We start from the raw sequence: 101,201 nt of genomic DNA, 5'->3' as shown, positions 1-101,201 counted from the left end.
CCGCTACGAGAAACGCGCCTACATCTACCTCGGCACTCTAACCCTCGCAGCACTCATGATCTGGCTCCGCACATGATCCGAGAAACAGTGCCTAGTTCGAGCAATTTCGTGAAACGGTCGTGGGTGGCGTCGCCAGGTGCTCTCTGAGGCAAAACAGCAGCCAGAACGGACCATCGCAACCGACTCTGTCTACCAAGGCCGGTCAGTTGAACTCGCTTGCGCGGTGCTCACGCACGATTGCCCTCCCGGGCTGCCCTGGGGCAGTGGAAGGGCACTCGTTGGTGACCAGCACTGACAACTGGCTACAGGAGTGCCGTAGTTCAGAGCGCCGATCGAGTGGCAGGCCGCAGGTCGCGACCGTCGATGATCAGTTGTGGCTGTACGCGGTGGGGCCGCCCCGTCCGGCGGAGGCCATTGGAGACGGGGCGGGACCGTTCTTATCTGGTGCTTTCTGCCTTCCACACCGGGATGATCGTGCTCGGGTCGAACTTGTGAGACCCCTTCACGCCCGGAAGGACGATCACGGCTTCCAAGGCGTCGAAGATGACTGTCCGCTTCTGCTGGAGGTCCATGTCCTCCCACTGGGCCCGAACATCCGTGACCTCGTTCCGCAGGTCTCCTGCCGGGCAGCCCACCCCTTCCGCTCGTTGCTGAGCCGCTTGATCTCCGCCTCCTCCTTCTTCAGCAGAGCGAAGAACGTGGAGTCGCTGATCTCCTCAGCGTGCCACTGCTCCTCCAGCGCGCTCTTCCTGCGCTGTGCGGCTTCAAGCTGCGGCTCGTCGGCCCATGTCTCCTCGACCGGCTGACGCTCCGCGTCCCGCTTCTCCAGCTTGGCCAGTACGAGCTGCGTGATCAGCTTGTCGATGGCCGGGCCCTGGCGGCTCAGCTTGTCGCAGCCCCCGTCCAGCACGGACCGGCAACGGTACTTGTGCGTCTTCCGGGCGGGGGCTCCCGTCATTTTGGTGTGGCACGTCCGCCTGTCCTCCAGCTTCTTCCCGCAGCGCACCAGCCCGGTCAGCAGGTACTTGCGCGGCGTCCGCTTCCCCTCGCCCGAACCGTCCCAGCCACCCGCATTGCGCCTCTGCTCCAGCAGGGTCGTAACCGCGTACCACTCCTTGGGAGTGACGATCGGCTCCCACTTGCCGACAACGGGATTGCCCTCGGAGTCGGACACCAGCTCACCGTTCAGCTTCCGGTAGCCGCAGATGCGCGGGTTACGAAGGATCTGCTTGACGGTCTGGAGCTGCCAGCTGTTGCCCATCGTGGTGGTGACGCCGGAGGCGACGAAATTCCGCGTCACCGTGGTGATGCTCTTACCTGCCAGCAGCTCCTTGACCCCTTGGCGGACGACCTTCGCCTCTTCCGGGTGCAGCGTGAGCTTGTCCGCGTTCCAGCCGAAGGGACGGCGCCCCGATACCGGCTCACCGCGCTCCGCACGGGCGAGGTGGTTGAGGCGTGCCCGGCGCTTCTTCTTTTTCGTCTCCGAGCGGGATGCCGCGACGCCGAGAAGCCCCCCGGTACTCCGCTCCGTCTCCGTAGAGGTCGTGGCGGCCGGTGTCGTCCGCGTAGAGCCGGTCGGGGTGCGCGGTGAACGAGTCCACGAACCGCTCGTAGGCGTAGGCGCCCCGGTACAGACGGTCGTCGGCTACGCACACCACGCCGTCGACGGGGAAACCGTTCTCCGTGGCGCCGCGTTCCAGCGCGTCAATCATGTTGTCGAAGTCGGCTCGGACCACGTCCGCCTTGGAGGCCGACTTGTCGTTGTCGATGTAGTGGTGGACGGCCACGGCCCTGATGCCCGAGGCGATCCGGCCGCAGTGCCGCGTCTGGTCCTCCACGCCATGACCGTCGCGCTTGTGGGCGTCGTCGGATATCCGGCAGTACGCCACCACCAGACGCCAACCGTCGGCCCGGAGGGCCTTGGCCTCCTCCAGGCCCGGGGCGTTGTCCGGGGCCCCGCGTAGGCGGCTGACCAGCTGTTCCACCTCTGCCGCGCTGAGCTTCCTCTTCGGTTGTTCCGCCAACGTCAAGATCGAATCCACTTCATACGGCGAGGCTCATCTGTTCGAACCTCATATGAAGTTAGCAGTGTTGCTGCCACCACAACTACGTGGCGGAGGAGCGGTACGACGGCATGGATCTGCTGGTGACCCGTAAGGGGGCGATCCGGGCGGGCAGTGGTGAGTACGGCATCATCCCGGGGTCGATGGGCACCGGCTCGTACATCGTGAAGGGCCTCGGCAACGCCGAGTCCTTCAACTCCGCCTCGCACGGCGCCGGTCGGAAGATGAGCCGGAACGCCGCGAAGAAGCGCTTCTCCACGAAGGACCTGGCGGAGCAGACGGCGGGGGTGGAGTGCCGCAAGGACTCCGGTGTGGTCGATGAGATCCCGGGGGCCTACAAGCCGATCGAGAAGGTCATCGATCAGCAGCGTGACCTGGTGGAGGTCGTCGCCAAGCTCAAGCAGGTCGTCTGCGTCAAGGGCTGAGCCGCCGGGGCGGTCCGGAACGGCCGTAAGGGCCGGACCCGTGGGGGTCCGGCCCTTACGGGTCGAGGCGGTTGCGGGTCAGGCCGGTGCGGAGCCGGCGTAGAGGGCGTTCCAGACTTCGGGGGTGACGGAGCCGTCGGGCAGCAGGTCGTGGTTCCGCTGGAAATTGACCACGGCCACCAGGGTGTCGGCGTCGAACGCGCCGTTGAGGCGGTTCCAGCCGAGGTAGTGGCGGTTGGCCAGCAGGCACTGCAACTGCGAGACGCGGTCGCCCTGGTCGCCGAAGGCGAGGGACTGCCGGCCTTCGGAGAACGCGCAGGCGGCGGGGCCGTCGACGAGGTTGTCGCCCATCGCGGCGAAGGCCGGAGAGGCGAACAGGCCGGTGGTCAGCACGCCCGCGGCGGCGGCCAGGACGGCGGCACGCTTGACGGTCCTGCCGGACCTGCGGAAACGGGGGAGGGGGATACGGAAAGTACTCACGTTCCTCCCCGTTCCCCGTGTCCGCACTTTCATGTGGCCGGAAACCAGCCGATGTTGATCTTCTGTCGTGTCTCCCACGCCGCCCCGCCGGGGCCCGGCCGTCGCCCGGTGCACCGTCAGAGTTCGCGGTGCACCTTGGAGTTGGACGCCTGGGCGCGCGGGCGCACCACGAGCAGGTCGATGTTGACGTGGGACGGACGGGTGACGGCCCAGGCGATGGTGTCCGCGACGTCGTCGGCCTCCAGCGGCGCGGCCACGCCTTCGTAGACCTTCGCGGCCTTGGCGCTGTCGCCGCGGAAGCGGGTGGTCGCGAACTCCTCGGTCCTGACCATGCCGGGGGCGATCTCGATGACGCGCACGGGTTGGCCGCACAGCTCCAGGCGAAGGGTCTCGGCGATGACGTGCGCCCCGTGCTTGGCGGCGACGTAGCCACCGCCGCCCTCGTACGTGGCGAGGCCGGCGGTGGAGGACAGCACGACGACGGTGCCGTCGCCCGACGCGGTGAGCGCGGGCAGCAGTGCCTGGGTGGTGTTGAGCGTGCCGAGCACGTTGACCTCGTACATCGCGCGCCAGTCGGCCGGGTCGCCGGTGGCCACCGGGTCGGCTCCGATGGCGCCGCCCGCGTTGTTGACGAGTACGTCGCAGCGGTCGAGGGACGCGGCGAACGCGTCGACGGCGGCGCGGTCGGTCACGTCGAGGGGGTACGCCTCGGCGTGCGGCAGGGAGGCGGCCAGTTCCTCGATGCGTTCCTTGCGGCGGGCGGTGAGCACCACGCGGTAACCGGCGGCGGACAGTTGCCGTGCGGTGGCGGCACCGATGCCACTGCTGGCTCCGGTGACGACAGCGGTACGGGCGTCGGCGGGACGGGCCTCGGCGGTCATGCGCTCTCCTCGGGACGGTGGGGTCGTGCGCGGGCGCGGGGCCGGCCTGCCCGGCGCTCCGGTGACGCCGCCGCGGGCGGCATCGCCGTACGGCGGTGCCGCGGTGCGCGGCCGGTCCGCGATACCGCGCCAGGATATGCAGGCGCGGTCAGCGGCCCCGCGGGGCGTACATGATCACGGCCATGCCGGCCAGGCAGATCAGGGCACCGATGACGTCCCACCGGTCGGGGCGGTAGCCGTCGGCGACCATGCCCCAGGCCAGCGAGCCGGCGACGAACACCCCGCCGTACGCGGCGAGGATGCGCCCGAATGCGGCGTCCGGCTGGAGCGTGGCCGCGAAGCCGTAGACACCCAGCGCGATCACCCCGGCACCGATCCACAGCCAGCCCTTGTGCTCGCGCACCCCCTGCCAGACCAGCCACGCCCCGCCGATCTCGAAGAGCGCAGCGAGGACGAAGAGGGCGATGGACCGGGTGACGAGCATGCGGCCAGCCTAAGGGCGTGGCCGGAGGGCCCGGCGGCGACGCCGTCACCCTCCCGTCGGGCTGCCCGTCCAGCGGTCAAGGGCGTTGCGCAAGGCCGCCGCCCGTGCGCCGGGATCGCGGGTGTCGTCGGCCCAGGCTATGTAGCCGTCGGGCCGCACGAGCACGGCGGTGCGCCGGTCCCCGGCCCAGGAGGCGTGCGCCACACGGTCGTTGGGCCGCTGCGTCGCCGTCTCGGCGGCCGGGGTGATGAGGACGAAGCGGCCGTGGCGCAGGAGTGCGTAGAGCCGGGTGGAGTCGGCGAAGCGGATGTCGGGGGCGCGGCGGCCGGTCAGGGGGTGGGCGCCGCGCCCGGCGGGGTAGGCGATGCCGATGCCGGAGACGGTGCTCAGGGCGCGCCGGGACAGTGGCGGGAAGCGGCTGATGAGCTGGGCGGCGGCCGTGCGGATGGCGCGTCGGGCCGGGTTGTGCAGCAGGGCGAGCCGGAGGAGGGAGCCGCTGCTGCGCAGCACCATCCTGCCGACCGGATGGCGCTCGGCGTGGTAGCTGTCCAACAGGGCGTCGGGCGCCCGGCCTTGGAGTACGGAGGCGAGCTTCCAGCTGAGGTTGGCGGCGTCCTGGAGTCCGGTGTTCATCCCCTGGCCGCCGGCCGGGGAGTGCACATGCGCCGCGTCACCGGCGAGGAAGACCCGGCCCACGCGGTAGTCGGGCACCTGCCGCTCGTCGCTGTGGAAGCGGGAGATCCAGCGGGCGTCGTGCATGCCGTAGTCCGTGCCGAGGGCGAGACGGGTGAGCTCGCGGATCTCGTCCAGGCCGACGGGGTCGGTGTCGGCTGCCTGGCGGCGGGGGTTCCAGCCCACGACGCGGTACCAGCCGTCGCCGAACGCGCCGACGAGGGCGGTGGCGTCGGCGGTGGAGTTCATGAGGAAGGGGGCCGCGGGGGCCTGCTCCAGCCGTACGTCGGCGAGGATCAGGGAGCGGATGACGGAGCGGCCGGGGAAGGGCAGGCCGAGGGTTTCCCTGACCGTGCTGCGGACGCCGTCGGTGCCGACGAGGTAGGCGGCCCGCTCGCTGCGGGTGCCATCGGCGTCCTGGAAGCGCGCCGTCACCCCCTCGGCGTCCTGGTCGAACCCCAGCAGTTCCGCGCCGTACCGGATGACGGCGCCGGCCTCCGTGGCCCGGCGCGCCAGCAGCCTTTCCACCTCGAACTGCGGGGTGACCAGGACGAAGGGGAAGCGGGAGCGGAGCCGGGACGGATGAAGAGTGACGTTGCCGAAGATCTGCATCCGGGTCAACGGGTGGCCGCCGACGACCAGTTCGTCGGCCAGGCCGCGGTTGTCGAGCTGCTCCAGGGTGCGGGCGTGCACCACCAGGGCGCGGCTGAGATTGCTGGTGCTCTCGGCGCGGCGCTCCAGGAGCGTGACGCGGAGGCCGGCTTCGGCGAGGTCGCCCGCGAGCAGCAGACCCGTCGGGCCGGCGCCGATGACGAGGACGTCGGCCCGGCCCGCACCGCCCGGACCCGCGGCCGGCTCGGTGGACGGGCTGGCGGACGGACCGCTGGGCGGGGCGCTGGACGGACCGCTGGACGGGGCGGCGCCCGAGGCGTGCCCCGGGTTGCTCAGGTCGGTGGTGCCGGACTTGCGGTGCGTGGCCCTCATGGCCGCCTCCAGTGCCCACACGTGTTGGTCAACGCTTGTTGGCAAGCGTACGATTGTCGCCGCGCGAAGTCAACGGGTGTTGGCATACAGGTGTGGGCACACGCGTGTGGGCATACAGTTGTGGGCATGGCCGATTCCGTACCGCCCCCTTCCGCCGCCGACGCGGCCGACATCCGTGCGGCCACCGTCGCCGCCGGAGCGCGCCCCCGCCGCTCCGACGCCACCCGCGCCGCGATCCTGGCCGCGGCGCGCGACCGGTTCGCCGCCGACGGCTACGAGCGGGCCACCATCCGCGCCATCGCCAGGGACGCGGGCATCGACCCGTCGATGGTGATGCGCTACTACGGCAACAAGGAGGGCCTGTTCGCCGCCGCCTCCGAGATCGACCTGCGCGTACCCGACCTCACGGACGTGCCGAGCGGCGAACGGGGCACCCGGCTCGTGCGCCACTTCCTGGAGCGCTGGGAGTGCGACGAGACACTGACCGGCATGCTGCGGGTCGGCGTCACGAACGAAGCGGGCGCGGAGCGGATGCGCGGCGTCTTCCGGGACCAGATGGGTCCGGTGATCGCGGCCGTCTGCCCGTCCGACGAGGCGTCGGTCCGCGCCGCGCTGATCGCCTCGCAGATGCTGGGCATGGCGCTGTGCCGCTACGTCCTGCACCTCCCGCCGGCCGTCGGCCTCAGCCACGACGAGGTCGTCGCCTGGCTGGCGCCCACGGTCGAGCGCTACCTCACGGCCGAGCTGCCCTGAGCGTCGCCGCATCCCGGGGAGCGAGCGCGCTGTCCCGGTCGGGCCGGGTCACGAGAGTGTCGACGGTGCCTAGGAGCAGGAGGGGGACGCGGCGGGAAGCGGGGCCTTCGGCCTGCCGGTGTCCCGGCCCGTCGCTACGGCCACACCAGGCAGTACGCCTGGTGCCCCGCGTCGTGCAGGCGGTGGCTGAAGTCCTGCCATTCGTGGAGCAGTTGGTAGACGGAGTAGGCGTCGCGCGGGCCGCCGCGGTCGGGGACCGTGGACCAGATGAAGGCGGCGGCGCCGACCGATTCCTCGCCGACCCCGCGCAGCGGGTCGACCACCGTCATGGGGAGCTTCACCACGGCGTAATCGGGGTGGAGGACGACCAGTTCGAGCGGCGGAACCTTGTGGAGGGGTATGCCCTCGATGCCGGTGAGGACCATCGCGGCCATCGTCTCCGGCTTGATCTTGGTGAACATGCCGCCCATGCCCAGCTCGTCGCCGCCGAGTTCCTCGGGGCGCATCGAGATCGGGACGCGGGCCGCCGTGGCGCCGTTCGGCGCGCCGAAGTATTTGTACGTCACCCCCATACGGCCGCCTCTGTTGTCCCCGCCCTTGGTGTCCTCGCGCCGGTGGCGGCCACGCTGGGCGCGCTCAGGACCCCGGTCATCGGTTCCCTCGCCCAGTTCGCCACCGCGATGCATATCTCCACCCGACCACTCGCAGCCTCAGCCGCGCAAACCCGATCATCGTCTCAGAGACCTCCCCCGTCACCAGCGCGTGAAACGCCCGGCCGCACGCCCCCGTGCGCCTCTGAGACCATTGGTTGCGTGACCCATTCGTACGACGCCCCAGTTTTGCAGACGCGCGGGGGCTGACGCCCGGCCGAGAGCGAGAGGAATCGAAAAGGGACCGAGACGGAACCGCGCGGCGCCGAGGGTGTCCGCGAAGGGATTCCCCCGCACTGTTGCCAGCCGGGCCGCGTCCGAGTGCCGCGCCGCCCTTCCCTCCGTATATGCAGGTCAGGATCGCTGTGTCTTTTCCCTATGAAGCCCCTGTTTCGCAGTCGCTGTTCGACCGTGCGTCCGAGGTGACGCCCGGTGGCGTGAACTCTCCGGTGCGGGCGTTCCGTGCCGTGGGCGGTACGCCCCGTTTCATGGTGTCCGGTACCGGTCCGTACCTCACTGATGCCGACGGTCGCGAGTACGTCGACCTCGTGTGCTCGTGGGGACCGATGATCCTCGGCCATTCCCACCCCGAGGTCATCGCGGCGGTCCAGGAGGCGGTCGCCCGCGGTACGTCCTTCGGTACGCCGGGCTCGGGCGAGGTCGAGCTGGCGGAGGAGATCGTCGCCCGGATCGAGCCCGTCGAGCAGGTGCGGCTGGTGTCGTCCGGCACCGAGGCGACGATGTCGGCGATCCGGCTGGCGCGCGGTTTCACCGGCCGGGCCAAGGTCGTCAAGTTCGCCGGCTGCTACCACGGCCACGTCGACGCGCTGCTGGCCGCGGCCGGTTCGGGGGTGGCGACCCTCGGTCTGCCGGACACCCCGGGTGTGACGGGCGCGCAGGCCGGCGACACGATCGTGCTGCCGTACAACGACATCGAGGCGGTGCGGGCCGCGTTCGCCGCGCACCCGGGCGAGATCGCGTGCGTGATCACCGAGGCGTCGCCGGGCAACATGGGTGTCGTCCCGCCGCTGCCGGGCTTCAACCAGGGGCTCAAGGACGTCTGCGCGGAGAACGGCGCGCTGTACATCTCCGACGAGGTCATGACGGGCTTCCGGGTCAGCAAGGCCGGCTGGTACGGCATCGACCGGGTCACGCCGGACCTGATGACCTTCGGCAAGGTCATGGGCGGCGGCTTCCCCGCGGCGGCGTTCGGCGGTCGCGCCGATGTGATGGCGCACCTCGCGCCGGTCGGCCCCGTCTACCAGGCGGGCACCCTGTCCGGGAACCCGATCGCCACCGCCGCCGGTGTCGCGCAGCTGCGGCTGCTGGACGACGCGGCGTACGCGAAGGTCGACGCGGTCTCGGCCGAGGTGCGCGGGCTGGTCACCGCCGCGCTGGCGAAGGAGGGCGTGGCGCACCGCGTCCAGGCCGCGGGCAACATGTTCACGGTGTTCTTCACGGACGCCGAGGTGACGGACTACGACGGGGCCAGGGCGCAGGAGTCGTTCCGCTTCACCGCCTTCTTCCACTCGATGCTCTCGCAGGGTGTCTACCTCCCGCCGTCCGCCTTCGAGTCGTGGTTCCTGTCGACGGCGCACGACGCGGCGGCCGTCGAGCGGATCGCCGCCGCGCTGCCGGCCGCCGCGCGGGCCGCCGCCGCGGCCACGGCCTGACCGACGTACGGGATGCCGCGCGGCCGGCCGGGCGCTTCGGGGCGCAGCGGCCGGCCGCGCGGCTGACGGATCACGACTCAATGAATGGGTGACATGAGCAGCGAAGACATCACCGTGGTGCACCTGATGCGGCACGGCGAGGTGCACAACCCGGAGGGCGTGCTCTACGGGCGCCGTCCCGGTTACCACCTCTCGGAGCTGGGCCGGAAGATGGCCGACCGGGTCGCGGAGCATCTCGCGGAGCGGGACATCACACACCTCGTCTCCTCTCCTCTGGAGCGTGCCCAGGAGACGGCGGCGCCGATCGCGGCGGCGCACGGTCTTGACGTGGCGACCGACGAGCGGCTGATCGAGGCCGCGAACGTCTTCGAGGGGAAGACGTTCGGGGTCGGGGACGGCGCGCTGAAGAAGCCGGGCAACTGGAAGTACCTGACGAATCCGTTCCGGCCGTCCTGGGGCGAGCCGTACATCGAGCAGGTCGTGCGGATGATGGCGGCGCTCGGTGCGGCGCGGGACGCGGCGCGCGGGCACGAGGCGGTGGCGGTCAGCCATCAGCTGCCGATCTGGATCGTGCGCAGCTTCGCGGAGCGGCGGCGGCTGTGGCACGACCCGCGCAAGCGGCAGTGCACGCTGGCCTCGCTGACGTCGTTCACCTTCCACGGCGACAAGATCGTTTCGGTGGGCTACACCGAGCCGGCGCGTGACCTGGTGCCCGCGCATCTGCTGGCCGGTGCCAAGCCGGTCAAGGGGAAGGCGAAGGCGTTCGGCGCCTGAGCGGCGGGCGTTGAGGCGCCGGGGCTGACGTCCTGTCAAGTACCTGTGCGTCAATAGCAAGCAAAAATGCGAGATCTAACTGAATAGCCCGGAACCTACGTGTCCATCCGGCCATCTATCCCATTGTCCGTTTATATGGATATTGAGATCAGCGAGCACGGATGGGGACGACGCTATGCGCGCAATCAGTCGGCGGAACCTGCTGGGTATGGGAGTTGGGGCAGCCGCGGCGTTGGGCGTCGCCGGCTGTGCCACCGGTACGGACACGCAGTCGGACAAGCAGCGGTCCAAGAACGCGGTGCAGGCCAGGCCGAAACTCATCGGCGACGGCTCCACCGCCGACACCGGGCCGCAGCCCAACCAGCCGAAGGCGCCCGAGCGGCTGGAACCGGGACAGACCCCGCCGCAGTTCGTGATCTTCTCGTGGGACGGCGCGGGAGAGGTCGGCAACGGCCTCTTCCCGCGCTTCCTCCAGCTCGCCAAGGATCACGGCGCGGCCATGACCTTCTTCCTCTCCGGCCTCTACCTGCTGCCCGAGTCGAAGAAGGACCTCTACCTCCCGCCGAACAACCGCCCCGGCGCCTCCGACATCGGCTACCTCACCGACGAGCACATCAAGGTGACGCTGAAGAACGTCCGTCAGGCGTGGCTCGACGGCCATGAGGTCGGCACCCACTTCAACGGGCACTTCTGCACCGGGTCGGGCTCGGTCAAGGGCTGGACGCCCGACCAGTGGCAGTCCGAGATCGACCAGGCGATGGACTTCGTCACCAAGTGGCGTACGCACACCGGCTTCCAGGACATGGACCCGCTGCCCTTCGACTACCGCAAGGAACTGGTCGGCGGCCGTACGCCCTGCCTGCTCGGCCAGGAGAACCTGCTGCCCACCGCGAAGAAGCTCGGCTGGCGCTACGACGCGAGTTCGCCCGGCGGGCTCCAGATGTGGCCCAGGAAAAAGATGGGTGTCTGGGACTATCCGCTCCAGCAGATTCCCTTCCCCGGCCACTCGTTCGAGGTGCTGTCGATGGACTACAACATCCTCGCCAACCAGTCCAAGAACTCCACCCGGGCGCCGTCCGTGAATTACCCGGGCTGGCGCCGGCAGGCCACCGACTCGTACATCTCCGGATTCCAGCGGGCCTACGAGACCAATCGCGCGCCGTTCTTCATCGGCAACCACTTCGAGGAATGGAACGGCGGCATTTACATGGACGCCGTCGAGGAAGCGCTCAAGCACATCGCCAACGAACAGCACGAGGACGTCAGGCTGGTGTCCTTCCGGCAGTTCACCGACTGGCTCGACGTGCAGGACCCGCAGGTGCTCGCCAAGCTCCAGGGGCTGAGCGTCGGCCAGCAGCCGGCCGGCGGCTGGAAGTCGTACCTCGCGGCGGCCTGAGGCGGTGGTGCGCGGCCGGGCAGCCGGTCGCGCACCGCTGTGACATGGCGCTTTGCGGGGAACCTGCCGGGGCGAGGGGGGTGCGGAAGATCCGGAATCCGCCCATGCGAAACTTTTCACATGAGTGCCTGCCGCGCCCCACGCCGCCTCACCGGCCGCCGTCGCCTCACCCTGCTCGCCGCAGGGGCCGCGCTCGCCTCGCTGACGCTGAGCGCCTGCGGGGACGGCACGTCGGGCGGTTCGGCGCAGACCCGGTTCGTCCAGGGCAAGAACGGTATCGCCACGGTCGCCGTGGCCGACCGGCAGAAAGCGCCCGACCTCTCCGGTGAGACCACCAGAGGAAAGCAGCTCGACGTCGCGGATTACCGCGGCAAGGTCGTCGTCCTCAATGTCTGGGGATCGTGGTGCGGCCCGTGCATCGCCGAGGCGCCGAATTTCGCGAAGGTCGCCGGTGACACCAAGGACAAGGGCGTCCAGTTCGTCGGGATCAACACCAGGGATTCCGAGAAGTCACAGGCCACCAGCTTCGAGGAACAGCACAAGGTGCCGTATCCGAGCCTGTACGACCCGTCAGGGAAGCTGATGCTGCGCTTCCCCAAGGGCAGCCTCAATCCGCAGTCGATCCCCTCCACGATCGCCATCGACCGGCACGGCAGGATCGCGGCGCGGTCCATCGGCCCGATCACCGAGGACGACCTGCGCAAGATGATCAAGCCGCTGATCGCCGAGAAGTGATCCAGTGATCGCGCTCGCCGCCGCGGAGAACCAGACCGTCATGACCGGCGCCCTGCTGGCCGCCGTGCCCATCGCGCTGCTCGGCGGCCTGGTCTCCTTCTTCTCGCCCTGCGTACTGCCGCTCGTACCGGGCTACATGTCCTACGTCACCGGGGTCACCGGCACCGACCTCGCCGAGGCCAAGCGCGGCCGGATGCTGGCCGGTGCCCTGCTGTTCGTCCTCGGCTTCACCGCCGTCTTCGTCTCGGGCGGGGCGCTCTTCGGGTTCTTCGGGCAACGGCTCCAGGAGAACAAGGAGATCATCTCCCGCGTCCTGGGCGCCCTGATGATCCTGCTCGGTCTGGCCTTCGCCGGTGTGCTCAAACGCTTCGGCCAGCGCGAGCTGCGCTTCCACAAGAAGCCCACGATGGGCCTGGTCGGCGCGCCGGTGCTCGGGGTGCTCTTCGGCGTCGGCTGGACGCCGTGCCTGGGCCCCACCCTCACCGCCGTCAACACCCTCTCGCTCTACCAGGCCAGCGCGGCGCGCGGCGCCCTGCTGACCATCGTCTACTGCCTGGGGCTCGGCCTGCCGTTCGTGTTCGTGGCGCTGGCGTTCCGCCGGGCGCTCGGCGCGTTCGGCTGGGTCAAGCGCCACTACGTGTGGGTGATGCGGACCGGCGGCGGCATGATGGTCGCGCTCGGCATCCTCCTGGTCACCGGCGTCTGGGACAGCCTGATGTCCGAGCTGCAGAGCTGGACGCAAAGCTTCACCGTTGGGATCTGATTGATGTCCACCAAGACCGACACCCCCCACGACCCGGGGCCGGAGACCGGCGCACGGCAGTCCGGGGACGCGGGCGGGGATCTCGGCGCGGCCGGATCCCAGCTCTCCACCGCACCCAAGGAAGAGATCAGCTTCCCCTCGCTCGGCCCGGTCGGCTGGGCGCGGTGGTTCTGGCGGCAGCTCACCTCGATGCGGGTCGCGCTGCTGCTGCTCTTCCTGCTCTCGATCGGGGCGATCCCCGGCTCGCTGATCCCGCAGACCAGCATCGACCCGGTCAAGGTCGACTCCTTCAAGGCCGACCACCCGACGCTCTCCGGGATCTACGACAAGCTGGGGATGTTCCACGTCTACAGCTCGGTGTGGTTCTCGGCGATCTACCTGCTGCTCTTCATCTCCCTCATCGGCTGCATCGTGCCCCGCACCTGGCAGTTCGTCGGGCAGCTGCGGGGCCGTCCGCCGGGCGCGCCCAGCCGGCTGACCCGGCTGCCCGCGTACACGACGTGGCGTACCGACGCCGATCCCGACGCGGTGCTCGGCGCGGCCCGCCGGCTGCTGAAGAAGCGCAGGTTCCGCGCGGACCTCTCCGGTACGGCGGTGGCGGCCGAGAAGGGCTACCTGCGGGAGGTCGGCAACCTCGTCTTCCACCTCGCGCTGATCGTGCTGCTGGTCGCGTTCGCCGTCGGCAGCCTGTGGAAGTCCGAGGGCGGCAAGCTGACCACCGAGGGCGACGGCTTCGCCAACAACCTCACCCAGTACGACGACTTCAAGTCCGGGCCTTTCTTCGACACGGACACGATGGAGCCGTTCGGCTTCACGCTCGACAAGTTCGACGCGACGTACGAGCGGACCGGCCCCGAGCGGGGCACCCCGCGTACCTTCCGGGCCAACGTCACGTACTACACCGGTGCGGACGGCAAGGAGCACAAGACCTCGATCGAGGTGAACGAGCCGCTCGACATCGCGGGCTCCAAGGTCTACCTGCTCAACCACGGCTACGCGCCGGAGGTCAGCGTCAAGGACGGCCGGGGCAAGGTCGTCTACGACGGCGCGGTGCCCTTCCTGACGCAGGACCCGAAGAACTTCACCTCGACCGGTGTGGTGAAGGTGCCGGGCGCCCAGACCAAGGACGGCAAGCGCAATCAGCTGGGCTTCCAGGGCTTCTTCGTGCCGACGTTCGGCGGCAAGGGCTCCGGTTCGATGTTCTCGCAGTTCCCCGCGCTGGACTATCCGGTGCTGACGCTCACCGCCTACCACGGCGACCTGGGCCTGGACTCCGGACTGCCGCAGAGCGTCTACCAGCTCGACCAGAAGAACCTCAAGCAGTACTCCGCCAAGGGCAAGAAGCTGGCGAAGATGATGCTGCCGGGCGAGACGATGAAGCTGCCCGACGGCGACGGCTCCATCACCTTCAAGGGCGTCAAGACCTGGGCCAGCTTCAAGATCACCCACCAGCCGGGCAACGGTCTCGCGCTGGCCGGAGCGGTGGCGGTGCTGCTGGGCCTGGCGGGCTCGCTGTTCATCCAGCGCCGCCGGGTCTGGGTCAGGGCGCGGCCCGGCGCCGACGGCGTCACCGTCGTCGAGATCGCCGGCCTGGGCCGCAGCGAGTCGGCCCGGCTGCCGGAGGAAATCGCCGACCTGGCCGTGGCGCTGGCACCCGACGCCCCCGCGGCTGCGGACCCGGAACACCCCTCCGCAGGCCCCGACCCCGAAGCCCCGGCGCAGCCCACCGACTCCGCCGAACCTGCTGATCCCTCCGAAGGAGCGCGCGCGTGAACATCGCGGCCGCAGCCAACGAGACACTGGCGCACAACAGCAATCTGCTGGTCTATTCGGCGATGGCTGTCTACACCCTGGCCTTCCTCGCGCACATGGCCGAGTGGGTGTTCGGCAGCCGCAGCAAGGTGGGCCGTACCGCCGCCGCGCTGACCGGCGACGTGAAGGCAGCCGCACCGGTCACCGTGCAGGTGGCGGCCAAGGGCGGCACGGCGGTGCTGGAGCGGCCGAAGGTCGTCACCCGCTCGGCGCCCGGCAGCCGTGACGTCCCGGACGGTCCCGGCGCGGCCGGCGGCACCGAGAAGGGCGACCTCTACGGCCGGATCGCCATCTCGCTGACCGTCCTGGCCTGGGCGCTGCACGTCGCGGGTGTGGTCACCCGCGCGCTGTCCGTACAGCGGGCCCCCTGGGGCAACATGTACGAGTTCTCCACGACCTTCGCCGCGGTCGCGGTCAGCGCGTACCTGATCCTGCTGGCGCTCAAGAAGAACGTCCGCTGGATCGGACTGCCGCTGATCACCACGGTCCTGCTGGACCTGGGCCTGGCCGTGTCCGTGCTCTACACCGCCAGCGACCAGCTGGTGCCCGCGCTGCACTCGTACTGGCTGTGGATCCACGTCAGCTGCGCGATCATCTCCGGCGCCGTGCTCTACCTCGGTGCCGTCGCGACGCTGCTCTTCCTCTTCCGCGACCGCTACGAAGCCAAGCTCGCCGACCCGTCGGGCAAGCAGCCCGGCGCGTTCGCGTCCTCGGTGCTGGGGCGGCTGCCCGCCGCCGCCTCGCTCGACAAGTTCGCCTACCGCGTCAACGCCACGGTCTTCCCGCTGTGGACGTTCACCATCATCGCGGGCGCCATCTGGGCCGGGGCCGCCTGGGGCCGCTACTGGGGCTGGGATCCCAAGGAGGTCTGGTCCTTCATCACCTGGGTCGCCTACGCCTGCTACCTGCACGCCCGCGCCACCGCCGGCTGGAAGGGCCGCAAGGCCGCCTGGCTGGGCCTGATCGCGTTCTGCTGCTACCTCTTCAACTACTACGGCGTGAACATCTTCGTCACCGGTCTGCACTCCTACGCGGGAGTCTGATCCGGCATCGAACCATCGGAGGCGGCCCGCCGAAGGGCCGCCTCCGACGTGTTTCCAGGGGCTCAGCGGCGCTTACGCCCGCCGTGTTCCTGGCGCGGCGGGCGCTGGCCGCCGCCCGGCAGTTCCGGCTTGGGCAGATGCGCCACGTCCCACTGGGCCTCGGCCAGCTGCTCCGCGGTGTTGTGCGGCAGCCGCGGCGGCCGGTGCGCCGCGTGCCGGAAGCCGAACGCCGAGGTCAGGTCGCCGAAGGTGGCCCGCCGCCAGTCGCTGATGTTGGGTTCGTCGACGCCGGTGAAGCGCTCCAGGAACTGGAGCACGGAGGTGTGGTCGAACGCGTCGCCAGCCGCCCAGCCGCCCACCGTCCACGGCGAGACGATCATGCAGGGCACGCGGAAGCCGCCGCCGATGGGCAGGCCACCGACGAACTCGTCCGGGGTGCCGGGCGGCGGGGTGGGCGGCGGCACGTGGTCGAAGAGCCCGTCGTTCTCGTCGTAGTTGAGGATGAAGGCGGTCTTGCGCCAGACCTTGGGGTTGGAGGCGATGGCCTCGATCTTCCGGGCGATGTAGTCGGCGCCGGCGGCCGGCAGGTAGTCCGGGTGCTCGGACTGGTGGCCGGTGGGTATCAGCCAGGACACGGCCGGCAGCCGGTCGTTGCGGGCGTCGTCCTCGAACGTGCCGGCCGGCTGCGGCCTCACCCCCTTCTCGTACAGCGCCTCGCCCGGCTTGGCGTCCCGGAAGGTCTGGAACTGCTCCAGGAGGTTGCAGCCGTAGTCGTCCTCCTCCTGGTAGACCTTCCAGCTGACCCCGGCCGCTTCGAGCCGCTCGGCGTACGTCGTCCAGCGGTACGGCTGCGGCGCGGTGTTGTTGAGGATCGGGCCGCCGTGCCTGCCGCCCGGGTCGAGGGTGCCGGTCATCCAGTACAGCCGGTTGGGCCAGGTCGGCCCGAAGACCGAGCAGAAGTAGTTGTCGCAGAGCGTGAATGCCTCGGCGAGGGCGAAGTGGAAGGGGATGTCCCGGCGGGTGTGGTAGCCCATCACGTACGGCCCGTTGACCCCGTCGGCCTTGCGGTGCGCGGGCAGCCAGCGGTCCATCTTGCCGCCGTTCCACGCCTCGTGCTGGACCGACCAGGCGTGGCTGGTGGACGGGATGGCCTGGGCGCTGGAGGTGTGGGTGTTGAGGCGGAACGGCAGCAGGTAGCCGTCCGGGTTCGCCGCGTCCGGCTGGTGGAAGACGGAACGGCCGTCGGGGAGTGCCAGCGCGTCCGGGTCGGCGAAGCCCCGGACGCCGCGCAGGGTGCCGAAGTAGTGGTCGAAGGACCGGTTCTCCTGCATGAGCAGGACGACGTGTTCGATGTCGTGCAGCCCGCCGTGCCGGGGCGGGCCCGCGGCCACGGCCTTCTGGATGCTCGGGGGCAGCAGCGACAGCGCCGCGGCGCCGCCGACCGTGCCCGCGGCGGAGCCGAGGAGTCTGCGTCGGGTCATATCGGGCATAGGTGGCACTCTCCCTGTGTCGCGTGAGACCGCAGTGGGACGACCCGACTGTCTCGGCGCACGGGTTGCACAGGCAGGGGGAGATGGCTGAACTATGTGTCAAATGGCCATGAACAGGCGCCAGTTGGCTGGGAAAAGCTACGACATGTACGCCAAGAGGCGCGGTGCGGGGGTTTCGGTCGGCGCAGGACAGGGCCGCTCGCCGGGCAGCGGCGCGGCGGCGGACGCGGTGCTACCGGCCCGCACCGGGGCGTGGGTCCTGAAGTCCGGCCGGCGTCACGTCCGTGATGCCGGCCGGCCACTGTGTCACTCGGCGCCGATGTCCTCGTTCCACAGCGCCGGGTGCGCGCCGATGAAGTCGCGCATCATCTCCGCGCACTCCGCGTCGTCCAGCACCACGATCCGTACGCCGTGCCGGGCGAGCCAGTCGTGCCCGCCGTGGAAGGTCCTGGCCTCGCCGACGACCACCCGGGAGATGCCGAACTGCCGTACCAGGCCGCTGCAGTACCAGCAGGGCGAGAGGGTGGTGACCATCGTCGTGCCGCGGTAGCTGTGCTGCCGTCCTGCCGCGCGGAAGGCCGCGGTCTCGGCGTGCGCGGACGGATCGCCGTCCTGGACCCGGCGGTTGTGGCCGCTGCCGAGCAGGGTGCCGTCCGGGCCGTAGAGGGCGGCGCCGATCGGGATGCCGCCCTCGCCGAGCCCGGCCCGCGCCTCGGCGAGGGCGGTCGCCAGCATCGTGCGGGCGTGCTCCTGGAGGTGCCGCGGGTCGCCAGGGAGGTCAGGTGTGCGGCCGTCGTCGCCGTGCAGCCGCACCGCGTCGCGGTCCCGCGCCATGTCCTGCCGGCCGTGCTCCGGTGCCTGGTCCATGGCGCAAGACTCTCAGAGGCGGGCATCCGAAGGGCGTCCGACGGGCTGTCGGCCGGGCGTCTCCCGCGCGCTCAGCCCTTGCCCGGCGGCGTCTCGTCGGGGCCGTTCGGGGAGCCGTCCTCCTTGCGGCGCAGCTCGTCCTCGCGGCGGCGCAGGCCGGCCTCCCAGTCCTTGAGCAGCGCCTCGTCCTTCGTGTTCTCGTCCTTGAGCGACTTGAGGAACTCGGGGTTGTCGTCCGGCGCCACCCAGGTGGTGCGGTGGTTGCGGTGCCACTGCGACGGGGTGCTGCCGCCGTTCGCCGGCTGCCTGACCTTGCCGGCGACCAGCCAGACGATCGGCCCGACCAGCACCTCGCCGAAGAGCAGGATGATGAGCACCCAGACGACCTTGGGCAGCCCGCGGACCTGTGATTCGGGGGTGTTGACGCAGTCGATGAACGCGTAGATCCACAGCGCAAGCACCAAGAGGAAGGGCAGATACCTGAGCATGGCGTGAAGGTCCCCCTGGACGCGGTGGCGGGCCCGCCGCGGGGCCCGGTGACCCGTCCAGGGTAGTGCGTACCCGATACTGGGACGTATGGCTTATGACGATCTTCGCTCGTTCCTGCGCGCGCTCGACCGGGAGGGCGACCTCAAGCGCATCAAGGCCGAGGTCGACCCCTATCTGGAGGTCGGCGAGATCGTTGACCGGGTGCAGAAGGCGGGCGGCCCTGCCCTTCTCTTCGAGAACGTCAAGGGCTCGGCGATGCCGCTGGCCATGAACGTCTACGGCACCGACCGCCGGCTCCTGAAGGCACTCGGCCTCAAGGACTACAGCGACATCAGCGACCGGATCGGCGGGCTGCTCAAGCCCGAGCTGCCGCAGGGCTTCGTCGGGATGCGGGAGGCGTTCGGCAAGCTGGCCGGCATGACGCACGTCCCGCCGAAGAAGGTGAAGGGCGAGGACGCGGCCGTCCAGGAGGTCGTGCTCAAGGGCGACGAGGTCGACCTGGACATGCTCCCGGCGCTGTTCACCTGGCCGAAGGACGGCGGCTCCTTCTTCAACCTCGGCCTCACGCACACCAAGCACCCCGAAACGGGTATCCGCAACCTCGGCCTCTACCGCCTCCAGCGCCACGACAAGCGCACCATCGGCATGCACTGGCAGATCCACAAGGACAGCCGCAACCACTACCAGGTCGCGGCCAAGCGCGGCGAGAAGCTGCCGGTCGCCATCGCCTTCGGCTGCCCCCCTGCGGTGACCTACGCGTCCACCGCGCCGCTGCCGGGCGACATCGACGAGTACCTCTTCGCGGGCTTCCTCCAGGGCAAGCGGATCGAGATGGTGGACTGCAAGACCGTCCCGCTCCAGGTCCCGGCCCAGGCCGAGGTCGTCATCGAGGGCTGGCTCGAACCCGGCGAGATGCTGCCCGAGGGCCCGTTCGGCGACCACACCGGCTTCTACACGCCGCAGGAGCCGTTCCCCGCGCTGACCATCGACTGCGTCACGATGCGCAAGCGCCCGCTGCTCCAGTCCATCGTGGTGGGCCGCCCGCCGACCGAGGACGGGCCGCTGGGCCGGGCGACGGAACGCTTCTTCCTGCCGCTGCTCAAGATCATCGTCCCGGACATCGTGGACTACCACCTCCCCGAGTCCGGCGGCTTCCACAACTGCGCGATCGTCTCGATCGACAAGAAGTACCCCAAGCACGCGCAGAAGGTCATGCACGCCATCTGGGGCGCCCACATGATGTCGCTGACCAAACTGATCGTGGTCGTCGACGCGGACTGCGACGTCCACAACCTCCACGAGGTGTCCTGGCGGGCGCTCGGCAACACCGACTACGCCCGGGACCTGACCGTCGTCGAGGGCCCCGTCGACCATCTCGACCACGCCTCCTACCAGCAGTTCTGGGGCGGCAAGGCGGGTATCGACGCGACGGAGAAGTGGCCCGAAGAGGGGTACACGCGAGACGGCGGCTGGCCGGACATGGTCGAGTCGGACCCGGCCGTCCGTGACCGGGTGACCAAGCGCTGGAAGGAGTACGGCCTGTGAGCGGCGAAGCGATCCCCGTGGAGGGCGGCGCGAACCCGCCCGCCCCACGCGTGCGCGGAGGGGTGTCGGCGTTCCTCCGCCTGGTGATGATCGAGCACTCGGTCTTCGCGCTGCCGTTCGCCTACATCGCCTCGCTGACCGCGATGTACCAGTGGGACCGGAACATCCACTGGGGCCGGCTGCTGCTGGTGACGGTGGCGATGGTCGGGCTGCGGACGTTCGCGATGGCGGCCAACCGCATCATCGACCGCGAGATCGACGCCCGTAACCCGCGCACGGCCGGCCGCGAACTGGTCACCGGCGCGGTCTCGGTGAAGTCGGCGTGGACCGGCGCGCTGGTCGCCGTCGTCGTCTTCCTCGCCGCCGCCGCGCTGCTCAACCCGCTGTGCCTGGCGCTGGCGCCGGTCGCGGTGATCCCGATGGTGGTCTATCCGTACGGCAAGCGGTTCACGAACTTCCCGCACGCGATCCTGGGGCTCGCCCAGGCGATAGGGCCGGTCGGCGCCTGGATCGCGATCAGCGGCAGCTGGTCGTGGGACGCGGTCATCCTGGGCCTCGCGGTCGGCGTCTGGATCGGCGGCTTCGACCTGATCTTCGCCTGCCAGGACGTACAGGCCGACCGCGCGCACGGCGTGAAGTCCGTGCCTGCCCGCTTCGGCATCCCGGCGGCGCTGCACGGCGCCCGCGCCTGCCACGCCGTCACCACCGCGCTGCTGGTCTGGTACGCGCTGGCCACCGACGCGGGGGTGTGCTTCTGGATCGGTCTGGTGATCGTCGTCGGGGCCTTCCTCTACGAGCACACGATCGTCCGGCCGCACGACCTGTCCCGGCTCAACCGGGCCTTCTTCAGCGTCAACGGCTTCATCGGCATCGCGCTGTTCGTCTGCGCGCTGGCCGACCTGCTGGTCCGGGGACTGACGGTCTGACGGGACGTCTGCTGTGACAGGAGGGCGGGGCCGCGCGGCCCCGCCCTTTCGCGTGGGCCGGGCCCGGCGGGTGCACCCCGCGACCGGGGTGCGGACGCGGGCTCTCAGGCCGCCTTGACCATCGGCCAGGCGATCAGCCGGGGGTAGCTCCACCACTCGCCGCGGGTCGCCTTCACCGTGGCGATGATCGCGCAGACGACGCCCGATATGCCGTAGGCGCCCATGATCGCGATCACGGTCAGCATCGGGATCGCGAGGCCGGACGACGCGCGCTGCGCCTCGTCCGCCACCAGCCCGTAGACGAGCATCGTGCCGAAGTACAGCACCGCGCCGAGCACCGCCATGAGGGCCTGGGTGATGCCGAAGTTGAGGGCCTCGGTGGCGTGATGGCGGACGTACCTGTCGTGCTTGTTGCGCTCGCTGCCGCGTACCGACATCGGGCCGATCCAGCCGGCGAACGCGCCGAGGCCGCAGCACATCATCGAGCCCGCGGTCACCGTCAGCAGCGCGCCGAGGTGCGCCCACATCGCGGCGCTCGTCGACGGCGGGGGCGGCGGGGTGCCGTAGCCGGGGTCCGTGCCGTACCCGGGGGCCGACGGGTAGCCGTAGCCGTTCGGCGGCGGGCCGCTCTGCCATCCCGGGCCGCCGCCGTACGGCTGTTGCGGCCCGCTCTGCGGTCCGTATCCGTATCCCGGCTGGTGGTAATCGGACATCGTGCTCACCCCGTGCGCTGCGTAGTGCCCCGCCCGGCGCCGCGTCGGCGGCCCGGCGGCTCCCGTTACCCAGAGATTACGGGACGGGTCCGACAGTGGCCCCCGGCGAGAGCGCGGGCCGCCTGCTGCGGAAGACGAAGGCGGCCAGCACGCCGCCCAGCAGCCCGAACAGGTGGCCCTGCCAGCTGATGCCGCTGTCGGTCGGCAGCGCGCCCCAGACGATCGAGCCGTAGAGGACGGCGACCACGGCGCCGATGCCGATGTCGAGGATCTTGCGGTCGATGAAGCCGCGGACGAGGAGGTAGCCGAAGAGGCCGAAGACGACGCCGGACGCCCCCGCGGTGTTGCTGTGCGGGGCCGCGGTCAGCCAGACGCCCAGGCCGCTGGCGAGGATGATCACCAGGACGACACCGAGGAAGCGGCGTATTCCGGTGCGCAGTGCGGCGACGAAGCCGAGCACCAGCAGCGGCAGGGTGTTGGCGGCGAGGTGGCCGAAGCCGAAGTGGAGGAAGGCGGCGGGGATCACGTCGCCCAGCTCGCCGAACTCCCGCGGCTGGATGCCGAAGGTGTCCAGGGCGTGCCCGCTGACGGTGTCGACACCCTCCAGCAGCCAGAGCAGCCCGATCCAGCCCAGCATCAGGAAGATCGCGGGCTTCGCGCGGCTCATCGGCGGGCCTTTCTCTGCTGCGTTCCGGCTGTTTCCCGGCGCGGCGGGCCAGGGGGTTCATGAGGGAGAACGGCCGTGACGGGCCGGCGGTTCCGGCGGATAGGCTCGATGTCGTGGAGCCTTCGCCCATCGATACCAGTCAGCAGGACCCAGGTCGGCGCCGTCCGTGGGTCGTCGGGATCTCCGGCGCGTCCGGGACGCCGTATGCCGCGTCCGTGCTGCGCGGGCTGCTCGCGGCGGGGGAGGCGGTGGACCTGGTCGTGAGCCGGGCGTCCCGGCTGACCCTGCTCGACGAGACCGGGATCGCGTTCCGGGACGCCCACTGGCGGGCGGACCTGCGGGAGTGGCTGGCGCGCGGCGCGGACGGCAAGCCGGAGACGTTCGCGGTGCACGAGACGGAACTGGCCGATGTGCGGTACTGGCCGGCCGGTGACCTGGCGGCGGGTCCTTCGTCCGGGTCGTATCCGGCGAAGGGCATGCTGATCGTCCCGGCGAGCACGGCATGTGTCGCCGGGGTGGCACTCGGACTCTCGAAGGATCTGCTCCAGCGGGTGGCGAGCGTGACGCTCAAGGAGCGCAGGCCGCTGGTGGTCGCGGTGCGGGAGACCCCGCTGAACGGGCCGACGCTGAAGCATCTGGTGTCGCTGGACGAGGCGGGCGCCGTGGTGCTGCCCGCCTCCCCGGCGTTCTACGCGGGCGCGAGGCACATCCAGGATCTGGTGGACTTCGTCGCCGGCCGGGTGCTCGACGCGGCGGCTGTGCCGCACGGTCTGTACCGGCGTTGGGAGGGGGAACTCGGGGGTGCCTCCTGAGGGAGGTCCCGGCTGCGCCCTAGCGCTTCTTGGCGGCGGCGCGGCCGAGGCGGCGCCGGGCCCGCGGGGCGGCGGGCTGGTGGTGGGCACGTGAACGATTGGCCTGGTCCTGCAGCTCGCGCATGCGGGCGTAGGCCATCTCGATCGAGTACACGGTGACAACTCCTGTGAAGATCGTCGTTGATCATTTGGAAGAATCACAAGGCATCGAGCCCTGTATGCCTTAGATTCTACATGCAGGATCCGAAATTGCGTAAAGATTGGAAGGCTAGAGGGCATGGACGCGGTGGATAGGCAGCTCATCCAGGCACTTCGCGAGAACGGGAGGGCCTCCTACGCGGAGCTCGGCCGTCTCGTCGGCCTCTCCGGGCCCAGCGTCACGGACCGGATCAACCGCCTCGAAGCGGCCGGTGTGATCACCGGGTACCGCGCGACGGTCGACGCCAAGTCCCTCGGGCTCGGCGTCACGGCACTGGTCGGCATCTCCCTCTCGGACGCCGCCGACCACGAGGACGTCGCACGCCGGCTGCGCGACCTCGCCGAGATCGAGGACTGCTGGTTCATCGCCGGCGACGACTCGTACATGCTCAAGGTGCGGGTCGGTGACATGGACGGCCTGGAGACGATCATCCGGCGGCTGTCCGGCACCAAGGGCGTCTCCCGTACCCGCACCACCATCGTGCTCTCCACCAAGTGGGAGAACCGCGTCGGCGAGCTTCCCGAGGAGGTCGAATAGCGGCCGTCGCCTCCCGGCCGTGGCTGCGCGGGGCGGGGCGCCGCAGGGGGCTCCGCCCGTGCCGTTGACGGGGGAGTAGGCTCGGGCAGGCCCGTTTCCGGCACCGAAACGGGACAGATACGGCAGAGAGTGGGAGGCGACCGGATGGCTGCGTCGATGGATGTGGGCCTCAAGCGCGAGCTGGAGGCGAAGGTCCACGCCGGGGAGCGGCTGACCCGCGAGGACGGCATCGCCCTCTACGAGTCCGACGACCTGGCATGGCTCGGCGGCCTCGCGCACGAGGTGCGCACCCGCAAGAACGGCGACGTCGTCCACTTCAACGTCAACCGTCACCTCAACATGACCAACGTGTGCACCGCGTCGTGCGCCTACTGCTCGTTCCAGCGCAAGCCGGGCGAGAAGGACGCGTACACCATGCGCATCGAGGAGGCCGTCCGCCTCGCCAAGGCGATGGAGAACGAGAACCTCACCGAGCTGCACATCGTCAACGGCCTGCACCCGACGCTGCCGTGGCGCTACTACCCCCGGTCGCTCAGCGCCCTCAAGGAGGCGCTGCCCGACACGGTCTCCCTCAAGGCGTTCACCGCCACCGAGATCCACCACTTCGAGACCATCTCCGGCCTGTCGGCGTCCGAGATCCTCGACGAGCTGATCGACGCGGGCCTGGAGTCGCTGACCGGCGGCGGCGCCGAGATCTTCGACTGGGAGGTGCGGCAGCACATCGTCGACCACGCCACCCACTGGGAGGACTGGTCGCGGATCCACCGCCTCGCGCACGAAAAGGGCCTCAAGACCCCGAGCACGATGCTCTACGGGCACATCGAGGAGCACCGCCACCGCGTCGACCACGTCCTGCGCCTGCGCGAACTCCAGGACGAGACGGGCGGCTTCCAGGTCTTCATCCCGCTGCGCTACCAGCACGACTTCGTGGACATGAAGGACGGCAAGGTCCGCAACCGCCTCCAGGCGCGCACGACCATGGCCAGCGGTGCCGAGGCGCTGAAGACCTTCGCGGTCTCCCGCCTGCTCTTCGACAACGTCCCGCACGTCAAGTGCTTCTGGGTGATGCACGGCCTCCAGACCACCCAACTCGCCCTCCAGCACGGCGCGGACGACATGGACGGCTCGGTCGTCGAGTACAAGATCACGCACGACGCCGACAACTACGGCACGCCGAACAAACTGACCCGCGAGGACCTGCTCGACCTGATCCGCGACGCCGGATTCCGTCCCGTCGAGCGCAACACCCGCTACGAGGCGATCCGCGAGTACCCGGGCCCCGACCCGGACCGCCGCGAGTCGCCGCAGGCCATGCGTCTGTGACCCGCTGATCCGCTGACCTGCGCCCCCGGCCCGGCCGGGGGCGTTGTCAGTGGCCGGCGTTAGGGTCCAGGACATGAGCGTGCGCTTCGACCTGGACCCTTCTGTCACCCCGGAACTGCGCGACGGGCTGCTCAGCCTGTGGGCGGACGTCTCCAACGCCGGCGGCGCGGTCGGCTTCGTCCCGCCGGTGACACCGGAGGAGATACGCCCCGACCTGCTCCGGCATCTGACGGCGATGGCCGAGGGCCGCGAGCGCCTGGTGGCGGGCCGCGACGCGGACGGCAGGGTGCTGGCGACGGCGTTCCTGGCCCTCAACTCCCACCGCCTGATGCGGCACTGGCTGTGGGTCTACACCGTGATGGTCCACCCCTCCCTCCAGGGGCAGGGCGCGGGCCGCGCGCTGATGGACGCGGTCGACGACGCCGCCCGGAGCATCGACGGCATCAGCGGCATCCGCCTCACCTGCCGCGGCGGCACCGGCATATCGCGCTTCTACGCCGCGTGCGGCTACAAGGAGGTCGGCCGGGTGCCGGGCGCGATCAAGGTCGCCGACGACGACTTCCGCGACGACATCACGATGTGGCGTGAGCTGCACTGACCGGGCCCGCGGGTAACAGCCCCCGGGGGGACGGAAGATCGCAAGTGGCGCTGTGCTTGACTGGTTGGCGACCCTTTGGTTGCCGTTGAGAAGAAGGTTCCGCCCCGTGAGCAGCCCCAAGTTCGCCACACTCCGCTACACCGCACTTCGCATCGGCCTCTTCATCGCCTGCTTCGCGCTGGTGTGGGTGCTGGCCTACTTCCGGATCATCCCGCTCGGCGTCGGCAGCGCGAACGCCATCTGGCTGCTGCTGCTCGCCATCGTGATCTCCGCGCCGCTCAGCTTCGTGCTGCTGCGCAAGCAGCGGGACGCGATGTCCGTGCAGATCGTCGACAAGGTCGACCGCCAGCGCGAGCGCCTCGCCGCCAACCGCAGCCAGGAGGACGGGCTCCTCTGACCCGGACCGCGCCCGCCGCACCGGAAGCGGGCGGCCGGGCGGGGCGGAAGGCGGGCGGCAGCGGCCCGCCCCGCTGACGGCCGGATTGTCGGCCACCTCACACTCGCGCACCCACACAGGCGCCTCACCGTGGAGTTTCCCCTCCGCGGTGGGGCGCCTGCCGTTTTCGTCCCGCTCGGTATTGCCCTGCCCAAAGATTTTCTTTGAGTTCCCCAAAGTTCGAGTGTTAACGTACTTGTCATGAAGACAGCAGCCGCGCCCTCGTTCCCCGTGAGCGCCCCGCTCGTGGCGCGCCTGCACGTCGATCTTTGCCGCTGTCTGTCCGCGGCCTGTTGCCGCCGCTGACCATGCTCACCGCGGCCGGAGATCCGCGTTACGGACCTCCTGGCGCTCTTCCGCCGTTTTCCCGACGTCTGACCTGTCACCGGAGTGTGTCCGTTGTCCACATCTGAGACCGCTGTGTCCGAAGAGGCCCCCAAGGCATCCAAGTCCTCCCGAATACCGAAGATTCCGTTCTGGATCCAGATCCTGGCCGGTCTCGCCCTGGGTGTGCTGCTCGGCTGGATCGCCAAGAGCAATGACGTCGGCTGGCTGACGTCCACCCTTGAGCACGTCGGCGACCTCTTCATCCAGCTGCTGAAGCTGGCCATCGCCCCGCTGGTCTTCTTCGCCATCCTGGTGTCGATCACCAACCTGCGGCAGGTCAACAACGCCGCCAGGCTCGCCACCCGCACCCTGCTGTGGTTCATGGCCACCTCGCTGATCGCCGTCGCCATCGGCCTGGTCATCGGCCTGCTGACCAACCCCGGCGCGGGCACCGGCCTGACGCCCAAGGACGGCAAGGCGCCCGAACACGCCGGTTCCTGGATCGACTTCCTCACCGGCATCGTGCCCACCGACATCGTCACGCCGTTCACCCAGCTGCAGGTCCTGCAGATCGTCTTCATGGCCGCCGTCGTCGGCATCGCCGCACTCAAGCTCGGCGACAGGGCCGAACCGGTCCTCAAGATCAGCCGGTCCGCGCTGGAACTGCTCCAGAAGGCCCTGTGGTGGGTCATCCGCCTCGCCCCGATCGGCACCGTCGGCCTCATCGGCCACGCCATCGCGACGTACGGCTGGAACCTCATCGGCAAGTACGCGACCTTCACCGTCGACATCTACGTCGGCTGCGCCATCGTCCTCTTCGGCGTCTACCCGCTGCTGCTCTCGACGGTCGCCAAGGTCAACCCGCTGCAGTTCTTCAAGGGCGCCTGGCCCGCCATCCAGCTGGCCTTCGTCTCCCGCTCCTCGGTCGGCACCATGCCGGTCACCCAGAAGGTCACCGAGCGCCTCGGCGTGCCGAAGGAGTACGCCTCCTTCGCGGTGCCGTTCGGCTCGACGACCAAGATGGACGGCTGCGCCTCGATCTACCCGGCGATCGCCGCGATCTTCATCGCCCAGATCTTCGACGTCCCGCTGGGCATCGGCGACTACGTCCTGATCGCCTTCGTCTCGGTCATCGGCTCCGCCGCCACCGCCGGCCTCACCGGCGCGACCGTCATGCTGACCCTGACCCTCTCCACCCTGGGCCTGCCCCTGGAGGGTGTCGGCCTGCTGATGGCCATCGACCCGATCCTCGACATGATGCGCACCGCCACCAACGTCGCGGGCCAGTCGGTGATCCCGATCCTGGTCTCCGCCAAGGAGAAGATCCTGGACCGCGACGCCTACGCACAGGCGCACGGCAGCCGTCTTGAGGACGACGCCGCCGACGGCGCGGACGAGCAGGTCTCCGCCCGGGAGCCGGTCCCCGCGTAATTCCGGCCCGCCGCACGGCTGCGCCCCGACCCCTGATGCTCGACGGGTCGGGGCGCAGCCGTGTCCGCACCCGCTTCGGACAGCCGACGTGGTGCGTCAGGCCGCCGGGAACCGGGCGACGTACGCGTCGAAGGGTTCGATGCCCACCTCGGCGCGCAGTGCGTCCACGCGCGCGGGCTCCTCGCACGGCCACGGCAGGGGCGAGCCGTCCCGCACGCCGGCGATCTGGGTGCCGTAGACCTGCTTGCGCCCCTCGTTGACCAGCGTGCGGTCACGCAGGAAGGCCAGCTCGCGGGGGCCGGCCGCGCCCGCCGCCACCGCCTGCTCCATCAGACGGAGCGCCCGCCGCTGGACGTCGAGCTGCCGGTCGGCGTGCTGCGCGATCAGCCACGCCGCACGCGCCGCGTCCTCGCCGACCAGTTCCGCCGTCGGCCAGCCGCACTCATCCATGATCGCGTTCAGCCGGTCACCGTGCCGGGCGGTCAGCCGCCGCCACGCCAACTGCCCCGCCGGATCCTCACCGTTCGCGTGCACCGAGGCCCGCTGGTCCGCCGCGGCCATCCGCACGAGCTCATCCCTCAGTGCGGCAATATCCTGCGCCACTCTCAACTCCCTGTTCAGACACCCATGTTGTGCCGATCGCCTGAAACCCTAAAGGCGCAAACCACCCACAAAGATCGTTCGGGAGAAGGGTGACGGAGGCCCCTGGGGACGGAGACAATGGATGGGAAGCCGGGGCGGGACCGCTGGAACAGCCACCGCCCCGGAGCCCCATCGGCCCGGGCCCCTCAACTCCCCACTCCCACCCCCACCGCCCCCGTGTGCTTCAGGATGGCCGTCGCGAGAGGGGTGTGTACGGCTGGGGGGAGTGCGTGGCCCATGTTGGGGATTTCGGTGAGGTGGGGGGTGTTGAGGCACTGGGCGATGTGCTGGGGGTGCGGGGGCGGGAAGACCGGTTCGGCGGTGGCGGCGATGACGAGGGTGGGGACGCGGTTGGCGGCCAGGGCTTCGGTGCGCAGCATGCCGGCGTCGTCGGCGGTGCCGTGGGCGGTCGAGGTGGCGTAGCGGCCGGTGTGTTCGATGATGCGGCGTTCCTGGGCGCGGAAGTACGCGGCGTCGAAGGGGAGCCGGCCGCCGTTGAGTACCCGCCAGTGCTGGGTGCGACGGTCGAGTTCGGCCTCCAGGCCGTGGTCCTCGACGGGTCTGGCCCACATCTCCAGTACCTCGGGCGCGATGCCGGGGAGGTCGGCGACGGGTGTCTCGGTGCCGTCCGGGGCGGTGTACGGGCGGGTGCTCAGGGCCATGGTGCACATGAGGGTGGCGCTGAGGAACCGTTCGGGACGGTCGGCGAGCGCCATCTGCGTCAGCATGCCGCCGAGTGACATGCCGACGACGTGCGCGCGGTCGATGCCGAGCCCGTCGAGGACGGTGATCACGTCCTGGGCGAGGTCGGCGATGCGGTACGGGTCGTCGGCGAACGACCAGGTGGAGCGGCCGGTGTCGCGGTGGTCGTAGCGGATCACGCGGTGCCGGGTGGCGAGCGCTTCGACGAACGGGTCGGGCCAGCCGAGGCCCGATGCCTGGGCGCCCATGACCAGCAGCAGCGGGGGAGCGTCGGGGGCGCCGTGCTGTTCGGTCCACAGGCGGACACCGGGGGCGGCTTCGATGAACTGCTGCATGGGTGGGCCCTCCTGGACGCCGTCAACGTAACGAGACGTATCGTCTCGCAGTGGCTGGTCAGCGTCAAGGGAAAGGATGTGCGGGCGGAAGATCGTAAACTTTCCTTGCGGTAAAGGGGTGGGACGGAAGGACATTCGGCGTGGGTGCGGTGAAGGGCAAGCGGGTACCGCGAGCGGTGCGCGAGCAGCAGATGATGGACGCGGCGGTGACCACCTTCGCGCGACGCGGGTACCGGGCCGCGTCGATGGACGAGATCGCCGAACTGGCCGGGGTCTCCAAGCCCTTGGTCTACCTCTACCTGCACTCCAAGGAAGAGCTGTTCAGCGCGGTCATCCGGCGCGAGTCGGCGGCGCTGGTCGAGGCCGTCACCGCGGCCGTCGAGCCGGACGTGGCGGCCGACCGGCAGCTGTGGAGCGGCCTGAAGGGCTTCTTCGCGCACACCGCTGAGCACCCGGACGGCTGGGCGGTGCTGCACCAGCAGGCGCGTACGCAGGGCGAGCCGTTCGCGCGCGAAGTGGCCGTGATGCGGGCCGAGATCACCGAGTTCGTGACGGGACTCATCGCCGCCGCGGCCCAGGAGGCGGGCTGCGACGGCGAGTTGGCCGACCGCGAGGTGGCCGGTCTGGCGCACGCGCTGGTCGGCGCGGCCGAGTCACTGGCGGAGTGGGTCAACGTGCCCGCGGACGGGGGCGCCGCCGGGGAGCGGGAGCAGCCGTCGGCGAAGGAGACCGCGGCCACCCTGATGAACTTCGCCTGGGCCGGCCTCGGCCGCTTGATGGGCGGCGAACGCTGGGCCCCCGGCGCCCCCGGCCCGGCCACGGCGCCGTAGCCCGAACCGCCTCTCAGCCCGTCGCCTCTCGGCCCTCCACCTCCAGCCACCCGTCGAGGTGGACACGCCCCGCACCCCCGTCACCCGCCCCGCCACCGCTCAACTGGAAGACGCAACTCCCGCCGGAATTACTACCGCTACCGGCGCCGCTACCGCTACCGCTACCGGCCTCGTCCCGCCGCCCGTAGGACACCGTGGCCGGGAGCAGCACCGGAGCGCGGAATTCCGCGCCGATGCGGAGCGGGCCCGCGCCCGGCGGTACGGCATCGGCGGCGCAGCGGGCGAACGTCCACATGCCGTGCGCGATGGCGCGCGGGAAGCCGAGTGGCCGGGCGGTGAGCGGGTGGAGGTGGATCGGGTTGTAGTCGCCGGAGACCGCGGCGTGCCGGCGGCCGAGGTCGGCGGCCAACTGCCAGGTGGTGTGCGGCGGCGGCCCCGCGGGCCGCGCACCGCCACCGTCGGCCGTCTCCACCGTGGCCCGGTGGGCTTCCGGGACGCGGTGCCGCGCCAGGTAGCTGCTCCGGTCGCACCACACGAGCACGCCGTCGCGGCGCGCCTCGGTGATCAGCACCGCTTCCGTACCGCGCCGGTGCGCCCGCAACTCCTCGGCGTACACGGTGAGTTCGAGCGCGTCCGCGACCCGCAACGCGTCCCACTGCCGGATCTCGATGCCGGTGTGGACGAGCCCGAGCAGCGGCAGCGGGAAGCCGCGGGCGCTCATCAGCCGGGCGGCCAGCGGGAATCCGGTGATGTGCGGGTAGGTGACCGGCAGCGTGCCGTCGGCCCGGAAGCCGCAGACCTGCGCGTACGCGGCGACCTTCGCGGGGTCGGCCCGTACGGCGGGCTGCACGAGCCGGGTGCCGGGCAGCGCGGCGTCCGGGCGCGGTCGCTTGCCGATGCCGGTCAGGACGCCCTTGGCGAGCGCGGGCAGCAGCCGGGGCGCGCGGCGCAGGACGGTGGCCGTCGGCCGGGCGGCGGCCATCAGGCGCCCAGCAGGCTCTGGCCGCAGACCCGCACGGTCTGGCCGTTGACCGCGGACGAGGCGGGGCCGAAGCGGACATGCCGCACGGAACTCCACTGCTCTTCAGCCATGTTGGCGAGCTGCCGGACCGCCCCGCCCCAGCCGGCGTGCCCGGATTCCCCACGGTGCAGCGACGCCGTCGGCGGCGACAACCCGACCCGACGGGAAGAGAAGCGAACGCCCTCGGAATTGCTAGGACGAAGATGGCGACCGAGCATTGGCCAACTCCTACTCCTCGCGTAAATTTACCAGGAAGTAAGGTTACTGTCGGGTCAGGATCTGGTCGAGGACGAACCATCACGATCCCACAACCAGCCACGCATCACGGCGAGTTGAGCCACGAGGGCACCCCACCCCGAACCCCATCCCACACTCCACACGAAAACCCCACCGAGGCCCGAAGGGCGAGCAAGCCGAGCGAGCAAGCCCGGCGAGCAAGCCGGGGGAGACCGAGCCGGGCGAGCAAGTCGGGGAGACCGAGCAGCCCCACCGCCCCGCAGCCGCCATAGAGACCGGGTGGGTCGGAGGGGCCGTACCGGGGTGCTCCCCGCAGCGACAGGTGCCAACGCCGGGGCTCCGTCGACACGTACCCGAGGGCACATGCGTCGAGGAGACACCCCGGTGCGGCCCCTCCGACCCACCCACCCCCACACCCCCGACAGGCGAACGCACCCGCACACCCCACCACCGCACACCACACCCCCACCCCCCGAGGCGACCGCACCCACCCCAGACGAGGAGCCGCTCGTGACCACCCAGGAAAGTGCACCGCCCCAACCCCCGCTCGTCGCCCCGCAGAAGACGGTCAGGGACGGCACCGTCCGCGAGGTCACCGTCCCCCCGCTGGCCCCGCCCCTCACCCACGGCTCCCTCGGCGACCTCCCGTTCGCCAACGCCGCCGATTCCCCCGACGACGTGGCGCTCGCCCGCAAGCGGCCCAGCACCGGCGCCACCTGGCACGACGTGACCTGCGCCGAGTTCGCCACCGAGGTGCGCGCCGTCGCCAAGGGCCTGATCGCGCACGGCCTGCGCCCCGGCGACCGCCTCGCGATCATGGCCCGCACCACCTACGAGTGGACCCTCATCGACTTCGCGGCCTGGGCCGCAGGGCTGGTCACCGTCCCCGTCTACCCCACCTCGTCCGCCCTCCAGACGCAGTGGATCCTGCACGACTCCGGCGCCACCGCCTGCGCGGTCGAGAACGTCGAACAGGCCCGCCTGATCAGCGGCATCCGCACCGGCCTGCCAGGACTCGCGAACCTGTGGCAGTTCGACACCGGCGCCGTCTCCCAACTCGTCTCCGCGGGCCGCGACCTCCCGGACTCCGTGGTCGACGAGCGCCGCGCGGCCGTCGCCCCCGACGCCATCGCCACCCTCATCTACACCTCGGGCACCACCGGACGCCCCAAGGGCTGCGTCCTCACCCACGCGAACTTCTTCGCCGAGGTCGACAACGCCGTGGAACTGCTGCACCCGGTGTTCACGTCGGTCAGCGAGGACCCGGCGTCCACCCTCCTCTTCCTCCCGCTGGCGCACGTCTTCGGCCGGATGGTCGCCATCGGCTGCCTGCGCGCCCGGGTCCGCCTCGGCCACGCCCCCAGCATCCAGACCGACGACCTCATCGCCGACCTGGCGGGCTTCCGGCCGACGTTCCTGCTCGCCGTCCCGTACGTCCTGGAGAAGGTCTTCAACACCGGCCGCGCCACCGCCGAGAAGATGGGCCGCGCCGCCTCCTTCGACCGCGCCACCCGCATCGCCCGCGCGTACGGCGAGGCGGTCGAGGCCCAGGAACACGGCACGGGCAAGGGCCCAGGACCCGGCCTGCGGGCGGCCCGCAAGCTCTACGACCCGCTGGTCTACCGCCGCATCCGGGCCGCACTCGGCGGCCGGGTCCGCCACGTGATCTGCGGCGGCTCCCCGCTGGGCCGCCGCCTCGCCGGTTTCTACTCCGGCGCCGGCATCGAGATCTTCGAGGGCTACGGCCTGACGGAGACCACCGCGGCGGCGACCGTCACCCCGCCGCTGCGCCCCCGCATCGGCACCGTCGGCTGGCCGCTGCCCGGCACCGGGGTGCGGATCGCCGACGACGGCGAGGTGCTGCTGCGCGGCGGCCAGGTGTGCGCCGGCTACTGGGACGCGTCCCGGGCGGCGGCCGTGCCGGTCACCGACCGCGGCTGGTTCGCCACCGGCGACCTCGGCGCCCTCGACGCGGACGGCTACCTCACCATCACCGGCCGCAAGAAGGAGATCATCGTGACGTCCGGCGGCAAGAACGTCGCCCCCGCGCCCCTGGAGGACCGCCTGCGGGCCCACCCGCTGGTCGGCCAGTGCCTGGTCATCGGCGACGACCGCGCGTACATCACCGCCCTGATCACCCTGGAGCCCGACGGCCTCGCGCACTGGCGCCAGATGAAGAAGAAGCAGGACGTCCCGCTCGCCGAACTGATCCACGACGACCGGCTGCGCGCCGACCTCCAGCACGCCGTCGACGACGCGAACAAACTGGTCTCGCGCGCCGAGTCGATCCGCCGCTTCGCCGTACTCACCGAGGAGTTCACCGAACGGTCCGGCCACCTCACCCCGTCGCTCAAGATCCGCCGGGCGGCCGTCACCCGCGACTTCGCCAAGGAGATCGAAGCCCTGTACGCGCCCGAGTGACGCCTCGGCCCACCGGCGAGCCGCCACCCGCGCCGCCCCGGCCGCCCCACAGGCCGCACCAACCCCGCCACACCTGACTCCGGCGTAAGAAACCCGCCTTCTCCTCTGGAGCCAGGCCCCGCGGCACGTCAGACTGGAACCCCCGTGTCACCTCTGTGGGGGAGGTGGCACGGGGGCTTCCTTCCGGCCGGGGCCTCGCCCCCATCGGCCCCTTCCGCCACCCCGACCTCGCACCACACGGTCTTGCACCCCGCCGCAGACCACACGCCCCACCTCAGCGAGACGGCCGCCAGCAGCGCTATCCCGCGCCCGCCCTCCTCGTCACGCGCGGCCGACCGCCGCACCGGCATCCCGTACGGATCCGGATCCGTCACCTCGATCCGGACCCGCCCGTCGCCCTCACCGCACACCCGCACCGTGACCGGCGCCCCCTCCCCGACGTGCAGAATCACGTTGCTGAGCAGCTCACTGACGCACAACTGCGCCGCCCCGCCCGCGTCCCCGAGGTACCGCCGCAGCACCCGCCGCACGCCACGGACCGCCCCCGGAACCGCGAGCAGCTCGATGACCAGCGTCGTCCTCACCGCACCGCCGCCTCACGCAGCACATCGGCCAGCCGCAGCGCCGTAGCCGCATTGCAGTTACCGAGCGCGACGAGCGGCGCGTGATAGGCCCCCGCAAACGCCGGCAGCTCGACCCCGAGCGACGGCAGGGTAATCCCGTTCTCCAGCAGGGCACTCCGCAGCGCCTCGGTGCACTCGTGCACGTCATCGGGGGAGGGACGGTGGTGGTGATCAGACATGGCGTACGCCTTCCTGTGCGCATCGTGATGAACCGGTCACAGCGTGCGGTCACGGGGCGTAGCGTGGGAAGGGAATCAGGTTGTACAGATCAACCTGCGGACGTAGGTGGTGAGTTGTGCCCCTTCGCAAGAACCCTGATGCGTCGGCGAATGTGCCGTGCTTCTACGGCGCGGAGCTGCGCTACAGGCGCGAGGCGGCCGGCCTCACGCTTGAGCAGTTGGTGGACGGCAGCTTCCGTGGAGTCTCGTTCCTCAGTCAGATCGAGCGCGGTGAGCGGCGCATGCCCGAGGACCTGGCCCGGCACGTCGACCGAGTGCTGGGCGCGGACGGTTTTTTTCAACGGCGGTGTGCAGATGCCCGAAAGGCAGGTCTGGCAGGGCATCCGCAGTACTACGCGGATATGCCGGAGATGGAGAAGAACGCCACGACGGTCGAGGACTGGGCGCCTGCTGTCTTCCCGGGCCTGCTCCAGACCGAGGCGTACGTGCGCAAGCTCAGTGAGGCCGTGAAACCGTGGGAGGGCGCGGAGGCCATTGAGCGCAAGGTCCGTGCCCGGGTCAAGCGCGCCGAATTGTGGCGACGGCCCGATCGCCCGGTGTACTGGGCGATCCTGCACGAGCGGCTGATCCGGCGCTCGTTGCTCCCGCCGCTGGAGATGGCCGAGCAGCTGGAACACATTGCCGAAACCATCCGGGCCAGCAAGAGTTTTCTGCAAGTGGTCCCTGAAACCACCGTCGCGCACCCGCTCATGATGGGCATGGCCAAGGTCCTGACCTTCTCTGATGCTCCGCCATTGGTCTGGAGCGAGGGCGAGTTCAGCGGTGAGGCCATCGACAATCCGGAGCTCGTGGTGGGCTATCGAAGGTCCTACGATCTGCTGAGGGCCGCCGCACTGCCAACTGAGGCGTCCCTGGCCATGGTTGAAGAAGCGGCAAGGAGATACCGGGATGAAGCACAGCACGACTGACCTCGGCGCCGCCCGCTGGCGCAAGAGCAGCTACAGCAACGGCGATGGCGCCGACTGCGTGGAGATCGCCGACAATCTCCCCGGTCTCGTCCCCGTCCGCGACTCGAAGGCGGCTCCCGGCGGCCCGGCGCTCATGATCCCGGCGGGTGCCTGGCACCAGTTCGTGACAGCGGTCAAGGCGGACGGGCTCGCGGCATAGGCGAGACCCGGCGCGTTGACGGGTGTGAGGGCGGGTAGGCACGCGGGGGCACGCGTCCCAGGTGTTCGTGCCATGGCCGAAGCGACGGTGGGGATGCAGAGATGAAGCACCGCAGCACGACTGACCTCGGCGCCGCCCGCTGGCGCAAGAGCAGCTACAGCAACGGTGACGGCGGCAACTGCATCGAGATCGCCGAGGGATTCCTCAAGGATGCCCGCTGGCGTAAGAGCAGCCACAGCAACCCCGACGGCGGCAACTGCATCGAGATCGCCGACAATCTCCCCGGCCTCGTCCCCGTCCGCGACTCCAAGGCGGCCCCCGGCGGCCCCGCGCTCATGATCCCGGCGGGCGCCTGGCACCGGTTCGTGACGGCGGTCAAGGTGGACGGCCTCACGGCGTAGGCAGTCCAGGGCAATGCGACGGACCCCCGACCGGCTACGGCCACGGGGGTCTTGGCATATTGAAATGACCCGCGAGTCGGTTTCCCGTTCTCTCAACAGGTGCCGCTTGACCGCGTGTTGAAGGCCCGCAAGGATCGACCTGGACGCGGTGCATAGGTGTCGCGTGGAATGGGGGCAAGGATGACCATGCAGGTCACCAAACTGGTCAGCACGTGCGAATACGACAACTGTCCCACCCTGTATGCGACCGACCGGGGGACGCTTTTAGTGCAGGGAGAGACGCCGAGTGACCATGGCCTGGATATTCCCGGCCATGAAAATCTCGTGGAGATCCCCATGGAACTCATCAGGAAGGCGATCCGTGGCAAGCTCATCTAGGACCCTGGGGGAATACTTCGAGACCTTCGGGCAGGAAGCGTTCAGGCTGGAGACGCTGGACGACTACGGCAAGTCCGGCAACACCGAAGCATTCCAGACGTTCCTGGCGGGGAAGCCGCAGCCGGAAAACTATAACGAACGCTGGGTAGCCGAGCTCCGCAAGCGCTCTGCGGGCGGCAAGAGGATTTACCGGGTGCACGTCCTTTCCCGGCCGCTGACACCGTATCTCCAGTATGAACTCGGCTGGGCATACTGGAAGAACATGACCGGCGGGGAAGAGTTCTTCATCCTCGACACCACAGAGCAGCCGAACCCGTTCGAAGGCGTGCCGGATTTCTGGCTCTTCGACTCCGAGTTGGTCGCCGTGTTGAACTACGACGGCGAGGGGGGATTCTTGGGGCCTGAAGAGCTGCCGGCGGATCGGGCGCAAGAGTTCATCGCCCACCGGGAGAAAGCCTTGGCTCTCGCCGAGCCGTTCCCTGACTGGTGGGCAAAGCACGGCCAGTGAATCGTGCGCAGCTTGGGGCAGCGCTGCGGGCACTGCGGAAGGCATCCGAGAAGGAGGCCAAGGCCGTGGCCCGCGGCGCAGTCATGTCGCCGTCCAAGCTGTCGAAGATCGAGAACGGCAGGCTGATCCCCAGCCCACAGGACGTGGCCCGCATCCTGACGGCCATCGGCGTATCGGACGAAGTCAAGGGCGAATATATAGAAGCCTCACGCGAGGCCACCACGGAGGCCGTCGCGTGGCGCCTGCTGAAGCGATCGGGAATCCATAAATCGCAGCAGGCGACAAGGGCACTCGAAGCGCAGATGTCGACGTTGCGGCTCTTCCAGCCCGCGCTTGTCCCCGGGCTGCTCCAAACACCGGAGTATGTCCGGTGTATTTTATCGCGCCATGGACTGTCCAAAGATTCCCTCCTGCGCACCATCAGCGGTCGGCTGGAGCGTCAGGAAGTTCTCTACGATTCGAGCAAGGAACTGCGCTTCATCATCACTGAGCCCGTGCTGCGTTGGCGCATGGTGTCACCTCAAATGATGGCAGCGCAATTGGATCGTATGATTTCGATTTCACGGCTTGCGCACGTGGACATCCGGATCGTACCCCTCGGTGTGCAGCAGTGCGATGTGCCGAGCCATTCATTCGTGATCCGAGATGATCGCATGGTGGCGGTGGAAACTATGCACGCGAAGATGACGGTTACTGATCCCAGGGACGTAGAAATTTACATCCGAAAGTTCGAGGGGTTCGGACGGGTAGCGGTTTCCGGTGATGCCATGCGCGTGATGGTCGAAGAGATCCGGGACGACTTCTTGCGGGAACAGGAAAGCGGCGGGAGCGGGCCGGATTCGGGCGGAAGATGAACCGGGGAAACTCGTCATCCGAGGAATGGGGAAGGTTCATCATGTGCGAGACCGACCTGTATGAGCTGTCGCTCGACGGCGTGGAATTCGTCAAGGCGTGCGGCGGCAACACGCACCCCGACGGTGAATCCTGCGTGACTCTCGCCCGTATCCGGCCCGGGGCGTGGGCGGTGGCCGACAGCAAGCGGCCCGGTGCCGAGCCGCTGCGGTTCACCACCGAGGAGCTGGCGGTGGCCGGCATCGATCCGGCCCGTTTCGGGCTCTCGGCCTGACGGTCGCCCGTTCGTCGGCGATCCCACCGGAGGGATCGGGTGGGATTGCCGCCAACTCCCTTGGAGGGGCGACTCGTTGCATCACCACGGATACCTCTGGGTGGGGCCGAAGCGGCTCCCGGAGCGAGGGGCGCGGCCGTACGGGGCGGACGGGGGCGAGGGGGACGGCGTCCACTTCGACCGGGAGGGCATCCGTCGGCCGCCGCCCGTGATGGAACCGGCCGCGACGAGCCCGCCGGACGTGATCGAGCGGTACCGGCGGGCCGCGATCGAGTGGCGTACGAGCGAGGTGCCGCCGATCGAGGTGGCGTTGTGGCTGACGAAGCCGCGCACTGCGATCCGGGGGACCTGGCAGGAACCGGAGGGCGCTGCGGCCTGGATCGCCGAACAACTCGCCCTCCACACCGCTCGGTTCGCGTCCGAGCAGGACCGCGAGGCCGCCCGGCTGGCACGGAAGGCCGACGCGGCCGGCGACCGGCTCGCTCGCGGGCAGGACGTGGTGTACGGGTTCTATCTCGGGCGCCCGCTGTTCCTGTCGCTGGGGGTGGTGACCTGTTCGCCGAACCGTGCGCGGGCTGAACTGGGCTGTCCCTTGGGGTGCGATGGGCAGGGGAAGGGAAGGTGATCGGTGGGGACGCCGTCCATCGGGGTAGGGAAGTGACGGCAGTGCACAGCGACGTCGGCAAGAGCCCGTGGAGGCACGCATGGCGGAACGTCCAGAACCCCGGCTGATCCTGCTCTGCGGGCTGCCGGGTGCAGGCAAGACGACGCTGGCCAGGCGGCTTGTCGAGGAGATTCCGGCGGTGCGGCTGTGTCCGGACGAGTGGCTGGCCGATCTCGGTATCGGGTTCGAGGACGAGGAGACGCGCGAGCGGCTGGAGGGGCGGTTCCGGGCGCACGCCCAGGATCTGCTGCGGCTGGGCCAGACCGTGATCCTGGAGTTCGGTTTCTGGGCGCGTTCGGAGCGGGACGCGATGCGGCTCGGTGCGCGGGCGCTCGGCGTCCCGGTCGAACTGCGGTATCTGGCGGCGCCGCTCGACGAGTTGCGCCGTCGCCTGCACGTCCGTAACGGGGAGGCCGAGTCCGGCACGGTCCAGGTCACCCGCGAGATGCTCGGCGCGTACGCGAAGGTGTTCCAGGCTCCGGACCGTGCCGAACTCGCCCTGTATGACGAGCCGTTGGTGACCTGACCGGGCTGACCGGGAGCCGTGCCGTCTCCGCCCGTCGGCTCAACCCTCCCGCCGCACCCCCGGTGTGAAGCCGTGCCGCCGAGCGGTCGTGACGATCGCCAGCGCGACGGCGGCCAGCCCCAGCAGTACCCACGGGAAGGCCCCGGCCCCCGAGGACTGGAGCAGCATCCCGCCGAACGTGCCGCCGCCGAAGATGGCGAGGTTGAACGAGGTGGTGAGCATGGCGTTGGCGACGTCCGTGTCGTTGCCCGCGGCGTCCGCCGACGCCGTCTGGAGCTGGGTGGCCGACCCGCCGAAGGTGAAGCCCCACACCAGGATGGCCAGGCAGAAGGCCACCGGGTGGTGCGCCACGAGGGCGAAGGTGAGGGCGGCCAGGCCGAACGCGGCCACGCTGCCCAGCGTCAGCACCCGCAGTGCGCGGTCGACGAAGACGCCGGTCACCCAGATTCCGGCCAGCGCGGCGAGCCCGAACAGCAGCAGGGCGATGTCCACCCGGAGGCCGACGCCGGCGTAGGAGGTGAAGGGGGCGATGTAGGTGTAGAGGATGTTGTGCGCGAGCATCCAGCTGAACACCACCGCCAGAATCGGCAGGATTCCCGGTATCAGCAGCACGCGCAGCAGCGGGGTACGGCTGCCGGCGGCCTGCCCCGGCGCGTCGGGGACCTTCGCCAGCGCGAAGAGGGACAGGGCGACCGAGACGACCGTCATGGCGCCGAAGGCCCAGCGCCAGCCGACGAGGGAACCGGCGAACGCACCGAGCGGCGTGCCGACCGACAGTGCCACCGGTGTGCCGGTCATCGCGACGGCGAGCGCCTTCCCCTTCTGCCCCGGCGGCGCGATGCTGCGTGCGTACCCGGCCAGCATCGCCCACAGCAGCCCGGAGAACGCGCCTGCCGCGAACCGTGCGACGAGGGCGGTCGGGTAGTCGCCCGACAGTGCCGTCACGGCGTTGGTGGCGGCGAACCCGATGATGCCGGTGAGCAGCAGGGGCTTGCGGCGCATGCCCCTGGTGAGGGCGGTGGCCGGTATCGCGGCCAGCACCGTTCCCGCCGCGTAGGCGCTCACCAACTGGCCGGCTCCGGACGCGGTCACGTCGAGTCCGCGGGCGATCTCCGGGAGCAGGCCGGCGGGGAGCGTCTCGGTCATGATGACGACGAATCCGGTCCAGGCCATCGCCAACAGGGCGGCCCACGGCAGGCGTTGGCCCGGTGGCGCCGCCTCCTGCTCGTCGTGGACGGGCGGCGCGTCATGCGTTCTGCTCACGGTGGTTCCCTCGGGTCGGGCGAATTGTGGATCGATTGATCTACAACTAGACCACACCCGGGGCGCCCCTCGTCAAGAACTTTCTGGATCGACTATTCTGTAAGTCGGCGGCTTCGGTGCGGGCGCTTCGGCGCAGGCGCTTCGATCCGCCGGCTCGGACGTGTTGACCGACCAGGAAGGGGCGCGGAGCCGATGGCGCGAACGGGAAGGCCCCGGGGGTTCGACACCGGGCAGGCCGTCGACGCGGCGCTGGCGCTCTTTTGGCAGTACGGCTACGAGTCGACCTCGCTGGCGCAACTGCGGGAGGTGATGGGCATCTCGTCCGCCAGCTTCTACGCCGCGTTCTCGTCGAAGGAGCAGCTCTTCGAAGCGGTTGTGCAGCGCTACCTGTCCACGTACGGGCAGGTCACCGCCGTCGCCGCCGACGAAGCGCTCGCCCCGCGCGAGGCGGTCGAGCAGACGCTCCGCCGCTCCGTCCGCATGCAGACCGACCCGTCGCATCCCAGTGGCTGCCTGGTGGTGCTGGCCGAATCGACCTGCGCATCCGAGAACCAGCGGGTCCGCGACCTGCTCGCCGACCGCAGGGCCTGGGACCGCCGGAACATGACGGCCTGTGTCGAACGCGCCGTCACCCGCGGTGAACTCCCGCCCGGCACGGACCCGAAGGCGCTCGCCGCCGTATTCCACAGTTTCCTGCTGGGGCTCTCCACCCAGGCCCGCGACGGCGTCCCGGCGGCGGACCTCGACGCGTCCGTCACGCACGTGATGCGGGTGTGGGACGTCATGGCTTCGGCCGCGCATCCGGTGTGAGTGCCGGGGCGGGGCCGGGTGCCGCCGCCCGTCCCTCCACGCGACAACCCTGACGGCCCGCCCGGCGCAGGCATGCAAGCATTCCGCATGCTTCTTGTGCTTTTCGGGCTTCCCGCCGTGGTGGTGCTCATCGCGCTGACGTTGCTGCTGGTCGGTCATGCCAGGAGGCGGCTGCGGGACGGGGGCGGGGTGCGGCTGGCCAGTCCCAAGCCGTGGGCGTTGGTGTGCGGGCTCGCGGCGGTCGGGGCGTTTTTGGTGTTCGCGTATGCGGAGGGGGCGTACTCGCCGGGGCTCTACGGGGACAAGACCTGTATGTGGCGGATGGGGGTGCGGGCCCATCCGTCCTCGTACAGCTACTTTCCGCTCAGCACGGTGTGCAGTGGGGGTGTGGAGATCGTGCCGGGGTGGGTGAATCCGGCGCTGGCCGGGCTGGGGGTGCTCGCGGTGGTGGCGTTCGTGGCGTTGCCGGTGGCGGGGGTGGTGCGGTGGCGGCGGGCGGTGGGAGTGCGGGCCGCCTGACCGTGTCGGGGCGGGCTGGGCGGTGGGGAACGCCCCGGCCCTCCCGTCGTCCGCCGGACGTGCGGACGAGGGGAGGGCCGGGGCCGTCGAGTGCCGTCAGGGTGTGACGGCGGCCTTCCGGCCGCTGCCCTGCGGCCGGTTGAGTCCTTCGACCACGGTCAGCAGGGACGTGTGGTCCAGGGCGCCGAGGCCCTGGGCGCGGGCGGCGGCGATCAGTTGGGTGACCAGGCCGGTCATCGGCAGGCTGACACCCAGTTCGCGGGCCGCCTGGCCGAGGATTCCCATGTCCTTGTGGTGCAGGTCGATGCGGAAGCCGGGGGTGAAGTCGCGGGCCAGCATGGAGGCCGCCTTCTGGTCCAGGATCCGGTTGGCGCCCCAGCCGTTGGCCAGCACTCGCAGGCCCTTGGTGCCGTCCACACCCGCCGCTTCGAGCAGCACGATCGCCTCGGACACCAGGGCGATGATGCCGCCGTGCAGCAGCTGGTTGGTGGCCTTGACCAGCTGGCCCGCGCCGTCCGGGCCGAGGTGGCTGACGACGGAGCCGAGGGCGGTCAGCAGCGGCTCGGCGGCGGCGAAGTCGGCGGGTTCGCCGCCGGTCATGATGGACAGGGTGCCGGCCACCGCGCCCGGTTCACCGCCGCTGACCGGGGCGTCCAGCGGACGGAGTCCCGCCGCGCGGGCGGCCCGTGCGACCTTGCGGCTCGCCTGCGGGGCGATGGTGCTCATGTCGATGAGCAGGGTGCCGGGGCGGGCGTGGGCGAGTACACCGTCCGCGCCGAGCCACACCTCTTCGACGACCGGTGAGTCGGGGAGCATGGTGATCACGGCGTCCGCGTTCCGTACGGCGTCGCCGATCCGCTCGGCCGCCGCGCCGCCCGTGTCCACCAGGCGCTGCCGCGCCGCGGGAACGGGATCGACGCCGGTCACCCGGTGGCCCGCCCCGACCAGATTGGCGGCCATCGGCGCACCCATCACACCCAGGCCGATGAAGGCGATCTCACTCATGGTCTTCCTCCTTCTGTTGTCCCGCTGTTCGCGCCGGGAGCCGCTGCGCGCGGACCGGCGCGACGTGCGTCGGCGGCCCGCTCAGGCCAGGTAGTCATGGGCGACCTCGGGGACCGGGATGGTGACGTCCGCGATGATGTGGTCGGCCGAGACCACCTCGCGCACGGGGAGGTCGGCCAGCGGCGCCGCGACGTGCTCGAAGAGCTGGAGGCGGGCGGGGGCGGTCCAGGCGCCGCGCACGGTGAAGTCGGTCAGCCGTATCCGCAGCAGCTCGCAGATGCGCTGGCCGCCGTCGTAGTGGGGCAGCACCTTGAGCATGTAGGTGGGGCCGCTCATGCCCGCCCGCACGGTGTCGAGGTCGAGCGGGCGATGCTTGTAGCCCATGGTCGCGGTGGCGACCGGCAGCGTGCCGTAGTCCAGGCTGCCGACCAGCGTGTCGTTGTCGACGAAGAGGCGCGGCGAGCCGGCCTTCTTCGGGTACGCGGCGGTCTCCCGGCCCAGCGCGATGGCCGGGGCGTTGTCCAGGTACAGGGCGTGCAGGTACGCGCCGGGCTTCCCCTCGTACGTCACCGGAACGACCTGGCCGCACTCGGTGAAGTCACCCATCCCCGAGGTGTCGGGCGTCCGCATCACCTCGAACTTCACCAGGGGATTGTCGGCGTCGACCGCGAGCGGCTCGGGGACGACGGCGCGCAGCGCGTCGGGGTCGGTCCGGTAAGTGATGTGCAGGTACTCGCGGTTGACGGCACGGTAGGGGCCGGGCGGGAACGCCGGGCTCGACAGGGGAGTGGCCGTTACCTGCTTGATGTCGTCGATGCGCATTGCCGTCACACTTCTTTCCAGGTTTTACGGGAGATCCGCAGAACACGTCGAGATCTGGAGAACACGTCCGGCCGGGGCGTGACAACGACGCTAGGCCGCATCGCAAGGCAGGAGAAATACGGAACGGATGCCATTTATGCTGGGCTCGTATGGATCTCGAACACGTCGAACTGCGGGTGCTGCGCGGCTTTTTCGCGCTGGCCGAGGAAGAGCACTTCTCCGTCGCCGCCGCGCGCTGCCGGGTGTCCCAGCCGACGCTGTCGCGCATGGTCGCCTCGCTGGAGCGGGACCTGGGCGTACGGCTCGTCGAGCGGACCACCAGGAGCGTGTCCCTGACCGCGGTGGGACGGCGGCTGTATGCGGATCTCGCCGGGGCGCTCGGACAGCTCGACGCCGCCCTGCAATCCGCGGGCGGCGCCGCGGAATTCCGGCTCGGATTTCCCTGGCTGCTGCCGCCCCAATGGCTCCGTTCCGTCCTGCCAGCCGTGGAGCGTGCCATCGGGATCGGCGTCGAATTGCTGCGCAGGGACGAATTCCTGGCCGGGGTGGACCGGGGTCTGGTGGACGCCGCCGTCATTCACGGCACGGTCTCGCACCCGTCCCTGCACGCCGTCGAACTCTTCGATGAACCCCGCATCGCGGTCGTCCCCCGGAGCGGTCCGCTCGCCCGCCGCCGCCGGCTGCGCTGGACCGAGATCGCCGGTCATCCCCTCATGGTCATCGGCCGCGACGGGACGGGGACGGTCGGGCCGCATCTGTGGCCGGACGGCGAGCGCCCCGAAATCGCCCACGAATACCGGAACTTCGACGAGTGGCTGGCCGCGATAGCCGCGGGCCGCGGCATAGGGGTGGCCCCGCACTGCGCCAGGGAATACGGCCACCCCTCCGTCACTTACGTCCCCATCGCCGACGCGCCCCCGGTCCCCTTCACCCTCGTCCGGCCCGCCCGGGGAGCCCACCCGCTCGCGGAGCGCGTCGAGGCGGCGGCGCTGGCGGCGGTGCGGGCGGGCGGGGCGGCGGGCTGAGGGCCTGATGCCCTCGTCCGCCCGGGGAAGCGCGCCCCGCCCCTTCCGCAGCCGGAGTGTTAGAAGCCCACGTCCCGGCTGCGGAAGTCGTCCAGCGACTCGCGCCGCATGAGCAGCCGGGCCCTGCCGTTGTGGACGGCCACCACCGGGGGCCTGCCCACCAGGTTGTAGCCCGAGGCCATCGACAGCTGGTACGCGCCGGCCACCGGCACCGCCAGCAGGTCGCCGGGCCGGACGTCGGCGGGCAGCGGCACGTCGGCGGCCAGGATGTCGCCCGCCTCGCAGTGCCGCCCGACGACCGTCGCCTGGCACGTCGCGGCGTCCGGGCGGCGGCCGATCAGGCGCGGCGCGTAGCGCACTCCGTAGAGCGCCGGGCGCGGGTTGTCGCTCATCCCGCCGTCGACCGCGACGAACACCTGGCCACCGGTGCGCTTGACGGACAGCACCCGGTACAGCGCGATGCCGGCCGGGCCCGCCACCGCGCGGCCCGGCTCGATGATCAGGCGGGGCACGGTGAGGCCGGCCGCCGCGCAGCTCTCGATGAGTTCGGCGCGCAGCTTGCGGGCCAGCGCCGTGAGGTCGAGTGCGGGCTCGCCGGGCCGGTAGGCGATGCCGTGGCCGCCGCCCATGTCCAGCTCGGGCAGTGCCACGCCGTGCGTGTCGCGGACGCGGGCCATCAGCCCCACGACCCTGCGCAGCGCCGCGAGGTACGGCTTGACGCTGGTGATCTGGGAGCCGATGTGGCAGTGCAGGCCGGTCAGTTGGAGCTGCGGCTGGCCCATGATCCGGGCGATGGCGTGCTGCGCGGAGCCGTCGGTGAGGGACAGGCCGAACTTCTGCCCTTCGGTGCCGGTGCGGATCTTCTCGTGGCCGCCGGCGGAGATGCCGGGGACGACGCGGACCATCACCTTCTGCTGGCCCTTGGGCCCGACCGCGGCGGCCAGCCGGGCGATCTCGGACGGGCTGTCGATGACGATCCGGCCCACGCCGAGCCGCAGCGCGGTCTCGATGTCGCGGGGCGACTTGGCGTTGCCGTGCAGCACGATCTGCTCCGGAGGGAAGCCGGCCGTCACCGCGAGTTCCAGTTCACCGGCCGAGCACACGTCGAGCCCGAGCCCTTCCTCGTCGACCCAGCGCACCATGGCGCGGGAGAGGAACGCCTTGGCGGCGTAGAGCACGTCGGCGTCGGGGAAGGCGTCGCGGTACATCCGGCAGCGGGCCCGGATCTCGCCCTCGTCCAGGACGTAGGCGGGGGTGCCGAAGCGGTCGGCGGTCTCGGTGAGGCAGACGCCGGCGACGGCCAGGCCGCCGTCCGGGAGCCGGGTGGTGGAGGCAGGCCAGACGGACAGGTCGTCGGCGTCGGCGGGGAGCTGGGGGAGGACTGCTGTGGTCATGGAGTGCGGCCCCTTCAGGCGGTTCTGGCCGCGGGGCGGCCGTTCGCCGACGGCCGGTACGGGACGGCGGGCGCGGGCGCGGCCTGGGCGGCGGTGAACGTCGGGTCGACGGTCAGCAGCCGCACGCCGAGCGGCCGGGTCATCGCGCGCAGGACGGGTCCTGAGAGCCGGATCCAGGGCTGGCCTGCGCCGAGCGTGCCGGTCAGGCGTTCCGGTTCTGTGAAGGCGACGGCGGTACGGGCGCCCAGCGGGGTACGGAACAGACGCACCGCCACCCCCGCTCCTCCCGGCCGGACGGGCACGTACAGGGGTCCGGCCGGGACCGGTTCTTCCGGCTCGGGGTCGTCGGCGTACTCGTACAGGCACATGGGGTCTCCTGGGGATCACGGATGGTGCGCCAGGGGATGCGGGGAGGCAGCCCGTGGCGCGGCACCGAAGGTATCCCCGCCGTACGGCGGTTTCGGCCCTGTCATGACGGGTCCTTGACGGCCCGCGCCCCGGCCCTTGCGGATCGCTGACGGCGGGGCGCGTGCGGCGTGCGCCGGGGCGGTGGCGGCCTGCGGAGGTCAGGATTCCGGCGACACCCAGCCGACGCGGTGAGCGAGCCACGCCCGGCAGGCCCAGGTCAGGGCGCCGAGGGTCAGCAGGACCACGGCGCAGGACACCGCGCCTCGCACGCCGCGGCCGGGGCGTGCGCCCACGGCGGAACGGGCCGCCGCCCACGACAGGAGGGTGAGCGCGGGCAGGCCGAGCAGCATGCAGGGCAGCTCGATGTACAGCAGGCTGAGGTCGCGCTCCCCTTCGAACGCCCCGCGCAGCCCGGGGCGCGCGCCGTCGAGCCACGCCCAGAACCCGGTACCCGCCGCGAGCGCCGCCACCAGGCAGCCGGCCGCTCCTGCCCGTCCCGATTTCGCTTCCATGCCGGTCAGGACACCGTCCGTCCACGGGCAGTTCCCGCGGGCTTCGCGGGCCGGAAAGGGGCGGGTGCGGTGGCTGGGTACGGTGGTGGCGAGCGACGGAAGTCGATCATCGGTCGGGGAACGGGAGAGTGGTGCGTGGTGCTGGGGAATCTGGGGTCCGTGGGGGCGGTGCTGCTCGGGATAGTGGCGCTGGTGGTGTACTTGCTGCCGTCCTTCATCGGGTTCTACCGGGGCAGCGACAACCGGTGGCTGGTGCTGGTCGTCAACGTGCTGTTCGGGGCCACGTTCGTGGGCTGGCTGGTGGCGCTGTACCTGGCCACGCGGAAGGTGCAGGCCCGGCCGCAGGCGGCCTGAGCGCGGGACGGGGCCGCCGCCGCGGAAGCGCGCTACGGCGTCTCCCTGCGGCCCCGCGACTTCGGCTGCGGAGCGAGCAACTGCTCGCGGAGCGCCGTGAGTTGATGTGAGGTCTCCACCGCGCGGGTCTCGTCGAGCGTCGTCAGGGCGAGCAGCAGGGCGTCCGCGACCACCAGGCCGGTCAGTGATTCGGCGGTGATGCCGGTGGGGGTGTGCGGCGCGGTCAGTACCGCCTCGATGCGGCCCCCGAAGGTCTCGCCCAGCTCGTCGGTGACGAAGACGACCTTGGCGCCGACCGCGCGGGCCCGCTCCACCAGCACCGTGAACTCGTCCAGCGGGCGCCCCGGTTGGAAGACCACCACCGCGTCGCCGCGGCCCAGCGGGAGCAGCGCGTCGGCGAGCGCGAAGCCGGTCGCGCCCAGGAAGCGGGCCCGGCGGCCGGTCCTGGCGAGCATCAACGCGAGGTGGCGGGCGGCGAGTTCGGATGCGGCGACGCCGTAGCAGAACACCTCGCCCGCCGGTGCGAGCGCGGCCACCGCGCGCTGGAAGGACGCGGTGTCGGTCAGCCGCCTGGCGTGCCCGATGCGTTCCTCCGCCTCGTCGAAGACGTCGTCCCAGATGCCCCGCAGGTCCTGGCCGACGTGGGCGATGCGCTGCCGCAGCCGGACCTCGGGGGCGACCGACGTGGTGAAGTCGGCGGCCAGGTCGCGCTTGAGCGCGGGCAGGCCCGCGTAGCCGATGCGCTGGAGGGCGCGGACGACGGTGGCGTTGCTGGTGCCGCTGGCGCCGCCCAGCTCCTGGGCGCTGGCGAAGAGCAGCTGCTCGGCCTCGGCGCCTGCCAGGTACTGGGCGACGGCACGCTCGGACGTGGTCAGCCCGTCCCAGGCGTCGCGGACGGCGGCCCGCAGCCGGGTGAGGCCGGTGGTGCCGTCCGCGGGGTGCGGGCCGTCGTCCGCCGTCCGCCCCGGGTGGCCGGCCTGCGACGTTTCTGGAATCTCCATTACCACCATTGACTTTCGTGTGACCGCCGTTACTCTCCTGGACAACGCATTCCAAGAGAGCCACTTGCTGAAATCGACGTTACAGCAGCGGGCCCTGCGCAGGGAGACACATGGCACAGCGCACTCTTCCGGTCATCGAGATCTCCGGCCCGCCCGCCGAGCGGGGCCGCCAGTACGGCGAGGCGGTGCGCGACCGCATCCACGCCGCGACCGCCTACTACGAAGCGGCCTTCGGCGCCTCCAGCGGCCTGACCTGGGAACAGGTCACCGCCCGCGCCGCCCGCTGGCTGGCGCCCGTCCGCGACTACGCGCCGCACCTGGTCGATGAGATGCAGGGCATCGCCGACGGCGCAGGCGTCGACCTGCTCGACATCCTCGCCCTCAACGCCCGCGGCGAGGTCATCTACGACAAGTCGTTCGCCGCGATGGCCGCGGACGGCGGCGGGCACCCGGGCGCCCCGGACGACGAGGAGCCCGCCGAAGGCTGCACCTCCTTCGCCGCGTTCGGCGAGGCCAGCGGCGACGGGCACGTCTGGGCCGGGCAGAACTGGGACTGGCGGGCCGGTGTCGCCGACACCGTCGTCCTGCTCCGGATCGTGCAGCCGCCGAAACCGACCCTGATCATGCAGGTCGAGGCCGGGCAGATAGGCCGCCAGGGCGCCAACTCGGCCGGTATCGCCCTGAACGCCAACGGCCTCGGTGGCCGCTTCGACGACACCGTCGGACTGCCGCAGACCGTCGTACGGCGCAGCGTCCTGGACCGGCACAGCATCACCGACGCCCTCGACGTGCTGTGCCGCACCCGCGCGCACATCGCCAGCAACGCCCTGCTGACCTGCCGCGAAGGCTTCGCCATCGACCTGGAGACCACCCCTGCCGGGCACGGCTGGATGTACCCGGCCGGCGGACTGCTGGTGCACGGCAACCACTACCAGGCGGGCGTCCCCGCCGCGCTCGCCGCCGGATACCGCCCGATGGCGTCCGACTCGCTGGTCAGGGTTCCGCGCGCCGAGGCCGGACTGCGCGCGCTGCGCACCTCCACCGGGCCCGACGACTCCCGCAGGATCATCCGGGAGGCGATGTCGGACCACCTCGGCCACCCCGAGTCGCTGTGCACCCACCCCGACCCCCGCGCCCCCCTGCTCAAGCACTGGACGACGCTGGTCTCCTCCTGCGTCGACCTCACCACGGGCGACTACCACGCGACGGCCGGCACCCCCTGCGATCACACCTACCAGCACCTGCCGTGGAACCTCTACGACGGCCCCGGCGCACCCGCCGACGGGCACTGTTCCGACGGGGCACGGCGATGACGCGGGCACCGGCCCGGCGCCGGGCCGCGCTGGCCGCCGCCGTCACCGTCCTGGCACTCGGCGCCGCGGCGTGCAGCGGCGCCACGAACACCACAGGCGGCGGCAAGGCCCTGCGCGCCGCCGACCTCGAACTCACCCCCACGACCGCCGGGGCCACCGGCCACCTCGGCACCGTCAACTGGCTCCTGGAGGACGAACCGGACTCCCTCGACCTCGACACCCAGGGCAGCAGCGCGGGACGGATCGTCCTCACCAACGTCTGCGAACGGCTCTACCAACTGCGGCCCGACATGTCCGCCCGCCCCTTCCTCGCCCGCAAGGTCACCAGGCCCGACCCCACCACCCTCGTCCTGGACCTGCGCGAGGACGTCACCTTCCACGACGGCGCCAAGATGACCGCCGACGACGTGCTGTGGAGCCTGAAGCGGCACGCCGACCCGGACATGGAGCAGGCCGACGAGTTCGAGAACGTCAAGAAGATGACGAAGACCGGACCGCACCGGATCACCGTCACGTTCAAGGAACCCGACGCGCTCTTCACCAAGGCGCTGGCCGGTGACGCCGGGATCGTCTACCAGCGCAGCGAAGTGCAGGCGGCGGGCAAGGAGTTCGGCACCCCGGGGCGCGGCGACGCCTGCTCGGGCCCGTACCGGCTGACCCGCTGGAAGTCCGGCGACTCGATCACCATCGAGCGGGCCGCCCACTACTGGGGCACCGCACCGCTGACCCGGAAGGTCGTCTTCCGCTGGGCCGCCGACAGCGCCTTCGTCAACGCCCTCACCACCGGCGCGGCCGACGGCGGCTACGCCGAATCCCCCAACACCGCCGCCGCCCTCGCCGGCCGGCGGGGCCTGCACGCGTACTACGGCCCCAGCACCGCCTCGCTCGCCCTGATCCCCACCGAACGCGGCGGCCTCAAGAACCCCGCGATCCGCCGCGCCCTCTCCCTCACCCTGGACCGCACCGGCATCGCCACCGCCGGCTACGGCGGCCTCGTCCAGCCCTGGGCCACCCCGGTCGGCTCCGGCGCCTGGGGCTACCAGAAGCCGCAATTCGCCGCGGCACAGCGGAAGATGGCGGCCCTGGCCCCCGACCACCCGGACGCACGCGACCTCGCCGCCGCCAGGAAGCTCGTCAAGGAAGCGGGCACACCCACCGCGCCCATCGTCATCGGGACCGACGCCAGCCAGGGCAGGACCGTCATCGCCAACGCGGTACGCGACGCACTCGCGCGCATCGGGCTCACCGGACAGATCAAGACCGTCCCGACCGCCCAGTTCGAGGAGTTCTACAGCTCACGGGCGGCCCGCTCGGACATCGACCTGCTGGTCGGCGACTGGTACATCTCCAAGAGCGACCCGATGGGCTTCTACGACAACGGCCTGTCCACCAGCTCCAACAACTGGGTCGGCTTCCACGACCCGGCCTACGACACCACCGTCCGCACCGCGCTGCGCACCCTGGACGACGCCGAGCGCGCCCGCCTCGCCGTCCGCGCCCAGCGGCAGTTCGCCGAGGCCGCCGTGTGGATCCCCGTCGCCCAGGTGCCGTCCGTCCTGGTCCTCAAGAACGGCCTCACCGGACCGCCCGCCTCGCAGGCGTACCTCTACTACCCGTGGGCCGCCGACCTGGGCGCCGCCCCGCACCACGCCTCAGGGAAGGACTGAACCGCCGTGCTCCGCAGCCTCGTCCGGCGCATCGCCGGCCTGTTCGCCACCCTGCTGGCAGCCTCCTTCGTCATCTTCGCCGCCGTCTACGCGGCACCCGGCGACCCGGCGGTCTTCCTGGCGGGCGGCCGGGACAAGCTCACCCCGGAAAAGCTCCTCGCCGTCCGCGCGCAGTACCACCTCGACGAACCGCTGGTCGTCCAGTACGGCCGCTGGCTGTGGGACTGCGTCCACACCGACCTCGGGCGCTCCTTCAAATACGGCGACCAGGTGGCCGACCTGGTGGCTGCCCGGCTGCCCACCACACTCGAACTCGTCGGCTACGCCACGGTGTTGTTCGTCCTCTTCGGCGTCGGCGCCGGGGTGCTCGCCGCGGTCCGCCGCGGCTGGGCGGACTCCGCCGTCGTCGGCCTCACCACCCTCGCCGCTTCCGTCCCCTCCTTCGTCGCCGCCATCGCCCTGGTCTCCGTCTTCGGGGTGCGGCTCGGCTGGTTCCCGGTGACCGGCGGCGGCGAAGGGCTCGGCGACACCATCCGCCACCTCACGCTGCCCGCGGTGTCCATGGCGCTGGGCGCGCTGGCGATCATCAGCCGGGTCACCCGGCAGGCCATGCTCGACGCCCAGGCAGCCGACCACGTCGAGGTCGCACGGGCATCCGGCGTCCCCGAACGCGACATCGTGCTGCGGCACGTGCTGCGCAACGCACTCGGCCCGATCGTCACCATGTGCGGCCTGGTCACCGCCGGCATGCTGGCCGGCACCGTCGTCGTCGAGACCGCCTTCGGCATCAGCGGCATCGGCTCGCTGCTGGTCGGCGCCATCAACACGCACGACTTCCCCGTCGCCCAGGCCGTCCTGCTGCTGATGGTCACCGGCTACATCCTCGTCACCACCCTCGTCGACCTCGTACACCCGCTGCTCGACCCCCGGGTCGCGGTCGCAAGGAGCGCCGCATGACCACCTCCCTCACCGCACCTGCAGGCCCGCTCACCGCGCCCCGCATCGCCACCAAGCGCCCCACCGGCCCGCTGATCGCGGCCGGATTCCTCGCCCTGGTGGTGCTCGCCGCGGTGTGCGCACCGCTGCTCGCGCCGTACGCCCCCGACCGCATCGACCTCTCGTCCTCCCTCGCCGGCACCGGCCGCGCCCACCTGCTCGGCACCGACGCCTCCGGCCAGGACCTGCTCAGCCGCGTCCTGTACGGGGCCAGGACCAGCCTGATCGCGCCGCTGCTGCTGCTCACGCTGGCCGCCGTCATCGGCGTCACCCTCGGCACCGTCGCCGCCTGGCGCGGCGGCTGGGTCGACACCCTGCTCTCCCGCGTCACCGACGTCATGTACGCCTTCCCCGGGCTGCTGTTCGTCGTCCTGATCATCGCGGTCTTCGGCGCCGGCATCACCACGTCCGTCCTCGCCCTGGGCCTGGCCTTCGCCCCCACCATCGCCAAGTACACCCGCAGCGTGGCACTCGCCGAACGCGCCAAGCCCTACATCGACGCCTACCGGGTGCAGGGCATGGGCGGCGCCCGGATCTGCGCCCGGCACCTCGTCCCCAACCTCGGCCGGGCCATCGCCGGCTACCTCGTGGTCCTCTTCGGCGAGGCCCTGATGAGCCTGGCCACCCTCAGCTACCTCGGCTTCGGCACCCAACCGCCCAGCTCCGACTGGGGGTTGATGGTCCAGGAAGGCCAGGCCGCCGTCGTCCAGGGCGCCCTGCTGCCCGCCATGGTGCCGGGCTGCGCGGTGGCCGCCGTCGTGGTCGCCTTCAACGTCGCCGGCGTCTGGGCCGCCGACCGACTCTCCGCGAAGGGATAGCCGCATGCCGCACACCGCAGCCACCGTCCGCGGCAGCGCCGCACCCGCCCCGTCCGACGGGCCGCTCCTCGCCATCGACCACCTCACCCTCCACCTGCCGGGCACCGCACGCCCGGTGCTCACCGACGTGTCACTGCACGTCGCACCCGGCGAAGTCGTCGGCCTGGTGGGGGAGTCGGGCTCCGGCAAGTCCACCACCGCCAAGGCCGCACTGCGGCTGCTGCCCGACGGCGCCCGCGCCACCGGAAGCGTCCGCGTCGCCGGCACCGACGTACTGTCCCTGACCGGAGCGGCGCTGCGCACCCACCGCGCCCGCACCGTCGCGATGGTCCACCAGGATCCGCGCTCCGCACTCAACCCGGTCCGCAGGATCGGCGACTTCCTCGCCGAACGGCTCGCCCACACCGGAGCCGAGCGGGCCGCCCTGCGCGCCCGCGCCGTCCAACTCCTGACCGCCGTCGGCCTGTCGGAGCCGGAACGCCGCATCCGCCAGCGCCCCCACGAACTCTCCGGCGGCATGCTGCAACGCGTCGTCATCGCCGGCGCGCTCGCCGCCGAACCCCATCTGCTCCTCGCCGACGAGGCCACCAGCGCCCTGGACGTCACCACCCAGGCCGAGATCCTCACCCTGCTGCGCACCCTGCGCGACACCCACGGCACCGGCCAGCTCTTCATCACCCACGACCTGCAACTCGCCGCCGCCTACTGCGACCGCGTGCACGTCATGTACGCGGGCCACGTCGTCGAGTCCGCCCCCGCCGCCGCCCTCTTCGCCGCCCCCCGGCACCCCTACACCCGCGGCCTGCTCGACTGCTCACCCGACGTCACGGCGGCCCCGCGCCCACTGCGCCCCATCCCGGGCCGCCCGCCGTCCCTCGCCGACACCTTCACCGGCTGCCCCTTCGTCGCCCGCTGCGCCGACGGCGACGACGCCTGCGCGACCTGGACCCCCACCCCGGCCACCGCCCCAGGCGGCTCCACCGTGGCCTGCCGCAAGGCGGACGAGAAGAGGACGCGATGACCGAGCCCCGCCCCCGCCAGGCCGCCGGGCCCGGCACGACGGACGGCGCCGCGCCCGTCCTCGTCGCCGACGGACTGTCCAAGGCGTACCCGATGCCCGGCGGCGGCCGTCACCTCGCCGCCGACTCGATCACCTTCACCGTGCCCCGCGGCGGCTCGGTCGGCATCGTCGGCGAGTCCGGATCGGGCAAGACGACCGTGGCCCGGATGCTGGTGGGCCTGGTCCGCCCGGACGCGGGCACGGTGACCGTCGAAGGCCGCGTCCGCCCGCCCCGCGCCCCCCGCGGCCGGGCCGCCCGGCTGGCCAGGGCCCGGGAGATCCAGATCGTCTTCCAGGACCCCTACGTCTCGCTCGACCCCCGGCTCACCGCGCGGCAGTGCCTGCTCACCGTGCTCCGGCTGCACGGCGCCGCACCGCAGGCCGCCGAAGACCGGGCCGCCGCACTCCTCGACCAGGTGGGCCTGGGCGCCAGGGAAGCCGGCGCCAGGCCGCACGGCCTGTCCGGCGGTCAGCGGCAGCGGCTCGCCATCGCGCGGGCGCTGGCCGTCGACCCGCGGGTGCTGGTCCTGGACGAGGCGGTGGCCGCGCTGGACGTCTCCATCCAGGCGCAGATCCTCGAACTGCTCGCCACCATCCGCCGCGACACCGGCGTCGCCCTGGTCTTCGTCAGCCACGACCTCGCGGTGGTGCGGTACCTCACCGACGAGACGCTGGTGATGCGGCGCGGCCTGGCCGTCGAGCAGGGCCGCACCGAGCAGGTGCTCGCCGCCCCGTCGGCCTCGTATACGAAAGCGCTGCTCGCCGCGGTCCCCCGGGAGGGCTGGGATCCGGCGGCGGTGGCGGCCGGACGCGGCTGACCGCCCCGGCGCCGGAATGCGGCGTCCGCGGAAAGGCGGCGGCAGGGGTGAGGGCCCGGACAAAGGAACGGACGCGCACCGGGAAAGGGAAGCGGCCGACAAAGGGCCCCGGACCGACAAAAGGCACCCGGCCGGTGAAAGGGCCCGCACCCGCGAAAGGACCGCCCCGCAAAAGGCAGGAGCCCCTCTCCCCACCGAAGTGGAGGAGCGGGGCTCCTTGGGTACTGCGTTAGCTCGACCTAAAGGTTTTCAGGTCGGACCGGGCAACTCAGACCGGCGTGACATTCTCCGCCTGCGGGCCCTTCGGACCCTGCGTGACGTCGAAGTTCACCTGCTGGTTCTCCTCCAGGGAGCGGAAACCAGAGGCGTTGATCGCCGAGTAGTGGACGAAGACATCCGGGCCGCCGCCGTCCTGGGCGATGAAGCCGAAGCCCTTTTCAGCGTTGAACCACTTGACGGTTCCGGTAGCCATAAGCCCTCCTTGGGCCAAAGGGTTGCCCTGCTCCAGAACCTGCAAACAAGTCTGAAAACTACAAAAGCCTGCGGGTCACATGCTCCGCAGGCTCTGTACTGCAAGGGAAACCAAACTGCAACTTGCGCTGAGCGTAGCATGGGGCGCTCGTGAGGCGGAAGAGCCAAAGATCACGTTTACGAGCTGGGGAGCAATGGTCATCGGCGTCGCGGCGACAGGCCCACCGGCCATGTGCGCCCCCGCCGTGCTGACGCGCGCCCCACAGGTCTAGCCTCCGCATGTGGACAATTCAACCTTTGGAGACGCACCCGAAGACGCCACTGCCGACCTCCGTCGCAGCCGGCCGCGGGTGGGCCACATCCAGTTCCTGAACTGCCTGCCCCTTTACTGGGGCCTCGCCCGTACGGGCACCCTGCTCGATCTGGAGCTGACCAAGGACACCCCGGAGAAGCTCAGCGAACAGCTGGTCCAAGGGGATCTCGACATCGCGCCGATCACCCTCGTGGAGTTCCTGCGCGCCGCCGACGACCTCGTGGCCTTCCCCGACCTCGCGGTCGGCTGCGACGGCCCGGTGATGTCCTGCGTGATCGTCTCGCAGAAGCCGCTGGACCAGCTGGACGGGGCACGGGTGGCCCTCGGGTCGACCTCACGCACCTCCGTGCGCCTCGCCCAACTGCTGCTCGCCGAGAAGATCGGGGTCCGTCCCGACTACTTCACCTGCCCGCCCGACCTGGGCCTGATGATGCAGGAGGCGGACGCCGCCGTCCTCATCGGCGACGCCGCGCTGCGCGCCAACCTGCACGACGGACCCCGGCTCGGTCTGGAGGTGCACGACCTCGGCCAGATGTGGAAGGACTGGACGGGCCTGCCGTTCGTCTTCGCCGTCTGGGCCGCCCGGCGCGACTACCTGGAGCGCGAGCCGCTGGTCGTGGAGAAGGTCCACGAGGCGTTCCTGGCCTCCCGTGACGTCTCCCTGGAAGAGGTCACCAAGGTCGCCGAGCAGGCGGCGCGCTGGGAGACCTTCGACGAGGAACTCCTGGAGCGGTACTTCACCACCCTGGACTTCCGCTTCGGCCCCGACCAGCTGCGCGGCGTCACCGAGTTCGCCCGCCGCGTCGGCCCCACCACCGGCTTCCCCGCCGACGTGAAGGTCGACCTGCTGGGCCGCTGACCTGACGCCCGCCTCCCACCACCCGGCGGGAGGCGGCCGGGCGGGCCTTAGGGCGTGTCGTTTGGCTCAGGTCGGGCTCGCGGGGTCCGGCACGCGCATCTGCGGCGTTGTCGTCAATCACCAACGCTCCGCGTTGCCTCAATCCTCCGCCTTGCAGCTGCACGCACCGGACCCCGCTCCCTGATCCGACCTGAGCCAAACGACACGCCCTAAACCCCTGGCGTACGCTGGACCGGTCCGTCAATACCCCTCCGAAAGGGACGCCCCGGTGACCGAGAACGCCGACCTCCAGTCCGTACTCGACCGCGCCGCGCAGGGCGGTCGCATCACACCGGAGGAAGCACTCGACCTGTACCGCTCCGCGCCGCTGCACGCCCTCGGCCGGGCGGCCGACGCGGTGCGCCGCCGCCGCTACGCAGGCACCGAGCACATCGCGACGTACATCATCGAGCGGAACATCAACTACACCAACGTCTGCGTGACGGCCTGCAAGTTCTGCGCCTTCTACGCCGCGCCGAAGGACACCAAGAAGGGCTGGTCCCGCGACCTCGACGACATCCTGCGCCGCTGCGCGGAGACCGTCGAACTGGGCGGCACCCAGATCATGTTCCAGGGCGGCCACCACCCGGACTACGGCGTCGAGTACTACGAAGAGCACTTCTCGGCGATCAAGAAGGCGTTCCCGCAGCTGGTCATCCACTCCCTCGGCGCATCCGAGGTCGAGCACATGGCCCGGATCTCCAAGGTGACGCCGGAAGAGGCGATCCGCCGCATCCACGAGGCCGGTCTTGACTCCTTCGCCGGTGCCGGAGCCGAACTCCTCCCGGCCCGCCCGCGCAAGGCCATCGCCCCGCTCAAGGAGTCCGGCGAGCGCTGGCTCGAAATCATGGAGACCGCCCACAACATGGGCGTGGAGTCCACCTCCACCATGCTCATGGGCACCGGCGAGACCAACGCCGAACGCATCGAGCACCTGCGCATGATCCGCGACGTCCAGGACCGTACGGGCGGCTTCCGCGCCTTCATCCCGTACACCTACCAGCCGGAGAACAACCACCTGAAGGGCCAGACGCAGGCCACCCTCTTCGAGTACCTGCGGATGATCGCGCTCGCCCGGATCTTCCTCGACAACGTCGCGCACATCCAGGGCTCCTGGCTGACCACCGGCAAGGAGGTCGGCCAGCTGTCGCTGCACTACGGTGCCGACGACCTCGGCTCGATCATGCTGGAGGAGAACGTCGTCTCCTCGGCGGGCGCCAAGCACCGCTCCAACCGCATGGAGATCATCGAGCTGATCCGCACGGCCGGCCGGGTGCCCGCCCAGCGCGCGACCACCTACGAGCACCTCGTCGTGCACGACGACCCGGCCAACGACCCCGTCGACGACCGCGTCGCCTCGCACATCTCATCGACGGCCATCGAGGGCGGCACCGCCCACCCCGAACTCAAGCTCATCGACGCCAACTGAGCCCACGGTGCTGACACTTCACGTCGCCGAAGCCTCCCCGGAGACCGCGGTCCTCGTCGACGGCGCGGCCATCGCCGCCGTCGGCCCGTACGAGGAGCTGGCCGCCGCCCGCCCCGAAGCCCGGGTGCGGCGGTGGCCCGGCATCCTCACCCCCGGGCTGCTCAACCCGTACGGGCCCGAGCTGCTCGAAGGCACCTACCACCCGGACCCGCGCGAGGCCGACGAGTTCGGCACCGAGCCGATCACCGGTGAACGCGCGCGGGCCCTCTTCCGCGCCGACCCGGCACGGCAGGGCGCCAGCGCCAGGCGCGGGGTGCAGCGGATGCTGGCGCACGGCACCGTCGCCATCGCCGGGGAACTGCGCGGCCGGGCCGCCGTGGACGCGGTGCGCAGGGCCGGGCTCGCGGTCGGGCAGCGCCCGGACAACCTGCCGGGACCTGCGTCCTTCTCGCCGGTCCCGCTCGTCCTGCTGCCGCCGCTGAAGCCGGGCGGACCCGCCAGGTTCGCCGTGTTCGACGTGCCGGACCGGGCCGCGCTCGTCAGGCTCGGCGCCGCCACCTGCGTCGCCACGGTCATCGAAGGACGCCTGGTCCACCGCCGCCGCTGACCCGCCACGGACGTGACCGCCGCCCTGCGGACGAGGCCGGGGGGCGTCCTGCGACAATGGACGGGTGACCCGCGCATCCCTGGACAAGCAGCCGCACGAAGTCGCCGCGATGTTCGACGACGTGGCGGCGCGCTACGACCTCACCAACGACGTGCTCTCGCTGGGCCAGGCCCGGCTGTGGCGCAAGGAGGTGGACCGGGCGGTGGCCGCGCGGCCCGCCGAGCGGGTCCTCGACCTCGCGGCCGGTACCGGCACGTCCTCGCTGCCCTTCGCCGCGACCGGCGCCTACGTCGTGCCGTGCGACTTCTCCGTCGGCATGCTGGCGGAGGGCAAGAAGCGGCACTCCTGGTTGCCGTTCACCGCGGGCGACGGCACCCGCCTGCCGTTCGCGGACGCGGTGTTCGACGCCGTCACCATCTCCTTCGGACTGCGCAACATCCAGGACACCGACGCGGCGCTCGCCGAGCTGTACCGCGTCACCAAGCCCGGCGGCCGGGTGGTGATCTGCGAGTTCAGCGAGCCGACCTGGGCGCCGTTCCGCACCGTCTACACCGAGTACCTGATGCGCGCACTGCCGCCGGTCGCCCGCGCGGTCAGCAGCAACCCCGACGCGTACGTCTACCTCGCCGAGTCCATCCGCAGCTGGCCCAACCAGCCCGAACTGGCCGCCCGGATGCAGGGCGTGGGCTGGACGAAGGTCGCCTGGCGCAACCTGACGGGCGGCGTGGTGGCCCTGCACCGGGGGACCAGACCGGCCGCCTGACGGGCGTCCCGCCGGACCGCGGTTCACCCGGTCATCCGGTGAACCGCGGCCACCCGCCCACCCGTTGGACCGCCGTCACAGCTCCAGCCGGTAGCAGTACGCCTCCCGCGGCGACACCGGCGTACTCACCGTCTCCGCCCGCCGCATCCCCAGCCGCTCGGCCACCGCGACGGACCGCTCGTTGCGCACGTCGATCATCGCGACGACCTGCCGTACGCCGCCCGCCCGTACGGCATCCAGCGTGGCCCGCGCCGCCGCCGTCGCGTAGCCCTTGCCCCAGTGCTCGCGGCCGAGCCGCCAGCCGATCTCTATCTCGCCCGCAGGACCCCAGTCGTCGTACGGCCACGGCTGGGCCCCGGTGAAGCCGAGCACCGCGCCGTCCTCCGGGGCGAGCAGCGTGTAGAAGCAGAAGCCGCGTTCGGCGTGATGCCGGCGCTGGCGGGCGGTCAGCTCGTCGTACACCGACAGTTCGGCCGGTGCGCCGCCGTGGAATTCCATGACCTCGGGGTGCCGGAAGACGCGGTGCCAGTGCAGCGCGTCCTCGTCCGTGGGCACCCGCAGCTCGACGGCCGGCAGCGGCCTGTCCGTGGTCTTCGTCATCGGCTTCACGGGGTTCCTCCGAGGATGCCTCGCCCTTCGGGGCGGGGAGGGATCGGACTCCTGCGGAGCAGGGGGCCAGTGCCCGTATGAGTGCTCAACTGTCATACCTCCCGAGTAGGTTGTTGTTCATGATGACGGGAGCGATCGCGGAGGGGGCAGGGTATGCCCGGTACACCTTCCGCGTGCGCGTCTCGTCGTCGGCCCGTACCGCGCTCGAAGCCGAGTGGGACCGGTGCCGGTGGCTGTGGAACGAGTGCGTGGCCAAGTCCCGGCAGACCCATGCCTGGAACCAGAGGCGCCCCCGGGGGGTGGGCAGGCGCACATGTGGCCCGGCGCAGCTCGACAAGATGCTGACCGCAGCGCGCAAGGCCACGGTGTGGCTGCGGGAGGGCAGCTCGGTTGCTCAGCAGCAGGTCGTACGCGACTTCGGCACGTCGAGGGCGAAGGCGCAGAAGGACGTCAAAGACCGGCTTCCGATGCGGCAGCGGGCCGGGATGCCCACGTACAAGAGGAAGCGCGAAGCACTGCCGAGCCTGAACTACACCCAGCGTGGTTTCCGGCTCAGGGATGGTCGTCTGCACCTGGCCGGTGGCATCGTGCTGCGGGTGGTCTGGTCGCGAGAGCTGCCCGAGTCGCCGTCCAGCGTGCGCGTCTACCAGGACGCCACGGGTGCCTGGTACTGCTCCTTCATCGTCCCCGCCGTGACCGCAGCGCTTCCGGCCACTGGGAGCGTGATCGGCATCGACTGGGGCGTGAAGGAGACCGCGACCACCACATCCGACGACCACGATCTTCCCCACGCGCAACACGGCAGGACAGCCGCGCAGAAGCTCGCGAAGTACCAGCGGATGATGGCCCGGCGTAAGCCAAAGAAAGGACAGGCTGCTTCGAAGGGCTGCCTGAAAGCGAAGCGGCAGACCGCGAAGCTGCACAAGAAGATCGCCCGGCAGCGGCAGGACACCGGCCGCAAGTGGGCCAAGCGTGTGGTCCGCGACCATGACGCCCTGGCGGTGGAGGACTTCCGGCCCAAGTTCCTGGCGAAGACGACCATGGCCCGCAAAGCCGCCGACGCGGCAATCGGCGCGACCAAGCAAGCGTTGATCCACATGGCCCGCAAGCACGGCCGTGAGCTGCACCTCGTACACCCCGCGCACACCACCATGGACTGCGCGCAGTGCGGAGCGAGAACCAAGCACGCACTACCTCTCTCAGAACGTACCTACACCTGCACCGCGTGCGGAGCCGTATCCCCCAGGGACAAGAACTCCGCGCGCGTGATGCTGGTCCGGGCTGGTCTCAACCCGGCTGATGCCGAGGGCGTAAGACCCGACCGCTCGCTGAGCGGGCAGGCAGCCTGAGTCAGGAATCCCTTCCCCGAGCCCGCGAGGGGAGGGGAAGGGAGGATTCAACAAGGCACCCATAGACTGCCTGCTCGGTGCCCTTCGGCACCCAGATATGCAGATACCCCGATTTCGACTTCCGGGAGACCCCCCGTGACCGAGTCCTTGACCGAGTCCGTGACCACACCCCGCTCGGAGAACAGCGCGGATGTGATCGTCGTCGGTGCCGGTCCTGCCGGCTCGACCACCGCCTACCACCTGGCCAAGTCCGGCCTGGACGTGCTCCTCCTGGAGAAGACCGCCTTCCCCCGGGAGAAGGTCTGCGGCGACGGCCTCACCCCGCGCGCCACCAAGCAGCTCATCTCGATGGGCATCGACATCTCCGAGGAAGCGGGCTGGCTGCGCAACAAGGGCCTGCGCATCATCGGCGGCGGCTCCCGCCTTCAGCTCGACTGGCCGGATCTCGCGTCCTTCCCCGACTACGGTCTGGTCCGCAAGCGCGACGACTTCGACGAAACGCTGGCCCGCCAGGCGCAGAAGGCCGGCGTCCGGCTGCACGAGCGCTGCAACGTCGGCGCCCCGATCATCGACGACCTGACGGGCCGCATCACCGGCGTGCACGCCAAGCTCGGCGAGGAGAAGACCCCGGTCACCTTCCACGCCCCCGTGGTCGTCGCCGCCGACGGCAACTCCACCCGGCTGTCGCTGGCGATGGGCCTGCACCGCCGCGAGGACCGTCCCATGGGCGTCGCGGTCCGCACCTACTTCACCTCCCCGCGCCACGACGACGACTACCTGGAGTCCTGGCTGGAGCTGTGGGACCGCCGCGGCGCCCAGGACCGGCTGCTGCCCGGCTACGGCTGGATCTTCGGCATGGGCGACGGCACCAGCAACGTCGGCCTCGGCATCCTCAACTCCAGCTCCGCCTTCAAGGAACTGGACTGGCGCGAGGTCCTCAAGGCGTGGTGCGCCTCCATGCCCGAGGACTGGGGCTACACCCCCGAGAACATGACGACCCCGATCCGCGGCGCCGCCCTCCCGATGGCCTTCAACCGCCAGCCGCACTACACCAAGGGCCTCCTCCTGGTCGGCGACGCCGGCGGCCTGGTGAACCCCTTCAACGGCGAGGGCATCGCGTACGCCATGGAGTCGGGCTCCATCGCCGCCGATGTCATCGTCCAGGCGCACGCCCGCACCACCTACGCACAGCGCGAACTGGCCCTCCAGGGCTACCCGAAGGTCCTCAAGGAGACCTACGGCGGCTACTACTCGCTCGGCCGCGCCTTCGTGAAGCTCATCGGCAACCCGAAGGTCATGAAGATCGCCACCCAGCGCGGCCTGACCCACCCCCTCCTCATGCGCTTCACCCTCAAAATGCTCGCCAACCTCACGGACCCCACCGGCGGCGACGCGATGGACCGCATCATCAACGGCCTGAGCAGGGTGGCGCCGAAGGCGTGAGCGCACGCCCGACGACATGACAGCGGCCCCCGCCGGATGGCGGGGGCCGTGCGCTGTGGGCCTGTCGGCGTCCACGAGCCGTTCCGGGGCCCGGCGGGCTCATCAGGGCTCATCAGCCCGTCAGGCCCCCGTAGGTCCCGTCAGGCCGCGGGAACCGCCCCCGGAACGCCCGAAGGAACCGTCGCCGGTGCCGATCGGCGCGGCTCCGGGGCGGTCAGCTCTCCGGCGCCCGCAGGGACGGGTACGGCGGCGAAGATGGCGTTCTGCCGGTTCTGGAGTTCGCGGACCCGCTCGGGCGGGGTGCCGGGCAGCCGCTGCTCCTCGTACAGCTTGTGGGTCTCCAGCTGGGCGGCCTTGCTCTCGGGGGTGTGGAACTGGACCTCGAAGAGCTGGCCCGAACGGGGCGCGCGCCAGGCGGAGTTGATGGCCTTGTAGCCGGACTCGCGCTTCCAGGTGTTGGCCCAGCGGGTGCTGTCGTTGCCCCAGGAGGAGAGCAGCGCCGCGGCGGTGGCGGCGCCGGCGGTGTAGCGGCCGGACGGCCACTGGAGGGTGTAGCGGACCGAGTCGTTGATCTGCGCGAGTGACTCGTTGACGGTCTGGCCAGGGGTCTCCTGCATCCAGGTGGCGACCTTGCGCTTGAGCGAGTCGGGGGACTTCAGCCGCTGGTCGAAGCCGATCAGTTCGGCGTGGCTGAGCTGGGCGGCGGCCCGCACCTGCGGGCTGATGGAGCGTTCGGCCTGCCGGGCGCGGGTGGCGAAGGCGTCGACCGTGGCGTTGTCGGATGCGTTCAGGCTCAGGCCGTCCTGGTGCCAGCCGCCGTTGGTGCCGGTGTCCTGGCCGGTGGTGTGGGCGGGGGCTGCGGCCTTGGTGGCCGGGACGGCGGCGGCGGTGTGGATCGCGCCCATGCCGAGGGCGGCGGCAAGGGCGGCGCCGGTGACGGCTCGGCTGACGGTGCGATGGGTGTTCATCGGAGTGCGTGTCCCTCTCTGCGAGTGCCGCAGGTGCCGTAGGAGGCAGATGTGCGGCAGGTGGCGAGAGGTGCAACGGTCCGCCCGGCCCGTCGGTAGCGGGTGTGCGGCCATGGGGATGTACATGACCGGATCGCGGTGCCGGGCGGCGTGAACTCGCCGCAGGTGCGGGCCGGTCGGCGCGGTGGACGCGCGAAGGGCCGCCCCTCCCGAGCGGGGGAGGGGCGGCCCTTTTCAGGCGCTATGGGACATGAGTGGCATAACGCACTGCTCGTGTCCGTGAGTTGTCGCCGGAGCGTGCCGGGGTGCCGCGCGCTTCAGGGGCTCGCGGCGCTCAGGGCGGCTCAGAGGACGCGGACGGCACCCGTGGGCTGGTCGTAGCTCAGCGGACGCTCGACGATGCCCGTGCTGGGGTTCTGGGCGCCGATGAAGTTGCCGTTACCGACGTAGACACCCACGTGGTACGCGCTGCCCGCGCTGCCCCAGTAAAGGAGGTCGCCGACCTGGAGGTTGTCCAGGCCGACCTGGGTGCCGGCGGTCGACTGGCTCTGCGAGACGCGCGGCAGGCTGATGCCGATCTGGCGGAACGCGGCCTGGGTGAGGCCGGAGCAGTCGTAAGCGGCGGGGCCGGTGGAGCCCATCACGTACGCCTTGCCGATCTGGGCGCGCAGGAAGGAGACCAGGGCGGAGGTGCTGCCGCTGGATGCCGGTGCCGTCGTCTCGGACGTCCCAGAGGTGGCCGGCGAGGAGGCACCGACGAGGGTGGTGCGCTCGGAGGAGCGCGAAGCGCGGGTCTGCGCCTCCTCCTTGGCCTTCTGCTCCGCCTCGGCCTCGGCCTTCTTCTTGGCCTCGGCCTTCTTCTCCGCCTCTGCCTGGTCCTTCTTCGCGGTCTTGGCGGCCGTCGTCAGGGCGCTGTCCTGCGCGGCCTGACGCTCGTAGGAGAGCGCGACCTGCTGGGCGGTGTCGGCGCTCTCGGCGAGGTCGGCGGCGAGCGCCGTGGTGATGGTCGGCATCTCCTGGGTTTCGGAGACCGGCTTCTCAGCGGCGTTGGCGGGCACGTTGGCGCCGGCCACCGCGAGGGTGAGGATGCCACCGGTCACTCCCGCACGCAGTGCCCGCGAGGACGCGGAACGGCGGGGCTTCCGGTGGCTGGGTATGAGTGCGTTCGGGGACATGGCACCACGGCTATCAGGAGCCGCAGGTTGCTGCCAACAAAGGTGGCCTGCACCACACTTGACGTGTACGCGGTGAACAAAACGGACTTTTGACTGTCCGTCGGCTCGGCGGCGCGATGCCCGAATTTCGTGATCATGTTCCTACGCATGGCATTTGCAGCCGATGCGGGGGTCTGAAGGCGCCTATCACCTCTCCAGGCGCCACGCCAAGGCTTCCCGCGAGTCAAGGATTTATGGCGCGAAGCCGGGTGGGATAGCTCACTCCTGAGTGTCCGTTATGTTCCCGTGACCTCGCGTCGGGGCGCGTTCGTGAACGCGTGCACGTACGGACGATCACGACGGGATCACGAGCGGGTCACGCCTGCGGGTGTGCCGCGTATAGCAGTTGACGGTGTCCAACGCCAATTTGCTTGTACCGTCCATGTCTTGATAGTGGCGTTGCCGTCCTGACCAGCGGTAACCCGCGTGAATATCACCTCTCGTGATCACTCGCGTGCTTCACGTACGAAGATCACTGCTCATCCGACTTCATGATCCTTCGTCAGGTGGTGGAGATCACAAAGGTGTTGGCGTACCCCGTGTCGCAGATCACAGACCGTCGGGCATAAGATGCAGGCGGTTCGGGCTTGTGAACTGCCTCACATGCGCGCGATCTCCATGAGGTGAAGATCGAGTCCGGGCGGACCGCCATCCAGTCATCGTCGACTGAAGGGAGCGAGGACGGTGAACGCCTATGCGCCCATCCTCGTACTGGGTGCCCTCGGGGCAGGCTTTGCGATCTTCTCTGTCGTGATGGCCACGCTCGTCGGGCCCAGGCGCTACAACCGGGCCAAGCTCGAAGCGTACGAATGCGGAATCGAGCCGACCCCGCAGCCGTCCGGCGGCGGTCGATTTCCGATCAAGTACTACCTGACGGCGATGCTGTTCATCGTCTTCGACATCGAGATCGTCTTCCTCTACCCCTGGGCCGTCACCTTCGACGCCCTGGGGCTGTTCGGGCTCGTCGAGATGCTCCTCTTCGCGCTCACCGTCTTCGTCGCCTACGCCTACGTCTGGCGTCGTGGCGGCCTGGAATGGGACTAGGGGCCACCAATGGGACTTGAAGAGAAGCTGCCCAGCGGCTTTTTGCTGACCACTGTCGAGCAGGCCGCGGGCTGGGTGCGCAAGTCGTCGGTCTTCCCCGCGACCTTCGGGCTCGCCTGCTGCGCCATCGAGATGATGACGACCGGCGCCGGGCGCTACGACCTGGCGCGCTTCGGCATGGAGGTCTTCCGCGGGTCGCCGCGGCAGGCCGACCTGATGATCGTGGCCGGCCGGGTGAGCCAGAAGATGGCGCCCGTTCTGCGGCAGGTCTACGACCAGATGCCGAACCCGAAGTGGGTGATTTCCATGGGGGTTTGCGCCTCATCGGGCGGAATGTTCAATAATTACGCGATTGTTCAGGGCGTCGACCACATTGTTCCGGTTGATATCTATTTGCCGGGTTGCCCGCCGCGTCCCGAGATGCTGCTGGATTCCATCCTCAAGCTGCACCAGAAGATCCAGGAGACCAAGCTCGGGGTCAATCAGCAGGAGGCGGCCCGTGAGGCGGAGGAAGCCGCGCTCAAGGCGCTCCCGACGATCGAGCTGAAGGGGCTGCTGCGGTGAGCGAGCAGGACGACCCGAACGCGCCAGGACAGAACGTCCCGGCGCAGCGCGACAACGCAGGCGACCTCATCGCCACCCGCCACGGCATGTTCGGCGCCGCCAACGGAGGCGACACCTCCGGATACGGCGGTCTCGTCCGCACCGTACGGCTGCCCGGCGCGAGCGGCCGGCCGTACGGCGGCTGGTTCGACGAGGTCGCCGACGAACTGGAAGGCGCCCTGGAGGAACAGGGTCTGGTCCCCGAGAACGTCATCGACAAGACCGTCGTCGACCGGGACGAGCTGACCTTCCACATCGAGCGGGAGTACCTCCCGGCCGTCGCCAGGACGCTGCGCGACGACCCGGCGCTGCGCTTCGAGTTGTGCACCGGCGTGAGCGGCGTGCACTTCCCCGGCGACAAGGGCCGCGAGCTGCACGCCGTCTACCACCTGCGCTCGATCACCCACAACCGGCTGATCCGGCTGGAGGTCTGCGCCCCCGACACGGATCCGCACGTGCCCTCGCTCGTGGACGTCTATCCCACCAACGACTGGCACGAGCGCGAGACCTACGACTTCTTCGGTCTCATCTTCGACGGCCATCCGGCGCTGACGCGGATCATGATGCCCGACGACTGGCAGGGCTTCCCGCAGCGCAAGGACTACCCGCTCGGCGGCATCCCCGTCGAGTACAAGGGCGCCCAGATCCCGGCTCCCGACCAGCGGAGGTCGTACAGCTGATGTCCCCTTCCCCCACCCCCGAAGCGCCGTCCGCTTCGCAGGCGTCAGGCCGCGAGACGACCGAGGGCACCGTCTACACCGTCACCGGCGGCGACTGGGACGAGGTCGCGGCGGCAGCTGCGAAGTCGGACGACGAGCGCATCATCGTCAACATGGGCCCCCAGCACCCCTCCACGCACGGCGTGCTGCGGCTCATCCTGGAGATCGACGGCGAGACCGTCACCGAGGCCCGCTGCGGCATCGGCTACCTCCACACCGGCATCGAGAAGAACCTCGAATACCGGACCTGGACCCAGGGCACCACGTTCGTCACGCGGATGGACTACCTCACGCCGTTCTTCAACGAGACGGCGTACTGCCTGGCCGTGGAGAAGCTGCTCGGCATCACCGACCAGGTGCCGGACCGCGCCTCGGTCATCCGCGTGCTGCTGATGGAGCTGAACCGGCTCTCCTCCCACCTCGTGGCCATCGCCACCGGCGGCATGGAGCTGGGCGCCACCACCATCATGATCTACGGCTTCCGCGACCGTGAACTCATCCTCGACATCTACGAGTTGATCACCGGCCTGCGGATGAACCACGCCTACATCCGGCCCGGCGGGCTCGCCCAGGACCTGCCGCCCGGCGCCGTCGACCAGGTGCGCGCCCTGATCAAGAAGATGCGCAAGAACCTCCCCGAGTACGACAAGCTCGCCAGCGGCAACCCCGTCTTCAAGGGCCGCATGGAGGGCATCGGCTACCTCGACCTGGCCGGCTGCATGGCCACCGGCGCCACCGGACCCCTCATCCGCTCCGCGGGCCTGCCGCACGACCTGCGCAAGACGCAGCCCTACTGCGGCTACGAGAACTACGACTTCGAGGTGCCGACCGCCGACACCTGCGACGCCTACGGGCGGTTCCTGATCCGCCTGGAGGAGATGCGCCAGTCGCTGCGGATCGTCGAGCAGTGCCTGGACCGGCTTGAGCCCGGCCCCGTCATGGTCGCGGACAAGAAGATCGCCTGGCCCGCCCAACTGGCCCTGGGGCCGGACGGACTCGGCAACTCCCTCGACCACATCAAGAAGATCATGGGCACCTCGATGGAGGCCCTCATCCACCACTTCAAGCTGGTGACGGAGGGCTTCCGGGTGCCGGCGGGGCAGGCGTACTCCGCCGTGGAATCCCCCAAGGGCGAGCTGGGGGTGCACGCCGTCAGCGACGGCGGCACCCGCCCCTACCGGGTGCACTTCCGCGACCCGTCCTTCACCAACCTTCAGGCCATGGCGGCGATGTGCGAAGGCGGCCAGGTCGCCGACGTCATCGTCGCCGTCGCATCCATCGACCCCGTGATGGGAGGCGTCGACCGGTGAATGAGACCACTGCGACGAGCCTGGGCATGCCTCAGCTCCCCGCCCCCGACTACCCGGCCGACGTACGGGCCCGGCTCGAAGCCGACGCCAAGGAGGTGATCGCCCGCTATCCCGGCTCGCGTTCGGCGCTGCTGCCGCTGCTGCACCTCGTACAGGCCGAGGAAGGGCACGTCACCCGGACCGGCATCCGCTTCTGCGCCGAACAGCTCGACCTGACCACCGCCGAGGTCACCGCGGTCGCGACCTTCTACACCATGTACCGCCGCCGGGCGAGCGGCGACTACCAGGTCGGGGTCTGCACCAACACGCTCTGCGCGGTCATGGGCGGCGACGCCATCTTCGACGAACTCAAGGAGCACCTCGGCGTCGGCAACGGCGAAACCACCGAGGACGGCGCCGTCACCCTCGAACACATCGAGTGCAACGCGGCCTGCGACTTCGCGCCCGTCGTGATGGTGAACTGGGAGTTCTTCGACAACCAGACGCCGCAGTCCGCCAAGCGGCTGGTCGACGACCTCCGGGCGGGACGCACCGTCGAGCCCACCCGGGGCGCGCCGCTGTGCACCTTCAAGGAGACGGCGCGGATGCTGGCCGGCTTCCCCGACCAGCGCCCGGGAGCCGTCGAGGCCACCGGCGGCGCGGGCCCCGCCTCGCTGGTCGGCCTGCGCCTGGCCAAGGGCGAACCCGTCACCGGACGCGGCACCGACCACGTCATCGCGCCGCGCGCCACCACGGACGGCACCCCGGACGCGCCGCGCGCCGATGAGCCGACCACGGGCGAACCGCCGTCCGGCCGCCCGGCCGAAGAGGCGCCGGGCGGGCACCCCAGCTCACACGACGCACCGCAGCAGACCTCGGCGTCCGACGTGGAGCACCCGTCCGGGCCCACAGCCGAGGAGGGGGAGTGATGACGGTGGCAGCCGAGATCAACGAGACCAGCCCGGAGAAGATCCTCGCGCCGGTCCTGTCCGCCTTCTGGGACCAGCCCGAATCCTGGACCCTGGAGACCTACCGGCGGCACGAGGGCTACGAGGGCATGCGCAAGGCCCTCGCCATGGCCCCTGACGACGTCATCGCGTACGTCAAGGACGCCGGACTGCGAGGCCGCGGCGGCGCAGGCTTCCCGACCGGCATGAAATGGCAGTTCATCCCGCAGGGCGACGGCAAACCGCACTATCTAGTTGTCAACGCCGACGAGTCGGAGCCCGGGACCTGCAAGGACATCCCGCTCCTCTTCGCGAACCCGCATTCCCTCATCGAGGGGATCGTCATCGCCGCTCACGCGATCCGGTCGAACCATGCCTTCATCTACCTGCGTGGTGAGGTCGTGCCCGTCCTGCGGCGGCTGCACGAGGCGGTGCGTGAGGCGTACGCGGCGGGCTTCCTCGGGAAGGACATCCTCGGGTCGGGCCTCGACCTGGACGTGATCGTGCACGCGGGCGCCGGCGCGTACATCTGCGGTGAGGAAACCGCGCTGCTCGACTCACTGGAGGGCCGTCGCGGACAGCCCAGGCTGCGTCCTCCCTTCCCCGCGGTGGCCGGCCTGTACGCCTGCCCCACTGTCGTGAACAACGTCGAATCCATCGCGTCGGTTCCCGCCATCATGAACAAGGGAAAAGACTGGTTCAGGTCGATGGGCAGCGAGAAGTCCCCGGGCTTCACGCTGTACTCGCTCAGCGGCCACGTCACCAACCCCGGCCAGTACGAAGCCCCGTTGGGCATCACGCTGCGCCAGCTGCTCGACATGAGCGGCGGCATCCGGCGCGGCCACCGGCTCAAGTTCTGGACGCCGGGCGGCTCCTCGACCCCGATGTTCACCGACGAGCACCTCGACGTACCGCTCGACTACGAAGGCGTCGGCGCGGCCGGCTCGATGCTCGGCACCAAGGCGCTCCAGTGCTTCGACGAGACCACCTGCGTCGTGCGCGCGGTCACCCGCTGGACCGAGTTCTACGCGCACGAGTCCTGCGGGAAGTGCACGCCCTGCCGCGAAGGCACGTACTGGCTGGTGCAGTTGCTGCGTGACATCGAGGCCGGCAAGGGCGTGATGGACGACCTCGACAAGCTGAACGACATCGCCGACAACATCAACGGCAAGTCCTTCTGCGCCCTCGGCGACGGCGCCGCCTCGCCGATCTTCTCCTCGCTGAAGTACTTCCGCGAGGAGTACGAGCAGCACATCACCGGCAAGGGCTGCCCCTTCGACCCCGCCAAGTCGACCGTCTGGGCCGACAACGACGCTCACCTGGGGGTGAATGCATGACCGTCACGACCAATGCTCCCAACGGGGGCGGCGAGGCGGCGAAACCGCCGGAGGACCTCGTCTCCCTGACGATCGACGGCATCGAGATCTCGGTCCCCAAGGGGACGCTGGTCATCCGCGCCGCCGAACTCCTCGGCATCGAGATCCCGCGCTTCTGCGACCACCCGCTGCTGGACCCGGCAGGCGCCTGCCGCCAGTGCATCGTCGAGGTCGAGGGCCAGCGCAAGCCGATGGCCTCCTGCACCATCACCTGCACCGACGGCATGGTCGTCAAGTCGCAGCTCACCTCCCCGGTGGCCAAGAAGGCCCAGCGCGGAGTGATGGAACTGCTGCTGATCAACCACCCGTTGGACTGCCCGGTCTGCGACAAGGGCGGCGAATGCCCGCTGCAGAACCAGGCGATGCAGGTCGGCGACCCGGACAGCCGCTTCGACGGCAAGAAGCGGACGTTCGAGAAGCCGGTGCCGATCTCCACCCAGGTCCTGCTGGACCGCGAGCGGTGCGTGCTGTGCGCGCGCTGCACCCGCTTCAGCAACCAGATCGCCGGCGACCCGATGATCGAGCTGCTCGAACGCGGCGCCCTCCAACAGGTCGGCACCGGTGAGGGCGACCCGTTCGAGTCGTACTTCTCCGGCAACACCATCCAGATCTGCCCCGTCGGCGCGCTCACCTCCGCCGCGTACCGCTTCCGCTCCCGCCCCTTCGACCTGGTGTCGTCGCCGAGCGTGTGCGAACACTGCGCGGGCGGCTGCGCGACCCGTACGGACCACCGGCGCGGCAAGGTGATGCGGCGGCTGGCCGCCGACGACCCCGAGGTCAACGAGGAGTGGATCTGCGACAAGGGCAGGTTCGGCTTCCGGTACGCGCAGCAGCGTGACCGGCTGGAGACCCCGCTGGTGCGCAACGCGGAGTCCGGCGCCCTGGAGCCGGCGAGCTGGCCCGAGGCCCTGGAGGCGGCGGCCCGCGGACTGGCGGCGGCCAAGGGGCGGGCCGGCGTGCTGACCGGCGGCCGGCTGACCGTCGAGGACGCGTACGCCTACGCCAAGTTCGCCCGGGTCGCCCTGGACACCCACGACATCGACTTCCGGGCCCGTGCGCACAGCGCGGAGGAGGCCGACTTCCTGGCGGCCCGGGTCGCGGGGCGCGGCCGTGATCTGGACGGCAGCGGGGTCACGTACTCCGCCCTGGAGAAGGCGCCCGCCGTCCTGCTCGCCGGGATCGAGGCGGAGGAGGAGGCGCCCGGCGTCTTCCTGCGGCTGCGCAAGGCGTACCGCAAGAGCGGCCAGCGCACCTACGGCCTGGCCACCCACGCCTCGCGGGGCCTGACCAAGGCGGGCGGCACCCTGCTGCCGGCCGCACCCGGCACCGAAACCGAATGGCTGGACGCGCTCGCGGGCGGCGTCGGCCTGGAGGGCGAGGGGCACGCGGCGGCCGAGGCGCTGCGGGCCGAGGGCGCCGTCATCGTCGTCGGCGAGCGGCTCGCGACGGTGCCGGGGGCGCTGACCGCGGCGGTCCGCGCCGCCACCGCCACCGGGGCCCGCCTGGTCTGGATCCCGCGGCGGGCCGGTGAACGCGGCGCCGTCGAGGCGGGCGCGCTGCCGGGTCTGCTGCCCGGTGGCCGGCCGGCCACCGACCCGAGGGCGCGCGACGAGGTCGCCGCCGTCTGGGGCGTGGCCCAGCTCCCGAACCGGCACGGCCGGGACACCGGCCAGATCATCGAGGCCGCGGCGACCGGCGAACTGAGCGCCCTCCTGGTGGGCGGCGTGGAACTCGCCGACCTGCCCGACCCGGCCCGCGCCAGGACGGCGCTCGACGAGGTCGGCTTCCTGGTCAGCCTGGAGCTGCGGCCGTCCGAAGTGACCGAACGGGCGGACGTGGTCCTCCCGGTGGCGGCCGTCGTGGAGAAGGCCGGCACCTTCCTCAACTGGGAGGGCAGGGCCCGGCTGTTCGAGGCCGCGCTCAAGCCGGACCAGATGACCCGCAGGCACCTGCTGCCGGACGCCCGGGTCCTGCACATGCTCGCCGATGCCCTCGACGTGCACCTGGCGCTGCCCGACGTCCAGTCCGTACGCCGTGAGCTGGACCGGCTCGGCGGCCGGAGCGGGCCGTACGCGCCTGAGCCCCTGGAGAGCGGGCAGCCGGTGCCCCGCCCGCAGACCGGCGAGGCGGTGCTCGCGGGGCACCGGCTGCTGCTGGACCGGGGGCGGCTCCAGGAGGGCGACGAGGCGCTGGCCGGCACCCGGCACGCGGCGGTGGCCCGGATGTCGCAGGCCACCGCCGAGGAGACCGGCGTCAAGGACGGCGACCTCCTGGCGGTCACCGGCCCCGCGGGCGCGGTCCAACTCCCGTTGCAGGTCACGCCGATGCCCGACCGGGTGGTGTGGCTGCCGCTCAACTCCGTGGGCGGCGGCGTGGCGGCCGACACCGGGGCGCTCCCCGGTGAACTGGTGAAGATCTCCGCCGTCCCCGGTGCGCCGGAGCCGGCCGAGGAGGTGGACGCATGATGCAGCAACTCGCCCTCACCGGCGGCGCGCTGGCGCAGGAAGACCTGTCGATGTTCGGCCGCGACCCGTGGTGGCTGATCGTCATCAAGGCGGTCTTCTGCTTCGCGTTCCTGATGGTGACGGTGCTGTTCTCGATCGTCTGGGAACGCAAGGTCGTCGCCTGGATGCAGCTGCGCATCGGCCCCAACCGGCACGGCCCCTGGGGCATGCTCCAGTCGCTCGCCGACGGCATCAAGCTGATGCTGAAGGAGGACCTGGTCGTCAAGCGGGCCGACAAGGCGGTCTACATCCTGGCGCCGGTCGTCGCCGCGATCCCCGCCTTCATGGCCATCGCGGTGATCCCCTTCGGGCCCGCCGACAACGAGATCTCGATCTTCGGCCAGCGCACCCCGATGCAGCTGACCGACCTGCCGATCGGCATCCTCTACATCCTGGCCACGGCCTCGGTGGGCATCTACGGCATCGTGCTGGCGGGCTGGTCGTCGGGATCGACGTACCCGCTGCTCGGCGGGCTCCGCTCGTGCGCCCAGATGATCTCCTACGAGATCGCGATGGGCATGTCGTTCGCCGCGGTCTTCCTCTACTCCGGGTCGATGTCGACCTCGACCATCGTGGAAGCGCAGCAGAGCAGGTGGTACGTGCTGCTGCTGCCGGTCTCCTTCATCATCTACATCGTCGCGATGGTGGGCGAGACCAACCGCGCGCCGTTCGACATGCCGGAGTCCGAGGGCGACCTCGTCGGCGGCTTCAACACCGAGTACTCGTCCATCAAGTTCGCGATGTTCATGCTCGCCGAGTACATCAACATGGTCACCGTGTCGGCGGTCGCGATCACCCTCTTCCTGGGCGGCTGGAAGGCACCCTGGCCCATCTCGACGTTCTGGGAGGGCGCGAACCACGGTTGGTGGCCGCTGCTCTGGTTCACCATCAAGGTCCAGCTGCTGCTGTTCTTCTTCATCTGGCTGCGCGGCACGCTGCCACGCGTGCGCTACGACCAGTTCATGAAGCTGGGCTGGAAGGTCCTCATCCCGGTCTCGCTCCTCTGGCTGATGCTGGTGGCGACCGTCCGCGCCCTCAAGAACGAGGGCTACGCCTTCCAGCAGATCGTCCTCTACGTCGCCGGGGCCGCGGTCGCCCTGCTGCTGATCTCCCTCGTCGTGGACTTCTTCCGGCGGGGCGAGAGGGAGGCGGAGCCGGCCGGTGAGGGCGACGGGGCCGACGGCGCGTTCGACCCGATGGCCGGCGGATTCCCCGTGCCGCCGCTGCCGGGACAGGAGTTGCCACCCGTGCCGCGCCGACGGCCGCGCCACGAACGCGAGTTGATTGTCAGTGGTGGGGTGGACACTGTCAGTGACGGAAATGGACTCGACGGAAAGGGGGGCGACGGTGCCTGAGTTCCAGAACCCTGTGGCCGGCTTCGGCGTGACCTTCAAGGCCATGTTCAAGAAGCGGCTGACCGAGCAGTACCCGGAGGAGAAGAAACCGACGGCGCCGCGTTTCCACGGCCGCCATCAGCTCAACCGCCATCCCGACGGGCTGGAGAAGTGCATCGGCTGCGAGCTGTGCGCCTGGGCCTGCCCGGCGGACGCGATCTACGTCGAGGGCGCGGACAACACCCCCGAGGAGCGCTACTCACCAGGGGAGCGCTACGGCCGCGTCTACCAGATCAACTACCTGCGCTGCATCCTGTGCGGCCTGTGCATCGAGGCGTGCCCGACCCGCGCCCTGACCATGACCAACGAGTACGAACTCGCCGACAGGTCACGCGAATCGCTCATCTACACCAAGGAAGAGCTGCTCGCGGGCCTGGAGGACACCATGGTCGACTCGCCGCACGCGATCTTCCCCGGGATGACGGAGAAGGACTACTACAAGGGCCTGGTCACCGAAGCCGCGCCCGGCACGGTCCGGCAGGTCGCGCACACCAAGGGCGAGATGCCCCAGGAGGCGGCCCACACGGCGGGGGACAACGAGCCCGCGTCGCCGGAGGTGATCGAACGATGAACTCCCTCGCCGCCGCGGCTTCCACGGGCGAGGCCGTGCAGTTCTGGATCCTGGGCACCGTCGCGGTCGTCGGCGCGCTGTGCACGATCCTGATGAAGCGGGCCGTGCACAGCGCGCTCTCGCTCGCCGGGACCATGATCGTCCTCGCGGTGTTCTACCTCGCCAACGGCGCGTACTTCCTCGGCGTCGTCCAGGTCGTCGTCTACACCGGCGCGATCATGATGCTGTTCCTGTTCGTCGTCATGCTGGTCGGCGTCACCGCGGCCGACTCGCTCAAGGAGACGCTCAAGGGCCAGCGCTGGCTGGCCGCCGGCCTCGGCATCGGCTTCGGCATCCTGCTCATCGCCGGGATCGGCAACGCCTCGCTCAAGGAGTTCAACGGCCTGGGCGAGGCCAACGCCGGAGGCAACGTCCAGGGCCTGGCCGCCCTCATCTTCACGAAGTACGTCTTCGCCTTCGAGATCACCGGAGCCCTGCTGATCACCGCCGCCGTCGGCGCGATGGTGCTCACCCACCGGGAGCGCACGGAACGCCCGGCGTCCCAGCGGGAGCAGTCCCAGGCGCGGGTCCGTGAAGGCAAGCAGGTGCCGCCGCTGCCCGCCCCCGGCGTCTACGCCCGGCACAACGCCGTGGACATCCCCGGCCTGCTGCCCGACGGCAGCCCGTCCGAGCTGACCGTCAATCCCACACTGCGCAGCCGCGGTCAGATCCGTGACGTCTCCGGGGAGTCGCTGGCCGGACTGAAGGCGCTGGAACAGCGGTCCACGCAATGGCTGGGCCGTGAGACGGAGAAACCCCCGGCCGCACAGTCACCCACGCCGGCCGAGCCGAAGGAGGAGGCCAGCACATGAACCCGGTCTACTACCTCTATCTCGCCGCCCTGTTGTTCACCATCGGCGCGGCCGGGGTGCTGATCAGGCGGAACGCCATCGTGGTGTTCATGTGCATCGAGCTGATGCTCAACGCCTGCAACCTCGCCTTCGTCACCTTCTCGCGGATGCACGGCAATCTCGACGGCCAGATCATCGCCTTCTTCACGATGGTCGTCGCCGCGGCCGAGGTCGTGGTCGGCCTGGCGATCATCGTGACGATCTTCCGCACCCGTCATACGGCCTCGGTCGACGACGCCAGCCTGATGAAGCTGTAAGGGGTCGCACAAAGTGGAGAACTTGATCGCGCTGCTTGTCGCGGCACCGCTGGTCGGTGCGGCCCTGCTGCTGTGCGGCGGAAAACGGCTCGACCGCGCAGGCCACTGGATCGGCACGCTCCTGGCGGTGGCCTCGTTCGCCGTCGCCGCGGTGCTCTTCGCCGACATGCTCGGCAAGAGTGCCGGGGACCGCGCCCTGCACCAGCACCTGTTCAGCTGGATCCCGGTCGGCGGCTTCCGCGCCGACCTCGCCTTCCAGCTCGACCAGCTGTCGATGACCTTCGTCCTGCTGATCACCGGTGTCGGATCGCTGATCCACATCTACTCGATCGGCTACATGGAGCACGACGAGCGGCGCCGCCGCTTCTTCGGCTACCTCAACCTCTTCCTCGCGGCGATGCTGCTGCTGGTGCTCGCCGACAACTACCTCCTGCTGTACGTCGGCTGGGAGGGTGTCGGCCTCGCCTCGTACCTCCTCATCGGGTTCTGGCAGCACAAGCCCAGCGCCGCCACCGCCGCCAAGAAGGCATTCCTCGTCAACCGCGTCGGTGACGTCGGCCTGTCCATCGCGATCATGCTGATGTTCACCACCTTCGGTACCTTCGCCTTCGGCCCGGTGCTCGCCTCGACCGGCGACACCGGCGAGGGCAAGCTCACCGCCATCGGCCTGATGCTGCTGCTGGCCGCCTGCGGCAAGTCCGCCCAGGTGCCGCTCCAGTCCTGGCTGGGCGACGCGATGGAGGGCCCGACCCCGGTCTCGGCCCTGATCCACGCCGCCACCATGGTCACCGCAGGCGTGTACCTCATCACCCGCTCCGGGGCGGTCTTCAACGCCGCGCCGGATGCCCAGATGGCCGTCGTCGTGGTCGGCGCCGTCACGCTCCTCTTCGGTGCGATCGTCGGTTGCGCCAAGGACGACATCAAGAAGGCGCTGGCCGGTTCGACGATGTCGCAGATCGGCTACATGATCCTGGCGGCCGGCCTCGGCCCGATCGGCTACGCCTTCGCGATCATGCACCTGGTCACCCACGGCTTCTTCAAGGCGGGGCTCTTCCTCGGCGCCGGATCCGTGATGCACGGCATGAACGACGAAGTGGACATGCGCCGTTACGGCGGTCTCCGCAGGTACATGCCGGTCACCTTCATCACTTTCGGCCTCGGGTACCTCGCGATCATCGGCTTCCCCGGTCTGTCCGGCTTCTTCTCCAAGGACAAGATCATCGAGGCGGCGTTCGCCAAGGGCGGTACCGAGGGCTGGATCCTCGGCGGAGCCGCCCTGCTGGGCGCCGCGATCACCGCGTTCTACATGACGCGCGTGATGCTGATGACGTTCTTCGGCGAGAAGCGCTGGGATCCGCAGGAGGTCCATCCGCACGAGTCGCCCCGGACCATGACGATCCCGATGATCGTGCTGGCCGTTGGATCGGTCTTCGCCGGTGGCCTGTTCAGCATCAACGACGCGTTCGTCAGCTGGCTGGAGCCGGTCACCTCCTTCGAGCACGGCCACTCACCGCTCAGCGCGACGGCCACCACCACCGCGACGATCGTGGTGCTGCTCGTCGGCGTGGGCCTCGCCTGGCTGATGTACGGCCGCAAGCCCGTCCCCGCCGTCGCCCCGCGCGGCTCGCTGCTCACCCGCGCCGCCCGCCGCGATCTCCTCCAGGACGACTTCAACCACGTCGTCCTGGTACGCGGCGGCGAACACCTCACCCGCACCCTGGTCTACCTCGACCACTCGCTGGTGGACGGCGCGGTCAACGGCACCGCGGCCACGATGGGCGGACTCTCCGGCCGGCTGCGCCGGTTGCAGAGCGGCTTCGTCCGCTCCTACGCAGTCCAGATGTTGGGCGGGGCGGCCGTGCTCGTCGCCGCGACCCTGCTGATGAGGGGTGTCTGAGCCATGTCGTTTCCCCTGCTGACGGCCACCGCGGTGGTGCCGGCGGTCGGTGCCGTCGCCACCGCCGCGCTGCCCGCGGCCAAGCGCACCGCCGCCAAGTGGGTGGCGCTGTCCTTCTCGCTGGTCACCTTCGTCCTGGCCCTCGTGATCGCGTTCCGCTTCACGCCAGGCGCCAAGGGCCCCTTCCAGCTGACCGAATCGCACGCCTGGATCGCCGACTTCGGCGTCCGCTACGAACTCGGCGTGGACGGCATCGCCGTCGCCCTGATCGCGCTCACCGCCCTGCTGATCCCGTTCGTCATCCTGGCGGGCTGGCACGACGCCGACCCCCTGGAGGAGGCGCGCCCCAACCGCCGCTGGCGCCCCACCCAGGGCTTCTTCGCGCTGATCCTCGCCGTCGAGGCGATGGTGGTCATCTCCTTCGAGGCCACCGACGTCTTCCTCTTCTACCTCTTCTTCGAAGCCATGCTGATCCCGATGTACTTCCTCATCGGCGGCTTCGGGGACGGCGCGGGGGAGCACGGCGAGGAGCAGGCCGCCACCCAACGGTCCTACGCCGCAGTGAAGTTCCTGCTCTACAACCTCGCCGGCGGACTGATCATGCTGGCCGCGGTCATCGGCCTCTACGCCGCCACCGCCGACCAAATCGGCGCGGGCACCTTCTCGTTGCCGCAGATCGTCGAGGCGCGGGCCGCGGGGAAGCTGGACTTCGGCGCCGGCACCGAACGCCTGCTCTTCCTCGGCTTCTTCTTCGCCTTCGCGGTGAAGGCGCCGCTGTGGCCGCTGCACACCTGGCTGCCCAACGCCATGGGCGAGTCGACGTCGCCGGTCGCCGTGCTGATCACCGCCGTCGTCGACAAGGTCGGCACGTTCGCGATGCTCCGCTTCTGCATCCAGCTCTTCCCCGAGGCCAGCAAGTGGGCCACCCCGGTCATCCTGGTCCTCGCCCTGATCAGCGTCCTCTACGGCGCGCTGCTCGCGGTCGGCCAGCGGGACATCAAGCGCCTGATCGCCTACGCCTCGATCTCGCACTTCGGCTTCATCATCCTGGGCATCTTCGCGATGACCTCCCAGGGCCAGGGCGGCGCCACCCTCTACATGGTCAACCACGGCATCTCGACCGCCGCGCTGATGCTGGTCGCCGGCTTCCTGATCAGCCGCCGCGGCTCGCGGCTGATCGCGGACTACGGCGGGGTGCAGAAGGTCGCCCCCGTCCTCGCCGGCACGTTCCTGATCGGCGGTCTGGCCACCCTCTCGCTGCCCGGCCTCGCCCCGTTCGTCAGCGAATTCCTGGTGCTGGTCGGCACGTTCAGCCGCTATCCGGTGATCGGCATCATCGCCACCGCCGGCATCGTCCTCGCCGCGCTCTACGTCCTCGTCCTCTACCAGCGGACGATGACCGGACCGGTGCGGACCGAGGTGCGGAAGATGCCGGACCTCCGGGTGCGGGAGCTGGTGGTGGTGGCTCCGCTGATCGCGCTGCTGCTCTTCCTCGGGGTGTACCCGAAGCCGCTGACCGACCTCGTCAACCCGGCGGTCGATCACACCCTCTCCGTCGTGGACAAGCAGGACCCCAAGCCCGACGTGCACGTGGATGCCACCACCGGCGGCAGCCGGCCCGGCCATGCCACGCACGGTGACGATGCGGAGGCCGCGAAGTGAGTTCCGTGGCAAGTGTCCACAGCCTGTGGACAATGGCGGCCGATACACCCGGCAAGATCCCGGGGCCGCACATCGAGTACGCCCAGCTCTCCCCGACGCTGATCGTCCTCGGCGCCGCGGTCCTCGGCATCGTCGTCGAGGCGTTCCTGCCGCGCCGCAGCCGCTATTACACCCAACTGCTGCTCTCCGTGGTGGCGCTGGCCGCCGCGTTCGCCGCGGTGATCGGCCTGGCGGCCGGCGGCTTCGGCACGACGAAGGCGCATGTCGCGGCGATGGGCGCAATCGCCGTCGACGGCCCCGCGCTCTTCCTCCAGGGCACCATTCTGCTGGTGTCGCTGGTCGCCGTGTTCACCTTCGCCGAGCGCAGGCTCGACCCGGCGTCGCACGGCAAGCGGGTCGACTCCTTCGCCGCGCAGGCCGCGGCGGTGCCCGGCGGCAAGGCCGAACAGGAAGCCGTCAAGGCCGGGTTCACCACCACCGAGGTCTTCCCGATCGTGCTGTTCGCGGTCGGCGGCATGCTCGTCTTCCCCGCGGCCAACGACCTGCTGACGCTCTTCATCGCCCTGGAGGTCTTCTCCCTCCCGCTCTACATCCTGTGCGCGCTGGCCCGCCGCCAGCGGCTGCTGTCGCAGGAAGCCGCGCTCAAGTACTTCCTGCTCGGTGCGTTCTCCTCGGCGTTCCTCCTGTTCGGCATCGCCCTGCTGTACGGCTACGCCGGGACGGTCACCTACGCCGGTATCGCCGAGGTCGTCGCCGACGGCGCCAAGCAGATCGACCCGGCGCTGGCCGGCACGATGGGCAACGACGCGCTGCTGCTGATCGGCGGTGCGCTGGTGCTGATGGGCCTGCTGTTCAAGGTCGGCGCCGTCCCGTTCCACATGTGGACGCCGGACGTCTACCAGGGCGCGCCCACCCCGGTCACCGGCTTCATGGCTGCGGCCACCAAGGTCGCGGCTTTTGGAGCGCTGCTGCGGTTGTTGTACGTGGTGCTGCCGGGGCTGCGGTGGGACTGGCGGCCGTTGATGTGGGGCGTCGCGATCGTCACCATGCTGGGCGGTGCGATCGTGGCCATCACCCAGACCGACATCAAGCGGCTGCTGGCCTACTCCTCCATCGCGCACGCCGGCTTCATCCTGGCCGGTGTCCTCGCCACCAGTGAGGACGGCATCTCCTCGGTGCTCTTCTACCTCGCCGCGTACTCCTTCGTGACGCTCGGCGCCTTCGCCGTCGTCACCCTGGTACGGGACGCCGGGGGCGAGGCGACGCACCTGTCCAAGTGGGCGGGGCTCGGGCGGCGTTCGCCGCTGGTGGCCGCGGTGTTCGCGATCTTCCTGCTGGCCTTCGCGGGCATCCCGCTGACCTCCGGTTTCGCCGGAAAGTTCGCGGTGTTCAAGGCCGCGGCGCAGAGCGGTGCCGGCTGGCTGGTCGTCATCGGTGTGCTCTCGTCGGCGATCGCCGCGTTCTTCTACATCCGGGTGATCGTGCTGATGTTCTTCAGCGAGCCGAAGGCCGAAGGACCGACGGTCGCGGTGCCCAGCCCGCTGACGACGACGGCCATCGCGGTCGGCGTCGCCGTCACCGTCGTACTCGGCCTGGCGCCGCAGTACTTCCTCGATCTGGCGGGCCAGGCGAGCGTCTTCGTCCGCTGACCCCGGCGCGACCCGGGGCCCCGACCGATACGCGAACGGCCGCTGCCCGGCACCTGTGAAAGGGGTGCCGGGCAGCGGCCGTTCGTGCGTCGGCCCGTGCTCTCAGCTGCCGTTGGGCACGCCGCTGGGAAGCTCCGGCAGGTCGGGGATCTTCACCTTGCCGTCGGTCGACCGGGTGTACTTCTCGGTGGGGCCGCTCTTCCAGTCGACGGTGAGGGACGTGCCGTCGGAGCTGGGCTTGAGCGTGCCCATGGTGCGGGTGTCGTCCCCGGTGGTGCACTTGAGCGCGGCCATGGCCATGCCGCCCATCTTCTCGACCTTGCCCAGGCAGGCCGTCTTGTGGCCCTGGCTGAGCGCCACCGTCCCCTTGGAGACGACCAGGATCAGCGGGTCGTCCCCGGCCTTCGTCTGCCACGCGCCGTCGAGGGAACCGCCGTCGGCGGGCTTGCCCGCGTCGTCCGGCGCCGTGGGAGCCGTCGTCTCCGGCTGCTTGCCCTCCTTGTTCCCGGAGTTGCTGCCGCCGCTGTCGCCGCAGCCGCTGAGCAGCATCGCGACGAGGGCGGTCGCTCCGGCGATCTGCACTGCCTTGCGCACGTACGTCTCCTCGGTCGGTGGTGGAACAGGAGGACGTGAGGCTAGCAGCCGGCCGGTCCCCGGGAGGCAGCGGCGAGAGACGTCGCCTCCGCCCCGGTCTCCCGGTACTGCTGCGCGTGCGGCAGGCTGCCGGACGCTACTTGTCGGCGCCGACCGGGCTCACGGTGATGTCCGGGGCGGAGTCGGAGGCAGCAATGTTGATGTGGAGTGCCAAGGTGCGGGAGTGGGTCTCGTTGGGCGGGGTGACCACCGTGCTGGTGAAGGTCAGGCCGCTGCCGCCCGAGTGGTTCGGCGGGAAGCGCAGCGTGAACCGGGTGTCCTGCCCCGTCCGCAACGTCACGCGCGGCGCGGCGGACGAGGTGCGCTTCGCGCTGAGGCCGCCGTCCTGCGTCCTGAGGTCGACACCGGGGAAGCCCTGCAGCGAACACGTCGCGGCGCCCGTGTTCTTGAGATGGATCAGAACCTGCCCCTCGGCCTTCCCGTCGGAGAAGCTCATCTTCAGGTGTGAGGTCTTGCAGCCAAGGGGTGCCGACTGCCGTGGCGCGTTCGCCCCGGCCTCCGGCTTCGTCGCCTTCGCGGAATCGGCTCCGGAAGCCGGCTTCTTGGCCGGGGCCGGTGTCTCCGGCGAGCCCGAGGCCGACTCCTTCGGTGCGGCCGAAGCCGACGTCGATTCCTTGGGCGAAGCCGAGGGCGATCCGCTCCCGGGCGTCGCAGTGCCGCCGTCCGCCGCGCTCTGTGAGGAAGCCGCGCTCGCGCCCGAAGACGCGTCATTGCTGCTGCCGCCGTCGCAGGCCGTGAGCGAGAGACCGGCCGCGACCACAGCCACGGCGAGGGCCGGCATTTTCTGAACGCGCATCGCTATTCCTCCACTCAAGGGTGCCGCCCCTGCCACCCACCCCCAAGCCTCACCAGCCTCAAGAGCGTCACGAGCAAGCTTTTTGATCATGCGAACAGCGACGCTACGGCCCTGCGTTCCGCTTGCAAACCCCTGCATACGTGTCCGTTGCACAGAGGTGGGAGATCCGTGACTCGACGACAGCCCCGCACAGCAGCGCGCACGCTAAGGGAGTGGGACGGCGGCTGCGGGCCGCCGTCCCACCACGCTTACGTGGTCATCCCCACCGCGATGCGGCTGCGGCTGCGGCTGCGGCTCCGGCGACTGCCCGCCGGACGGTCTTCAGCCGGCGGACGGGGTGCGAGGGGCGCGCCGCATGGCCCACAGCGTCGGGCCGCCGCCCGGCAGTTGCATCTCCCCGAGCACGGTGAAGCCGAAGTGCTCGTAGAGGGGGAGGTTGGACGGCTTGGAGGACTCCAGGTAGACGGGCAGGCCCGCCGCGTCGGCCTGGGCCAGCCCCGAGCGCAGCAGGGCGGACCCGTGCCCCTGGCCCCGGGCGGCCGGGTCGGCGCCGATCACGGCCAGGTACCAGTGCGCTTCCCCCGGTGTGTGCTCGGCCGCGGCCTCGACAGCATCGCGGAACAGCGGGGCCCGGTCGCCGAGGATGTCCTGGAGTTCCTGGATGGTCTCGGCGTCGGGAACGGCCTTCGCTTGCCCCTCGGGCGGCACCCAGAAGGAGGCTGCCGCGTCGGTGCGCTCGCACACGCCGTGGTGCACATACTGCCGGGTGAAGAGCGTGGTGAAGTAACGGCCCAGCCCCGCCTCGCGAGAGGAGCCTTCAGGGAAGAACCAGCGCATCATCGGGTCGTCGTCGAACGCGCGGGCCAGCGCGCGGCTGACCATCTGGGCGTCGTCGAGCGTTGCCCTCTTTGAGATGTTAGTTATCGGCACGCGGTCATTGTGCACCCCTGATGATCTCGGCCGGTCGGCGGGCGGCTCACTCGCGGTGGGCCAAATGCGCGGCCCGGCAAGGGAGTCACCCGAAACGGCCCAGCGCCCGCACCTCGCATGCGCCCCGCACACCGCTTCTCCGGCCGCCGCGGGCAGAGCCAGGTGAGCGGCCGGCCGTCCGAGCGCGCCCAACGCCGCGTGGGCACACCCTTGGTGCCCTTCGCCGGCCCCGCAGCAGGACCGGCGCGCTGCCGGCGCCCCGCCGTGCACCGGCAGCGGATCGAGCGCGCCCGGCGGCCCGTTCACGCCCCCGAGGACGTGTCCCGCGCGGGCAGGATCCGGCCGGTGACCTCGCCCAGGCCGATCCGGGCGCCCTCCGGGCCCGGCGCCCAGGCGGTGAGGGTGACTTCGTCGCCGTCCTGGAGGTACGGCCCCTTGCCCTGGGTGAGTTCGAGCAGGCAGCCGAGCTGGTCGGGTTCGGGGCCGGAGACCGTACCGGACGCGAAGAGATCGCCGGTGCGCAACGAGGCGCCGTTGACGGTCATATGGGCCAGCTGCTGGGCGGCGGTCCAGTACATGGTGGAGAACGGCGGGCGGGAGACCGTCTCGTCGTTGATGCGCACCTCGATGCGCAGGTCGATGCCGCCCGGTTCGGCCGCCGTGTCGTCGAGGTACGGCAGTACCGGCAGGTCGCGGGCGGGCGGGGCGGTACGGGCGTGGTCCAGGGCGTCGAGCGGGGTGATCCAGGCGGAGACGGACGTCGCGAAGGACTTGCCGAGGAACGGGCCGAGCGGGACGTACTCCCATGCCTGGATGTCCCGCGCGGACCAGTCGTTGAGCAGGCAGACACCGAAGACGTGGTCGCGGAAAGCGCCCAGGGCGACCGGTTCGTGCAGCGCCGACGGGGTGCCGACCACGAAGCCGACCTCCGCCTCGATGTCGAGCCGGGTGGAAGGCCCGTACGAGGGAACGGCGTCCGTGGGCGCCTTCCGCTGGCCGTTGGGGCGCACCACCGGCGTGCCGCTGACCAGGACGGTGCCGGCCCGGCCGTGGTAACCGATCGGCAGATGCTTCCAGTTGGGGGGCAGTGCGGCGGCGTCCGGGCGGAAGATCTTGCCGACGTTGGTGGCGTGATGCTCGCTGGCGTAGAAGTCGACGTAGTCGGCGACCTCGAACGGGAGGTGCAGCGTCACCTCTTCCAGCGGATGCAGCAGGGGCGCGATCGCACTGCGGTGCGCGGGGGCGGTGACCGCGGTCCGCACGGCCGCGCGGACCTCCTGCCACACCGAACGTCCCGCGGCCAGCAGCGGGTTGAGCGTCGGCGCGGCGAGCACGTCGGCGTGTTCGGGCCGTACCGCGTCGGGCAGCGCACTCAGGTCCAGGACATGCCGGCCGTACCGGACACCGATCCTGCGCAACGCGGGTGCCGCGGCGGTGCTGAAGACGCCGTAGGGGAGGGTGTGCGGGCCGAAGGGATCGCCTTCCGCCAGGTCGAACGGGCTCTGCTCGGTCATGACAGCTCCTCGCGTTCTTCGTAGCCGGTGGGCCGACGGGCCGGTGGGCCCCCGCCGCACAGAGTACGACCGCCCCGCCACCCCACGTGCGGCCTGTGGAAAACCCCCGTCCGCACCCGTGCCGCGCCCTCCGCCGACGCCGGTCGCACGCGCAGCGGGGAAGCCGTCCGCGAGGATGGCCGAAGCGAAGGATGGCTGAAGTGAAGGATGGCCGGAGTGAAGGATGGCCGAAGGGCACGTGGCTCTCGTGGGTGACGCGGTGGCCCTCGCGGGTGTCGGGTTTTCCGGTCACGGGAGTGGCTCCTGGGGGCGCAGGTGCTGCTGTTCATCCGCCGTCCCCCTAGCAAAACCTTCACAAAGGGTGATCAAGAACATACCGGGCGGAGGGTCGGCCGACTTCCGAGGTGGTTCGGGGGACGGGCGCTCACGGTGATCGAACTGGGACCGGATACGCTGGCCAACGGTGGAGACAGCGACAGATCGACAATCCGTTTGATCGTCAGCAGACAGGAGTACCCCTCGTGACCGTCGTCGGGCCCTTCGGGCTGAGCGTGCGGGACCAGGCTCTTGAGGCCGATGTCCAGGCCGGGTTGGCGGCTGTCGAGGAGGGCCTGCTGGAGGCCACCAAAAGCGACGTGCCGTTCATCACCGAGTCCGCGCAGCACCTCGTCCGTGCAGGAGGCAAGCGGTTCCGGCCGCTGCTGGTGATGCTGGCCGCCCAATTCGGTGATCCGTACACCCCAGGCGTGGTGCCGTCGGCCGTGGTCGTGGAGCTGACGCATCTGGCGACGCTCTACCACGACGACGTGATGGACGAGGCGGACGTGCGCCGCGGGGTGGCCAGCGCCAACGCCCGCTGGGGCAACTCCCTCGCCGTCCTCACCGGCGACTTCCTCTTCGCCCGCGCCTCGCACATCCTGGCCGACCTCGGGCCCGACGCGGTCCGGATCCAGGCCGAGGCGTTCGAGCGCCTGGTGACCGGCCAGATCCTGGAGACCGCGGGCCCGCGCGACGGCCGCGACCCCATCGACCACTACCTGGACGTCCTCGCGGGCAAGACCGGCTCGCTGGTCGCCGTCGCCTGCCGCTTCGGCGCGATGATGTCGGGCGCCGACGAGTCGACGGTCAGCATCCTCACCCAGTACGGCGAGCGGCTCGGCACCGCCTTCCAGCTGGCCGACGACGTCCTGGACATCGCCAGCGACTCGCACGAATCGGGCAAGACCCCCGGTACGGACCTGCGCGAGGGCATCCCGACGCTGCCGGTGCTGCACCTGCGGGCCCGCGCCGAGAGCGAGGCGGGCACCGCCGACGACCGCGCGCTGTGCGAGCTGCTGGCCGGCGACCTCACCGACGACGCGCGGCACGCCGACGCCCTGGCGCGGCTGCGCGCCCACCCGGCGCTGGAACAGGCCCGCCGGGACACCGTGCGCTACGCCGAGGAGGCCCGCGCCGCGCTGGCGCCGCTGCCGGACTGCATGGCCAAGACCGCGCTGGAAAGCCTGTGCGACGCGGTGGTGCACCGCGCCGGATGAGCGGCGGCGCCCGGAGCTGACCGTTCCGGGCCGGCACCCTCCATCCGTCGTCCCCTAGGGACCGATCACCCTCCCGGTGTACGGAACCGCTCCCGGGGTGATCGGACGTCATCCCCCAGGGGGAGGACGAGTTGCTCCCCCTGGTTGACGCGCGGTCCCGGCCGTTTTGATGGGATGGAACGCACCACAACGCGGCGGAAGGCCCCCTACCGGGGCCAGGGGCGGACGAGTGCGCAGCGCGGAAACCGCCGCTCACGACGGAGGTAGGGCACATGCCACGGAACGAACCGACAGAGGTCGCCGACGACCGGTACGCGGACGGGGAGCGCTCGACGAAGCGCCGCAAGGCGGTGCGGTACGGGGTGCCGGTCGCGGTGGCGGGGGTGGCGGCGGCGACGATCGGGCTGGTCCCGGCGTTCGCCGGATCCGGTGCCCCCGACCTGCCGGAGATCTCGGCGCAGCAGCTGATAGCGAAGGTCGCCGCATCGGACACCCAGCAGCTGTCCGGCACCTTCCGCGTCAGCACCGATCTGGGGCTGCCGTCCCTGCCCGGTGGTCTCGGCGGCGCGGGCGGCGAAGGCGGCGCGAAGGGTGACGGCGCGTCGGCCTCCCCGCAGAGCAAGCTGATGGAGCTGGCGTCCGGTGTGCACACGCTGAAGGTGGCCGCCGACGGCCCGGAGCGGCAGCGGGTGTCGATCGTCGACAGGTCCGCCGAGTACAGCTTCGTCCACAACGGCCAGGAGGTCTGGGCGTACGACGGCGGCAGCAACACCGCCGTGCACAGCCGCAGCGCCGGGAGCGGCAAGCATGCCGGGCAGCGCGGCGGGCCCGAGGACCTGCCGAAGGGCCTGGAGAACGCCACCCCGAAGGAGCTGGCCAAGGAGGCGCTCAAGGCGGCGGGTGACACCACGTCGGTCACCGTCGACGGCACCGCGAAGGTCGCCGGGCGGGACGCGTACCAGCTGGTGATCAAGCCGAAGCAGTCCGCGTCGACGGTCGGCGCGATCCGGATCGCGGTGGACGCAGGGAACGGCGTGCCGCTGAAGTTCACCCTCACGCCCAAGAGCGGCGGAGCGGCTGCCGTCGAGGCCGGCTTCACCGAGGTCGACTTCGGCAAGCCCGCCGCCGCCACGTTCGCCTTCACGCCTCCCAAGGGCGCCAAGGTCGTCGACGGCGACAAGCAGCACGCCGACGGCCTCCCCGAGGGCTTCAAGGGATCCCGGGGCGCCAAGGGCCCCCAGGGCCTGGGCGGGTTCGACGTCGTCGGCAAGGGCTGGACGTCCATCGCCACGATCAAGGGCTCCGGGTCCGGCCTGCCGTCCGGCAAGGAGGGCGGCGCCGCGTCGTTCCTCGACAGCATCGGCGACAAGGTGACCGGCGACTTCGGCTCCGGCCGGGTCTTCAGCACCCGCCTGGTCAACGCCCTGATGACCGACGACGGCTCGGTCTACGTCGGCGCCGTCGACAAGCAGGCGCTGGTGAACGCGGCCAACGCGGCGGGCTCCGCCAAGTGACGCCCCCACCCGCGCCGGGGGCGCCGCGGCGCCACCGCTAGCGACCGGCCGCCTCTGCGCCCCGGAGGCGCCGTACCTGCCGCATCACCGGCCGGTACGGCGCCTCCTGCGGTGCGGCACGGCCCTCACGGGGAACAGGCGGCACCGGTGGGATCAGACGGTGCCGCCCCCGGCGGGCCTGACGTCCTCCTGGCCGGCCGGCCGCTCCGGTACCGCGGTGTCCCGGGCCGCCAGCGTCGCGGCCTCGTCGGCCGCCGTCTCGCCGGCCCGTGTCCCCGCGGCGGCCAGCGCGGCGCGCCCCTTGCCCGCGGTCCGCAGCGCGTCCCAGGTCAGCACCACGAGCGCCAGCCACACCAGCGCGAACCCGGCCCAGCGCTCCGGAGGCATCGCCTCGTGGAAGACCACGAGCCCCAGCAGGAACTGGAAGGTCGGCGCCAGGTACTGGATCATCCCGAGGGTGGTCAGCGGCAGCCGTACCGCCGACGCGCCGAAGGCGATCAGCGGCACCGCGGTCGCGATCCCGCAGCCCGCGAGCAGCAGCGCGGGTCCGGTCCCGTCGTTGACGAAGCTGGACTGCCCGCGCCCGCCGATGAAGAGCAGGAAGCCCAGCGCGGGCAGGAACTGGATCGCCGTCTCCGCGCTGAAGCCGGCCACACCGTCGAGCTTGATGCCCTTCTTGACCAGGCCGTACGTGGCGAACGTGAACGCCAGGACGAGCGAGATCCAGGGCACCCTGCCGTACGCGACGGCCATCACGACGACCGCGAGGGCGCCGACACCCACCGCCGCCCACTGCAACGGGCGCAGCCGCTCACGCAGCACCAGCACCCCGAACGCGATGCTGACCAGCGGGTTGATGAAGTAGCCGAGCGACGCCTCCAGGACGTGCCCGGAGTTGACGGCCCAGATGTACAGGTACCAGTTGACCGAGATGACGGTCGCGCTCAGCAGGATCAGCCCCAGCCGCCGGGGCTGCCGCAGCAGCGGCCTCACCCACGACCAGCGGCGCAGCGCGGCCAGGATGACCAGGGCGACGGGCAGCGACCACACCATGCGGTGGGCCAGGATCTCGGCCGGTGAAGCGGCGCCCAGCAGGTGCCAGTAGAGCGGCAGCAGGCCCCACATGCCGTAGGCGGCGAAGCCGTAGGCGAGGCCGGTGCGCTGCGTGCTTCGAGCGTCCAAGGGGCGGCCCTCCCGGTGCTGCCTCGACAACGACCCTGTGAAGGTAACGCCGGACGGCCCGCCTGTCATGTGCGTATCGCCATACGGTCATGACAGGCGGGCCGTCCGGGAGGGGCCCGTGGAGCGGGTGTCAGCCGACGACCGTCCAGGTGTCGTTGCCCGCGAGCAGCCGGCCGAGGTCGCCCTTGCCCTGCTGCTCGGTGGCGGTGTCGAGCTGGTCCGCCATGAGGGTGTCGTAGACAGGGCGTTCGGTGCTGCGGAGCACCCCGATGGGGGTGTGGTGGAGGGTGTCGGGGTCGGCGAGGCGGGACAGGGCGAAGGCGGTGGTGGGGGAGGGGCTGTGCGCGTCGTGGACCAGCACGCCACCGGTGCCCTCCTCCCGTACGTCGATGACCTTGAGGTCGCCGGTGGCCGGGTCGCGGACCACGCCCTTGGAGCCGAGGCCGTCGGGGGCGAGGGGGCCGAAGCGGATCGGCTGCCCGTGCTCCAGGCGGATGACGGCCTCCTCGGCCTTCTCCTTGTCCTTGAGCACCTCGAAGGCGCCGTCGTTGAAGATGTTGCAGTTCTGGTAGATCTCCACCAGCGCCGTACCGGGGTGGGCCGCCGCCTCGCGCAGCACCGAGGTGAGGTGCTTGCGGTCGGAGTCGACCGTACGGGCCACGAAGGACGCCTCGGCGCCGAGCGCCAGCGAGACCGGGTTGAACGGCGCGTCGAGCGAGCCCATCGGCGTCGACTTGGTGATCTTGCCGGCCTCGGACGTGGGGCTGTACTGGCCCTTGGTCAGGCCGTAGATCCGGTTGTTGAACAGCAGGATCTTGAGGTTGACGTTGCGGCGCAGCGCGTGGATGAGGTGGTTGCCGCCGATGGACAGCGCGTCGCCGTCGCCGGTGACCACCCATACGGACAGGTCGCGGCGCGAGGTGGCCAGACCGGTGGCGATGGACGGGGCGCGGCCGTGGATGGAGTGCATCCCGTAGGTGTTCATGTAGTACGGGAAGCGGGAGGAGCAGCCGATGCCGGAGACGAAGACGATGTTCTCCTTCGCCAGGCCGAGTTCGGGCATGAAGCCCTGGACGGCGGCGAGGACGGCGTAGTCGCCGCAGCCGGGGCACCAGCGCACTTCCTGGTCGGACTTGAAGTCCTTCATGGACTGCTTGGCCTCGGCCTTGGGCACCAGCGACAGGGCGGTCGGCCGGCCGGGCCCCTGTGTGATCGTCTCAGTCATTGACGGCCTCCTTGATGGCCTCCTGGAAGACCTCCGCGAGCTGCTCGGCCTTGAACGGCATTCCGCTGACCTGGGTGTACGAGCGCGCGTCGACGAGGTACTTGGCACGCAGCAGGGTGGCGAGCTGCCCGAGGTTCATCTCCGGCACGACCACCCGGTCGTAACGGGCCAGGACCTCGCCGAGGTTGGCGGGGAAGGGGTTGAGGTGACGCAGGTGGGCCTGGGCGATCTGCCCGCCGGCGTTGCGCACCCGCCGGACGGCCGCGGTGATCGGTCCGTACGTCGAACCCCAGCCCAGGACGAGGACCTTGGCGTTGCCGGAGACGTCGTCGACCTCGATGGCGGGGACGTCGACGCCGTCGGTCTTGGCCTGCCGGGTGCGGACCATGAAGTCGTGGTTGGCGGGGTCGTAGGAGATGTTGCCGGTGCCGTCCTGCTTCTCGATGCCGCCGATGCGGTGTTCGAGACCCGGCGTGCCCGGCACCGCCCAGGGGCGGGCGAGGGTGGCCTCGTCGCGCTTGTAGGGCCAGAACACCTCGGTGCCGTCGGCCAGTTGGTGGTTGGGCCCGGAGGCGAACTGGACGCTCAGGTCCGGCAGGTCCGCGACGTCGGGGATCCGCCAGGGCTCGGAGCCGTTGGCGAGGTAGCCGTCGGAGAGCAGGAAGACCGGCGTGCGGTAGGTGAGGGCGATCCGGGCGGCGTCCAGGGCCGCGTCGAAGCAGTCGGCCGGGGTGCGGGGCGCCACGATCGGCACCGGGGCCTCGCCGTTGCGGCCGTACATCGCCTGGAGCAGGTCGGCCTGCTCGGTCTTGGTCGGCAGGCCCGTCGAGGGGCCGCCGCGCTGGATGTCCACGATCAGCAGCGGCAGTTCGAGGCTGACGGCCAGGCCGATGGTCTCCGACTTCAGCGCCACACCGGGGCCCGACGTCGTCGTCACCGCCAGCGCACCGCCGAACGCGGCGCCCAGTGCGGCGCCGATCCCGGCGATCTCGTCCTCGGCCTGGAACGTGCGCACGCCGAAGTTCTTGTGCTTGGACAGCTCGTGCAGGATGTCGGACGCCGGGGTGATCGGGTACGAGCCGAGGTACAGCGGCAGGTCCGCCTGGCGGGCCGCGGCGATCAGCCCGTAGGACAGCGCCAGGTTGCCGGAGATGTTGCGGTAGGTGCCGGCCGGGAACGCCGTCGTCGCCGGGGCGACCTCGTAGGACGTGGCGAAGTCCTCCGTCGTCTCACCGAAGTTCCAGCCCGCGCGGAACGCCGCCACGTTGGCCTCGGCGATGTCCGGCTTCTTCGCGAACTTCGCCCGCAGGAACTTCTCGGTGCCCTCCGTCGGACGGTGGTACATCCACGACAGCAGGCCGAGCGCGAACATGTTCTTGCTGCGCTCGGCCTCCTTGCGGGACAGGCCGAACTCCTTCAGCGCCTCGATCGTCAGCGTCGTCAGCGGCACCGGGTGGACGTGGTAAGCCTCCAGCGACCCGTCCTCCAGCGGGCTGGTCGCGTACCCCACCTTCGCCATCGGGCGCTTGGTGAACTCATCGGTGTTGACGATGATGTCCGCGCCGCGCGGGACGTCGGCGAGATTCGCCTTCAGCGCCGCCGGATTCATCGCCACCAAAACGTCCGGCGCATCCCCGGGAGTAAGAATGTCGTGATCGGCGAAATGCAGCTGAAAACTGGAAACACCGGGCAGAGTGCCGGCGGGTGCCCGGATCTCGGCAGGGAAATTCGGCAGCGTCGACAAGTCATTACCGAACGACGCGGTCTCGGACGTGAACCGGTCGCCGGTGAGCTGCATACCGTCACCGGAGTCGCCCGCAAACCGGATGATCACCCGGTCGAGGCGCCGGACTTCCTTACCTCCGCCGCCGTCACCGGTAGTGCGCTGTTCCCCGACAAGCGCTCCGTCGGCCTGCTCGGCTGTGCTGTTGACCTGGCTGGTCACTGCTTCGGACCTCCCTAGAGGCGTAAGGCTCCCCGCCTTGCGGCAGGGCTCGGGACGTGTCGTGCCGACCGGTGGTCCCCTCGCCATCGTACGGGGGTAAGGGTCACCTTCCCTGGGTCGATCACATGATGGACTTCTTCATGAGACGACATTTCGGTGGAGATTGTCACGGAATAGCTGCTTTTTCCTCTCCTTCTCCCCGGCGCTCCCGACTCCTCAAAAGGTTCTAGGACCAAGGTCCTGGGTCCTGGCTGAAAGGGCCCCGGCCTGCGCGTCCGACGTTGCGTCAGATTCTCAGGAGTTGAGATAGGTCAGCACGGCGAGCACCCGGCGGTGATCCCCGTCACTCGGCGACAGGCCCAGCTTCAGGAAGATGTTGCTGACGTGCTTCTCCACCGCGCCGTCGCTGACCACCAGCTGCCGGGCGATCGCCGAATTCGTCCGCCCCTCGGCCATCAGCCCCAGCACCTCGCGCTCTCGCGGCGTCAGCCGTTCCAGCACGTCCTGCTTGCGGCTGCGGCCGAGCAGCTGCGCGACCACCTCAGGATCCAGCGCGGTGCCCCCTTCGGCGACCCGCACCACCGCGTCGGCGAACTCCCGCACCTCCGCGACCCGGTCCTTGAGCAGATAGCCGATGCCCCGGCTCGAACCGGCCAGCAGCTCCGTCGCGTACTGCTCCTCGACGTACTGCGAGAGCACCAGCACCCCCAGATCCGGATAGGCGCGGCGCAGCTGGATCGAGGCGCGCACCCCCTCGTCGGTGTGGGTCGGCGGCATCCGTACGTCCGCCACCACCACGTCGGGCAGCGCACCGGCGTCGGCCAGCTCGCCGATCACCTTGATCAGCGCATCGGCGTCCCCCACCCCGGCCACGACCTCGTGCCCGCGGTCGGTCAGCAGCCGCGTCAGCCCCTCCCTGAGCAGCACCGAATCCTCGGCGATGACCACCCGCACTGTGTCCTCCACGCTCACAACCCCCCGCATCATCGAACCCCACCCGGCGCTCCGCGCCCTCCGGGGCGCCGTCCGGGCCGCCCTCCAGACCCCCAGCATCCCAGCATTCGGACGCGGAGGGGGGAGCGGACGGGGAGATGAGGGAGGAAAGGAGCGCGGGGCGGGGCGTACGAGGGGGATGCCGGCCCGCCGGCGGCCTGCCCGTACGGGCTAGGACCGCCAGGGCAGTTCCGCGGTGACGGAGGTCGGGCCGCCGTTCGGGGAGTCGATGGCCAGGAGGCCGTCGACGGCGGCGAGACGGTCGGCGAGACCGGCCAGGCCACTGCCCGTGGTCGTGCCGGCGCCGCCCCTGCCGTCGTCCGTGACCAGCAGGACGAGCCGGTTCCCGGCGCGCCAGACGTCCACCGTGGCGCTGCTCGCGCGGGCGTGCTTGGAGACGTTCTGCAGGAGTTCGGAGACGGTGAAGTACGCGGTGCCCTCGATCGCGGCGGCGGGCCTGTGGTCCAGATCCACCGTCACGGTCACCGGCACGGTGCAGCGCGCGGCGAGCGCCGACAGCGCCGGGCCGAGACCGCGGTCGGTGAGGATCGCCGGGTGGATGCCGCGGGCCAGATCCCGCAGCTCCTGGAGCGCGGTCTTCACCTCGCCGTGCGCCTCGTCCACCATCCGCGCGGCGGCCTCCGGGTCCTCCGCCAGCTTCTCCTTGGCGAGACCGAGATCCATGGCCAGCGCCACCAGCCTGGCCTGCGCGCCGTCGTGCAGATCCCGCTCGATGCGCCGCAGGTCGGCGGCTGCGGTGTCGACCACCACGCCGCGGTCGGTCTCCAGCTCCGAGACCCGGCTGGCCAGCGGCGAGGGGCCGAGCAGGCCGTGGACCATGACCCGGTCGAGCTGCGTCAGACCGTGGATCACCCACGGCCCGGCGAAGACCATCAGCAGCCCGATCCCGCTGGTGCCCCAGATCCCGGCGGACGACGAGAGATAGAAGCCGTGGCCCGCGCCGTCGCCCCACACCTGGATTCCCGGCTGGTCGACGTAGGCGGGGAACACCCAGTGCCACAGCGGGTAGGTCAGCAGCCCCCAGCCGAGCACCCAGAACGTCAGGGAGAAGACGAAGGAGAACACCGCCCACGGGAAGTGCAGCATGCAGTAGAGCAGGTGGCGCCAGGAGGCCCCGCTCTTGAGGACGCTGCCGACCCACGGCATCAGGCCGGGCTTGGCCGCGCGCAGCGGCGCCGGGTCGGCCACCCGCACCCCCAGCAGCGCGCGGGCGCGCGCCCGCTCCATGCCGCCGAGACCGCGGGCGCCGGCCAGCCCGCCCGCGAACACCGGGATGCCCAGGAACGTCACCAGCAGGCCGGCGCCGAGCGAGATCACCGCCGTCGCGTACGTGAACATCACGACGGCGATGGGGAGGCTGATGAGGAGGTAGAGGAACTCCCGCCAGGTGCGCCCCGAGAACGGCGCGCGCAGCCCGATCGGCACGCGGGAGGCGTGGGCCTGCGGTGCGTATGCGGAATCCATCGTTTCGTTTCCGTTCTGCCGTATCCGGCGACGTGATCACCGGTGCGCCGTCGAAGCCTCACCGGCCGGAGCCGCCCGACCTGCCAGGACCGCGCTCCCCCTCATCTCAAGAGTCCCCGGACCGCGCGCCGGGCACCATGAGGCTCCTCGCAGTCTTCGCCGGGGGTTTTCCCCACCCCGCGAGACGTCAGCTCACCGCCGCCCGCGCCACGGCAGCTCCGCCGTCACCCGCGTCGGCCCGCCCTCGGGCGAATCCAGCACGAACAGTCCGTCCACCGACTCCAGCCGCTCCGCGAGCCCGGCCATCCCGCTCCCGCCGTCCAGCCGGGCACCGCCCCGCCCGTCGTCCTCCACCCGGATCAGCAGCCGCCCGCCGGACCGCCACACCTCGACCGAAGCCGACCGCGCCGCACTGTGCTTGGAGATGTTCTGCAGCAGCTCGGAGACGGTGAAATAGGCGATGCCCTCGATGGCGGCGACCGGACGCTCCGGCAGCTCGACCGAGGTCGTCACCGGCACCGTGCAGCGCCCGCCCAGGGAGACCAGCGCCGGGCCGAGACCACGGTCGGTGAGGATCGCCGGATGGATGCCGCGGGCCAGATCCCGCAGCTCCTGGAGCGCCAGCTTCACCTCGCCGTGCGCCTCGTCCACCATCACCGCCGCCGCGTCCGGGTCCTCCAGCAGCTTCTCCTTGGCCAGACCGAGGCCCATGGCCAGCGCCACCAGCCTGGCCTGCGCGCCGTCGTGCAGATCCCGCTCGATCCGCCGCAGGTCGGCCGCCGCCGTGTCCGTCACCGTCATCCGGTCCGACTCCAGCTCGGCGATCCGCCGCTCCAGCTCGTCGGACGGCGACAGCAGCCCGCGCACCATCGCCCGGTCCACGTTCGACAGCCAGCGCGCCACCCACGGCAGCGCGGGCCACCCCACGAAGAGCGAGACGAGGACGACGGCGAAGGTCAGGACGGCCCACGGCAGCCTGACCACCGCGAACAGCGCGTGCCGCCAGGCGACCGGATCCGTCAGCCGTACCCACAGCCACGGGAAGAAGCCGTTCTCCCGGGGCCGCGGCGGGCTCGGCTCCGGCACCCGCACACCGAGCAGCACCCGCGCCCGCGCGCGCTCCAGCCTCCCGTACTGCCGGCACACCAACAGCCCCACGGCCAGCAGCGGCAGCCCGATCACCGTGACCGAAAGACCGATGCCCAGCACCAGCCACACCATCACGACGGCGAACGCGAACACCCCCAGCGGAAAATTGGCCAGCAGGTACCCGATTTCCCGCCAGGTCCAGCCGCTGAGCGGCGCCCGCGGCGGCGGAGGCGGCGCGCCCTCCTGAACGTCGGCGCCGGTACTGACCTGGGATCTGTCACTCATGGGGCCAAGCCTGCCGGGCCGGGGGCTCCGGGGCCATGGGGGACGTGGGGTGGCGGGGGTGGGGTTTTCCCTACCTTGCGGCACCGGACGGCCTGCCGGTTCTGTGGTGCAAAGGATGCGCGCCGGGCCGACCCCGGCCGCTCTCCGGGAGGTCCACGGATGTGACGGAGAATTCGGTACCTGGGCGATTGCCCCCTTATTGCCGGGTGTTGGCCGCCTCTGTGCCCGTTGGCGGCGAGGCGGCGGGTATGCGGAAGTTCCGCCGCCGGAGGGTGCGGGCGGTGTCGGACGGGCCCCGTATCGTGTTGCAGTAGGGAACGGTTCGGGGGAGGGACGATGGCGCGGGATGACGACCGCAGGGTGCCGGATCCGGCTTCCGCGCGGCGGCTCCGGCTCCGGGACGACAGCCGTCCCGTGGTGCCTTCCGGCAGCAACACAGGGGCGGCGTCGGCATGGTGAGTGTGCACACGGACGCGGGCACGCAGGCCGCGGACGACGCGGTCGGTGAGGTGCCGGACGAACCGGACGTCCGCGCCTGGCGCTGGGGCGACCGGAGCCGGACGTGGACGGCGGGCGCCGCGAGCGTGCTGCTGGCGCTGACCGCCGGTGTGTGCGCGGCCGATTGGTACGGGCCGGCCCGTGCCGCGCTCTGGCTCGGCGTCGCCGGAGTGCTCGCCGCGGCGGCCGGCGCGGTGTGCGGGCTGCTCGAACGGCGCCCGCTCGCGGTCGCGTTGCTGGTGCCGGCGGGCGCCGTCGGCGTACTCGCCTCGTGGCAGGCCACCTCGGCGGGCCCGGCGCGGCTGGCCGCAGCGGGGCTCACCGTCGCCGCCGCCCTCGCACTGCTCGGCCGCTGCACCGGGCTCGGCCGCGGCGGCCTCATCGGCGCGGCGGCGGTCGGGCTCGCCGTCGGCGCCTGGGAGGCCGTCCTCGCGCTGACCGACGCGCCCCGTACAGGAGTTGCGCTCGGCGTGGTGTCGGTCCTGGTCCTGGGGTATCTGCCCCGGCTCGCGCTGACGGCGGCCGGCCTGACCCGGCTCGACGACCAGCGCTCGGGCGGCACCCCGGTGAGCCGGCACCAGGTGGCGACCGCGCTCGGCGCGACCCATCGCGGTCTCGCGCTCGCCACGGTGGCCGTGGCCGTATCGGCGGGCGCGGCGGGAATCCTGGCGGCCGGCGCGGATGACGGGTGGGCGACGGCCGCCGCGCTGCTGGTGTGCCTGCTGCTGTTCTCCCGGGCCCGTGCCTACCCCTTGGCGCCGGAGGTCATCGCCCTGCTGGCGGCCGGTACGGCGGTGGCGGCCGGGCTGGTGCACCGGTGGGCGGCGGCTTCCGGTGACCCCATGGGGGCGCTGGTGGTGCTGAGCCTCCTTGCGGTGCTGCCGTTGGCCGCGCTCGCGGTACGGGTGCCTGAGCACATACGGGTGCGGCTGCGCCGTGTGATGAACCTCGTCGAGTCCGTCGGTGTGGTGGCGCTGTTCCCGGTCGCGTTCGGCGCGTTCGGGCTCTACAGCCGACTGCTGCACACGTTCTGAGCCGGAAGGGCGGCGGAGCAACCCATGTCAGAAGGCCACGAGACGGCCGGGCCTGCGGCGGGACCGGAGGCACAGGAGCGGATGGTGCGGGAGGAGCGCTCGCCTTTCGATCCGCCGCCGGTTGCGGCGCCGCCCCTGGGTGCGCCGCCGCCCTCGCCGTCGGCTGCGGAACCGCCCGCTCCGCAGCCGCTTGCCGCGCCGTACGCGCCACAGCCGCCGATCGGGACGCCCGTCCCGGTGGCCGTCGCCCCCGGCGCCCCGGACTCCGGGCGGCAAGTCGCGCCCCCACAGCCACCGTTGACGCCGCAACCCCAGGCCCCCGGCCCCGCCGTGCCGCCACCTTCCCCCCCGGCCATGCCGACCACTCAGGCCATGCCGGCCCCCCAGGCCACACCCTCCACGTACGGCACGCCGCCGACTCACGGCACGCCCCCCACCCCCGCACCCCCGGCCCCCGCGTACCGCTCCGCCCCGGGAGTCCGCGTCCACACCTCGTCCCCCACCCCCGTCTCCGTCCCCCTGCTGCCGCCCGATCTGGACGCGCTGCGGGCCAAGGCGCGGCACGGTGAGTCCGTCGTGCAGCGGGCGGGGCGTGCCGTGCGGCGGGCCCTCGCGTCCTCGCCCGCCGCGGAGACGGCCGCCGCCACCGAGACCGCGTACGCGATCCAGCAGCCCGTCACCACCGGCCGCCAGATCGCGGTGTCCAGCATCCGGGGCGGCGCGGGCAAGTCCACCGTCGCCGCCCTGCTGGCGCTGACCTACGCGCACTACCGTGCCGACCCGGTGCTCGCCGTCGAGGCCGACCCGGCGCTCGGCACGCTGCCGCACCGGCTCGGCGCGACGGAGGTCCGCTGGTCGGGCACCGACCTGGCGCAGATCGTCGACCCGTCGATGCTGATCACGGACCTGACGGGATATCTGCTGCCGTTCCCCGGCGGCGGCTGGCTGCTGCCCGGCAGCCAGGGCGCGATCGGCACCCGCCTCGACCTCGATACGTACCGGATCGTGATGACCTCGCTGCGCCGGTACTTCGCGACCACCGTCGTGGACTGCGAGACGCTGCCCGCCGAGGTGGCGCGCACGGCACTGGTGACCACGCAGGCCAGGGTGCTGGTCTCACCGGCCACCCCGGAGGGCGTGGTGGCCACCCGCGCCGTGCTGGACTGGGTGGGCGGCGTGCACCGCGGGATCCTGCCGACGACCGTCGTGGTGCTCAGCCACGGTGCGCCCGATACGGCACTCGACCTGCGGCGGGCCGCCGAACATCTGGGCACGGGCGGTGCGGCGGTGCTGCCGCTCCCGTACGACAGGCACCTCGCGGCCGGCGGCGCCATACGGACCGAACTCCTCGGGGAGCGGACGCTGAAGGCCGCGGCGCGGATCGCTGCCGAGGTGATGAACCGCGCGGTGTCCCGCGGCCGGCCCGCGGCTCCCGGACAGCAGAGCACGCCCGGCGGAACTCCTCCGGGCGCGTCGGCCCCGCCCGCACCGTCGGTGTACACCGGCCACACCCCGGCCGGCTCCGGCCCCGGTGGCGCGTACGGGCACCCCCGGTGACGACAGGGCCGGTTCCCCCGGCGGCAACCCACCGCGTCCGCCGACCGGACACCCACCGTCCCGTCCCTCGGGCGGCCCAAGGTGCAGGGGGTCAGCTCGTCTAGACTCCGTGCATACAGATCGTCGAAGTCGTTGAACAAGCGCAGTCAGGGAGCGAGGGGCGGACGTGCCGGACGACACGACCGTGCGCACCATCAGCGCCGCGGACTATTTCCAGGGGTACTCGTTCGTCGGCCTCGTCGCCGTCGTCGGTGTCCTCTTCGTTGCCGTGGCGTTCGGGGCGGGGCGGCTGCTGCGGCCCGTGGTGCCGACCCCCGAGAAGCTGCTGACGTACGAATGCGGCGTGGACCCGGTCGGTGAGGGCTGGGCGCACACCCAGGTCCGCTACTACGTCTACGCCTTCCTCTACGTCATCTTCGCCGTCGACTCGATCTTCCTGTTCCCCTGGGCGACGGTCTTCGCCGCCCCCGGTTTCGGCGGCGTCACGCTCGTGGAGATGTTCATCTTCCTCGGCTTCCTCACCGTCGGCCTGCTCTACGCATGGAAGAAGGGCGTCCTGGAATGGACGTGACCCCCGCATCCGACGGCCAGGCGAACGGCCCCGAG

General features: G+C 70.8%; 103 protein-coding genes and 1 pseudogene (1 of these 104 running past the window's edge). 65 read left to right on the top strand and 39 right to left on the bottom strand.

Annotated features, from left to right (window positions below):
* Positions 1-520 precede the first annotated feature (520 nt).
* On the bottom strand, positions 521-1,372 hold the full coding sequence (locus ACIBK8_RS12340; protein ID WP_399041680.1) for a recombinase family protein: 852 nt from the start codon (positions 1,370-1,372) through the stop codon (positions 521-523).
* 49 nt (positions 1,373-1,421) lie between these two features.
* Positions 1,422-2,024, bottom strand: coding sequence for a recombinase family protein (locus tag ACIBK8_RS12335; RefSeq protein ID WP_399041638.1), 603 nt, complete (start codon positions 2,022-2,024; stop codon positions 1,422-1,424).
* 71 nt (positions 2,025-2,095) lie between these two features.
* Between ACIBK8_RS12335 and ACIBK8_RS12330 the strand changes: the two are divergent.
* Positions 2,096-2,488: pseudogene (locus ACIBK8_RS12330) on the top strand (RtcB family protein); the annotation flags it as partial.
* 78 nt (positions 2,489-2,566) lie between these two features.
* On the opposite strand, the gene ACIBK8_RS12325 reads toward ACIBK8_RS12330, so the two are convergent.
* The 4 genes from ACIBK8_RS12325 to ACIBK8_RS12310 form a co-directional block, all read right to left on the bottom strand.
* Complete coding sequence (locus ACIBK8_RS12325) at positions 2,567-2,968, bottom strand: peptidoglycan-binding protein (protein WP_399041636.1); 402 nt, start codon at positions 2,966-2,968, stop codon at positions 2,567-2,569.
* Positions 2,969-3,084: 116 nt separating this feature from the next.
* Positions 3,085-3,849: an SDR family oxidoreductase gene (locus ACIBK8_RS12320; RefSeq protein WP_399041635.1), complete on the bottom strand. Its 765-nt coding sequence runs from the start codon at positions 3,847-3,849 to the stop codon at positions 3,085-3,087.
* A 148-nt stretch (positions 3,850-3,997) separates the two neighbouring features.
* On the bottom strand, positions 3,998-4,333 hold the full coding sequence (locus ACIBK8_RS12315; protein WP_399041633.1) for a YnfA family protein: 336 nt from the start codon (positions 4,331-4,333) through the stop codon (positions 3,998-4,000).
* 45 nt (positions 4,334-4,378) lie between these two features.
* Entirely contained in the window at positions 4,379-5,989 is a 1,611-nt protein-coding gene (locus tag ACIBK8_RS12310) for an FAD-dependent oxidoreductase (RefSeq protein ID WP_399041632.1), read from the bottom strand.
* A 126-nt stretch (positions 5,990-6,115) separates the two neighbouring features.
* Here ACIBK8_RS12310 and ACIBK8_RS12305 point away from each other — a divergent pair, with 126 nt between their 5' ends.
* The gene (locus ACIBK8_RS12305; RefSeq protein WP_399041631.1) at positions 6,116-6,742 is read left to right on the top strand and encodes a TetR family transcriptional regulator; all 627 of its coding nucleotides are present in this window, start codon (positions 6,116-6,118) and stop codon (positions 6,740-6,742) included.
* 134 nt (positions 6,743-6,876) lie between these two features.
* Here the strand turns inward: ACIBK8_RS12305 and ACIBK8_RS12300 are convergent, their stop codons facing one another.
* Positions 6,877-7,428, bottom strand: a complete 552-nt coding sequence (locus ACIBK8_RS12300; RefSeq protein WP_393683799.1) for a hypothetical protein — start codon at positions 7,426-7,428, stop codon at positions 6,877-6,879.
* Between the two features lie 329 nt (positions 7,429-7,757).
* Between ACIBK8_RS12300 and hemL the strand changes: the two genes are divergently transcribed.
* The 7 genes from hemL to ccsB all read left to right on the top strand — a co-directional run bounded on the left by hemL (position 7,758) and on the right by ccsB (position 15,588).
* The gene (gene hemL / locus ACIBK8_RS12295) at positions 7,758-9,065 is read left to right on the top strand and encodes a glutamate-1-semialdehyde 2,1-aminomutase (protein ID WP_393683798.1); all 1,308 of its coding nucleotides are present in this window, start codon (positions 7,758-7,760) and stop codon (positions 9,063-9,065) included.
* A 93-nt stretch (positions 9,066-9,158) separates the two neighbouring features.
* Entirely contained in the window at positions 9,159-9,839 is a 681-nt protein-coding gene (locus ACIBK8_RS12290; RefSeq protein WP_393683797.1) for a histidine phosphatase family protein, read from the top strand.
* Positions 9,840-10,047: 208 nt separating this feature from the next.
* On the top strand, positions 10,048-11,235 hold the full coding sequence (locus ACIBK8_RS12285; protein WP_399041630.1) for a hypothetical protein: 1,188 nt from the start codon (positions 10,048-10,050) through the stop codon (positions 11,233-11,235).
* Positions 11,236-11,355: 120 nt separating this feature from the next.
* Positions 11,356-11,970, top strand: a complete 615-nt coding sequence (locus tag ACIBK8_RS12280) for a TlpA family protein disulfide reductase (RefSeq protein ID WP_399041629.1) — start codon at positions 11,356-11,358, stop codon at positions 11,968-11,970.
* Positions 11,971-11,974: 4 nt separating this feature from the next.
* The gene (locus tag ACIBK8_RS12275; RefSeq protein ID WP_393683792.1) at positions 11,975-12,733 is read left to right on the top strand and encodes a cytochrome c biogenesis CcdA family protein; all 759 of its coding nucleotides are present in this window, start codon (positions 11,975-11,977) and stop codon (positions 12,731-12,733) included.
* A gap of 3 nt (positions 12,734-12,736) precedes the next feature.
* A complete protein-coding gene (locus ACIBK8_RS12270; protein WP_399041628.1) occupies positions 12,737-14,506 on the top strand; it encodes a cytochrome c biogenesis protein ResB in 1,770 nt (589 codons plus the stop codon).
* On the top strand, positions 14,503-15,588 hold the full coding sequence (gene ccsB / locus ACIBK8_RS12265; RefSeq protein WP_399041627.1) for a c-type cytochrome biogenesis protein CcsB: 1,086 nt from the start codon (positions 14,503-14,505) through the stop codon (positions 15,586-15,588). The genes ACIBK8_RS12270 and ccsB overlap by 4 nt, the downstream gene beginning before the upstream one ends.
* Positions 15,589-15,650: 62 nt before the next feature.
* On the opposite strand, the gene ACIBK8_RS12260 is transcribed toward ccsB, so the two are convergent.
* The 3 genes from ACIBK8_RS12260 to ACIBK8_RS12250 all read right to left on the bottom strand — a co-directional run bounded on the left by ACIBK8_RS12260 (position 15,651) and on the right by ACIBK8_RS12250 (position 18,433).
* On the bottom strand, positions 15,651-17,078 hold the full coding sequence (locus ACIBK8_RS12260) for an alkaline phosphatase family protein (protein ID WP_399041626.1): 1,428 nt from the start codon (positions 17,076-17,078) through the stop codon (positions 15,651-15,653).
* A 306-nt stretch (positions 17,079-17,384) separates the two neighbouring features.
* Positions 17,385-17,813 carry a nucleoside deaminase gene (locus tag ACIBK8_RS12255; RefSeq protein WP_393683908.1) on the bottom strand — a complete coding sequence of 143 codons (429 nt, stop codon included), beginning with the start codon at positions 17,811-17,813 and terminating at the stop codon, positions 17,385-17,387.
* A gap of 203 nt (positions 17,814-18,016) precedes the next feature.
* Positions 18,017-18,433 carry a PLD nuclease N-terminal domain-containing protein gene (locus ACIBK8_RS12250; RefSeq protein WP_399041625.1) on the bottom strand — a complete coding sequence of 139 codons (417 nt, stop codon included), beginning with the start codon at positions 18,431-18,433 and terminating at the stop codon, positions 18,017-18,019.
* A gap of 88 nt (positions 18,434-18,521) precedes the next feature.
* On the opposite strand from ACIBK8_RS12250, the gene ACIBK8_RS12245 reads away from it, so the two are divergent.
* Positions 18,522-19,979, top strand: a complete 1,458-nt coding sequence (locus ACIBK8_RS12245; RefSeq protein ID WP_399041624.1) for a menaquinone biosynthesis decarboxylase — start codon at positions 18,522-18,524, stop codon at positions 19,977-19,979.
* Complete coding sequence (gene mqnP, locus ACIBK8_RS12240) at positions 19,976-20,905, top strand: menaquinone biosynthesis prenyltransferase MqnP (protein WP_399041623.1); 930 nt, start codon at positions 19,976-19,978, stop codon at positions 20,903-20,905. The genes ACIBK8_RS12245 and mqnP overlap by 4 nt, the downstream gene beginning before the upstream one ends.
* Before the next feature lie 104 nt (positions 20,906-21,009).
* Here the strand turns inward: mqnP and ACIBK8_RS12235 are convergent, their stop codons facing one another.
* Both ACIBK8_RS12235 and ACIBK8_RS12230 read right to left on the bottom strand, forming a co-directional pair.
* Complete coding sequence (locus ACIBK8_RS12235) at positions 21,010-21,618, bottom strand: DUF4870 domain-containing protein (protein ID WP_399041622.1); 609 nt, start codon at positions 21,616-21,618, stop codon at positions 21,010-21,012.
* A gap of 76 nt (positions 21,619-21,694) precedes the next feature.
* Positions 21,695-22,285, bottom strand: a complete 591-nt coding sequence (locus ACIBK8_RS12230; protein ID WP_399041621.1) for a rhomboid family intramembrane serine protease — start codon at positions 22,283-22,285, stop codon at positions 21,695-21,697.
* 113 nt (positions 22,286-22,398) lie between these two features.
* On the opposite strand from ACIBK8_RS12230, the gene ACIBK8_RS12225 reads away from it, so the two are divergent.
* On the top strand, positions 22,399-23,097 hold the full coding sequence (locus ACIBK8_RS12225) for a UbiX family flavin prenyltransferase (protein ID WP_393683781.1): 699 nt from the start codon (positions 22,399-22,401) through the stop codon (positions 23,095-23,097).
* A 19-nt stretch (positions 23,098-23,116) separates the two neighbouring features.
* On the opposite strand, the gene ACIBK8_RS12220 is transcribed toward ACIBK8_RS12225, so the two are convergent.
* Entirely contained in the window at positions 23,117-23,251 is a 135-nt protein-coding gene (locus tag ACIBK8_RS12220) for a hypothetical protein (RefSeq protein WP_393683779.1), read from the bottom strand.
* Between the two features lie 123 nt (positions 23,252-23,374).
* Here ACIBK8_RS12220 and ACIBK8_RS12215 point away from each other — a divergent pair, with 123 nt between their 5' ends.
* The 5 genes from ACIBK8_RS12215 to ACIBK8_RS12195 all read left to right on the top strand — a co-directional run bounded on the left by ACIBK8_RS12215 (position 23,375) and on the right by ACIBK8_RS12195 (position 27,948).
* Positions 23,375-23,833 (top strand): Lrp/AsnC family transcriptional regulator, encoded by a 459-nt coding sequence (locus tag ACIBK8_RS12215; protein ID WP_393683777.1) that lies wholly within the window; start codon positions 23,375-23,377, stop codon positions 23,831-23,833.
* Between the two features lie 156 nt (positions 23,834-23,989).
* Positions 23,990-25,156 carry an aminofutalosine synthase MqnE gene (mqnE, locus tag ACIBK8_RS12210; protein ID WP_393683906.1) on the top strand — a complete coding sequence of 389 codons (1,167 nt, stop codon included), beginning with the start codon at positions 23,990-23,992 and terminating at the stop codon, positions 25,154-25,156.
* Positions 25,157-25,229: 73 nt separating this feature from the next.
* The gene (locus ACIBK8_RS12205) at positions 25,230-25,754 is read left to right on the top strand and encodes a GNAT family N-acetyltransferase (protein ID WP_399041619.1); all 525 of its coding nucleotides are present in this window, start codon (positions 25,230-25,232) and stop codon (positions 25,752-25,754) included.
* A 106-nt stretch (positions 25,755-25,860) separates the two neighbouring features.
* Positions 25,861-26,151 carry a DUF4229 domain-containing protein gene (locus ACIBK8_RS12200; protein WP_399041618.1) on the top strand — a complete coding sequence of 97 codons (291 nt, stop codon included), beginning with the start codon at positions 25,861-25,863 and terminating at the stop codon, positions 26,149-26,151.
* Between the two features lie 438 nt (positions 26,152-26,589).
* Positions 26,590-27,948 carry a dicarboxylate/amino acid:cation symporter gene (locus ACIBK8_RS12195; protein WP_399041617.1) on the top strand — a complete coding sequence of 453 codons (1,359 nt, stop codon included), beginning with the start codon at positions 26,590-26,592 and terminating at the stop codon, positions 27,946-27,948.
* A gap of 96 nt (positions 27,949-28,044) precedes the next feature.
* Here the strand turns inward: ACIBK8_RS12195 and ACIBK8_RS12190 are convergent, their stop codons facing one another.
* Both ACIBK8_RS12190 and ACIBK8_RS12185 read right to left on the bottom strand, forming a co-directional pair.
* Positions 28,045-28,551, bottom strand: a complete 507-nt coding sequence (locus ACIBK8_RS12190) for a DUF6624 domain-containing protein (RefSeq protein WP_399041616.1) — start codon at positions 28,549-28,551, stop codon at positions 28,045-28,047.
* 185 nt (positions 28,552-28,736) lie between these two features.
* Positions 28,737-29,627 carry an alpha/beta fold hydrolase gene (locus tag ACIBK8_RS12185; protein ID WP_399041615.1) on the bottom strand — a complete coding sequence of 297 codons (891 nt, stop codon included), beginning with the start codon at positions 29,625-29,627 and terminating at the stop codon, positions 28,737-28,739.
* A gap of 140 nt (positions 29,628-29,767) precedes the next feature.
* Here ACIBK8_RS12185 and ACIBK8_RS12180 point away from each other — a divergent pair, with 140 nt between their 5' ends.
* Entirely contained in the window at positions 29,768-30,457 is a 690-nt protein-coding gene (locus ACIBK8_RS12180) for a TetR/AcrR family transcriptional regulator (protein ID WP_399041614.1), read from the top strand.
* Positions 30,458-30,470: 13 nt separating this feature from the next.
* On the opposite strand, the gene ACIBK8_RS12175 is transcribed toward ACIBK8_RS12180, so the two are convergent.
* The gene (locus ACIBK8_RS12175) at positions 30,471-31,439 is read right to left on the bottom strand and encodes a MaoC family dehydratase (protein ID WP_399041613.1); all 969 of its coding nucleotides are present in this window, start codon (positions 31,437-31,439) and stop codon (positions 30,471-30,473) included.
* A gap of 639 nt (positions 31,440-32,078) precedes the next feature.
* Between ACIBK8_RS12175 and ACIBK8_RS12170 the strand changes: the two genes are divergently transcribed.
* Entirely contained in the window at positions 32,079-34,136 is a 2,058-nt protein-coding gene (locus ACIBK8_RS12170) for an AMP-dependent synthetase/ligase (RefSeq protein ID WP_399041612.1), read from the top strand.
* A gap of 128 nt (positions 34,137-34,264) precedes the next feature.
* On the opposite strand, the gene ACIBK8_RS12165 is transcribed toward ACIBK8_RS12170, so the two are convergent.
* Entirely contained in the window at positions 34,265-34,720 is a 456-nt protein-coding gene (locus tag ACIBK8_RS12165) for an ATP-binding protein (protein ID WP_399041611.1), read from the bottom strand.
* Positions 34,717-34,938: a hypothetical protein gene (locus ACIBK8_RS12160; protein WP_399041610.1), complete on the bottom strand. Its 222-nt coding sequence runs from the start codon at positions 34,936-34,938 to the stop codon at positions 34,717-34,719. The genes ACIBK8_RS12165 and ACIBK8_RS12160 overlap by 4 nt, the downstream gene beginning before the upstream one ends.
* 116 nt (positions 34,939-35,054) lie before the next feature.
* Here ACIBK8_RS12160 and ACIBK8_RS12155 point away from each other — a divergent pair, with 116 nt between their 5' ends.
* The 9 genes from ACIBK8_RS12155 to ACIBK8_RS12115 all read left to right on the top strand — a co-directional run bounded on the left by ACIBK8_RS12155 (position 35,055) and on the right by ACIBK8_RS12115 (position 39,708).
* Positions 35,055-35,906 carry a Scr1 family TA system antitoxin-like transcriptional regulator gene (locus tag ACIBK8_RS12155; RefSeq protein WP_399041609.1) on the top strand — a complete coding sequence of 284 codons (852 nt, stop codon included), beginning with the start codon at positions 35,055-35,057 and terminating at the stop codon, positions 35,904-35,906.
* The gene (locus ACIBK8_RS12150) at positions 35,887-36,105 is read left to right on the top strand and encodes a DUF397 domain-containing protein (RefSeq protein WP_399041608.1); all 219 of its coding nucleotides are present in this window, start codon (positions 35,887-35,889) and stop codon (positions 36,103-36,105) included. Before ACIBK8_RS12155 ends, ACIBK8_RS12150 begins: the two co-directional genes overlap by 20 nt.
* A gap of 101 nt (positions 36,106-36,206) precedes the next feature.
* The gene (locus ACIBK8_RS12145; protein WP_399041607.1) at positions 36,207-36,506 is read left to right on the top strand and encodes a DUF397 domain-containing protein; all 300 of its coding nucleotides are present in this window, start codon (positions 36,207-36,209) and stop codon (positions 36,504-36,506) included.
* 186 nt (positions 36,507-36,692) lie between these two features.
* A complete protein-coding gene (locus tag ACIBK8_RS12140) occupies positions 36,693-36,884 on the top strand; it encodes a hypothetical protein (protein WP_399041679.1) in 192 nt (63 codons plus the stop codon).
* Entirely contained in the window at positions 36,868-37,392 is a 525-nt protein-coding gene (locus ACIBK8_RS12135) for a DUF6879 family protein (RefSeq protein WP_399041606.1), read from the top strand. The genes ACIBK8_RS12140 and ACIBK8_RS12135 overlap by 17 nt, the downstream gene beginning before the upstream one ends.
* Positions 37,389-38,246, top strand: coding sequence for a helix-turn-helix domain-containing protein (locus tag ACIBK8_RS12130; protein ID WP_399041605.1), 858 nt, complete (start codon positions 37,389-37,391; stop codon positions 38,244-38,246). Before ACIBK8_RS12135 ends, ACIBK8_RS12130 begins: the two co-directional genes overlap by 4 nt.
* Before the next feature lie 41 nt (positions 38,247-38,287).
* Positions 38,288-38,518, top strand: coding sequence for a DUF397 domain-containing protein (locus tag ACIBK8_RS12125; protein ID WP_399041604.1), 231 nt, complete (start codon positions 38,288-38,290; stop codon positions 38,516-38,518).
* A 76-nt stretch (positions 38,519-38,594) separates the two neighbouring features.
* Complete coding sequence (locus ACIBK8_RS12120; protein WP_399041603.1) at positions 38,595-39,143, top strand: hypothetical protein; 549 nt, start codon at positions 38,595-38,597, stop codon at positions 39,141-39,143.
* Positions 39,144-39,222: 79 nt separating this feature from the next.
* The gene (locus ACIBK8_RS12115) at positions 39,223-39,708 is read left to right on the top strand and encodes an AAA family ATPase (RefSeq protein ID WP_399041602.1); all 486 of its coding nucleotides are present in this window, start codon (positions 39,223-39,225) and stop codon (positions 39,706-39,708) included.
* A 39-nt stretch (positions 39,709-39,747) separates the two neighbouring features.
* On the opposite strand, the gene ACIBK8_RS12110 is transcribed toward ACIBK8_RS12115, so the two are convergent.
* Positions 39,748-40,971 (bottom strand): MFS transporter, encoded by a 1,224-nt coding sequence (locus ACIBK8_RS12110; protein WP_399041601.1) that lies wholly within the window; start codon positions 40,969-40,971, stop codon positions 39,748-39,750.
* 192 nt (positions 40,972-41,163) lie between these two features.
* Here ACIBK8_RS12110 and ACIBK8_RS12105 point away from each other — a divergent pair, with 192 nt between their 5' ends.
* Complete coding sequence (locus ACIBK8_RS12105) at positions 41,164-41,781, top strand: TetR/AcrR family transcriptional regulator (protein ID WP_399041599.1); 618 nt, start codon at positions 41,164-41,166, stop codon at positions 41,779-41,781.
* Between the two features lie 87 nt (positions 41,782-41,868).
* On the top strand, positions 41,869-42,300 hold the full coding sequence (locus tag ACIBK8_RS12100; protein ID WP_399041597.1) for a hypothetical protein: 432 nt from the start codon (positions 41,869-41,871) through the stop codon (positions 42,298-42,300).
* A gap of 96 nt (positions 42,301-42,396) precedes the next feature.
* Here ACIBK8_RS12100 and ACIBK8_RS12095 read toward each other — a convergent pair whose 3' ends face one another.
* Both ACIBK8_RS12095 and ACIBK8_RS12090 read right to left on the bottom strand, forming a co-directional pair.
* The gene (locus ACIBK8_RS12095; protein WP_399041596.1) at positions 42,397-43,305 is read right to left on the bottom strand and encodes an NAD(P)-dependent oxidoreductase; all 909 of its coding nucleotides are present in this window, start codon (positions 43,303-43,305) and stop codon (positions 42,397-42,399) included.
* Between the two features lie 81 nt (positions 43,306-43,386).
* Entirely contained in the window at positions 43,387-44,127 is a 741-nt protein-coding gene (locus ACIBK8_RS12090; protein ID WP_399041593.1) for an acetoacetate decarboxylase, read from the bottom strand.
* 149 nt (positions 44,128-44,276) lie between these two features.
* On the opposite strand from ACIBK8_RS12090, the gene ACIBK8_RS12085 reads away from it, so the two are divergent.
* Positions 44,277-45,152, top strand: coding sequence for a LysR family transcriptional regulator (locus ACIBK8_RS12085; protein WP_399041592.1), 876 nt, complete (start codon positions 44,277-44,279; stop codon positions 45,150-45,152).
* A 59-nt stretch (positions 45,153-45,211) separates the two neighbouring features.
* On the opposite strand, the gene lysA is transcribed toward ACIBK8_RS12085, so the two are convergent.
* The 3 genes from lysA to ACIBK8_RS12070 all read right to left on the bottom strand — a co-directional run bounded on the left by lysA (position 45,212) and on the right by ACIBK8_RS12070 (position 47,466).
* Complete coding sequence (gene lysA / locus ACIBK8_RS12080; RefSeq protein WP_399041591.1) at positions 45,212-46,546, bottom strand: diaminopimelate decarboxylase; 1,335 nt, start codon at positions 46,544-46,546, stop codon at positions 45,212-45,214.
* 14 nt (positions 46,547-46,560) lie between these two features.
* The gene (locus ACIBK8_RS12075; RefSeq protein ID WP_399041590.1) at positions 46,561-46,914 is read right to left on the bottom strand and encodes an SAV_915 family protein; all 354 of its coding nucleotides are present in this window, start codon (positions 46,912-46,914) and stop codon (positions 46,561-46,563) included.
* 198 nt (positions 46,915-47,112) lie between these two features.
* A complete protein-coding gene (locus ACIBK8_RS12070; RefSeq protein ID WP_399041589.1) occupies positions 47,113-47,466 on the bottom strand; it encodes a hypothetical protein in 354 nt (117 codons plus the stop codon).
* A gap of 135 nt (positions 47,467-47,601) precedes the next feature.
* On the opposite strand from ACIBK8_RS12070, the gene ACIBK8_RS12065 reads away from it, so the two are divergent.
* Complete coding sequence (locus ACIBK8_RS12065) at positions 47,602-47,820, top strand: superinfection immunity protein (RefSeq protein WP_399041588.1); 219 nt, start codon at positions 47,602-47,604, stop codon at positions 47,818-47,820.
* Positions 47,821-47,852: 32 nt separating this feature from the next.
* Here the strand turns inward: ACIBK8_RS12065 and ACIBK8_RS12060 are convergent, their stop codons facing one another.
* Positions 47,853-48,830, bottom strand: a complete 978-nt coding sequence (locus tag ACIBK8_RS12060) for a MurR/RpiR family transcriptional regulator (RefSeq protein ID WP_399041587.1) — start codon at positions 48,828-48,830, stop codon at positions 47,853-47,855.
* Between the two features lie 101 nt (positions 48,831-48,931).
* Between ACIBK8_RS12060 and ACIBK8_RS12055 the strand changes: the two genes are divergently transcribed.
* The 6 genes from ACIBK8_RS12055 to ACIBK8_RS12030 are packed head-to-tail and all read left to right on the top strand — an operon-like array spanning position 48,932 to position 55,493.
* Positions 48,932-50,134, top strand: a complete 1,203-nt coding sequence (locus tag ACIBK8_RS12055) for a C45 family autoproteolytic acyltransferase/hydolase (protein ID WP_399041586.1) — start codon at positions 48,932-48,934, stop codon at positions 50,132-50,134.
* Positions 50,131-51,801 (top strand): ABC transporter substrate-binding protein, encoded by a 1,671-nt coding sequence (locus ACIBK8_RS12050; protein ID WP_399041584.1) that lies wholly within the window; start codon positions 50,131-50,133, stop codon positions 51,799-51,801. The genes ACIBK8_RS12055 and ACIBK8_RS12050 overlap by 4 nt, the downstream gene beginning before the upstream one ends.
* A 6-nt stretch (positions 51,802-51,807) precedes the next feature.
* Positions 51,808-52,758 carry an ABC transporter permease gene (locus tag ACIBK8_RS12045; protein ID WP_399041583.1) on the top strand — a complete coding sequence of 317 codons (951 nt, stop codon included), beginning with the start codon at positions 51,808-51,810 and terminating at the stop codon, positions 52,756-52,758.
* On the top strand, positions 52,755-53,615 hold the full coding sequence (locus ACIBK8_RS12040) for an ABC transporter permease (protein WP_399041582.1): 861 nt from the start codon (positions 52,755-52,757) through the stop codon (positions 53,613-53,615). The genes ACIBK8_RS12045 and ACIBK8_RS12040 overlap by 4 nt, the downstream gene beginning before the upstream one ends.
* A gap of 4 nt (positions 53,616-53,619) precedes the next feature.
* A complete protein-coding gene (locus ACIBK8_RS12035; protein WP_399041581.1) occupies positions 53,620-54,636 on the top strand; it encodes an ABC transporter ATP-binding protein in 1,017 nt (338 codons plus the stop codon).
* Positions 54,633-55,493: an ABC transporter ATP-binding protein gene (locus ACIBK8_RS12030; RefSeq protein ID WP_399041580.1), complete on the top strand. Its 861-nt coding sequence runs from the start codon at positions 54,633-54,635 to the stop codon at positions 55,491-55,493. The genes ACIBK8_RS12035 and ACIBK8_RS12030 overlap by 4 nt, the downstream gene beginning before the upstream one ends.
* A gap of 268 nt (positions 55,494-55,761) precedes the next feature.
* On the opposite strand, the gene ACIBK8_RS12025 is transcribed toward ACIBK8_RS12030, so the two are convergent.
* Positions 55,762-55,965 carry a cold-shock protein gene (locus ACIBK8_RS12025; RefSeq protein ID WP_003984261.1) on the bottom strand — a complete coding sequence of 68 codons (204 nt, stop codon included), beginning with the start codon at positions 55,963-55,965 and terminating at the stop codon, positions 55,762-55,764.
* 280 nt (positions 55,966-56,245) lie between these two features.
* Between ACIBK8_RS12025 and ACIBK8_RS12020 the strand changes: the two genes are divergently transcribed.
* The 4 genes from ACIBK8_RS12020 to ACIBK8_RS12005 all read left to right on the top strand — a co-directional run bounded on the left by ACIBK8_RS12020 (position 56,246) and on the right by ACIBK8_RS12005 (position 59,974).
* Positions 56,246-57,136 carry a menaquinone biosynthetic enzyme MqnA/MqnD family protein gene (locus ACIBK8_RS12020; RefSeq protein ID WP_399041579.1) on the top strand — a complete coding sequence of 297 codons (891 nt, stop codon included), beginning with the start codon at positions 56,246-56,248 and terminating at the stop codon, positions 57,134-57,136.
* A gap of 268 nt (positions 57,137-57,404) precedes the next feature.
* Positions 57,405-58,604: a cyclic dehypoxanthinyl futalosine synthase gene (gene mqnC, locus ACIBK8_RS12015; protein WP_399041578.1), complete on the top strand. Its 1,200-nt coding sequence runs from the start codon at positions 57,405-57,407 to the stop codon at positions 58,602-58,604.
* 7 nt (positions 58,605-58,611) lie between these two features.
* Entirely contained in the window at positions 58,612-59,211 is a 600-nt protein-coding gene (locus ACIBK8_RS12010) for a hypothetical protein (protein ID WP_399041577.1), read from the top strand.
* A gap of 64 nt (positions 59,212-59,275) precedes the next feature.
* Positions 59,276-59,974, top strand: coding sequence for a demethylmenaquinone methyltransferase (locus ACIBK8_RS12005; protein WP_399041576.1), 699 nt, complete (start codon positions 59,276-59,278; stop codon positions 59,972-59,974).
* Positions 59,975-60,049: 75 nt separating this feature from the next.
* On the opposite strand, the gene ACIBK8_RS12000 is transcribed toward ACIBK8_RS12005, so the two are convergent.
* On the bottom strand, positions 60,050-60,574 hold the full coding sequence (locus tag ACIBK8_RS12000) for a GNAT family N-acetyltransferase (RefSeq protein WP_399041575.1): 525 nt from the start codon (positions 60,572-60,574) through the stop codon (positions 60,050-60,052).
* Between the two features lie 128 nt (positions 60,575-60,702).
* On the opposite strand from ACIBK8_RS12000, the gene ACIBK8_RS11995 reads away from it, so the two are divergent.
* Together ACIBK8_RS11995 and ACIBK8_RS11990 are read left to right on the top strand one after the other, a co-directional pair.
* Positions 60,703-61,932 carry an RNA-guided endonuclease InsQ/TnpB family protein gene (locus ACIBK8_RS11995; protein ID WP_399041574.1) on the top strand — a complete coding sequence of 410 codons (1,230 nt, stop codon included), beginning with the start codon at positions 60,703-60,705 and terminating at the stop codon, positions 61,930-61,932.
* A 159-nt stretch (positions 61,933-62,091) separates the two neighbouring features.
* Positions 62,092-63,375: a geranylgeranyl reductase family protein gene (locus ACIBK8_RS11990; protein ID WP_399041678.1), complete on the top strand. Its 1,284-nt coding sequence runs from the start codon at positions 62,092-62,094 to the stop codon at positions 63,373-63,375.
* Positions 63,376-63,515: 140 nt separating this feature from the next.
* Here ACIBK8_RS11990 and ACIBK8_RS11985 read toward each other — a convergent pair whose 3' ends face one another.
* Positions 63,516-64,343, bottom strand: a complete 828-nt coding sequence (locus ACIBK8_RS11985; protein ID WP_399041573.1) for an ATP nucleotide 3'-pyrophosphokinase — start codon at positions 64,341-64,343, stop codon at positions 63,516-63,518.
* Between the two features lie 344 nt (positions 64,344-64,687).
* The gene (locus tag ACIBK8_RS11980; RefSeq protein ID WP_399041572.1) at positions 64,688-65,518 is read right to left on the bottom strand and encodes a C40 family peptidase; all 831 of its coding nucleotides are present in this window, start codon (positions 65,516-65,518) and stop codon (positions 64,688-64,690) included.
* A gap of 723 nt (positions 65,519-66,241) precedes the next feature.
* On the opposite strand from ACIBK8_RS11980, the gene ACIBK8_RS11975 reads away from it, so the two are divergent.
* The 14 genes from ACIBK8_RS11975 to nuoN are packed head-to-tail and all read left to right on the top strand — an operon-like array spanning position 66,242 to position 82,359.
* Entirely contained in the window at positions 66,242-66,601 is a 360-nt protein-coding gene (locus tag ACIBK8_RS11975) for an NADH-quinone oxidoreductase subunit A (RefSeq protein ID WP_030262580.1), read from the top strand.
* Between the two features lie 9 nt (positions 66,602-66,610).
* Complete coding sequence (locus tag ACIBK8_RS11970; RefSeq protein WP_393683720.1) at positions 66,611-67,165, top strand: NuoB/complex I 20 kDa subunit family protein; 555 nt, start codon at positions 66,611-66,613, stop codon at positions 67,163-67,165.
* On the top strand, positions 67,162-67,884 hold the full coding sequence (locus tag ACIBK8_RS11965; RefSeq protein WP_399041570.1) for an NADH-quinone oxidoreductase subunit C: 723 nt from the start codon (positions 67,162-67,164) through the stop codon (positions 67,882-67,884). The genes ACIBK8_RS11970 and ACIBK8_RS11965 overlap by 4 nt, the downstream gene beginning before the upstream one ends.
* Positions 67,884-69,233 (top strand): NADH-quinone oxidoreductase subunit D, encoded by a 1,350-nt coding sequence (locus ACIBK8_RS11960; RefSeq protein WP_393683716.1) that lies wholly within the window; start codon positions 67,884-67,886, stop codon positions 69,231-69,233. Before ACIBK8_RS11965 ends, ACIBK8_RS11960 begins: the two co-directional genes overlap by 1 nt.
* 26 nt (positions 69,234-69,259) lie before the next feature.
* A complete protein-coding gene (gene nuoE, locus ACIBK8_RS11955) occupies positions 69,260-70,141 on the top strand; it encodes an NADH-quinone oxidoreductase subunit NuoE (RefSeq protein ID WP_399041677.1) in 882 nt (293 codons plus the stop codon).
* On the top strand, positions 70,141-71,496 hold the full coding sequence (nuoF, locus tag ACIBK8_RS11950; RefSeq protein WP_399041569.1) for an NADH-quinone oxidoreductase subunit NuoF: 1,356 nt from the start codon (positions 70,141-70,143) through the stop codon (positions 71,494-71,496). Before nuoE ends, nuoF begins: the two co-directional genes overlap by 1 nt.
* A complete protein-coding gene (locus ACIBK8_RS11945; RefSeq protein WP_399041568.1) occupies positions 71,493-74,000 on the top strand; it encodes an NADH-quinone oxidoreductase subunit G in 2,508 nt (835 codons plus the stop codon). The genes nuoF and ACIBK8_RS11945 overlap by 4 nt, the downstream gene beginning before the upstream one ends.
* Positions 73,997-75,394, top strand: coding sequence for an NADH-quinone oxidoreductase subunit NuoH (gene nuoH / locus ACIBK8_RS11940; RefSeq protein ID WP_393683711.1), 1,398 nt, complete (start codon positions 73,997-73,999; stop codon positions 75,392-75,394). The genes ACIBK8_RS11945 and nuoH overlap by 4 nt, the downstream gene beginning before the upstream one ends.
* Positions 75,360-76,004: an NADH-quinone oxidoreductase subunit NuoI gene (nuoI, locus tag ACIBK8_RS11935; RefSeq protein ID WP_393683710.1), complete on the top strand. Its 645-nt coding sequence runs from the start codon at positions 75,360-75,362 to the stop codon at positions 76,002-76,004. Before nuoH ends, nuoI begins: the two co-directional genes overlap by 35 nt.
* Positions 76,001-76,855 (top strand): NADH-quinone oxidoreductase subunit J, encoded by an 855-nt coding sequence (locus tag ACIBK8_RS11930; RefSeq protein ID WP_399041567.1) that lies wholly within the window; start codon positions 76,001-76,003, stop codon positions 76,853-76,855. Before nuoI ends, ACIBK8_RS11930 begins: the two co-directional genes overlap by 4 nt.
* Positions 76,852-77,151 (top strand): NADH-quinone oxidoreductase subunit NuoK, encoded by a 300-nt coding sequence (nuoK, locus tag ACIBK8_RS11925; RefSeq protein WP_227046425.1) that lies wholly within the window; start codon positions 76,852-76,854, stop codon positions 77,149-77,151. The genes ACIBK8_RS11930 and nuoK overlap by 4 nt, the downstream gene beginning before the upstream one ends.
* 13 nt (positions 77,152-77,164) lie before the next feature.
* The gene (nuoL, locus tag ACIBK8_RS11920) at positions 77,165-79,048 is read left to right on the top strand and encodes an NADH-quinone oxidoreductase subunit L (protein ID WP_399041566.1); all 1,884 of its coding nucleotides are present in this window, start codon (positions 77,165-77,167) and stop codon (positions 79,046-79,048) included.
* A gap of 3 nt (positions 79,049-79,051) precedes the next feature.
* On the top strand, positions 79,052-80,710 hold the full coding sequence (locus ACIBK8_RS11915; protein ID WP_399041565.1) for an NADH-quinone oxidoreductase subunit M: 1,659 nt from the start codon (positions 79,052-79,054) through the stop codon (positions 80,708-80,710).
* 32 nt (positions 80,711-80,742) lie between these two features.
* On the top strand, positions 80,743-82,359 hold the full coding sequence (nuoN, locus tag ACIBK8_RS11910; RefSeq protein ID WP_399041564.1) for an NADH-quinone oxidoreductase subunit NuoN: 1,617 nt from the start codon (positions 80,743-80,745) through the stop codon (positions 82,357-82,359).
* 102 nt (positions 82,360-82,461) lie between these two features.
* On the opposite strand, the gene ACIBK8_RS11905 is transcribed toward nuoN, so the two are convergent.
* Positions 82,462-82,953, bottom strand: a complete 492-nt coding sequence (locus ACIBK8_RS11905; protein ID WP_399041563.1) for a hypothetical protein — start codon at positions 82,951-82,953, stop codon at positions 82,462-82,464.
* 136 nt (positions 82,954-83,089) lie between these two features.
* Positions 83,090-83,449: a DUF4232 domain-containing protein gene (locus ACIBK8_RS11900; protein ID WP_399041562.1), complete on the bottom strand. Its 360-nt coding sequence runs from the start codon at positions 83,447-83,449 to the stop codon at positions 83,090-83,092.
* 16 nt (positions 83,450-83,465) lie between these two features.
* Here ACIBK8_RS11900 and ACIBK8_RS11895 point away from each other — a divergent pair, with 16 nt between their 5' ends.
* Complete coding sequence (locus ACIBK8_RS11895; protein WP_399041561.1) at positions 83,466-83,801, top strand: hypothetical protein; 336 nt, start codon at positions 83,466-83,468, stop codon at positions 83,799-83,801.
* Positions 83,802-84,130: 329 nt separating this feature from the next.
* Here the strand turns inward: ACIBK8_RS11895 and ACIBK8_RS11890 are convergent, their stop codons facing one another.
* Complete coding sequence (locus ACIBK8_RS11890; protein WP_399041675.1) at positions 84,131-84,691, bottom strand: GNAT family N-acetyltransferase; 561 nt, start codon at positions 84,689-84,691, stop codon at positions 84,131-84,133.
* Positions 84,692-85,041: 350 nt separating this feature from the next.
* Complete coding sequence (fahA, locus tag ACIBK8_RS11885; protein ID WP_399041560.1) at positions 85,042-86,253, bottom strand: fumarylacetoacetase; 1,212 nt, start codon at positions 86,251-86,253, stop codon at positions 85,042-85,044.
* A gap of 521 nt (positions 86,254-86,774) precedes the next feature.
* On the opposite strand from fahA, the gene ACIBK8_RS11880 reads away from it, so the two are divergent.
* Complete coding sequence (locus ACIBK8_RS11880; protein ID WP_399041559.1) at positions 86,775-87,788, top strand: polyprenyl synthetase family protein; 1,014 nt, start codon at positions 86,775-86,777, stop codon at positions 87,786-87,788.
* Positions 87,789-88,060: 272 nt separating this feature from the next.
* Positions 88,061-89,302, top strand: coding sequence for an outer membrane lipoprotein carrier protein LolA (locus ACIBK8_RS11875; protein ID WP_399041558.1), 1,242 nt, complete (start codon positions 88,061-88,063; stop codon positions 89,300-89,302).
* 153 nt (positions 89,303-89,455) lie between these two features.
* On the opposite strand, the gene rarD is transcribed toward ACIBK8_RS11875, so the two are convergent.
* The 6 genes from rarD to ACIBK8_RS11845 all read right to left on the bottom strand — a co-directional run bounded on the left by rarD (position 89,456) and on the right by ACIBK8_RS11845 (position 97,506).
* Positions 89,456-90,484, bottom strand: a complete 1,029-nt coding sequence (gene rarD / locus ACIBK8_RS11870) for an EamA family transporter RarD (protein ID WP_399041556.1) — start codon at positions 90,482-90,484, stop codon at positions 89,456-89,458.
* A gap of 130 nt (positions 90,485-90,614) precedes the next feature.
* Complete coding sequence (locus ACIBK8_RS11865; RefSeq protein WP_399041555.1) at positions 90,615-91,709, bottom strand: 2-oxoacid:ferredoxin oxidoreductase subunit beta; 1,095 nt, start codon at positions 91,707-91,709, stop codon at positions 90,615-90,617.
* Positions 91,702-93,654 carry a 2-oxoacid:acceptor oxidoreductase subunit alpha gene (locus ACIBK8_RS11860; RefSeq protein WP_399041553.1) on the bottom strand — a complete coding sequence of 651 codons (1,953 nt, stop codon included), beginning with the start codon at positions 93,652-93,654 and terminating at the stop codon, positions 91,702-91,704. Before ACIBK8_RS11860 ends, ACIBK8_RS11865 begins: the two co-directional genes overlap by 8 nt.
* A 294-nt stretch (positions 93,655-93,948) precedes the next feature.
* Positions 93,949-94,608 carry a LuxR C-terminal-related transcriptional regulator gene (locus ACIBK8_RS11855; protein ID WP_399041673.1) on the bottom strand — a complete coding sequence of 220 codons (660 nt, stop codon included), beginning with the start codon at positions 94,606-94,608 and terminating at the stop codon, positions 93,949-93,951.
* Positions 94,609-94,818: 210 nt separating this feature from the next.
* Positions 94,819-96,132 carry a sensor histidine kinase gene (locus tag ACIBK8_RS11850; RefSeq protein ID WP_399041552.1) on the bottom strand — a complete coding sequence of 438 codons (1,314 nt, stop codon included), beginning with the start codon at positions 96,130-96,132 and terminating at the stop codon, positions 94,819-94,821.
* Positions 96,133-96,324: 192 nt separating this feature from the next.
* Positions 96,325-97,506 (bottom strand): sensor histidine kinase, encoded by a 1,182-nt coding sequence (locus tag ACIBK8_RS11845; RefSeq protein WP_399041551.1) that lies wholly within the window; start codon positions 97,504-97,506, stop codon positions 96,325-96,327.
* Between the two features lie 452 nt (positions 97,507-97,958).
* Between ACIBK8_RS11845 and ACIBK8_RS11840 the strand changes: the two genes are divergently transcribed.
* The 4 genes from ACIBK8_RS11840 to ACIBK8_RS11825 all read left to right on the top strand — a co-directional run.
* Positions 97,959-99,038 (top strand): secretion protein snm4, encoded by a 1,080-nt coding sequence (locus ACIBK8_RS11840; protein WP_399041550.1) that lies wholly within the window; start codon positions 97,959-97,961, stop codon positions 99,036-99,038.
* A 354-nt stretch (positions 99,039-99,392) separates the two neighbouring features.
* Positions 99,393-100,595, top strand: a complete 1,203-nt coding sequence (locus ACIBK8_RS11835; RefSeq protein ID WP_399041549.1) for a hypothetical protein — start codon at positions 99,393-99,395, stop codon at positions 100,593-100,595.
* A gap of 166 nt (positions 100,596-100,761) precedes the next feature.
* The gene (locus ACIBK8_RS11830; RefSeq protein WP_393683674.1) at positions 100,762-101,166 is read left to right on the top strand and encodes an NADH-quinone oxidoreductase subunit A; all 405 of its coding nucleotides are present in this window, start codon (positions 100,762-100,764) and stop codon (positions 101,164-101,166) included.
* Positions 101,157-101,201 carry the beginning of an NADH-quinone oxidoreductase subunit B gene (locus tag ACIBK8_RS11825; RefSeq protein ID WP_399041548.1) on the top strand. 630 nt of this gene lie beyond the right edge of the window, so the window shows 45 of its 675 coding nt (coding positions 1-45); it begins with the start codon at positions 101,157-101,159; its stop codon lies off the right edge, out of view. Before ACIBK8_RS11830 ends, ACIBK8_RS11825 begins: the two co-directional genes overlap by 10 nt.

The organism is Streptomyces sp. NPDC050161, assembly GCF_044460025.1.
In the GTDB taxonomy this organism is placed as follows: Bacteria; Actinomycetota; Actinomycetes; order Streptomycetales; family Streptomycetaceae; genus Streptomyces.
Note: the sequence above shows the minus strand (reverse complement) of the source record. Positions and strands in the feature narration are given on the sequence as shown.

What these genes read in the sequence shown, in the direction of transcription:
- ACIBK8_RS12090 (WP_399041593.1), bottom strand. Translation starts at nt 44,127, where the DNA reads ATGCGCATCGACGACATCAAGCAGGTAACGGCCACTCCCCTGTCGAGC.
- nuoN (WP_399041564.1), top strand. Translation starts at nt 80,743, where the DNA reads ATGGCGGCCGATACACCCGGCAAGATCCCGGGGCCGCACATCGAGTAC.
- ACIBK8_RS12145 (WP_399041607.1), top strand. Translation starts at nt 36,207, where the DNA reads ATGAAGCACCGCAGCACGACTGACCTCGGCGCCGCCCGCTGGCGCAAG.
- ACIBK8_RS12050 (WP_399041584.1), top strand. Translation starts at nt 50,131, where the DNA reads ATGACGCGGGCACCGGCCCGGCGCCGGGCCGCGCTGGCCGCCGCCGTC.
- ACIBK8_RS12125 (WP_399041604.1), top strand. Translation starts at nt 38,288, where the DNA reads ATGTGCGAGACCGACCTGTATGAGCTGTCGCTCGACGGCGTGGAATTC.
- ACIBK8_RS11970 (WP_393683720.1), top strand. Translation starts at nt 66,611, where the DNA reads ATGGGACTTGAAGAGAAGCTGCCCAGCGGCTTTTTGCTGACCACTGTC.
- ACIBK8_RS12030 (WP_399041580.1), top strand. Translation starts at nt 54,633, where the DNA reads ATGACCGAGCCCCGCCCCCGCCAGGCCGCCGGGCCCGGCACGACGGAC.
- ACIBK8_RS12185 (WP_399041615.1), bottom strand. Translation starts at nt 29,627, where the DNA reads ATGCAGCAGTTCATCGAAGCCGCCCCCGGTGTCCGCCTGTGGACCGAA.
- ACIBK8_RS11845 (WP_399041551.1), bottom strand. Translation starts at nt 97,506, where the DNA reads ATGAGTGACAGATCCCAGGTCAGTACCGGCGCCGACGTTCAGGAGGGC.
- ACIBK8_RS11850 (WP_399041552.1), bottom strand. Translation starts at nt 96,132, where the DNA reads ATGGATTCCGCATACGCACCGCAGGCCCACGCCTCCCGCGTGCCGATC.
- ACIBK8_RS12115 (WP_399041602.1), top strand. Translation starts at nt 39,223, where the DNA reads ATGGCGGAACGTCCAGAACCCCGGCTGATCCTGCTCTGCGGGCTGCCG.
- ACIBK8_RS12315 (WP_399041633.1), bottom strand. Translation starts at nt 4,333, where the DNA reads ATGCTCGTCACCCGGTCCATCGCCCTCTTCGTCCTCGCTGCGCTCTTC.
- ACIBK8_RS11865 (WP_399041555.1), bottom strand. Translation starts at nt 91,709, where the DNA reads ATGACTGAGACGATCACACAGGGGCCCGGCCGGCCGACCGCCCTGTCG.
- lysA (WP_399041591.1), bottom strand. Translation starts at nt 46,546, where the DNA reads ATGACCACAGCAGTCCTCCCCCAGCTCCCCGCCGACGCCGACGACCTG.
- ACIBK8_RS12070 (WP_399041589.1), bottom strand. Translation starts at nt 47,466, where the DNA reads ATGGAAGCGAAATCGGGACGGGCAGGAGCGGCCGGCTGCCTGGTGGCG.
- ACIBK8_RS11980 (WP_399041572.1), bottom strand. Translation starts at nt 65,518, where the DNA reads ATGTCCCCGAACGCACTCATACCCAGCCACCGGAAGCCCCGCCGTTCC.
- ACIBK8_RS11985 (WP_399041573.1), bottom strand. Translation starts at nt 64,343, where the DNA reads ATGAACACCCATCGCACCGTCAGCCGAGCCGTCACCGGCGCCGCCCTT.
- ACIBK8_RS12055 (WP_399041586.1), top strand. Translation starts at nt 48,932, where the DNA reads ATGGCACAGCGCACTCTTCCGGTCATCGAGATCTCCGGCCCGCCCGCC.
- ACIBK8_RS12095 (WP_399041596.1), bottom strand. Translation starts at nt 43,305, where the DNA reads ATGAGTGAGATCGCCTTCATCGGCCTGGGTGTGATGGGTGCGCCGATG.
- ACIBK8_RS12060 (WP_399041587.1), bottom strand. Translation starts at nt 48,830, where the DNA reads ATGGTGGTAATGGAGATTCCAGAAACGTCGCAGGCCGGCCACCCGGGG.
- ACIBK8_RS12100 (WP_399041597.1), top strand. Translation starts at nt 41,869, where the DNA reads ATGCTTCTTGTGCTTTTCGGGCTTCCCGCCGTGGTGGTGCTCATCGCG.
- ACIBK8_RS12105 (WP_399041599.1), top strand. Translation starts at nt 41,164, where the DNA reads ATGGCGCGAACGGGAAGGCCCCGGGGGTTCGACACCGGGCAGGCCGTC.
- nuoF (WP_399041569.1), top strand. Translation starts at nt 70,141, where the DNA reads ATGACGGTGGCAGCCGAGATCAACGAGACCAGCCCGGAGAAGATCCTC.
- nuoE (WP_399041677.1), top strand. Translation starts at nt 69,260, where the DNA reads ATGCCTCAGCTCCCCGCCCCCGACTACCCGGCCGACGTACGGGCCCGG.
- ACIBK8_RS12085 (WP_399041592.1), top strand. Translation starts at nt 44,277, where the DNA reads ATGGATCTCGAACACGTCGAACTGCGGGTGCTGCGCGGCTTTTTCGCG.
- ACIBK8_RS12235 (WP_399041622.1), bottom strand. Translation starts at nt 21,618, where the DNA reads ATGTCCGATTACCACCAGCCGGGATACGGATACGGACCGCAGAGCGGG.
- ACIBK8_RS12310 (WP_399041632.1), bottom strand. Translation starts at nt 5,989, where the DNA reads ATGAGGGCCACGCACCGCAAGTCCGGCACCACCGACCTGAGCAACCCG.
- ACIBK8_RS12280 (WP_399041629.1), top strand. Translation starts at nt 11,356, where the DNA reads ATGAGTGCCTGCCGCGCCCCACGCCGCCTCACCGGCCGCCGTCGCCTC.
- ACIBK8_RS12320 (WP_399041635.1), bottom strand. Translation starts at nt 3,849, where the DNA reads ATGACCGCCGAGGCCCGTCCCGCCGACGCCCGTACCGCTGTCGTCACC.
- ACIBK8_RS12205 (WP_399041619.1), top strand. Translation starts at nt 25,230, where the DNA reads ATGAGCGTGCGCTTCGACCTGGACCCTTCTGTCACCCCGGAACTGCGC.
- ACIBK8_RS12305 (WP_399041631.1), top strand. Translation starts at nt 6,116, where the DNA reads ATGGCCGATTCCGTACCGCCCCCTTCCGCCGCCGACGCGGCCGACATC.
- fahA (WP_399041560.1), bottom strand. Translation starts at nt 86,253, where the DNA reads ATGACCGAGCAGAGCCCGTTCGACCTGGCGGAAGGCGATCCCTTCGGC.
- mqnE (WP_393683906.1), top strand. Translation starts at nt 23,990, where the DNA reads ATGGATGTGGGCCTCAAGCGCGAGCTGGAGGCGAAGGTCCACGCCGGG.
- ACIBK8_RS12245 (WP_399041624.1), top strand. Translation starts at nt 18,522, where the DNA reads ATGGCTTATGACGATCTTCGCTCGTTCCTGCGCGCGCTCGACCGGGAG.
- ACIBK8_RS12160 (WP_399041610.1), bottom strand. Translation starts at nt 34,938, where the DNA reads ATGTCTGATCACCACCACCGTCCCTCCCCCGATGACGTGCACGAGTGC.
- ACIBK8_RS11995 (WP_399041574.1), top strand. Translation starts at nt 60,703, where the DNA reads ATGATGACGGGAGCGATCGCGGAGGGGGCAGGGTATGCCCGGTACACC.
- ACIBK8_RS11890 (WP_399041675.1), bottom strand. Translation starts at nt 84,691, where the DNA reads ATGGTCAGCCGCGCGCTGGCCCGCGCGTTCGACGACGACCCGATGATG.
- ACIBK8_RS11875 (WP_399041558.1), top strand. Translation starts at nt 88,061, where the DNA reads ATGCCACGGAACGAACCGACAGAGGTCGCCGACGACCGGTACGCGGAC.
- ACIBK8_RS11930 (WP_399041567.1), top strand. Translation starts at nt 76,001, where the DNA reads ATGAACTCCCTCGCCGCCGCGGCTTCCACGGGCGAGGCCGTGCAGTTC.
- ACIBK8_RS12035 (WP_399041581.1), top strand. Translation starts at nt 53,620, where the DNA reads ATGCCGCACACCGCAGCCACCGTCCGCGGCAGCGCCGCACCCGCCCCG.
- ACIBK8_RS12290 (WP_393683797.1), top strand. Translation starts at nt 9,159, where the DNA reads ATGAGCAGCGAAGACATCACCGTGGTGCACCTGATGCGGCACGGCGAG.
- ACIBK8_RS11835 (WP_399041549.1), top strand. Translation starts at nt 99,393, where the DNA reads ATGCCGACCACTCAGGCCATGCCGGCCCCCCAGGCCACACCCTCCACG.
- nuoK (WP_227046425.1), top strand. Translation starts at nt 76,852, where the DNA reads ATGAACCCGGTCTACTACCTCTATCTCGCCGCCCTGTTGTTCACCATC.
- ACIBK8_RS12140 (WP_399041679.1), top strand. Translation starts at nt 36,693, where the DNA reads ATGCAGGTCACCAAACTGGTCAGCACGTGCGAATACGACAACTGTCCC.
- ACIBK8_RS12230 (WP_399041621.1), bottom strand. Translation starts at nt 22,285, where the DNA reads ATGAGCCGCGCGAAGCCCGCGATCTTCCTGATGCTGGGCTGGATCGGG.
- ACIBK8_RS11915 (WP_399041565.1), top strand. Translation starts at nt 79,052, where the DNA reads ATGTCGTTTCCCCTGCTGACGGCCACCGCGGTGGTGCCGGCGGTCGGT.
- ACIBK8_RS12175 (WP_399041613.1), bottom strand. Translation starts at nt 31,439, where the DNA reads ATGGCCGCCGCCCGGCCGACGGCCACCGTCCTGCGCCGCGCGCCCCGG.
- ACIBK8_RS12040 (WP_399041582.1), top strand. Translation starts at nt 52,755, where the DNA reads ATGACCACCTCCCTCACCGCACCTGCAGGCCCGCTCACCGCGCCCCGC.
- ACIBK8_RS12000 (WP_399041575.1), bottom strand. Translation starts at nt 60,574, where the DNA reads ATGACGAAGACCACGGACAGGCCGCTGCCGGCCGTCGAGCTGCGGGTG.
- ACIBK8_RS12170 (WP_399041612.1), top strand. Translation starts at nt 32,079, where the DNA reads ATGCGTCGAGGAGACACCCCGGTGCGGCCCCTCCGACCCACCCACCCC.
- ACIBK8_RS11960 (WP_393683716.1), top strand. Translation starts at nt 67,884, where the DNA reads ATGTCCCCTTCCCCCACCCCCGAAGCGCCGTCCGCTTCGCAGGCGTCA.
- ACIBK8_RS11945 (WP_399041568.1), top strand. Translation starts at nt 71,493, where the DNA reads ATGACCGTCACGACCAATGCTCCCAACGGGGGCGGCGAGGCGGCGAAA.
- ACIBK8_RS12285 (WP_399041630.1), top strand. Translation starts at nt 10,048, where the DNA reads ATGGGAGTTGGGGCAGCCGCGGCGTTGGGCGTCGCCGGCTGTGCCACC.
- ACIBK8_RS12150 (WP_399041608.1), top strand. Translation starts at nt 35,887, where the DNA reads ATGAAGCACAGCACGACTGACCTCGGCGCCGCCCGCTGGCGCAAGAGC.
- ACIBK8_RS12215 (WP_393683777.1), top strand. Translation starts at nt 23,375, where the DNA reads ATGGACGCGGTGGATAGGCAGCTCATCCAGGCACTTCGCGAGAACGGG.
- ACIBK8_RS12300 (WP_393683799.1), bottom strand. Translation starts at nt 7,428, where the DNA reads ATGCATCGCGGTGGCGAACTGGGCGAGGGAACCGATGACCGGGGTCCT.
- ACIBK8_RS11840 (WP_399041550.1), top strand. Translation starts at nt 97,959, where the DNA reads ATGGTGAGTGTGCACACGGACGCGGGCACGCAGGCCGCGGACGACGCG.
- ACIBK8_RS12250 (WP_399041625.1), bottom strand. Translation starts at nt 18,433, where the DNA reads ATGCTCAGGTATCTGCCCTTCCTCTTGGTGCTTGCGCTGTGGATCTAC.
- ACIBK8_RS12260 (WP_399041626.1), bottom strand. Translation starts at nt 17,078, where the DNA reads ATGCCCGATATGACCCGACGCAGACTCCTCGGCTCCGCCGCGGGCACG.
- ACIBK8_RS11900 (WP_399041562.1), bottom strand. Translation starts at nt 83,449, where the DNA reads ATGAGCTTCTCCGACGGGAAGGCCGAGGGGCAGGTTCTGATCCATCTC.
- nuoI (WP_393683710.1), top strand. Translation starts at nt 75,360, where the DNA reads ATGGACTCGACGGAAAGGGGGGCGACGGTGCCTGAGTTCCAGAACCCT.
- ACIBK8_RS12255 (WP_393683908.1), bottom strand. Translation starts at nt 17,813, where the DNA reads ATGCTGGCGACCGCCCTCGCCGAGGCGCGGGCCGGGCTCGGCGAGGGC.
- nuoH (WP_393683711.1), top strand. Translation starts at nt 73,997, where the DNA reads ATGATGCAGCAACTCGCCCTCACCGGCGGCGCGCTGGCGCAGGAAGAC.
- ACIBK8_RS12025 (WP_003984261.1), bottom strand. Translation starts at nt 55,965, where the DNA reads ATGGCTACCGGAACCGTCAAGTGGTTCAACGCTGAAAAGGGCTTCGGC.
- ACIBK8_RS12270 (WP_399041628.1), top strand. Translation starts at nt 12,737, where the DNA reads ATGTCCACCAAGACCGACACCCCCCACGACCCGGGGCCGGAGACCGGC.
- ACIBK8_RS12075 (WP_399041590.1), bottom strand. Translation starts at nt 46,914, where the DNA reads ATGTGCCTGTACGAGTACGCCGACGACCCCGAGCCGGAAGAACCGGTC.